This window comes from Pedobacter frigidisoli (genome assembly GCF_004331675.1).
GTDB classification, from domain to species: Bacteria; Bacteroidota; Bacteroidia; order Sphingobacteriales; family Sphingobacteriaceae; genus Pedobacter; species Pedobacter frigidisoli.
The window spans coordinates 1-115,343 of sequence record NZ_SJSN01000016.1 but is presented as its reverse complement, the minus strand read 5'-3'; the positions used below and the strand labels follow the sequence as shown (position 1 = coordinate 115,343).

The following is a 115,343-nucleotide window of genomic DNA, read 5'->3' as shown; positions in this document are numbered from 1 at the left end:
CCTAAAGCGAACAGTACCGTAAACATTTCTGATGGGAAACCTAAGGCTCTGTAAATAATACCTGAATAAAAATCTACGTTAGGATATAATTTTCTATCAATAAAATATTGATCAGTAAGCGCTGCTTCTTCTAATTTTTTAGCGATTTCTAAAATAGGATCATCAATACCTAAGTTCTCTAAAATATCATCGCAAGCTTTTTTAATGATCTTGGCTCGTGGATCGAAGTTTTTATAAACACGGTGGCCAAAGCCCATCATGCGGAAAGGATCTTCTTTATCTTTTGCTTTGTTAATCCATTTCTCTGTATCTCCACCATCTTCTTTAATCAATTCAAGCATATCAATAACGGCTTGATTAGCGCCACCATGAAGTGGACCCCAAAGTGCTGCTATACCTGCTGCGATCGATGCATATAAATTACAATCTGAAGAACCAACGATACGAACCGTAGAAGCAGAACAATTTTGTTCATGATCTGCATGCAGAATAAGCAATTTATTCATTGCGCTAACTACAATTGGATTTACATCATAATCCTCAGTACGTTGACCAAATGTCATCCAAAGGAAATTGGTAACATAATCGTATTTATTTTTTGGGTAAATAAGTGGATGACCTAATGATTTTTTGTAGATAAAAGAGACTATGGTTGGTAATTTAGCCAACAGTTTGATGATGGTTAAATTTTGCTCTTCAGCAGTTTGATTTGGCTTTAAACACTCTGGATAAAATGTAGATAAAGAGAAGATTAAAGAACCCAATTGACCCATTGGATGAGATCTTGACGGATAACCATCGAAGAATTTCTTCATATCCTCGTGTATCAGCGTATGCTTAGCAATTTCTGCTTGAAAGCCATCTAATTGCTCTTGAGTTGGAAGATCTCCATAAACGATTAGATAAGCAACTTCTAAAAAACTTGATTTTTCTGCAAGCTGTTCAATAGAATAACCTCTGTATTTTAAGATCCCTTTTTCACCATCTAAAAATGTGATTTTACTTTTTGTTGAACCAGTATTTTTAAAACCAGTATCTAAAGTTATAAATCCACTTAAGTCTCTTAATTTCGAAATATCAATGGCCTTTTCGTCTTCTGTTCCTGTTATAACTGGCAATTCTATTGTCTTACCATCAACTTTAATCTCTGCAATATCTGACATATTATTGTATTGTGTTTATAGCTTTCTAAATTATATAAAATTAATATACATGCATAACAAATCTGTTAATTTAATATGAATAATTGGTCAAACCGACGTAACAATCATATTCGATTACTTTCGATTTGTTATTTTTTCACGATTTCTTCCACAACTCTGCCGCACTCCAACATCGCATTTCCATAGTATGGGTTTCTAATTTCCTTTTTCGTTGAAAGCCAATCGCCCCCGTCGCCTTTATTTGCCATTGGGCAATGTTGAACGTAAAGGGTTCCAGATTCAATTTCAGTGTTTTTAAATAGCGCAATCACATCAGCACTTAAAACCGTAAAGTTTTTACGTTGCATAACCAGATCAACAGATGAAGCAATTTTTGCGGCAATTTCTGCAGTAGGCTCACAACCTTCGTAATTTGCTAAACTTTTTTCTAGCGCTATTGCAGATTTTTGAGCAATAGCAGAATCAGAACCTACGAGTGCATTCTTTAATTCTACGTATTGATTTAAAATTTGAGATTTCTTTTCATCCTTAATTTTTATATTGATGGATGTGGACGACGAATCCTCTTGTATGGAATCTTTTATTTCAGTAGATTTTTTATCTGCTTGGTTACAGGCGAATAAAGTAGCAAGTATGGCGATTCCGAAAATTCTTTTCATGGTATTTGGTTTTCGGCTCAAATTAGCAATTTAAATATTAAATAAATAAAAAAAGCCCCGCAAATTGCGAGGCTTCCAAAATATATGATGTTTTAATTATAATTTGAAATTGTAAGCTAACCTTAAAGCGTATTGACCAGTCTTTTTAAAGTATAAAGTAGATCCGCTATCATTAACGTAACCTTCATATCTTACACCAACATCAAATCCACCGAATTCGTAACCTAAACCACCTGTGTAAATAAAGTTGGTTTTAGCACCATCTTGAATTGCAAATCCAGCACCCGCTTCTGTAGCTAAGTACATTCTTTTAATTGGGAATACTTTAACACCACCTTTTGCTGGAATAAAATCAACATCAAGCACGTTGTCTTTTCCCATTAATTTTGTGTAACCACCAGATGCAGTAACTGCAACATAAGGAGTAAGATCCCATTGTAGTTTAACATCGGCACCATAAGCGTAATCCAAAGGAGATTTATCTCTGAACACACCTCCACTAATTCCAACACCAACTTTGAAACCCATACCGCTTTCCATCATTGGAGCATCGGTAGTCGTCATTGTTTGTGCGTTTAGGTTTGTTGTTGTAAAAATTGCAATCGCTGCTAATGACGATGCGAAAATTTTAGTAATTGTTTTCATGTTAGATATATTTAAATTAATAATTAGGGTTTTGGGTATATACGATAACTAATGATTTACAGATTTTATAATTTTCATTTTTTTCAGAAATGATCGTAAATAAAAAAAGCCTCAACTTTCATTGAGGCTTTGAATAATATAAGTGCAGACCAATTACAAACTAAATCCGTAAGCTAAACGAATACCAGCAAAGCCAATGCTACCATTGTTTGAATAACCTTCGTATTTTGCAGCAAGATCTAAACCATTACTCCATGCATAACCGATTGCAGGTGAATATACAAACGAAGTTCCAGAACCATCACTAGTTCCAAAACCTGCACCAAGTTCAGCTAAGCCGTAAGCACCAGCACCAGAATCATTAAAAAAATATTTTGCACCAACCTTTACCGGAATGATTCCGAAACTTCCGCCACCAAAATCATCTTTTACTGAAAAGTTGTTATAACCAGCAGTTACTGGAATTGATAATTGTTTATCAACATTAAATTGATATCTAATATCTCCACCTATAACTAAGCCTAAACCAGTAGTTGTTCCTGCACCAACATTCAACCCTATCCCTAAATTTTTTGACTGTGCATTAACATTTGTTGTAAAGAATAATGCTACCACAGCTGCTGAAGTAGCAATAATTTTAGTAATTGTTTTCATTTTAAAATATTGTTTTTGAGTTAAACTATATAAGTCGCTTAATTACAAAACCTGTGCCAAAAGGATATTTTTCACATACTAATGGTTGTAAACCACTCTTAAACCGAATATTACAGATTATATTTTTTAATTGAAACTTTATTTAAAATCTCTTGTTTTAAATGGTTTGTTTCATGCGCCGCATTCAGCCAAATAATGGCCACATTGTCCTTTTCCATTTTCCTAAAAAACGTATTTTGTCGCTTGGCATACTGACAAATAGCGATTCCCAGTTTAAGCTTTAAATCTTCGTAAGTGATTAGATTTTCTAAATAATTGCTGATGAACTTGTATTCCAATCCATAAAAAACCAGGGTTTCAGTTGTGATGCCGTCTTTAAGTAGTTGTTCTACTTCGCTAATCATTCCACTATTCAAGCGATCATCTAGGCGCTTCAATATTTTTGATCTGGTGATTTCAGTCTCATTTTTTAAACCAAATATGATGGGCTGAAGTACAGGTCGCTCAATGATTTCCAATTCATTAAATCTTAAAAATTCGGCGATCTCTATTGCTCTTATTAATCTCTTTTTTGAGGACAAATCTACATGAGCAGTATTGTGGCTATCGTAAGCATTTAATTTGATTATCAATTCTTCTTTTGAAAATACTTCAAGCTCATCTCTTAAACGCTGATTAGCAGGAATTGAAGTGTAATTTTGATTTTGTAAAAGGCTATGGATGTACATTCCGGTGCCGCCACAAAGTATGGGTACTTTTCCTTTTGCTGTAATTGAATCAAATACCTCGTAAAAATCATTTTTAAAAGCATCAACGTGATAACGCTCACCGGGTTCTTTAATATCAATCAAGTGGTAAGGAATTGTTTTTCCATCGATTTGATATTCTTGAAGATCTTTTCCCGTTCCAATATCCATCCGTTTGAATATCTGACGACTATCTGCACTGATTATTTCTCCATTTAATTCGTTGGCAACTTGAACCGCAAGCTTGGTTTTGCCCGATGCTGTAGCACCCAGAATGATGATTAAATTGTGCGCTGCCATTTAGAATTTGAGGATGTATTTTAAACTACCCGTATTAAAAACCTTTTGATCAATTAACTGATCATCCTTTATTAAAGCACGAACAAGATTTTTATCAATAGAAAAATATTGAGGCTGTAGAACATCAGTTTGTACGAATCCAAGCTTTACATAAGCTTCTCCTGCCGACCAATCTCTATCTGCGTAAGTCATTAAATCGTTTGGTTGGTATTGGGTTGAGAAAAATGAAATTAATTTACTTAAGCCGCCAGTAACCGAATAACCTGCCTTAACGGCAAACCGTATCAATTCTGCTGACTTATAATTTTCAGTGTGATTCATTTTTCGTAATGCTGAAAAAGTAGCTACAGCAACCAAAGTATCCTTTTCAAATAGCCCTAATTTGTACCTGCTACTTACCGCACCTTGGAGATGATTTTCATTTAGAAATTGATCAGCAACTGGTTTGGTTATTTTTACGATTTTAGTTTTTCTTCCATGGATCCGCTTATTTAATCCTAGCAAAGATGCTAAGCGGGCCAAAACCTGCTCAGATCTTATTAGCCAAACATCCTCCCAAATGTGGATCAGCCTCACTCCTTTTTTGCTATAATTATCTTGCAGATCAAGAAGATCTTGAGGTTGAAAGTTATCAATAAGACTTACCAAGTTTATAGCAAAACTAAAATTCTTTAGCTGCAATAAACTAAATCTATCCTCAAAAAAAAACTGACCCTCAATATTCAACTCAGCCAAGGCTAAATTTATATCGTGATGCCAGTTGTTATTTTCTGTTGAATGTATGATGTTCAATTAGCTGAATTTAGCGATAACCTAAGATTATCATTTGCAAATTTAGCCATCAAAACTTTAAATCCATCCTTTTTCCTTGAAGTTGGTATGAATAATCTCTACAAGTGTTTCCACTTCCTTAAGTTTCGAATCATCAAGCTGCGCTATTTTTAATCCTGCTTTATTATCGCCAAAGCTATCAAGGTGCTGATTTGAGGCAGAAAAATCCGTAGTGTTCAATTTTAATTCTACTGCTTCGCCATTAATGTATATACCAACGAAAAAACGTTCGGTAACTTTTTCACCCCCAATTTCAATATTTTTTTCGCTATAGAGATCGTAACCACTTTCAGAATTTTCATGCACGGTATATCCACGTGTTGCATAAGGTTGTACACTGGCTCTGATGGTTTGAAAAATTTCTACAAGATCGGTTTTCATATTCTATTTGATTTTAGAATTTAAACACCCAAAGCGAAATATTGTTTAGTTTTATTCTTCAATCCACCATTGCTTTGTTGGTTGATATTCGCCCAAAACAACGGTTTCACCCAATTTCGGGGTGATCAGTGGAAAATTAATTCTTTCTGCTTCAGCAACAATCCTTTTTATGGGTTCATCCCAAGTATGCATGGCCAAGCTAAATTTACCCCAATGCACAGGCATCATAATTTTCGCTTTTAAATCTTTTGCAGCCTTTAGCGAATCTTCTGGAAACATGTGAATATATGGCCACATTTCATTGTATTGCCCACATTCTAGCAAAGCCAAATCAAAAGGGCCGTATTCCTCCCCTATTTTAGCAAAGTGAGTATCATACCCAGAATCGCCACCAAGAAATAATTTATTGTTGGCCGTTTCCAATACAAAAGCCGACCAAAGGGTTTGGTTACGCTTGAATTTTCTGCCCGTAAAATGCCTTGCCGGAACAGCTGTGAATTTCAAGCCATTTAATGATGATGTAGTTTCATTCCAGCAAAGTTCATTGATTTTATCCGTTGAAATTCCCCATCTTTCTAAATGAGAACCAACGCCGATAGACGTAACTATCTGCTTAGCTGTTGGAGCGATTTTTAAAATACTACTGTAATCCAAATGATCATAATGATCGTGTGTAATCAATAATACATCAATATTTTTAAAATCTTCGGCATTTATAAATCTTGTTCCGGGAAAGGCCTTGCTACCGATAAAAGAAAATGGTGATGGAGTTGCACTAAAAATTGGATCTACTAAAACTCTCAAGCCATCAACCTTAATTAAATAGGAAGAGTGCCCGAACCAAATAATCTCTGGCGAACTGCTTTTGGGTAATCCATTTAAATCTGGCTGAACAAATGGCAATGGTTTCAAAGGAATTTTATTAGGTTGTTTCTTAAACAAAAAAGCTTTTAATACTTTGAAAAAACTAACACCCTCAGGTTGCATGGGTGTTACGGATAAATTTTGCAATGCACCCTCTCTATAATTTGCCAGTTGATGAATTTTCTCTGACCGCAAACCTTTGGGCAACCTGCCGAAGACAGGTAAGTTTATGATTATGAGGACAAAAACAATTAAAATAAATATAAAATATACAGCAGTCATTAATTTAAAATTTCGGGCAATTTACGCATTAGATTGGCTATCATTAAAATAATAGCGTCAGTGGAAAGCAAAATAAAAAAGCTCCAAAAAAATTGGAGCTTTTAAATAAATGTAATTCGTTACAAGGTTTTTACTTCAATAACCACATGGTTTGGTTATAATCATTGTTTCCTCCGTATTGACTTGCAATTGCAGCTGTTACATTATCGGGATTGTAACTCAGCTCGTTTGATGGATACAACCAACGTAATGGGAACTTGCTCGAAGGTATATTTAAATTCGTTGTCGAATTTAATTTAAATACTGGATAACCAGTTCTGCGATTTTCGTACCAGCTCGCATATTTACTTCCCTGTAAAAAGTTAGCTAAATATTTTTGGGTGATAATTTGTTCAATTTGCTGTTCAATTGTACCAGCTAAGGCTACGCCCACTGATGCTGGGTATGCAGCAATATAGGCATCATCCAATTTTACGCCATGATTATAATCAGCCACATCAGGTGTGTACTTCACGATAAAGTTCATCGAATTTTTAATACCAGCAGCGTAGTAGGTTTGTGCTGGTATTGCAGTAATCCATCCCCTTACTGTAGCCTCAGCCAAAACAAATTGCAAATCCCAATAATTAAAAACCCCCACAGGTTCTGCATTTACCAATTGCGAGTATCGATTATTTAAATCTGAATAATCCTTTGCAACCCTCATCACTTGTAAATCGGGAAAAGAGTTTGATGGTTCTGCACCTATGTAAGCATTATAATCGCTTTGAGTTAAACCAGCTGCAATTTTTACTGGCGATGGCTTAGCGAAATAAAATAAACGCCTATCGTTTAATGTTTTTAATGGGTTAAGAAATGTTGTGGTAAGCATGATATAATTTGATCTTACCGATGGATTAGAACCTGCTGGAACATCGCTCCATGGATAATTTTGATTTGCGGTTGCGCTATAAACTAAAGCAAAATTATCAGTATAATCTCTCATTAAAGGCCTAGCCATTACTTCTTTAAATTTTTCTATTACCTTTAAATCAGCATCGGCAGTTTTTTTGTATAAGTTAATGAGCACAAATAATTCAAAGCTGTTGGTTAAACGTTGCCACTGATCTACACTACCGCTATAGATTGGATCTCCATCGAATTTTGTTCCTGCAGCGAATAATGTATTTGCTTGATCAAGCTCGCTTAATATGCCAATAAATACTGCTTTCTGTGTGTCGTATTTAGGTTTTAAAATATTATCGGTTTCACCTTTTACGGCTTCGCTGTATGGAATATCGCCCACTTGAATAGTAGTTTGAAAAAACTGCCATGCCTTTATAAAGTGACCAAGTGCCTCATAAGAACTGCGCAATTTATCGCTTGGAGCATAATTTACCATAGGCTCAATACTTCTCAAGAGTGAAATTCTTCCGAAATCTGCTCTTCCTAAACGATTATACTGAAAGCTTTCCTGTCCCTCGCCCCAAGTGATGTACTTTCCTAGCAGAGAGGGCTGCATGAATGATTTTTGAGTAGAAATGTCACTTCTGGTAATGCTTAAAATCATGTTGGTTGCCAAAAGTGCAGAATTTACCTGATTGGTTACATTTGGATTATTATTGATATCCTCATATTTCTTACATCCACTTATAAAAATCCCAAAAAGTGGAACAAGGATTATATATTTTAAATTTTTCATTTTCATGTTTAAATAAGGTGAATTATTAAAATCCGATTTTGACATTAAAACCTAGCAATCGTTGAGATGGCGCATTTAAGTTCTCCGTATCAACATCAGGATCGGAAAATTTAAATCCAGTTAGTAATAGTAGGTTTTGACCAGTAATGGAAACTGAAGCTCTTCTCATTCCTAATTTAGAAACGAATTTAGTTGGAAAACTGTAGCCTAGTGACACTTCCCTAAGCTTTACAAATGTTTCCTTTTGAATACCCATATCGCCACCTCTAAAATTTTGAGCATAATCTTGGTAAGCTACTTCTGCATCATTTGGAGCATATTTACGGCTATCTGCAGTTATATTTCCATATTTATCATAAGTAACAGATCCAGATACCACCTTAACTCCAGCACCTACATAATTGGTTAACCCATTAACTACCTGATCGTAACGAAATTGGTTATCAGTTTCTGGATTTGTTCCCGAATCGAACATTTTATCATAAATGTAATTATACATCAATCCGCCTATTCTGCCATCAATATTTAACCCTAAATTCCAACTCTTGTACCTAAAGTTATTGATGAAACCAAAGCTAAAATCGGGATCGCTGTATCCATATTTTTTATCATAATCACTCGAAACTGGATAACCATTTTCATGGATCACATTCCCATTAGGATCCGTTAGCCAATAAGAAGATAAGTAAGTATCTAGACGCTCGCCTTTTTTAACATACAATTCATCAGGCGAATAAACTGGATCTAATTTATCGTAATAGCGGTGCTGATTTGACCAATTTATTTGGGAATTCCAATTAAAGTTTTCATTTTTGATTACATCTCCATCCACAGTAATTTCCCATCCGCGGCGGGTATAGGTTTCATTAGTATTAACTAATTTACTTGTAAAACCAGATGATGATGGTATGGGCGCATACGTTTGCTGATTATAGTAGTATTTATTAAAATAAGCTACATCAAAATGTAAGCGCTTTTTGAACAAATACCCAGCAGTACCAATTTCCCAAGTACGTGCAGAGCTTGGTAACACATCGCTATCTCCTAATAGGGATGACGAATAACTGGCTGAATTTAACCCATTCCAAACATTTGCCGAAGTGCTGTAAGGTCTATTTATCGCAAAAATTTCAGCGGGGGTTTTAAAAACCGCGAAAGATCCACGTAACTTAAACATATCTACGAATGTGGGCATTTTGATTAAATCGGAAATTACCACACTTGATCCTATTGAAGGATAAAAATAAGACCTTGTAGATTTTGGTTGAGTGGAAATCCAATCGTTTCTTCCGGTAAAATCTAAAAATATAGCATTATTATATCCTATAGATGCTCTTGAGTAAATACTGCTAGTCTCTTTTGGCGAGAAACTTTGGCCAACGCTTACTGGCTGAACAGAACCTCTTAATGAGAAAAAAGTTGGAGAAATTAAACCTCCCTGAGTATTGCCAGATAAGGTTTCATCTTCTTTATGAAAAAAGTTACCTCCAGCTAAAACGTCAAAATTGAATTTATTTACTTTTTTTGTATAAGTTAAAATTAAATCGTTACTGGTACTGTATCCTTTTTCATCGTTTATATAATACATTCCCTTTGCATCCCAACCACCACGTGTAGAATAAATATTTGCCGTTGGGTTACGTTGAGTATTTCGATTATTATAATTATCATAACCTAATCGCAACATTAAATTTAAATCTGGTGTAAATTTATAATTTGCTGTTACACTTGCGTTTACTGTATTTTCTTGAATTCCAACAAGCTTTTCGTTGGCAATTAGATATGGATTATCGTACCAATTGGTATACAACCAATTCTGAGTTTGATTAGGTACTTTCCAATAATCCTTGTAATCTCTAATGTCATATTCAGTTCCTGTCCACATTACAATTTGATACAGATAACCTTGGTTTCCATAACCACTTCCCCAGGTTTGGGGAGCAGAACGGCGGCTCAAACCAAAATGACTCTCTATTTTGAATTTATCATTCACTTTTATTTCTCCACCGCTGGTTAAATTAAAGCTATTGAGTTCTTGATTAGGAAACTGCCCCTTGTTGTAAATGTGATTTAAACCAATTTTAAAACTACCGTTTTCTCCACTTTGTGCAACGGTAATATTATTATTGGCTACCACACCAGTACTCATGAAATTGCGCAAATTATCTTTCCCTACTGAGTTTAATGGCCGTCCATCTTCATATTGTGTGGTTACTGGATTCCAATCTCTGCCGGTATTACCAACGTCTAAGCGTGGGCCCCAAACATAATCGTTATCCAAGGCACCATAAGTACCTCGCCCATAAGATGATTGCACTTCTGGTATAGCTAAGTAACCAAGTTGCAACATGGTATTACTATTTATATCAACAGAAAAACCTTTACCAGCCGCTCCTTTTTTTGTGGTAATTAAATATACACCACCAAGAGCTCTGGCGCCATATAGTGCCGATGCAGTCGGACCTTTAAGAATATCGATACTCTCGATGTCGTCAGTTGGAATATCTCGAAGGCTTAAATTATCGTAATCTACACCATCAACAACCAAAATAGCTGTTTCGCCCCTTAACTCAAGCGTTGGCTTGGCGTTAAATTCAGTGGAGTTTTTTACTACTAAACCCGCAACACGACCAGTTAGTGATGTACCTAAATCTACTCCTTTTACCGTATTCAATGCTTCGCCTGATACTCTTTGAACGGCATAGCCTAAGGACTTTTCAGATCTTTTTACACCTAAAGCAGTTACTACAACATCATTTAAACTATTTTCAGATGGTTTTAAAGAGATAGTATAATTCTTACTTTCTCCAATGTTTATTTCTTGGGCTTCGTATCCAATATACGATACCACTAAAACGGCACCGTTACTTGTATTGATACTAAAATTACCATTAACATCGGTTACTGCACCAATTTTGGTACCCTTAACCAAAATACTTGCGCCAATAATCGGCAATCCAGTTTCATCTAAAATCTTACCTCTAATAATTTCAAATAATACTGGCTTGGTTAATTGATCTTTTTTTCTGAGCACAATTGTTTTTTCAAAAATCTTGTAACTTAAGGCTTGATTTTTAAAACACAAATCTAAAACCTGATCAATTGAAGCATTTTTAACATCAATTGTAATTTTTTGTGCATTGGATAATTCCAAATTATCGTATAAAAAAACATATTCGCTTTGCTTTTCTATTGATTTAAATACGGCATTTATTGAAACGTTTTTCTGCTTCAATGTGATGTTTTGGCTATAAACACTTGCACTAACCTGGCAGAGGGTTGCGAGTAAAAGTATTGTTGTTAGCTTCATTACTAATAGTAATTTTTTGGGATGATACTGTATACGAAATACAGTTGTGTTGAATGTATTAAAATTCATAACTTTGAATTTGGGTTTAAAACATTATAGCTTAGATAACTTATTGTTTTCCTAGTACAGATTTTCTGAATAGGATTGTTAATCCCAAAATTATAACGGGAAGTGGTACGAACACTTCTCGTTTTTTTTCGGCAGATTAATCAGTTGGCATTTACGGCTTAGTTATTTTTTCTTCATAACAATATTTTTTTTAAGGATTAGATTGGTTTGGTTGTTTATTTAGGGTTTACAGTTATCTGGTTTTTCTCTATCTTGCAATAAATCCCCGTATAGGATAGCATTTCAATTAGCTTTTTAACTTCAACATTTCTTGGTACTTTACCGCTATATTCCTTGTTTGGTATCTGTCCGTTATAACTCACATCAGTATCATACCATCTTGAAATTTGTCTCATTACTGATTTTAAATCTGCTTTTTCAAATTGAAAATAGCCGTTCTTCCATGCTATGATTGCATCTAAATCTTCTATTTCTTTCAGTTTTATTACATTAGAATACTTGCTAATATTTGCTTGTTGTTTAGGTAGGAGTACTTGTTTAACATTGCCTTTTGTAATTTCAATAGATCCTTCGAGTAAAGTAGTGCGTTGATATTCTTCTTCATCATAAGCATTGATATTGAAATGTGTTCCTAAAACCTTAATTTCTGATTGATTTGTACTTACAAAGAATGGTTTCAACTTATTTTTTGAAACTTCTAAATAAACCTCACCAGTTACTTCTACTTTACGATTATCAGTTGCAAACACTGTAGGGAATTTTATTGATGAGTTTGCATTTAACCAAACATTGGTACCATCAACCAATATTAAATGATACTGCCCTCCTCTTGGCGTAGTTACCGTATTATATTTTACCTCTTGAGTATTTGCATCATCAATAAAACTGTAGATTAATTCTCCACTTTTCGTTTTAGTAATTTTAACGCCTGGCTGATTAGCAATTTGTCCATCAACCGCTTCATTTAAAATAACTTGCGAGCCATCTGCCAAAAGAAGTGTGGCATTATTACCACCTGGTTTTATATGTGTTTTAGTAGAAACTAAATGATCGTCGAAAATTTTCGAATCAGTTCGTGTAATAAAATAATAAGAAACTCCAACTAAAGCCAATAACAAAATAGCAGCTCTTAAAAACACGTTACGAAACAATTTTAATTTGTTTTTTCTTACGGGTTCTGCATTTGAAGCCAGCTGATGCTTTACTTTCTCAAAAATTTTGTTTTTTATTGTAAAGTAATCTTCATGCTCTATAGTGGGTTGGGTATCATTCACTCGGTCATACCAATCCTCAACAACTCTTTTCTCATCAGGAGTAGCTGTTTGATTATTGTATTTAATTAATAACTGAGATAGTTCGTCTTGGTTCAAAATAATGGCGTTTATTAGGTATCCGATGGAGGAAAGAAAAGTACTAGACTACTTAATCTTTTTTTTAAAAATTTAATAGTTGAGGATATTAAAGTAACGCTTTACAGAAAAATAACTTATTAACTTATGGATAGCTAGTAAATGTAAAAACACCTCGTTTTAGAGATGTTTAGCAATAAAAATAGCAAGTAAGGCTAATGAAGAATCGTAATCTTTAACTCTCATTCTTAAGCGAGTGTAAGCACTCTGGAGCTGATTTTTGATAGTTTGTTCAGATAGTGATAAGTTATCGGCAATCTCTTTAATTGAAAGATCATCTTCTTTTTTGAGGATATAAATTTCCTTCATACGCGGCGGGATGCGTTCGATTTCTAAATCGATTATTCTTTTGAGTTCCTTTTCAAGAAGAATATTTTGTGAATGGATATGTGCTGTAGATTCTTTTGCTGTCACATTGATTGCATATCTCAAACTCACCTCATCCTTTTCATAAACCTTCAAAACCTTGTTCCGTAATATTGCATATAAATAAGCCAGAACACTTTTCTCAGCATCAAGTAGATCTATTTTATCCCATAAGCAAATAAATACTTCCTGAACTAAATCTTGAGCAAGATCATTTGAGTGGATTTTTTTTAATGCTTGCTTGTATAGCGTTTCCCAATAAGCATCAAATACTAATTGAAACGCCTTTTCCTTGTTCGATTTAACTAAAAGAAAAAAATTACTTTCTAATTCTTTATACATGTATCGATTTATAAAAAATGAGTTAAGAAAAGTAAATGTCTTACACAAAAAGGACGAAGGAAACAGTTTGAATGATTCAAAATTAAGCTTTAGTTATATAATTCAAAATAACATTATTAGCATTAACCTAATGTAAATTTAATAAAAATTTTTGATGATTTACAGTAAGTGCTATTGTAAATAAACAATTATTTCTTGCTGTAAAATCAACATTTACACTGTTTTAAGTATTCATCTTGTAATCTAATAATCATCATTTAAAGCAAAAATTGGCTTTCTGCTCATCCATTTTCCACCAGTAAAATCTGGAAAATCAATAGTTTCATTGCCCATTTCTATCGATTGCTCGCTTAAAGGCGTAATTGCACTCCACGCAGCTGCATCGTAAACATCTAAAGGTGTTGGTTCATTGCGTTTTGCGGCTTCGATAAAAGCATGAATCACAAAGAAATCCATTCCACCGTGACCGGCACCTTGCGCATCATTACCATATTTTTTCCAAAGTGGATGATCATACTTATCCAACCACTCCTTCGCACTATCCCAAGCATGAGGCTTGCTTACACCCTCAACATAAATGCTTTTATTTACATCCATCCATAACCCCTTTGTACCTTGAAAACGAAATCCAAGAGAATAAGGTCTTGGCAAATTTGTATCGTGCTGTAAAATAATGGTTTCACCATTTGCACAATCTAATGTGGTTGTTACAATATCCCCTAACCTAAAATTCACTTTCGCATTAGGGTGTGTTGCTCCACCTTTCTCTACAATATAATTATGTAATCCACGAGATTTTGTAGCGAATGAGTTTAATTTTAAAAACCGGTTACCCCTATTAATATTTATGCATTGTGCTATTGGCCCTACGCCATGAGTGGGGTATAAATCCCCATTACGATGAACTGAATGATTTGTTCTCCATTTAGCTTCTGAGAACCCTTTCTCCCCAAATTCAACCCCATTGCCATAAGGATTAATGCCATCATTAAATTTCACTTCTCTTAAATCATGTTGATAGCCACCTTGAAGATGGATCATCTCTCCAAAAATACCTGCTCTAACCATACTTAATGCAGCTAGTACATCTCTTCGGTAGCATACATTTTCTAACATCATTACGTGTGCATCACTCTTTTCTGCAGCGTGTACCACATCCCAATGATCTTGTAAATTTATACCCAAGGCTACTTCTGTGCCTATATACTTAATACCAGCATCAATAGCGCTTATAATCATAGGTTTATGAAGTTCCCAAGGTGTTGCAATTATAACTGCCTTAATGCCCTTAAGTTCTAGCATTTTCTTCCAGGCATTTTCATCACCTGTAAAGATCTTCGGCATTGGCTTACCACTTTTAGCAATAATAGCCTTGCTCATTTGCAGCATTTTATCATCAACATCGCAGATAGCAATAAGATCTACATCATTTCTCTTCAAAAGTAAATCTAAGTGGTTTTGGCCCCTCATTCCTACTCCAATCATCACTACCTTAATTTTTTCATCAGCTTGTGATGCAAAAATAGTTTGATCTGGAATGGCTGCAAAAGCTGCAGTGGTTAATCCTGCATTTCTTACAAATTGTCTTCTGTTCATAGTTGTTTTTGGTTGATAACTTATCTCCTTTATAGTTGATTTATCGAATGTATTGATATTTATATGCTGAATAAAACAAATGATGGAAAAAAAACAACGCAAACGTTTGATTAATTTCGTATTATTACAAGTAGAAGAAATTTAATGTAGTTTAGCCGTCAGAATGCAATCGAAACCCACAACAATAAAGGAAATCGCCAAAATTTTGAACATCTCTCCTTCCAGTGTATCGAGGGGATTACATGATCACCCCAGTATTGGAGCGGTTACAAGAGAGAAAATTAAACAACTGGCAAAATCACTTAATTACGAGCCTAATAACGCTGCTATCCTTTTTCAAAAAGGAAAAACTTATACTATTGGTGTTATTTTACCAGAACTTTCTGAGCATTTTTTTTCTACTGCAATATCGGCTATTGAAGATGAAGCGCTGAAAAAGAATTATACCGTAATTTTTGCTCAATCTCATGATGACTATGAGCAAGAAGTGAAGCTCGTTGAAAAGATGAAAAATCAACGTGTAGATGGGCTTTTAGTATCTATTAGTAAAGACACTTCGAAATTTGATCATTTTGAGAAATTAAACTCCTTTAATATTCCTGTTGTATTTTTCGATAGAATTCCCCCATTTAAGAATGTGCATTATGTAGCTTGTAGCTTGGAAAGTGCAACTGTTAAAGCTGTAAACTATCTACTAAAAAAAGGCCATAGAAGTATTGGAATGATAAATGGCCCGAGCACTTTATATGCAAGTGAAGAGCGCAAAGACGGTTATATGCAAGCAATTACATTCAATAGATTAAAATTTGATCCATCTTTGGTTGTAAATTGCGACTTAACTGAAAAAGGAACTATTGAGGCTGCAGATCAATTCTTAAGTCATAAAAGAAAACCGACCGCTATCGTTGCATTTAACGATTACGTGGCGCTTTTTTTGATAAAATATTTTAAAAAACTTAATGTTATAAACGATTTCGATGTTGTAAGTTATGCCAATTTGCCCATTATAAGTTACTTAGATCATTCTCCAGTGGCATCTGTAGAACAATATCCTTATTTACAAGGACAAAAAGCTGCCAATATTCTTTTGGATTTAATTAATAGCCCGAACTTAGAGAACCAAGCATTTTATAACACTATTGTAGAATCTGATTTAATTGTGAACGAGGTTAAGTAATAATGTATCAAACGTTTGCGCTGTATTAGTTTAGTTGCTGATAAACCTGCAATATTTTAATATGACAAACAAAGAATATCCCAAAATCGAGATATAGATTTTACCAAACGCAAAAAGGCCCCGAAAATCGGGGCCTTTTTGTTCTTACTCGCGAAATATTATTTGCCAGTATTTTTCTTGTCAGTTACTTCTGCACGGATTTCTTGTGCTAAAACTTTAAGATCTTGCATTGCTTTACGCACACGAGTACCAGCAGCTGCATTGCCAGCATTATAAAATTTTTCTACATCTGCTTCAATCGCAGCAACAGCAGCTTTAACTTTTGAGAATTTTTCCATCGCTAATTGATGTTTTTAAGGTTTAAAAAATTTATTTTTTCAATAATACATATTTACCTTGAATTAACAACAGAAAGCAAATATTAATTTGAAAGAAGTTTTGCACATTTTCACAATCGAAAAAATGCCCTAGCACTATTACAAATGTATTTTTTTAATTTTTAGTGTGCAATTTAGTCAACTTAGTTAACCTGTTTTGATAAGTTGATCAAATTATTGAAGGTTTGATTAGCGCTTTCCACACATTGCTCATAATCGGCCTCTGGTACGCTCTCATTTAATATAGAAACAAATGTTTTCCATTTCGTGCCTAACTCCTCTCCATAAACTCCATAATAATTTAATCCATCAGAAGCATCTTTAAAATTTGGATTAGCCAAGATATGCTTCTTTATTACGTTTCCACCCAATGTAGCGCCTTCAAGCACGTACAATGCGCCTAAAATTGCTGCATTATTTTTTTCAGGGATAAACAAATCAAAATTTAAACCTGGCAAACTTAAACTATCTATTTCCCAATACGCTAAATCTTTTTCTAATGCCGATAACTTTAATCTATTCTTCATACCCAGCTTTTCTCCTAAATTGGCATCTAGCATATTTGCCAATTTGTTCTCCAGTTTCTGGTGCATGATATAATTAATAGTTAATAGCTTTTTATAAGCAACTATGCTTAAGGAATTGTTCATAATTTCGTTAACAAACATTAAAGATTCTAACTCCTTATGGCACTCTGCAGTTTGTACTCTCAATAAATTGGCAATCATTTTTCGGATTTATCTAATATTTAAAAGGTTATAAAAACAAAAGATTCGAATTAGTCAACTCGAATCTTCATATCATTTGTATTGTTTAATTTAATCTTAAGTGCTGGTTAAACCAAAAGTCGTGTACAGAATGAACACATTTTATAAGGTTATCGTAACCAACAGGTTTTGTAAGGTAGGCATTGGCCCCAAATTCTATCGATGCCTTTACATCATCGGGGTTATCAGATGTAGAGAACAGGATAACAGGAATAGTTTTTAAATAAGGAATATTTCTTATAAATTTCAATAAATCTAAGCCAGATAAACCTGGGAGATTTAAGTCCAATAAAATTAACTTCGGTTTTGTTTTACTTTCAGCAAAGCTCTGTAGTCGTGCTAGGGCTTCAGCACCATCCTCTACAATTGTTAAACTTAAATCATCTTTAACCTCTTGTAGCGCACTTTGCATAAAAAATGCATAATCTACATCATCCTCTACGTAAAAAATATCTGGCGTTTTCATTTTATCTATTTTTAAAAGCTACATAAAAGGTAGAACCAACATTCAATTTACTTTCGAACCATACTCGTCCGTTGTGTCTTTCTACAACTCGTTTTACAATAGCTAGTCCAACCCCTGTTCCTTCAATATCCTTAACATTATCCATGCGCTTAAAAAGCTCAAAAACCCTGTCATAATAACGGTTATCAATTCCCATACCGTTATCTTTAATCGCATATATAGTTTCTCCTCCATCAATGTACGCAGTAACCTCTATTTTTGGTTTTTCAACCATTACAGAGTATTTTACCGCATTACTGATCAGGTTAGTAAAAACCTGTACAATCATTGTTTTATCACCTTTTAGTTCTGGCATTTGCCCTAAAATAAGTTCGGCATTGTCTGCTTTAAAAGCCGCCCAAACCTCGGTACTTATTTCATTTAACAAAGATTGCATGTTAACTGTTTCAAAATTGATCTCTAAACGGCCAACTCTTGCCAAGTTGAGAATTTCCTTAATTAAGAAATTCATTTTATCGGCACCAATTAAAATCCTATCCAACATTTTTCTACCACTTTCATCAATACTTTTATTTTTAAGTATTAATTCTGCATAGGTTTTTATCGAGGTAAGTGGTGTTCTTAAATCATGAGAAATGGTGTAGCTAAATGTATCAAGCTCTTCATACGCCGCTTGTAATTTCTCATTTAATAACCGAATCTCATTCGCTTTCTTATTAATATAGGTGATAATAACCTCACGAATACGCAACACAGATGTAATTTCTTCACTCAACCACTTTTCTGAAGTGTTGCTAACCACTTGCGACCATGTTTCGAAAGATTTTCTGGGAGACATGTTTAACATACCATTCTCTGAGGCCGTAGCTGGCTTGTCAGGATTTCCAGCCCAATTTACGGTAGCAATTTGCTCTGGCTTAAACCAAATCATTACTTCATCAGGATCTTTGCTTATTGAGCAAGATAAAATACCAGAGGCGATTTCCTTATATTTTTTTGCTGGATGAAATATTTCTGACAGTCTATGTGTATAATAAATAGATTCATCACTGTTTGTTTTTATCCACTCGGCAAGCTCCCAAATGTCTTTATCATCGGGCACAACACCTAAAGTTTTCAAATTGCCCTCAAAAATAATAGCCGCACCCGTGCCTTTAGTAACGTTTAAAAGTGTTCTATCGTGGCCAGCTAATGCATCAATAAGATATTTATCCCTGTTTAGGTAATCCGTAAGCAATGTGGCTGTATCCTTAAATTGCTTGAGTGTTTCCGAATCTTCCTCACCTTGACGGTATTCTAATGCAGAGGATAGAATTTCACCAATAAGCTTAGAACCTTCCCGTGCTTTATAATCAATAAACTTAGGACTATAATTATGGCATGCGATGAGTCCCCATAATTCGCCATGCGCAATTAACGAAATACTGAAACTCGAATAAATGCCCATATTCTTTAAATATTGAATATGAATTGGGGAAACCGCTCGTAAACCACCGTTTGTTAAATCCAACGGCTCGTTCTGCTTATATGTAATAATTTGGGAGTCTTCTGTATTCACATCAGCAATTAACCTGGTTAAATTTAATTTATATAAATCTCTTGCTTGTTTTGGTATATCAGAAGCTGGATAATGCAAACCAAAAAATGGTTCTAGATTTTCTTCCTTTTCCTCGGCTACTACTTCTCCATGGCCATCATCTAAGAACTTATAAATCATGATTCGATCGTAATTAATAAGTTTTTTTACCTCTGCTGCAGCTGCTTTTAGTAAAGCAAAAACATTTTTACCCTGAAGCATTACGGATGCGGAGCGACCGATTAAGCTTTGAATATCGTATTGTAAAGTTACAGGCTCAAACTCAAAAAGCCAATCATTTACCGACGCGGAAATAATCAAATAAAATGGCTTACCCTTAATTTCTACAGGATATGGACTTACACCATCAAAACTTTTTTTAACAATCCCAAGTTTCAATAAATCTTCCATATCAAACTTTTGTTCATTTTGCTCAATAAAATTTGAGAGTATGGCAATTGGCTTTTCTAACAAATTTTTGGCAAATTCTCCAATGAAGTTTATGGCGTTTTCACTAATATATGTGATGTTAAAATTGGCTTTATCTATTGCGATTAAGAAACCATGTGATTGAACTTTGCCAGGAACATGGATCGGTTCCTTATCACAATTGGTTAAATCAACAGAAAATTTATTCATACTAAATTTAGATCTTATAAATAGATTATCGAATTAATAATTATTAAGCTTTTTTTAGAATGACTCTAATTAGCTAAATTGGGTTTTTGGATTTATATTTTATTATATATTTGTTCAAATTTTAAACAATCATCCCAACCTTGGCAAAGAAAAACATTTTGGTTATAGAAGATAACCATGCAATTCTAGATGTTATTACGCTTATTTTGGAAAGCGAAGCTTTTAATGTAGCTGGTTTAAATAAAGGTGCCAATTTTTTAAATCATGTTCAGGAATTTTGCCCCGATGTTGTTATAATGGATATCATGCTGCCCGATTTCGATGGCAGAGTACTTCTTAAGGAATTAAAGGAAACCGATTCTACTAATCACATTCCTGTTTTAATGATTTCTGCCCGTTACAATTCTTCTAACTACACATTAGATGGAATTTCTGCAGATGATTTTATGGCTAAACCTTTCAACATCGATGAATTAATGGATAAAATTTACGCCCTTTTAAGAAAGCAATTTTAACTAATCTCCAATTCCTGGAAGTTTCACCCCTCCTTGTTTAAGGTTTTTCATCAACTCTTCCTGAAAAGCAAGTTTAGTATCTGTAAATCCATGGGCGTTTACCCAAACATTCATACTCACTTTATAACCACTATCTTCTAAAGCTGATACTCCAATTCTGCGTTCTGGAGTTTTAAGACAGTCTTTAAACTCCTCCACAGTTTTGTTAAATATAGCCGCTATTTCATCATATTCAATACCATAACTAAACTTTATTTCTATATCTAATCTTCTACTGCCCTCGCGACTAATGTTTATAATTACCTCATTTGATAACTTCCCATTTGGAATAACAACAGTTCTATTATCGAATGTCTTAATAATAGTGTAAAAAATTTGGATAGATGTTACTGTTCCCTCCTGACCCTGAGCGATAATATTATCGCCAACAACAAAAGGCTTTAATAGCAATATCAATACGCCACTTGCAAAGTTTTGGAGTGTTCCAGATAAAGCTAGACCAGCGGCGACGCCCATTCCACCAATCAGTACTGTTAGGAAAGTTAATTTTATACCAATTATTTGCATAACGGTAAGGATCAATAGAACTCTTAAAACAATTACAACAAGACTACATAGAAATGGAGCCAATGATGGATTAACAGACTTTTTTGTCATTCCAGTCCTAATCCACCTACTAAATAGCTTTATAAGCCATAGTCCTATAAATAGAACCCCAATCCCTAGTAATATCGATGGACCCTTATCAATTACCCAATCATAGGCTTTATCATAAAAACGATTTATATTAACATTTGCTAATATCATATAACTGGTAGAATGTTAATTAAGGTTTGTTGTGTTTTGATGGAGCATCTTTAGTAACACTTACCTTGCTTGCATCTTTGGCTGATGTTACCTTTTCATCTGCACCTTTAGCTTTCTCATTTTTCGGTGCTGTAGCCTTGCTTTGCTCTGCCGATGTTTTTGAATCTTTCATAACGATATAATTATTCCTCATTTATTAACCAAGCTTTTGCCTCCTCTAATTCATCAGGTTTAAAACCTTTAGAGCTTCCAGGCGTTGCAATTGTAAACACATCTGTAAACCATTCTACACCTTTTTCATGACTTACTACTGCAATTTTTTTCCACTTGGTGAAATTTTGTAACCCAGCCTTAGCATCCTGAACCCACGCACCTGCAGTAAAATTTTTTACATCGGTTTCTAAAACCAACAAATACCTTATTTCATCAAAACGTTCAGCCGTTCTTTTTAAGCCTGGCAATAAAACATTTTTCAAATCATCACTAGTAACTTCTCCGGTAGCCCTCACTCCAAAAATATTATCTGGTAAGCCTGTTATTTCTGTTAACATAATTATTAGTTTTTTTAAGAACAACCCAATTGTCGAAGATGTTTGATCTTTAATAAAATTCTATACGGTTGTAAAGCTTTAAAAACACTTATCTAATTGATAACGTTATAGAAACAACATTTATAAAAACAAAAAATTAACCCTATGAAAACCAATTTATTAAAACTTTCTTCTGCCGTTTGTGCAGTTGCAATCTCTATTTCTGCATGTACGAGCGAAACCAGAACTAAAACAACGGATTCTTTAACAATAGATTCTACGGTTTCTATTACGGCACTAAAACCAGCCGGACCTGCTCCAGAATGGGGAAAGACAATTAAACCAGAAATGCAAACTGTAATAGAAAAACTGGGAAGCTATGGCGATGGACCTATTGAGTCTTTAAGTGCAATTGATGCCCGTAAAAATCATACGCCTACAGATGCTGTGATGGATTTGGTGAAAGAAAATAACATTACTATTCCGGCATCGAAAGTAGATACGATGGGAAAAGATATTGATGTAAGTGGTGGTAAAATTCACTTAAGAATTTACACTCCAAAATCGGGTAATGGTCCGTTTCCTTTAATTGTTTATTATCATGGAGGCGGATTTGTAATTGCAAACTTAGACGTTTATAATTCATCAGCACAAGGTTTAGCAGAACAAGTCGGAGCCGTTGTGATCTCTGTAGCTTACAGACTAGCGCCAGAAAATAAATTCCCTACTGCACATAATGACGCTTTTGCGGCTTATGAGTGGGCTGTAAAAAATGCAGCCAGTTTAAAGGCTGATCCAGCTAAAATCGCTGTTGTTGGTGAAAGTGCTGGTGGAAACTTAGCTGCCAATGTATCAATAATGGCTAGAGATAGAAAAATAATGATTCCAATACATGAGGTTTTAGTTTATCCAATAGCACAAGCAGATATGAATACAGAATCTTACAAAATGTATGCTATGGCTAAACCCCTGAACAAAGCAATGATGACTTGGTTTACTGAAAAATATTTGAATAACATGATTGAAGCCCAAGATCCAAAAATATCTTTAGTAAATGCCAATTTGAAAGGATTGCCACCAACTACAATTATTACTGCAGAAATTGATCCATTGCATGATGATGGAACGATGTTGGCAAATAAATTATCTGATGCTGGTGTAAAAGTAAATAGCAGAAATTACGAAGGCGTAACTCACGAGTTTTTTGGAATGACAATCGCCGTACCTGAAGCTAAGGCAGCTCAAGCTTATACCGCAGATCAATTAAAAGCTGCTTTTAAATAATGATAATCTAATTATACTTTAAATTAGCAATTTTAAACAGATAGCCCATGATTAAAATCATGGGCTATTTGTTTAATATATAGGTTTTTGTAGAACTAGGCTTTCTTTGAACCTAAACTCTGCATCAATTGTTCGTATAAATCATCACTTGTTGCTTTCTGAGGTTTCATTTTCTTAACAGTTGCACGCATTCCCTTGGCCTTGGCTTTAATTATTTTCAAAAGTTCATCACTATAATCGTCTTTAAAAGTGCTTAAATCGAATTTAGAACTGTATTGCTTAATCAATGCTAAACCAACATCCATTTCTTTCTTAGTAATGTTAATGTCTTCCACTTTGGTAATTTCCGATAAACTCCTTATTTCTTGCTCAAATCTGATTTTGGTGATTACAATCACATTTTCCATTGGATGAATGACGCAAAGGTTTTCTGTATTTCTAAGCACGAAACGGGCAACACCAGCTTTTCCAGATTTTTCTAATGCTTTTAATAGTAAAGTGTAAGCTTTTCTACCCTGTTTTTCTGGCTCAGTATAATAGGAGGTTTCATAATAAACAGGATTAATTTCCTTGATATCAACAAAATTTTCTATCTCAATTATTTTGGTTTTTTCGGGAGCCGCTTCTTCAAAATCATGTTTATCGAGAATGATGTACTTATCTTTCAAAAAATATCCTTTTACTATTTTTTCATAAGGAACTTCCTTGTGTGAATTCTCGTTAATACGAAGAAACTTAATTTTAGCATGATCGCGTTCATCAAGCATATCTAAATCGAGGTTACTATTCTGCACTCCCGAAAATAATTTGACAGGAATGTTAACCAAACCAAACCCAATTGAACCTTTCCAAATCGATCTCATAACAAAGTTTTACATTTTTACTTACTAACAAGCATCTAAAACGTATTGTTTTAGCTTTTAAAAGTGTAAATTGAGTGAATCCCAAACTATTTAGGTAATTGTATGTTATTTAAGTATCTAATCTTTTGAAATACATATGAAAATAGCCTATATCTCCACTTACCCACCACGTGAATGTGGGTTAGCTACATTTAATTTAAATTTAGTTAACGCTTTAGGTCTAAATCCCGCTTACGATTCTGAAAATAGCTTTGTTGTAGCTATGAATGAATCTGATGATCCTCATGAACATAATTACCCAAATGAAGTTAAGTTTATTATCCGTCAGCAAAATCAACAAGATTACATTGAGGCTGCAGATTTTATAAACAATAGCGATGTTGATACTTGTATTATTGAACACGAATTTGGAATTTTCGGAGGAAATAGCGGTGTATTCCTATTATCGCTAATCAATAGATTAAAAAAACCTTTCATTACCATTTTGCATACGGTTTTAAAAGAACCAAATTTCATGCAACAAACTATTATTAAGGAGATAGCAATAAAATCTTCGAAAATTGTGGTGATGAGTAAAAAGGCAGTTTTATTCTTAACCAGTATTTATCAAATTCCGCAATCATCAATAAAACTTATTGAGCATGGCGTGCCAGATTTAGAACCAATTTTAAATAATGAAGTTGCTCAAAGTAAATTATTCAGTGATAGAAAAGTGCTTTTTACCTTTGGATTAATCAGCCGAAACAAAGGACTTGAAACTGTAATTAAAGCTTTGCCTAGCATCGTTGCACAACATCCTGATGTTTTGTATGTTATACTTGGAAATACACATCCTGGAGTTGTAAAACATAATGGAGAGGAGTATCGCGACAGTCTTAAAAGTTTAGCTAAAGAACTAGGAGTAGAAAATAATATCGCATTTGTAAACAAGTTTGTTTCTGAAAATGAGCTTCATCAATATTTAACAGCTTGTTATTTATACATTACACCATATTTAAATGAGGCGCAGATTACCAGCGGAACATTATCTTATGCGATTGGAGCAGGTGCTGCTGTTGTTTCAACACCATATTGGCATGCTCAAGAATTGCTAGCAGAAAATCGTGGTAAATTATTCGATTTTAAAAACGATAAGCAGTTGGCTTCAATTGTTAACGAATTACTTAGCGATAAAAGCAAACACGAAAATTTAAAGCGCAATGCTTATCAATATGGATTAAAGTTAAGGTGGCCTGCTATTGGTAACGTTTATCTTGATGTTTTAAATAATGCTTTAACAGCTGGAGAAAAACCAAAACGAGTTACGCCGCCAATTATCGACGTAGAAAGCATGCCAGCGTTAAACCTAAACCATATTTCATTATTAACGGATGATACTGGAATTATCCAACATGCCCGTTTTGGCATACCTAATTTGAAAGAAGGTTATTGTATAGATGATAATGCTAGGGCACTTATTTTGGCGCTAATGGCTTACGAGCAAGATAAAAATAAGCAAGCATTAAAGTTGATGCCTATTTATTTGAGTTTCATTCAATACATGCAAAGTGAGGATGGAAATTTTAGAAACTTCTTAAGCTTTAATAGAAATTATTTAGATGAGGTTGGTTCAGAAGATTCATTTGGTAGAACAATTTGGTCGCTAGGTTATTTAATATCCGCTGCGCCAAACAACTCATACCGTGAGTTTGGTAGAGAACTTTTCTCTCATTCAGTGTCGCACTTCAAAGATTTGAAATATTTGAGAGGTAGGGCTAATACGATAATTGGCATTTCATATTATCTTTGTGCGCATCCTGGAGATGAGCTTTTAGTTAAGGAGATTAATACGCTTGCAACATCTTTGATGAACTCTTATAAAACAAATAGAGACGGTAATTGGCATTGGTTCGAAAACATTTTAACCTATGATAATGCAATTCTGCCTTTAGCACTCTTACATCATTACGAGGTAACTGGAAATACCGAATCTTATCAAATTGCAATGGAAAGTATTAAATTTTTAAATACATTTTCTTTCGAAAATGGATATTTAAACCCAGTTGGTAATGATGGTTGGATGAAAAAGCATAGTAAGAATCCTATTTACGATCAACAAGCAATTGAGACAATGGCAATGGTTTTATTGTATGCCAAAACTTTCGAAATTACTAAAGATGATCAATATCTATCTTTAATGCATACCAGTTACGAATGGTTTCTAGGAAGAAATAGTTTACATATTCCTTTGTACGATTTTGAGACACATGGTTGTGCTGATGGTTTACAGTTTAATAGTGTAAATAGAAATCAAGGTGCCGAAAGTACTTTGGCTTACTTTGTTTCTCATTTGGCGGTGCTAAAAGCCGCAGAGGCAGAATATGAGACACTGTCTTCTCCTCTAGTTGAAGTAGATAAATGTGTATAAAATAATTGTCTTGGAAATATGAAAGGCTGATTCATTTTCTGAATCAGCCTTTTTGCTTTAGCGACTTAGTTTAACTTAATTTATTTTGGATTACAAATGGTGGCCAATTTAAGTTTATAATTTGCATTTAGTGGCTCATTGGTTTGTGCTAATCGTTGAGAACCTGTATTTGCAGGGCAAGCAATATCTCCTGCGGCATCATAAATCAGTTTATTACCATTGGCTAACAATTCCTTTGGTACATAAACCTGAACTTTGGTAATCGAGTAACCTGATGGAAAATAACGCACATAATACCCATCAGGATGTTTTGTCCAAATACCACTTGGTACATCAGCTCTAGGTGGCGCCATTCCCGCAATAATAGCGTATTTCTCCATATCCGCATAGGTATAATTGCCAGATGAAACCAATTGGCGAATATTATTTTCTGCTTCGAAAACAGCTTTAATTCCAGATGGCAATTGGTCTTTTGCTTTTTCCATTACATCGAACGGTAAAATACCTAATGCGCCACCTTCCAATTGTGTCAACTGTTTTGGTGTTAAGAGTTTAATTGCAGTTAATTTAACAGTCCCTGCATAATCGGCAAATTTTGTTCTGGCAATAATTGTCCAGAGCAAAACCTGAATATCATGTTGATCTACATCTGGATGTTTTTCTGCACTTTTTAAAACAGAAATAACAATTTCCTCTTTAGGACCTAAAACTGGCGCAAACATATACCCATCGCCTTTTGATGGCGCAAATGTTCCTGCTTTTAAGCAATAACTTTTATTCGTCATTTCATAAAAACCCTCACACAAAACATAACCACCATCAGGGTTTTTCGGCAATAAATACAAAGGTTGAAATTTTGCACTCGCATTGAAATCTGGCATTTTTTCGCCCTCACGATTTACATCTTCAAACGAGGTTGTGATTGCGGCTGGTTGTTTTAAGAATTTATCAACGCCAAGTGCCTTAGCGCCTTGCGCCGTTCCAACTTTTAATAACTTGTCTTTTAATCCGCCGAATTGGGCTTGAGCGTTTAATCCTGAAATCGCTATGAGCAATACCAGAAAAATAGATTTTATTTTTTTCATATTGATTAGATAGGTAATACAAACATAAAGTTTTGATGTTAAATTTAGGTTACTTCAACTTATTTTGTTTTAGTGATTAAAATTACAAAATTGATTTACAAGTAGTTGACAAAAAATCAGAATTTAATTTTGTTGTTTGATATTTAATTTAGATATTTGAAATATTATTTGGCAGATAGCTAAATAAAAGTCAATCTTAATCGGATTGATTTATAAAGAAGTGGCGAGAGACTGGCTCCGTGACCCACTGGCAACCCTCAGAAAGAGAAGGTGCCAATTCCTGTTCAAATGACATGGTGTTATTTGGAGATATAAATTAAAACTGATGAATACATTAAATCTTCAATCGCAAGGCGAGCAGAATTTAAACAGAATAGCAAATTCTTCTATTTGTTTTATGCATGATAGGCAGGCGATTACCTTTATGTGCTGTTGCATACAATAATCTAAAAACTTCCTCTTTTGTTTCTTTTTCAAATTGGAAGGTCCCGATAATCGGGATACGACTCTTGCTAGATTTTTAGGAGTATCTGCTTTCAGAACCGCTTAAATCAATCAATCAATCATTAAAACATTCATTCAGCCAATCATTAGAAATTATGTCAACCTCATATAAATTTGAAACCCTACAATTACATGCTGGACAAGAAATAGACCCTACAACAGGTTCTAGAGCAGTTCCAATTTACCAAACAACATCTTACGGATTCAAAAATGCCGAGCATGGCGCTAATTTATTTGCGCTGAAAGAATTCGGGAATATTTATACCCGTTTAATGAATCCGACAACAGATGTTTTTGAAAAGAGAGTCGCAGCTTTGGAGGGCGGAGTTGCAGCTTTAGCTGTTTCTTCTGGTCAAGCGGCACAATTTATTGCTTTACACAATATATTGGAAGCTGGCGATAGCATCGTTTCTTCCTCACATATTTACGGTGGGACTTATAACCAATTTAAAGTTGCCTTTAAACGTTTGGGCATTCATGTTGATTTTGCTAACCCAGATGTACCCGAGGAATTTGAACAAAAAATTACTGACAAAACCAAAGCCATCTATTTAGAAACTATTGGAAACCCTTCTTTCAGTGTTCCAGATTTTGAAAAAATTGCCGCCATTGCAAAGAAATACGATATTCCTTTTATAGTAGATAATACTTTTGGTGCTGGTGGATATTTATTTAAACCATTGGAACATGGTGCAAACATTGTTGTAGAATCTGCTACTAAATGGATTGGCGGGCATGGAACCAGCATTGGCGGCGTAATTGTTGATGGGGGAAACTACAATTGGGGAAATGGAAAATTCCCTCAATTTACGGAGCCATCAGAAGGTTATCACGGATTAATTTTTAATGATGTTTTCGGGATCGGCGGTCCGTTTGGAAATATCCAGTTCATTATTCGTGCTCGTGTTGAGGGTTTAAGGGATTTAGGTCCTGCCCTTTCGCCCTTCAATTCATTCCTTTTATTGCAAGGTTTAGAAACTTTATCACTTCGTGTTCAACGCCATGTAGATAACGCCTTAGAACTAGCAACCTGGCTAGAAAACCATCCACTAGTTAAAGAGGTTCAATATCCTGGTTTAGCCAGCAGCAAATATAATAATCTTGCCAAAAAGTATTTAAGTAACGGTTTTGGGGGTGTTTTATCGTTCGAACTAAATGGCACCAAAGAAAATGCATCGCAAGTAATTGATAGCTTAAAATTGGTTTCTCATTTAGCAAATGTTGGAGATGCAAAAACATTAATCATCCAGCCGTCTGCAACAACACACCAACAATTAAGCGAAATTGAGCAATTAGCAGCCGGTGTTAAACCAAATGCCCTGAGGGTTTCGGTAGGTATAGAGCATATCGATGATATTAAGGCAGATTTTGAGCAGGCTTTTGCAGCCATTAGCGCTGGAAATTTACAGGCATAACCATTAACCTCCGAAAAAGGCTTTTAAAACTCATTTTACAAAACAAGATGCAAAATAGCAACAACGATATAAATTCAAAATCTAATTTAGGGGCTGAGGTATATAGTTATCCTAAACAATTTAAACTAGAAAGTGGAAAAAAAATTCGCAACCTGCAAATTGCTTATCAAACTTATGGAAAGCTGAACGCCAAAAAAGATAATGTAATTTGGGTTTGCCACGCACTTACGGCCAACGCAGATGTTTTTGAATGGTGGGAAGGTTTATTTGGGCAAAACGCTTTGTTTAATCCTCAAGACCATTTCATAATTTGCGCAAACGTTCTGGGCTCAAATTATGGCACTACTAGTCCGTTAAGCACAAATCCTGTAAATGGTTTACCCTACTTTTTATCATTTCCGCAGTTTACCATTCGCGATTTTGTATCAGCCCATCAATTATTAGCAAATCATTTAAGCGTTAATCAAATTAAACTTTTAATTGGCGGTTCACTTGGAGGCCAACAAGCAGTTGAATGGGGAATTATAGAACCCAATAAAATTGAGAACTTAATTTTAGTAGCCACTAATGCGGTTCATTCTCCTTGGGGAATTGCTTTTAATGAAAGTCAGCGTTTAGCAATTACGACCGATAGAACTTTTTTTGCTAACCAACCTGATGGAGGAAGTAAAGGTTTAAAAACAGCTCGCAGTATTGCGCTTTTAAGCTACAGAACGTATAATGCTTATGGCAATACTCAAGTTGAAAGTGTAAACGATAAAACAGATAATTTCAGAGCATCATCTTACCAAAATTATCAGGGAGAAAAATTAATAAATCGCTTCAATGCTTACAGCTATTATTATTTAACTAAAGCGATGGATAGTCATAATGTTGGTCGTAATCGTAAATCAATTTCAGATGCCTTGAAGCTAATAAAGGCCAATACATTGGTTATTGGAATCGAAAATGATTTTCTGTTTCCATTATCGGAACAAAAATATTTAGCAGACCATATTCCAAACGCTGAATTTGCTGCAATTCATTCTGAATATGGCCATGATGGTTTTTTGATTGAAACAAATGCTCTAACAAACATCATCGGCACTTTTATAAAAGAAAGTAGAGATAAGAAGATTTTTAAGTTGCAGCACACTGCTTAATTGGTTACAGACTAAGCTGAAAGACCAAAGGGAAAACCCAAAATTAAAGACCAAAGTTCAGCGGAGCCTTGAGATTAAAAGAACATAATATAAAAAACAAATTGTAGTGGCGAAATGCCTTTTGAGCACCCAGTCTTGATACTTGATACTCGCTACTTGATACTATAACATAACATGAGTAAAAATTTAAAAATAGGATTATTTGGTTTCGGAGTTGTAGGGCAAGGTTTATTGGATATTATTCAGAGCCAAAACCTAAACTTGGAAATAATTAAAATAGCGATTAAGAACCCTAAAAAAAAACGCACACTAGATAAGGATTTATTTACCACGGATAAAAATGAAATTCTGAACAATTCGGAAATTAATACGATTGTAGAGTTAATTAACGATGCTGATGCGGCTTATGACATTGTAACCACAGCATTAAAGAATGGTAAAAATGTAGTTTCTGCTAATAAGAAAATGATTGCTACACATTTGAAAGAGTTAGTAGATCTGCAGCAGAAACATGGAACTTCATTATTGTATGAAGGGGCAGTTTGTGGCAGTATTCCAATCATTAGAAATTTAGAGGAATATTATGATAACGAACTTTTTCATGCGTTAAGTGGGATATTTAATGGTTCATCGAATTATATTCTCTCAAAAATATTTAACGAAAACCAGAGCTATGATTCTGCGTTAAAAGAGGCGCAAGATTTGGGTTTTGCCGAAACCGACCCTATTTTAGATGTTGGTGGTTACGATCCAAAATATAAGCTGGCTATCGCCACTGCACACGCTTACGGTTTATTCGTAAATCCCGATGCAATTTTGAACATTGGCATTCAGAATCTTTCTCAACATGATATTAAATATGCCCGTGAAAAAAACTTCAAAATTAAATTGGTTCCAACTGCTCGTAAAGTAAACACAAAAGATATTGTTACTTATGTTTTACCAAAATTGGTAGCTAAAGATGATTTTCTTTATAATGTTGAAAATGAATACAATGCAGTAACTGTTCAAGCGGCATTCGCCGATAAGCAATTCTTTTTTGGAAAAGGAGCTGGTGGTCATCCAACTGGTGCAGCAGTACTTTCTGATATTGCAGCCTTACGTTATGATTATCGTTATGAGTACAAGAAATACCACTCAGAAAATGGAGTAAAGCATACGGAGAATATTTTGTTAGAAGTTTATCTACGCTATTCTGATGAAGATTTAATCACATTATTGGCATTCGATAACATCAGCGAACGATATGCTGCAAGTGAGTACAAATATGTAATTGGAACCGTGAAATTGGAGAGCTTAATTAAAAACCGCGATTTGCTTTTAGAGAAAAATGTGTTTATTGCCTACACTGGTAGACAGATTTACAAGCAAGAGCAAGTTGCTGAAAATATTTTTGCAGAAGAATTAGCTGCACTTTAAAATTATTTTAAGGTTAATTTTTTTATTTGTTTTGTTGTTAAGTATAAAGGTCGGAGCGAGTCCGACCTTTTGCGTACAACTAATTTTACTGGCAATTAAGAGATTAAAGTATCGTGAACAACAACTCTATACCAATTATTTGAAAATTTCTCTACAGCATCTAAATGCATTTTATCTACTTGGTAAGCATTATGATCTTCTAAATTATTGAATGTTATTGTAAGCGAATAGCTGAAAGAATTATCAGTAACTGGACGAACTGGCGTATTTGCAGCTAGGCCATAACTAAGCGTTTTAATGTATTTAATAGGCTTAAGACTTTCAAAAAAATTAGCAAAATTTGCAATTTCAGCTTTTGTGAGTTGCGGTTTTAGCCAAAACATTACGAAATGTTGGATCTGACCTTTCGCAGCATTATTATTTTCTACCATGGGATTTATTTTCAACTAATATATTACGATTTTTATTAGGCACAAAAAAAGCGGCTATGAAACATAACCGCTTTGTAAATATTTAAAATTTAAATTAGTTTTTTGGTTGAACACGTCCTGATTTTCTGTCTTCACCTCTACCGATTAAATAACCCCCACCAGCACCAGCTAAACCACCAATGATAGCTCCACGACCTTTTTTCTTGTCAATTAATGCACCACCAACAGCACCTGCTGCGGCACCAATTACTGTACCCTTAGCAGCATCACTCCAACCTTTTTTCTTTGCAGTTGGTTGAGTTCCACCGTATGAACTAGAACTTCCTCCAGAACTTGCGTAAGATCTGGTTGATGATCTTGTTGAACTTGCACTTGATCTTCTAGCTGCAGCTAACTCAGCCTGATGTCTTGCTTCAACTTCTTGTTGTTGCTTAACAATTTCTACTTTTTTGAAGCTATCTAAACGTAAACTATCTTTTACAGCCTTAATCGCTAATTGCTTCTCTGCTTCTTGTTGTTTCAATGCTGCTTCCTCTTTTGCTTTGTTATTACATGCAAACATCACTGAACTTAATGCGAGTACTACAAATATCTTTTTCATAATTTTTAATTTATATGAATCATGTCTAGCTACCTAACCTCACTAAACAGGTTTCATTGGGATGTGTGATTTTGTTAATTACCAATACTAAAGAAAAAATGATGCCAAAATGTTTTGAATTGGAAAAATTAATTAATCAAGTCGATGTACCAAAAACCTAATGGGTCTGATTTTGAACAAGGTGAGCTATCTATTTTATCAATTTTCTGAGGAGCACTGTAAGTTCTAAATACCTTATCTCCTACTTCGAAAGGAATTTTTTTCTTAAATATTGGCCCACGAAACGTAAAAGTATGGAATTCTCCATTTTCACCACAGGGATCAATATCTAGAGGAAGTTTAGCGATTAAATCGTTGGTGATTACTTCTCCACAAAATGTTTCGAGGTTTTGCTGAGTGCAAACAATGATGGTTTTATAGTTCAGATTTAAAAATTCCTGAATCAAGAGTTTAGTATCCTTTTTCCATAAGGGAAATATTGCTTCTAGTCCAATTTCATGGAGTTTATTTTCTCTATAAGTTCGAAGATCTTCTAAAAAGATATCTCCAAAAATAGAATGTGTAATTCCTCCTGCTTTAAATTTTTGGAGATGATGCCCCATCGTTTCGTCATAGGTTTTCATATCAGGCATTTCCCCTAAGCGAATTTGATATAGTGGGATCCCTATACTTTCTGCTTGCTGGATAAGTAATGCTTCTCTCACACCATGCATAGAAACACGATTATATTTTTCAGTTAACGTGGTAACTAGATATCTAATCTCGATAGATGGATCTTTTAAAGCATAATGAAGTGCCAAAGTGCTATCCTTGCCTCCGCTCCAGTTAAAAATGCAGATCCTTTTAGCTCCCATTGTATAAAATTTCTTGAAGGATATTTACACCATCAACAGCATTTTTTTCGATTGTGATAACATTTTTATATCGTTTGACATCTGGGGTTCGAGGATCAACGATATATTTTGCAACATGAGATGAAACAAAATCGATTAAGCCAGCAGCAGGATAAACAGCTAGTGAAGTTCCGATAAGCACAAATATGTCTGCTTGTTTACAAATTTTAGCGGCTACCTCGATCATTGGAACCGATTCGCCAAACCATACAACATGTGGCCTCAGCTGTGAACCCAACTCACATTGTTCGCCCATTTTTATTTCAGTACCATTTATTGGATAAATAAGACTCGACTTAATATCAGATTGAGATTTTGTGATAATGCCGTGTAAGTGGGTTACCTTTGTAGATCCTGCTCTTTCATGTAGGTCATCAATATTTTGGGTAACGATATCTACATCAAAATCTTCTTCTAGTTCAGCTAGAATCTCATGTGCCCTATTTGGTTTTGCGTCAAGAACCTGTCTTCTCCTATCGTTGTAAAATTCTTGAACCAATTCGGGGTTTCTTTCCCAAGCTTCGGGTGTTGCTACATCGTAAACATTGTAACCTTCCCAAAGACCATCAGAATCGCGAAATGTCTTCAAGCCACTTTCGGCGCTGATGCCAGCACCAGTTAAAACAACAATTTTTCTCATTACCCAAAAACCCCTACAGAAGAATAATTAACGAATTTCTTACTTATTCTTTCATCAGCTTTAAAGATTTCTGGATGAAACATACAAGACAAAGCTTCAATACCCTCAACTAATGTACCTACACTTGGTTGGGTAAACATATCGAAATCAGCAATGTAAACTTGGTTGTTTTTTACTGCTTCTAAATCATTCCAACCATTTTTTGCGGTTAATAAATCCATTTCCTCGATACTTCTATTAACATCAAAACCGCATGGCGCAATTACCAAAACTTGTGGGTTGTATTTTACTATTTTATCCCATTGTGTTACTATAGAATCTCCGGCGGGATTAGAAAGCATATCTACTCCACCAGCGGCGGCAATCTGAAACGGAATCCAATGCCCACAATTGTAAATTGGCTCTATCCATTCCATCAACATCACTCGTTTAAGTGGCGCTCGGTTTGCCCTTAGTTTATCAATAATCCGATCTGTCTTTATTTGAAGTCCGGCTAAATAATTCAAGGCCACTTCTCCTTTTCCAAGTGCCCTGGCAATAGTAATGGCACACTCAAATACATCGTTTAGATTATTTGGGGAAAGTGGAACTAATTTTGGTTGCTTAATTAGCTTTAATACAGCAGTTTCTGTACAAACTGTATCAATATTACATACCTCACAAATATCTTGAGTGAAAATAACATCAGGGGCAATGCTTTCTAAAAGTTCATCATCAACCCAGTATAAGCTTTTACCCTGAGCTTTTGATGCAGAAAATATTCGATCAATTTCTACGCTGGTGTAATTCTTGCCTTCTAAAATGCAGCGAACAACTTTAGGCATTTCTGCTGCTTCTTTTGGGCACTCGAAAGTAACACCATACAGATATTCCTGCAAACCCATATCATAAATCATTTTTGTAGCAGCAGGAAGAAAGGAAACGACTTTCATATTATTGATTGTTAATAACTTACAGGAAAAAATTTAACAGCAAATATCGATTAAAAAATACGATTGCCATTAACGCTAATATAAAAAAAATCCCCTATTGAAATGAATCAAAAGAGGATTCTCATAATTTTACGTTAGATATTTAAGCTGCTTGTTGTGCCTGAAACTTCAAAGCTGGAAACTTAGCTTTTAGAATCTCAAAAGCTCCGAAAAGAATTGCCCCATAAATAATAGTTCCTTCTAAAAACCTAATTTCAAATGGAATTGCTCTTTCTAAACACAACCAAAAGCCAGCAAAATCTTGTGTGTAAGATGGGTTTTTAAACCAAACACCAAAATCTGTTACTACCCAATGGATAAAAACTATTGATAATGTTGAGGATAATAAGCTAACTGCATTGATTTTATTTAATAGTAAACGCCCAACCAATACCATTAATGCAAACGCCAAGTAGGTCCAATACCAACCTTCATATAAAAAGCCATTGCTGTATTCTTTAAAGATTGTTGTTGCTAAAATGAAATCGCTTAAAAACAAACTCAACAAAGGAAAGGCAAATGCTTTGATGTTATCTTTAAAATATGCTCCTCCAAATAAAGCTACTGCTCCAATTGAGGAAAAATTAGCAAACTTTAAGGCATCGGAATTAAACGTTACCAATAAACGGAAACCCGTAATTATTAATATCATTAACAACAATATTAAAGTGCGTGGATTAAATTTTAAATCAGACATTTTTATTAGTTAAATTATTTATACAAAGTTAATTGTTCTTATCGGACATTAAAAATCACGCCGGTATTAAAGTTAAAACCTAAACTGTTGTAACCAATGATTTCATTGTATTTTTCATTTAGGATATTCTTAGCATCGAAGAATAGCTTAACCCGCTTTTTTGCAAGAGCGTATTCTGCATAGGCACTCAATAATTTATATGCTGGCAGATTATCAACTGTGTAAGTTGTAAAGTTTCCATCGGTTCGTGTACCGAAGTAACGAAGGTTTGCACTAATAAATAAATCATTTGTAGCCTGTACGCCTGCGGTTAGCCCAAATGTGTGTTTTGGTCTGCGGAAAAGATAATCGGCAATAGCATTATCTACAAAATTAAATTCATTACCCTCTACATAAGCATAATATCCATTTAAACTAAACTTTCCGAATTTTGCTGCTGGCTCTACTTCAAATCCCTTAGTTTTTTGGCTGACCTGATTAATGTAACCATTTGGGTAAGCATAAATAATAGCATCAGTTAAATCACGTTTGTAACCTGCAAGGCGTAAACTGAATTTATCATCAGCAAAACTGAAGTTTACACCTGCCTCATAATTTTGAGATTTCTCTGGTCTTAAAGCTAAATTGGCACCATATTGACCAAAAAGCATATTAAGCGTCGGGATTTTAAATGCTGTTGAAACAGTTCCGAATAGCTTAATCTCCTTTATAATATTTATACTGGGCGTTATAGCATAAGTATAGTTTTCACCATATTGTTCATGCTTATTATAACGTCCTCCAACCTCTAAGTTGAATATGCTTAAATCGTGTAAAAAAAGTGAACCATAAGCTGCAAAAATATCTGTCTGTGGTTTATTGGAAGCAGAAGACAATTTCATTACTCTGTTATCAATACCGACTAATAAATCTAATTTATTTCCCAATTTCTGATTGTAAAATAAATCCAAAATGGAAACTCTTCCTTCATTAATACTTGGATACTGGCTATGAGCATCATTTCTGGTGCTTTCGAAGCTATAATTTAATGTCACTTTTCCTGTAGCAAATTCATATTTTGCATTTGTACCAGCTGCAAAATTTTTGAGGATTGAGTAATTGTTAGCATCTGCAAAGGCGCCACCATCGAAACTATAATTTCCGTAATAATAACGAACAAAAGGATTGATAGAAAAGTGGTTATCTAGCTTAATACCAAAATTTGCATTTAAAGCATCCGTTTTAAAGCCATCCTTATCAAATGCTGTATTATTTCCTACAGGATTTGCAGCTTCAGAAATGCCATCAGTTTTTGCATGGGTATAATTAATATTGTAAGAGAACCCTTCTACTCCACCATTTAAACCAATGGTTCCTTTGTAGGTTTCGTAACTCCCTGCACTCGCAACACCATAAATCGTATTTCCTTTAGGGCCACCTTTTTTGGTGATGATGTTAATTACACCAGCAACTGCATCAGAGCCATAAATTGTAGATTGGCCACCGCGTAAAATTTCGATGTGATCGATTTGATCGATAGATAATAACCGTAAATCAAAAGCGCCTCCATTGCCCGATGGATCGTTTTGTACAATGCCATCGATTAGTACAACCGCGTATGCACTTCCAGCACCTCTAAAAAAAACAGATTTGTTTAATCCAGGATTGCTACTGGAACCTGCCACAATTATTCCAGCCTGTTCACTAATTAATTCTGGCAATGATTTTCCGTTACTGCGTTCTAAAGTTGCTCTACTAATAATAGTAGCTACTTTGCCCGTTTGCGATTGTTTTTGATCATTTTTTGTAGCAGTAATTACAACATCTTTAAGTTGCAGACTGTCTTGGTTTTGAGCGTTAGCCAACTGACTAATCGTTAATTGTGCAAGCCCTAGACCAGCAACAATTAAAATTCTTTTTTTGTTCATTTGATTGTGAGTTTAACCCACAGCCAACAGATAGAAAGGAAATGAAAATACGAAAACGTAAAGTACCTCACTCCTAGCTCCAATCCCCGAAAGCTATGAAATATATGCTAAAGGCAGGTCTTCTGACTTACTCCCGATTTTTACCGCCTTCCCATTCAGTGGAAACTGAAAAGTGGCATTTGATTGAAAAATCGTTATAGAGCTTACAGCTGCGGGACAGTTACAGATTTACACTGCATTCCCTTTTAATTCCGGGTGTAAATTCGGAAACCAAAAGCGATGCAAAAGTAGTAAAATAAACGAAGATGTAAAATGGATGTTGGAAATGGATGATTTTAGCACAAAAAGTTAACTTTAGGGATCAATTATAAAATATGAGAAAAATTTTATTTTTTACTTTTTCATTATTGAGCCTCAGCACTATGGCACAGAAAAAGAATACCATATTTCTAAAAAAATTATTAGAATCGAAACCCGAACTTTTTAGTTCGATACTTAATCATCCCGATAAAAACCAGGTTCAGATTTTATACACGCAGATTAATCGCGATAAAAATAACAAAGCTCATTTTAAAACATATAGCTACAATTTAGATCCACATCATTATTTTTATCCGGCTAGTACGGTAAAATTGGCTGCTGTAATTTTTGCGTTAGAAAAAGTAAATCGTTTAAATATTAATGGTTTATCGGCAAAAAGCATAATGATAACAGATAGTGCTTACAAGGGTCAAACTAAAGTTTTGAAAGATACTAGTGCAAAAAATGGTTTACCATCAATTGAGCATTATATTAAAAAAATCTTATTAACTAGTGATAATGATGCATTCAATCGGCTATTCGAATTTATTGGAAGAGGGGAAATCAATGAGAAATTAAAGCAAAATGGATTAAATAATAGTAGAATTTTAAATCGATTGGCCATTGGCGATGCTGGAGAATCTGCTAAACATACCAATCCAATTAAATTCTTTAATGGCGATAAGTTAATTTATAATCAGCCTGAACAATATGATCCAAAAGAATATGAGTTATCCTTAAGTAATTTGGTGATGGGAAAAGGATATTTGGATAGTGCTGATAAATTAGTTAATAAACCATTTAATATGGGTGGGAAAAATGCCTTTGCCGTTAACGATCAACAAATGTTGATGCAGAAACTGATATTTCCAGAGGCATTTCCAATAAACGAAAGATTTAATCTTACTAAGGATGATTACACATTGATTTACACTTATATGAGCATGTATCCTACTGAAAGTAACTTTCCAAAATATAAGGCAAATGAATTTTGGCCAACATATGCCAAAATGCTTTTCTATGGGAGAGAAAAAATCGTACCTGATCAGAGCATCCGCATTTTCAACAAATATGGAGACAGCTATGGATTCATTATCGACAACTCTTACTTTGTTGATTTTAAGAACGGGGTTGAATATTTCTTAACTGCAGTAATTCAGAGCAATGAGGATGGAATTTATAATGACAACAAATATGAATATGATACGGTTTGTTTTCCTTTTATGAAGAACCTAGGAAAATTGATTTATGATTTGGAGTTGAAGAAAGGTAAAAAATTTCGGCCTAATCTAAATAAACTTAGAATAGATTATCATTAATTTTTTAAAACCTTTTTATACTTTTTCCGTTTATAGCCTTAATTATTGTATAAAAAACTATACATTAATTTAAATATAATATATTCGCATCTAAATTAAGATTAACTATCCCGAATGGCCAAACTATTAATAATTGATGATGAACGGGCGATAAGAAGCACCTTACGCGAAATTCTTGAATACGAAAATTACGAAGTTGAAGATATTGATAATGGTATCGATGGCCTCGAAATGATTAAAAAAACCAACTTCGATTTGGTGCTTTGCGATATCAAGATGAATAAGATGGATGGTATGGAAGTGCTTGAACAGGCACAAATTATCAAACCTGACTTGCCATTTATCATGATTTCTGGTCACGGAACGGTTGAAACCGCAATTGAGGCCAGCAAAAAAGGTGCATTCGATTTTATTTCAAAACCTCCAGATTTAAACCGTTTATTAATTACTGTTCGTAATGGTTTAGACCGTGGAAATTTAGTTACCGAAACCAAAGTTTTAAAGCGTAAAGCCAGTAAAACCCGCGAAATTTTAGGTCAATCAGAAAGCATTTCTAAAATTAAGGAAACTATTGAGCGTGTTGCACCTACCGAAGCTCGTGTATTAATCACAGGTGCAAATGGTAGCGGTAAGGAATTGGTAGCCCGTTGGTTACACGAAAAATCTAACCGTGCCGATAGTCCTTTAATTGAAGTAAACTGTGCGGCAATTCCATCAGAATTAATCGAAAGTGAATTATTCGGACATGAAAAAGGTTCATTTACTTCAGCGGTAAAACAGCGTATTGGTAAATTTGAATTGGCTAATGGAGGAACTTTATTCTTAGATGAGATTGGCGATATGAGCTTATCCGCACAGGCAAAAGTGCTTCGTGCTTTACAAGAACATAAAATTTCTCGTGTTGGTGGCGAAAAAGAAATCGAGGTAAATGTTCGTGTTTTAGCTGCAACGAATAAGGATTTATTGAAAGAAATTGAAGATGGTAATTTCCGTATGGATTTGTATCACCGATTGAACGTAATCAATATTCATGTTCCACATTTAACAGAACGTATTGATGATATTCCTGTTATCGCACAAAACTTTTTAGAACGTATCTGCGATGATTATGGAATGCCTGTTAAGAAAATTAACGATGGCGGAATGGCTGCTTTACAGGCTTTACCGTGGACCGGTAACGTTCGTGAATTACACAATATGATTGAGCGTTTAATTATTTTGAGTGATAAGGTGATTACAGAAAATGATGTTCGTGCTTTTGCTAACCCAGGTGGAGGAACAAACATTGGCGCTGCAACAAGCACTCAAATTGCAGGTGCTGCGGGCGGTTCTGGCATGTCGTCTTCTTTTGATAGCTTCAATAACTTCCAGGATTATAAAGACCACGCAGAAAAAGAATTTATCAAATTCAAACTCGAGAAAAACAACTGGAACGTTTCCAAAACTGCTGATGAGATTGACATTCAAAGAAGCCATTTATACAGTAAGATTGAGAAATTTGGGTTGAAGAGAGCGGAGTAAATGTTTGCTTAACAATAATAAAAAAGGGATATTCAGTTTTGGATATCCCTTTTTTATTATTTTATATTTTGTCACGTTGAGCTTGTCGAAACGCATTTATAATTTGATGTTCTTCGACAAGCTTAGAATGACAAATCTAATCAAGGTTTAACCCATGTAATCATTCTGCCTCATCAGTAAAGCCCTGTACTTATTGAAGATAGCTGTTTTCGAAACAAAACCCTTGTACTGATTTTCGTTATTGATAACTGGTAAAATCCATGCATTTTCTTGTTCCATTTTTTCGAGAACCAGTTTTAAATCATCGTTCTCATTAATGGTATTTGGTGCCTGCTGAACTAAATAAGATGCGGTCAAAGAATCTTTTTTATCATTCTTCATCATTTCGCTGAAAACCTCTTCAACATAAATAATTCCTTTAAAATCACCTAACTCATCGGTAACTGCGCAAATATTTTTATGCGACTGAACTATTTCATTCATCCTTAGAAAAATTAAATCATTCATATTTAGCGTTGGATAGTTTTTTTCAATCAGGTATTTTAGTTTCATCTGATTTAAAACTGTAGTATCCTTATCCTCATGAGATAGTAATTCGCCTTTATCGGCGAGTGCTTTTGTATAAATAGAATGCTTTTGAGAACTTCGGTTAACAGCATAAGATATTGCCGTTGTAATCATCAAAGGAACCATTAAAATATAGCCACCTGTAATTTCTGCAATTAAGAAAATACCTGTCAAAGGCGCATGCATAATTGCCCCTAACGCCGCTGCCATCCCCGCAACAATAAAATTCGAAACGTTTAACTGCGCAATCCCTGAAAGATTAACAACATAAGCGAAAATAAACCCAATCAATCCGCCCATGATTAAACTTGGAGCAAAAGTTCCTCCATTCCCACCAGCACCCAAAGTAACCAATGTGGCAATTGATTTCATGAAAATTGTAACTACTGTAAAGAGAATAACCAGCGCAGCAATGGTATTGTAGTCCGAAAAAATGCTATTGTTAATCACAGCCAGATAATCTCCTTTTAGCAAACTTTTTATGGTGATGTAACCCTCACCATAAAGCGTTGGAAAAAGAAAAACCAAAGCGCCAAGCATCAAACCACCTATAATTACTTTGGTATATGGATGTTTGATTTTGTAAAAAAATCCTTTTACAGCATAATTTGCTTTGGTGAAATAAATCGAAAACAAACCAATAAGCAAGGCCAAAATAACATAGTATAACAAAGCATTTACTTTCCATCCCTCGGTAACTAGGAAGAACAGTTGTTGGGTATAAAACAATCTCGCTACCACTGCAGCAGTAGCAGCTGAAAGTAGCAAGGGAATAAATACAGGAATGGTAAATTCAGGAAGTAAAATTTCGATTGCGAATACAATCCCAGCAATAGGGCTATTAAATGCACCAGCGATTCCTGCTGCCGCACCACAAGCCACCAACATGGTTATTTCCCGATAGGATAAGCCTAAAACCCGACCTAAGTTTGAGCCGATGGCTGAACCACTAGTTACAATTGGTGCCTCCAGCCCTGTTGAACCACCAAAACCAACCGTAACGGCTGCAGTAATAATCTGCGAATAAATATTATGTGCCTCAACCCTGCTCGATTTTTTAGAAATCGCATAAAGTAAGGGCGTTAATCCTGTTTCAAATTTGCTTTTGCGAATGAAGTATTTGATGTATAAAACCGTAAGAAATATTCCAACCATCGGGAATAACAAATAGAGATAGTATTTGTATTTCCATTGCCAATCTGATTGAAGAAATTCTTCGATGTGATGCGTTAAACTTTTTAAAGCTGCTGCTGCTAAGCCTGCTAAAACGCCAACAACAACCGCAAGTATCACTAAGAAATTACGGTTTGATATTTTTGATTTCCGGTATCGGTTAATCTTATCAAGGTAATTTACAAAGCGGACGTACATTTTATTCGGATTTTAGAGTTTAGGCATCAAACTTATCTAACAGTTTAATTAGCGTAGCAAAATCTTTTGGGTATGGTGCGTCGATGATAATATCGTTATCGTCCATTCCTTTGAAAACTAAATGACGGGCGTGAAGCGCAAAACGTTTCATAATCGGTTGCTCTTCTTCGCCTTTGGTTAATTTGTAGCCACGTTTAATTGACGAAAGAAAAACTGGTTTTCCTTTATACATTTCATCGCCTACAATAGCCGCACGTTGCGTAGCCAAGTGAATACGAATTTGGTGCATACGGCCTGTAATTGGTTTACATTCTACCAGAGTATAATGCTTATAATATTTTAAGGAATCGAAAATGGTTTCTGCTCTTTTTCCCTCAGCTCTATCGATGGTTACGTTCTTATTTCCATCGTTAAGGATTGGCAAATCGACTAACAGTTCATCGAAAATAACATGACCATCTACCACGGCATGATAAGTTTTATTTACCTTTCTACGCTCGAACTGCATAGATGCATGACGATAAGCCTCTGGATTTTTCGCAATAATTAAAGCACCTGATGTTTCCTTATCCAACCTATGGCAAACCTGTGCATCATCGCTATACTGCTTTGCTAAACGTAGAACATTGGTTTCTCCAGAGCCACCCCTTTCATCAAGTGAGGCAAGAAATGGTGGTTTATTGATAACAATGAAATCATTGTCTTCGAAAATAATGAGGTCTTTAAAATTTGGGTACTTCAAACTGCGGTGTTATTAATGAGCCGCAAAAATACGGATTTTATTTTATTGGTTTAGAAATTAACCACATATAAAAAGGATAAACACGGATAAGGAAGTCTTCTCGAACATCACGTCATTGCGAGGCACGAAGCAATCTTAAAGCTTTGGGTGCTATAGCAACCGTTGTAGGATTGCTTCGTGCCTCGCAATGACGAAAGCCTAAAAAAACCGCAGACTTTCTGATAAATCAGCGAATCTGCGGCTTAATATTTTAAATCTATTTCTAAGAAAGCTCGAACTTATAACCAACACCTTTTACGGTTGATACATAAGTTTCGCCTAATTTTTCGCGTAATTTACGGATGTGAACGTCAATGGTTCTATTGGTTACCACAACCGAATCTTCCCAAATATTTTTAAGGATGGATTCGCGGGTGTAAACTTTACCAGGTTTCGATGCCAAAAGATATAACAACTCAAATTCTTTCTTCGCCAAAACCACTTTATTTCCGCCTTGAAAAACTAAATAAGCTTCACGGTCGATAACTAAATCGCCAATTTCTAATTTGTTTTCTGATACTTCTTCAGTTCCAGAGTTTCTTCTTAGAATAGCGTTGATACGACTCACCAAAGCACGTGGTTTAATCGGTTTTGCGATATAATCATCGGCACCAACATTAAAACCAGCGATTTCAGAATACTCTTCGCTCCTTGCGGTTAAGAAAACCATGAACGTATTTTTGAATTCAGGAATAGCTCTCATTAAACGGCAAGCCTCAATTCCATCCATTTTTGGCATCATAATATCCAGAATTATTAAATCTGGATGAACCTTTTTGGCAACAGTAATTCCCTCTTGACCGTTAGATGCTGTAAAAACCTGATAACCCTCTTTTTTTAAGTTGTACTCAATCAGTTCCAGAATATCTGGTTCATCATCAACAATTAATATTTTCTGACCTGCGTTATTCATAGTTAAATATTTGTTACGAAAGTAGTGTCTCTGATGTAATTTTTAGTTAAGCCTAAGTTAAGAAATTGTTAACGACTTAAATTAGTTTAACATTGAGTTTTTTTTAACGTAACGTTTTTCCTAAAAACGCATCCAGTTCATCGCCACGCAGGTTTTTAGCAGCGATTTTACCCGTTGGGTCAATTAAGTAAGATGTTGGAATGGCTTGAACTTGGTATTTTTTAACCGTTTCTCCATTAAAATCTTTCAATTCTGAAACGTGAGTCCACATTAAACCATCTGCATTAATAGCGCCTAACCAGGCTGCTTTATCAGTATCTAACGAAATCCCTAAAATATCGAAGTTCTTCGTTTTGTATTTATTGTAAACCTTAACCACATTTGGGTTCTCCTGGCGACAAGGTTGGCACCACGAAGCCCAAAAATCAACAAGTACATATTTTCCTTTGTAATCAGATAAACTTACTGGCTTTCCATCAGCAGTATTAACCGTAAATGCTGGCGCAACTTGTCCTACCTGAACGGTTTTTAATAGAGCCATTTGTTTAATAAAAGCGTCAACAGTTGCATTACCTTTAATCTCTTCTTTTACTTCATCAGCAAATTTCACCAATTCTGCTTCAAACTCCTGCGGACTCAAAGTATTCATCGCATAAAAACTTGCTAAAGTTCCTTTGTTATCTGCAGCGAATTTTAATATTTGAGTATTCAGTTGCTTGATATAAGATTCATATTGAGGTTTCATTTCCTCCAAAATTGTTGCCCTGTTTTGAGGCTGCTTAGCCACTTTAGCCTCGAAATCTACTTGCAATTTTTCCACCTGTTTAGCAAAGTTATTTCTGATGGTATTTAACTCTGATAATTTCTCTACCTCGTTAGCACCAGAAATTTTGTATGCCATTGTTTTATCAGCCAAATCGGCCTCTAATTTAATGCCATCGCCATTTTTTGCAATTAACATAAATTCGTGATTGCCAACAGAAACCCTGAAAAAATCAACCGATGGTGTTTTACGAATAAATTTAAATTCACCTTTTTCTGATAAATTGGTAGAATCAATAGCCACCATTTGGCTGCTTTGCATGCCGTATAAAAATACTTTCTTTTCCGTGCCAGGATTCTGGAAAGTTCCATCAATGGTAAAACTGTCTTTTGGTTTACAAGCTGTCAAAGCAATCGCGATTAATACGATAAGGCTTAAGTTTTTTAATCTCATTATTTTAGTTTTTCAAGTATCAATTCATTTAATTTTTTAGCGTCTGCCTTGCCTTTTGCCAACTTCATTACATCGCCAACAAACAAACCTAAAACGCCTTTTTTGCCTTTTTTATACGCTTCAACCTGTTGCGGATATTTATTTAACACTTCATCAATAAAGCCACTCAATTCATCTCCGTTCTCGGAAATTAAGAGGTTTAGTGATTGAGCTAAATCGGCAACATCAGCATTTTCCTTTTTTTCAATAGCAGGCAATAACTGTTGAATGGCAATTTGCTGCGTAAGCTTTTTATCATCAACTAAATTGATAGCAACAGCCAGTTCTTCTGGTTTAACTTTATAATCTATAATCGTTATTCCTTTATCGCTTAATATTGCTCTAATCGGGCCGATTAGCCAATTTATTAAGGTTTTCTTATTATTTACTTTAGGCAAAGCCTGATGAAAATAGGTAAGCAAATCAACATCTTCAGCAAATAATGTAGCATCAGCTTTGCTAATACCAAATTCTGCAACCATTTGTTTCGAAATCTCATTTGGTAATGCAGGCATTGCCGATTTAATTTCTGCCAACCAATCATCAGAAATAGAAATGGGCTGCAAATCAGGGTCAGAGAAATAGCGATAATCATTTGCTTCTTCCTTGGTACGCATCGGCGATGTTGTACCTTTATCCGCATCAAAGTTTAGCGTACTCTGAATAATTCTTCCACCATTTGAAATCACTTCTACTTGTCTGCCAAATTCAAAATCCATCGCCCTACGTACGTTACGCATCGAGTTTAGGTTTTTTACTTCGCAACGTGTTCCGAATTCTGTCGAGCCGTTCGGGCGGATAGAAATATTTGCATCGCAACGCAAACTACCCTCTTCCATGTTGCCATCGCTCACATTTAAATGGCGAACCAGTTTTCTAATCTCACTCAATAAAGCCGATGCTTCTTCCGCACTGCGGATATCAGGTTCGGTAACAATCTCGATTAACGGTACACCAGCACGGTTTAAATCTACCAACGAATAATTATCATCCTGGTCGTGGATACTTTTACCTGCATCTTCTTCCAGGTGGATTCTGTTGATTCCGATTTTTTTGGTCATACCATCAGCTAACTCTACTTCAAGAAAACCATTTATACAAATCGGTTGATTATCCTGCGTAATCTGATATCCCTTTGGCAAATCCGCATAGAAATAATTTTTTCTATCGAAGTGATTAATTTGATTGATGGTACAGTTTAAGGCCAAGCCAATACGTATTGCTTTCGCAACCACTTCTTTATTCAATTTCGGCAAAGCACCAGGCAAAGCCAACGATACGGTAGATATATTTTGATTAGGCAAAGCCCCGAAAGAAGCACTATCAGCAGAGAATATTTTGGTATTGGTATTTAACTGAACATGAATTTCCAGTCCTGAAACGAGTTCGTAGTTGTTTTCGGTTGTCCCTAAACTCATATTAAAATGATGCCTTTAAATGTAATGAGCAGGCAAATATAGTTAAAGAATGTTAAAACGAATTACCACAATTAAACTAAGCATCAAGGCGCTCGTCTATTAACCAAACACACAAGAAACCTTTAATTTAAAAACGTTATGAAAAAGTTAGTATTATTTGCTGCAGTTTTGATGGTTTCATTATTCAGCATAAACAATGCAAAAGCACAAGTTAGCTTGAACATCAATATTGGTCAACAACCAGTTTGGGGACCAACAGGTTATAATCATGTAGATTATTATTACTTTCCAGATATCGATGCTTATTATTATGTTCCGTCTGGTCAGTACATTTATTCAAATGGCGGTCGTTGGGTTTGGGTAAATAGTTTGCCTGCTCAATATGGAAATTTCGATTTGTATAGAGCTTATAAAGTTGTTGTAAACGAACCAAGACCATATTTAAGAAATAATGTTTACGTTACAAAATATAGTAAATTCAAAAACTATAATGGTCGGCAGGCGGTAATCAGAGATAGTCGCGATACAAAATATTATGTAGTAAAAGGCCATCCGAACTATAATGGAAACAAAACCGTGGTTGTAAACAACAATAATAATCGCCCAAATCGCACACAAAAAACTGTTGTAAAGGTTAATCAAAACTCAAGACCAGTTCAAAATAATGGTCGTGGAAATGATAACAGAGGCGGGAATAATAACAAAGGTGACAATAATCGCCCTGAAAGAGGTGGAGAAAAAGGTAATGGCCGTCATTAAAAAATATATTTAGTTGTGCTAAAGGGAGTTTCGAAAGAAGCTCCCTTTTTTTATTTAACACTTTGTGGCACGGGCTTTGAAAATAAAAGTAAACACATAAATTAAATCGAATATGAAAAGGTTATTTTTAGTTGCTGCAGTAATGATGGTTTCATTCTTCAGCATTCAAGCGAAAGCACAATTGAATGTTAATGTAAACATTGGCCAACAACCACTTTGGGGGCCAACAGGTTATGACCATGCAGATTACTATTATCTTCCTGATGTAGAGAGTTACTATTATGTTCCCCAAAAACAATTTGTTTATTTAAATGGAAATGATTGGGTTTTCGCTAATAGTTTGCCATCAAGGTACGGCAATTACAACTTGTATAATGGTTATAAGGTTGTAATTAATTCCCCAAAACCGTACTTAAATTTCAAGAATGATAAAGTAAAATACGCCAAATATAAAGGCAATAAAGGTCAGTTGGTCATTAGAGATAGTCGTGATAGCAAATATTATGTCGTGAAAGGTCATCCACATGGAATGCCTCCAGGTCAAGCTAAAAAAATCTATGGTAAAGGAAACAAGGGAAACGGAAATAACGGAAAAGGCCACGGAAATGGTAAAGGCAAGCATTAATTTGCTTTGAATATTTGTAAGGGAATTTCGAGAGAAGTTCCCTTTTTTTATATCTCTGTTACAATAGAAATTTTGGCACAGCGTTTGAATTATTGTTATCACACACAAAAAAACCGATTATGAAAAAGTTATTAATTATCTCTGCGATTGTAGGTATCGTGGCTTTAACATCTAATCAATCTAACGCTCAAGTAAGTTTAAACGTAAATATCGGCACACAACCTACATGGGTTCCTGCTGGTTATCAGAACGTTAATTATTATTATCTTCCAGAAGTTCAATCTTACTATTACGTTCCACAAAGGCAGTTTGTTTACTTAAGCGGTAACCGTTGGACAAGGTCGAGATATTTGCCTGCAAGATATACAGGCTACAATTTGAACCACGGAAGAAAAGTTGTAATGTACGGAAACAGTCCTTATCGCAGTTACAACACACACCGTGTTAGGTATGCAAATCACTCAAATTACTACCGTTCATCATACGGCGGTCGAGGACCAGTTAGATACAGTTCGCCACGAAATAATTACAGGTCTTACAACAAGCACTTCGACAATCGCGCTGGTGGAAGAGGATTCTCAGGAAGAGGCCATTCTGATAGAGGTCATGGAAAAGGCAGACATTAAGATACAAAAGAGGCTTTCGGGCCTCTTTTTTTTATGCGGTATAAAATCTTGATTTCAAGGTTATATATTTTATTTGGAAAGCAATTGTAGAAGTTATTTTGTTTGGTTCGGTCCCGCTTTTCGTTCAAATCTTTTAAAAAAACTACTGTCATTCTGAGGAATGAAGAATCTGTTTCATAGGTTACAGATGCTTCGTTCCTCAGCATGACAGATTTTTCGGGGTCGCTACAAATTTTAAAAGTATTTTCACTTCAATCGGGTTTAAGTGGAAGATACAGTAATTTTTTTTACAGAAACCAAAATTCAAGTCGTCATTTTCGATTGAAGCGTTGTGAAACAGAGAAATCTTTGAACAATGTATTCTTTACAAAGATTTCTCCGCAGAAGTCGAATCGACGATTTGTTTAATGATGAACTACAGAATTATAAACCCCTCAGCCTTTTCTAAAACAGCTTTCAAACCAGCAGAATTTTTACCGCCTGCAGTTGCGTAAAACGGCTGTCCACCACCACCACCTTGAATTTCCTTACCTAACTCACGAACAATGTTCGATGCATTCATTCCTTTCTTAACCAAGTCATCAGATAGCATGACTGTAATTCCAGGTTTGCCATCAATTTCTGTAGTAAATACTAGAAACAAATTATCAATCATATCTTTCAGCGAGAAAGCAAGATTTTTGACCGCATCAGCGCTTTGTAAATCGATGTGTTTTGCAATGAGGTTTACGCCATTTATTCCACGAACATGGTGCACAATTTCATGCTTCAATGTATTTACACGCTCCAAGGTAGATTTTTCAATCTCTTTTTTCAGCTTGGCATTTTCATCAAGCAAAGCTTGAACCGATGCTGATAAATCCTTTGAGCCGTTTAATAAAGCTTTCAAATGTCCGAGCTCCTTACGTTGGTCTAAGAAATATTGTTCAGCTTTATCAGCGGTAATTGCCTCAATTCTGCGAACACCAGCTGCAACTGCACTCTCTGATATAATTTTGAATGAACCGATTTGTCCAGTCGCTTTAACGTGTGTACCACCGCAAAGTTCTTTCGAGAAATGGTCATCAAAAGTAATCATACGAACAAAATCGCCATATTTTTCCCCGAATAAAGCAGTTACACCACTTTCAATCGCATCCTGATACGGAACATTTCTTTGCTCTTTTAATTTGATGTTCTGTCTAATTTTCTTATTCACAATTACCTCAATTTGAGCCAATTCTTCGTCAGTTACTTTTGCAAAATGAGAAAAATCGAAACGCAAATAATCAGCATTCACTAATGAACCTTTTTGATTTACATGCTTTCCTAAAACTTGTTTAAGTGCAGCGTGTAATAAGTGCGTTGCCGAGTGATTATCTTCCGTTAAAACACGTTTATCTTCATCAACAACCGCCCAAAATTTGCCCTCCAAATTATCAGGAAGAATATCTGCGAAGTGAACCGTTAAGCCGTTCTCTTTTTTAGTGTCAGTAATATCAACCCAAAACTGGCGACTATGGTCTTCTAAACGACCAGTATCTCCAACCTGACCACCGCTCTCCGCATAAAAAGGTGTTTGGCGCAAAACGATTTGATATTGTTCTTTACCTTTTGCCTTAACCTTGCGGTATTTTAAAATTTCAGTTTCAATTTCTAAATCATCGTAACCTACAAATTCACTTTGGTCATCAGTGTTCACGGTAATCCAATCGCCTGTATCAATTGCTGTAGCGGCACGACTATCATCCTTTTGTTTTTTAAGTGCTTGCTCATATCCAGCTAGATCAACAATCCAACCCTTTTCTCTGGCCATTAATTCAGTTAAATCGATTGGAAAACCGAAAGTATCTGATAGTTCGAAAGCAAAGTTCCCCTCGACTAAATTATTGGAAGCTTGATATTTTTCAAAACGCTGAATTCCTGTAGATAAAGTTCTCAAGAAAGAAACCTCTTCTTCCAAAACAACTTTCTGAACGAAATCCTGTTGAGAAATTAATTCATCAAAAACGCCCTTAAACTGTTCAGCTAATAATGGAACCAATTGATTTAAAAACGGTTCTTTAAAGTTCAAAAATGTATAAGCATAACGCACAGCACGACGTAAAATTCTGCGGATAACGTAGCCAGCTTTGTTATTTGATGGCAACTGACCATCGGCAATTACAAACGAAATAGCACGAATATGGTCGGCCATAACACGCATTGCAATATCAGTTTTTTCATCTACGCCATATTTAACTCCAGATTTCTCAGCGATAAACTGAATCATCGGTTGGAAAACATCAGTATCGTAATTGGAAGATTTTTCTTGTAAAACACGCACCAAACGCTCGAAACCCATTCCTGTATCAACGTGCTTAGCTGGTAAACTTTGCAGCGAACCATCCTTTAAACGGTTAAACTGCATAAATACATTATTCCAGATTTCAATAACCTGCGGATGGTCGGCATTTACCAAAGTTGCGCCATCAACAGAAGCTTTTTCTTCATAAGTACGGCAATCTACATGAATTTCCGAGCAAGGCCCGCAAGGACCCGTATCGCCCATTTCCCAAAAATTATCTTTTTTATTTCCAGGTAAAATATGGCTTTCATCAACATATTGTTTCCAAAGGTCGTAAGCCTCCTGGTCTTTCGCTAAACCCTCTTTCTCATCACCCTCAAAATAGGTAACATATAATTTTTCTTTCGGAATTTTATAAACTTCAGTCAATAATCCCCAACTCCAATCGATAGCATCTTTCTTAAAATAATCGCCAAAGCTCCAATTGCCCAACATTTCGAACATGGTATGGTGGTAAGTATCGATACCAACTTCCTCCAAATCGTTATGCTTGCCCGATACTCGCAAACAACGCTGTGTATCGACAACACGAGGATATTTAATTGGCGCTTCTCCTAAAAACAAATCTTTAAATTGATTCATTCCGGCGTTGGTAAACATTAACGTTGGGTCGTTTTTAACCACAATCGGTGCCGATGGAACAATATGATGTTGTTTCTCTTTAAAAAATTCTAGGAATGCCTGTCTTATCTCTTGTGCTGTCATTAGTATATTATTGGAGGAACAAAATTAAAATTTTATTGCGTTAATCAGGAAAAATCGAGCTACATTTGAATACTTTAATTAATCGTTGTAAAACCTTAATAATCAAGCACAAGTTATGCCGTATAAAGAAAGAGACATCAATAAAATGTATTATACAATGGGCGAAGTGACTGAAATGTTTAATGTAAACGCATCACAAATCCGTTTTTACGAAAAGGAATTCGACATTCTTCAACCTAAGAAAAACAAGAAAGGTAACCGATTATTCACTCCAGAAGACATTGAAAATTTAAAGATTATCTTCAATTTGGTTGATGAAAAAGGCTTCACTTTAAAAGGTGCAAAAGATTATTTAAAGAATAACAAATCTGGCGTAAAAGAGAATCAAAAGATTATTGATTCGTTGGAAAAACTGAAAGGATTTTTGGTTGGCTTGGCAGAGGAGTTGTAATCAGTAAACTTCATCATGGTTACCAATATCTACTAATACGGCTTTCATGGGTTTATCCTTGGTGAAAAAGAAAACAACTCTTAAATCATATTCTACAGAGAAACTCCAAGAACCTTTAAGTTTACCAGAAAGTTTATGTGTTTTCAATTTAGAACTAAAAGGGTCTTCAATAAATAGATTTAATTTATCCCAAAACACTATCTCTGCTGATTTATTTTGAATACGCTCTTTGAATGCTTTTTTAAAGGAATCACTAAAAGCAACTTCCATTACAACATTTTCTTAAGCTGATTGATATCAGATGAAAATTTAAGCCCAGCTGTTTTATGCTCTTTTTTAGCTGCTTTTATATTTACCTCAATTTCATTTCTACGTGAATCGGCAATACTCTGTTCAAGCAAATCTTTCAATTCTAATCTATCTTCTAAAGGTAGATTATACATTGTATCTACCAAAGTATCAAAATTAATATTTGATTTTTCCATAAATCAAATTTAATCAATTATTACCTCAACAACAATTTTTTTGTTTTAGATTAAATTTTCTCTACATTAGAACAACCAACAACAATCACCCCTATTTTTTATTTACTGGTTTTAACGCCCTCAAATGAAGATATGGAATGTATTGTTAATCTCCCTCACGCCTTTTTATTTATTTGCTCAAAACAATTTGGGTCCAAGGCTTACAGCTATGGGCAACAATGGCGCAGCCGTTACCGATGTATGGGCATTGCAGGCAAATCCATCAGGAATTACAGCTCTTGAACGGCCTACTGTTTCAATAAATTACATTAAACATCTTTTTAGTAACGAGATTAGCACTCAAGCTTTGGTCGCTGTTATTCCATTCAAAAATAATTTTGCTGGTGCCAGCTTTCAGCGATATGGGTTTACTGAATACAATGAAAGCAAAATCGGGTTTGCATATGCGAAAAAGTTTAGCGATAAATTATCCATCGCTTTAAACGGAAATTACCATCAACTCAAAATTGCTAACTATGGCTCATCAACGGGTTTTTCTATAGATGTTGGCGCACTTTATCAATTCAGTAAAGAATTTACTTTCGGGATTTTCGTCAGCAATCCATCAAAACAAAAATTTAGCGGTAAAGAAGTTTTAGCAGAAATACCGACTTCATTTAATATTGGGGCAAGTTATTTAGTATCCGATAAAGTTTTAATTGCAACATCAGTCAGTAAGGCAATTAATCAATCTATCGATGTCAGTTTGGGCATCGATTATAAAATTATCGATTTATTGAGTTTACGTGGCGGGTTAAGCGCCAAACCGTTTAAACAATACGCTGGCTTCGGTTTAAATTATAAAAAATTCTTGTTAGATATGGCAACTACTTATGATGCCAATCTGGGTTATGCACCTCAAATTGCCGTTGGATATGCGTTTTAGGTTGATAACATTGGTGTTTGTAATGATGGGTTTCATTGCAAATGCGCAAATTCCCGAGCAAGAAGTTGATGTTCGTGATATTTTGGAAAGTGTAACCGAAAATCTTCCTGATGATTACGATATGACGGAATTAATTGATGTATTGACCAGGTATCGCAAACATCCGATTAATTTGAATAAAACCACACCCGAAGAGTTGAAAACTTTAGTGTTTTTATCGCCACTGCAAATCAGTAATTTCTTCGCTTACGTTAAAGAAAACGGAAATTTTGTTGATGCCTTGGAACTGCAAAGTATTGATGGTTTTGATGTGAGAACCGTTCAAAGCTTACTGCCATTTGTTACTTTAAATGCAACTACTGAATACGAGAAACTTACATTCAAAAATATTCTCAATTTAGGAGAAAGCGATTTAGTGATGCGGTTTGCTCAAACTTTGCAAAAGCAAAAAGGATTTACAGATTTGCCTGGAAACAGATATTTAGGTTCTCCTGAGCGGTTTCAAACTCGCTATCGATATCATTATGGAACAATCGTTTCAGCAGCCATAACATTAGATAAAGATGCTGGAGAGAAATTCATTGGAAAACCGTTTGATTATTTTTCTGGAAATATTGCGCTATTTAAATTAGGTCGGGTTAAGAAACTCGTTGTTGGAGATTATACGCTACAATTTGGCCAAGGCGTAACCATGTGGTCGGGTTTTGCTTTTGGTAAAGGACCTGATGTTACGAGTGTAGCCAAGAAAGATTTAGGCCTGCGACCTTACACTTCAGCCAATGAATATTCATTCTTGAGAGGTGTATCGGCAACGATTAATCTCTACAAAAATATCGACATCACTCCTTTCGTTTCGTTTAGAAATTTGGATGCAAGCCAGGATGTAGATTTTGATGGAAATCTCGTTCAAGCAACCATCAATCAAAGCGGTTACCACAGAACACCAACCGAAATTGAAAATAAAAATTCTCTAAGTCAGCAGATTTACGGAGCTGCTCTTCAATATACCAAAAACGAATTGGGTATTGGCGCAATTGCCTATCAAAGTAAATACGGAAACAGTTTCATCACACAAACTGCTGTTTATGATAGATTCAGTTTTACAGGAAACTCGCTGACGAATGTTGGTGCTTATTACAATTACACTTATAAGAATATTTACTTCTTCGGCGAGTTAGGGAAAAGTTTGAATAGCGGCTTGGCTTATGTAAACGGTGCATTAATCAGTTTATCTCCTACAGTTTCAGCAGCTATAACTTACCGCAATTACGCAAAAGATTACCATAACTTTTTTAATCAGGCTTTGGCCGAGGCAAGCGAAGCAATAAACGAAAAAGGATTATATGCTGGTTTAAACATCACGCCAAATAAACGATGGGCATTTTCGATATATGGCGATTACTTTCAGTTTCCATGGTTAAAATATCGTGTTGATGCACCATCAAACGGTTATGAGATTTTAAGTCAGGCAGTTTATACACCAAGCAAAACCTTTAAAGTTTTAGTAAGATTTAAAACCGAAAACAAACATCAAAATACCGATTTGGATGTTCCCATTAACTTTTTGGATGATGTAAAGAAAGAGGGTTATCGAGTTGAAGTGAGTTGGCAATTAAATAAGAAATGGAGTTTCCAAAATCGAGCTGAGGTTTCTCAATATAAAAAAGGTGATGCTAATCGTGAATTCGGTTATTTGATTTATCAGGATGTTGATTACTCGCCAATGTTCTCAAAAATAACAGGAAATTTTCGAATAGCTTACTTCGATACGCCAAGTTATAACAGCAGAATTTACGCCTATGAAGATGATGTTTTATACAGTTTCGCTTTCGGGATGTATAGCGGAAAAGGTTTCAGAACCTATTTAAACTTGAAATATAATTTAGCCAAGAAGCTAAATATTTGGGCAAGATATGCCATGTTCATTTATAAAGATGTAGAGACGGTTGGAACCTATCTCGATGAAATTCAAGGCAATAAAAAATCGGAAGTAAAAATTCAGTTGAGGTATCAATTTTAAATATGTTTAAAGCAGAATATATTTTCGCCAGAATGCTACTTCCATTTTTAATTGGGATTGGTGTTTTTTATTTCTTCCCGACTGGAAAAATAATTTTGATTTTGGCAATTGCATCAGCATTAATTCTTTTTTCTATTTTAACCATCAATATCACCTATAAAAAACTCAACGCTTATAAATTCAAAGGTTTAACGGGAATTTTAATCTTCTCTTTCTTCTTTGCTTTCGGCGGATTACTTTGTGTTTTAAACAACGAAAAGCTTAAATCTGATTACTTCGCAAATAGGAATTACACGTACTTAAAAATTTGGATAAACGATGAACCTGAACAAACCAATGATATTTTAAGATTTAAAGCACGAGTAGTTTCGGGTTACGAAAACTTAAAACAAATTAAACTCAGCGGACAACTCCTCTTGGCTTTAAAAGTAGATAGCCTCCATCCTATTCATTTAAAATATGGAGATGAATTAGTTATCTCGGCGAAATATTTGGAAGTTGAGCAGCCGTACAATCCTGCTGAATTTGATTTTAAACGCTGGTTGGCGGGTCAGAATGTTTATGAACAAACTTTCATAAACCAAAATCATTTACTTAAAACAAACCGAAATATTGGAAATCCAATTATCAAGCTAGCTTTGGATTTAAGAGAAAAACAGGTTGCAAAGTACCGAAAACTCATTAAAAATGATGAGGCATTCGCAGTAGCTTCTACCTTAATTTTAGGTTACCGTGCAGATTTAAGTAAAGAAACTTTGGCTGCATATTCCAAAACTGGAACCATCCATGCACTTTCAGTTTCTGGTAGTCATGTTGCGATAATTTTCTTTGTGTTAGATATTTGTCTGGCTTTTTTGGATAAAAAACGATTCCTAAAAATCTTTAAATTCGTTTTAATCTGCAGTTTAATTTGGGTTTATTCATTAATCACAGGTCTTTCACCATCTGTTGTTCGGGCAGCAACCATGATTACCATTTTTATTATCGCCAGAACATTCGCTAGAAATAAAAACGGATATAACACTCTAGCTTTTGCAGCATTTTGCCAACTGGTTTACAATCCGTTTTTGATTTGGGATGTTGGTTTTCAGCTTTCGTATATTTCCGTTTTTGGACTAATTTATCTTCAACCAAAAATTTATAAATGGCTTTATGTTAAGAATAAATGGCTGAATAAAATTTGGGAATTGATTGCACTTTCTTTATCAGCTCAATTGGTTACGTTTCCGCTTTGCATATATTATTTCCATCAGTTCCCTATTTATTTTTTATTGGGAAATCTGTTCATTTCTATTCCCTTAATCCTTATTATGATTTTGGGAATCGGCGTTTTAGTTCCATTAGTGGATAAACTTTCTCCGATTTTCGAATGGATAATCGTTACTACAAACACTGTTTTAAAATGGATTGCTGATTTACCCTATTCAACGGTTTCATCAGTTTGGATTAATTTACCTGAACTAATTTTGTTGACTTTCGCTTTAGGATTATTCGTTTATGCTCTGGTGAAATTCAATAAGAAATTCTTGTTTGCGTCGTTTGCAGTTTATATAGGATACATTTCAATGATAACCTACGATAATTGGACAGCTATTCATCAAAAGAAAATTATCTTTTTTACGCTAAGAAAAAACTATGCAGCGGCTTTTATTAATGGTCGGGAAACGATACTGTTAACGGACTTGTCTCATGATGATAAAAACTATCAATTCTTTATCGAGCCTGCATTGGAACAATCTCAAATAAATAAAATCAATTTTATCAGCTTAAAACAAGATACCATTTTGCGCCATTTTGTTAAAAAAAATAATCAAATCGTATTTGATACATACAACATCCTCCTGATTGATGAGCATATGAACTATAAAATTTTATCTGTTAAAGGAAAGTTCTCAAGTATTTGGCTAACAGGAAATAATAAGTTTAAAATAGAGAATCTTCCAAAGGAAATTGAGTTTAAAAATGTAATTATTGATGCAACCAACAAAGATTATAAAATTGCGGCGTTTAAAAATTTTGCCGAGAATAATAAAGCTCAGCCACATGTTTTAAAGAAAAATCCTGCATATTTGGTTTACCTAACCCAATAACATGAACAACTTGGTTTTGTACAGCGTGGAAGATAGAATTGCCACAATAACCATTAACAGACCTGAAAAACGGAATGCCTTAAATCCGCAATTGATTGCTGAATTGACCGAAACTTTTATTCGGGCATCAGAAGATGACTTGGTTAAAGTAGTAATATTAAAAGCGAATAGTGGTACTTTTAGTGCCGGTGCAGATTTAGAATATCTTCAACAATTACAACACAATACCTTTGAAGAAAACGTTGCTGATTCTAATAACCTGAAAAAACTTTTCACTACCATTTACTATTTACCAAAGGTTGTTATTGCTCAAGTTGAGGGTCATGCCATTGCAGGTGGATGCGGTTTGGCAACCATCTGTGATATTGTTTTTGCTACGCCAGAGAGTAATTTCGGCTATACGGAAGTTAAAATCGGTTTTGTTCCTGCCATAGTTTCCTGTTTTTTAAAGCAAAAGGTTAATGAAACCATCGCAAAGGAATTATTATTAACAGGTAAAACCTTTTCCGCAGAAAAAGCGCTTCAATATAATTTGATAAATTATGTAACAAATTCATCAGAGATTCATCTTACAGTTAAAGAATTTGCATTAAATTTGTGTAGAGGTAGTTCGGGAAATTCGTTAATGATTACAAAACAATTGATTAACCAAACTACAAATCCCCTATTGGAAAAAAGCTTGGAGTTCGCTGTACAAATAAATGCTCGTGTTAGAGAAAGTGAAGATTTTAAAAAAGGTATTACATCATTCTTAAACAAAGAAAAAATAAACTGGTAAACAACTAAACTTATATAAAAACATGTTAAAATCAATCAAAACTGGCGTTTTAGCCTTAATCTTGGTAAGTACTGGTGTAATTGTACATGCTCAAAAGAAAATATCAGAAGGAACTTTAACCTATGGCTTAGAGTATAAATTAACTGCCGAACAAAAATCTGCTATGGGCGGACAAGAACCACCTGCAGAGTTAAAAGTAAAGTTCAATAATGGCCTAACTAAAATCGAAATGGAACAAGGTCCTGCTTTAATTGGCATCATCTCAGATAATATTGAAAGAACTGGCTTACTTTTAATAGATGTGCCGATTGCTCAAAAACAGTTTGCGGTTAAACAATCTAAGGAAGATGTAACTAAGGCGATGGGCGATTTACCAAAATACTCAGACTTCAAAGCCTCAGGAGAAAAACAAACAGTTGCGGGATATAATGCAGAAAAATACACCTTTAAAGACGATAAAGGTGCATCTCATGAGCTTTGGGCTACAAAAGATATTGAATTACCAAATGTTGGATCTCAAAATTATTTCCCAGGACTAGGAGCTTTTCCAGTAAAATATACATTAGTACAGAGAGGTATCGAAACTACTACAACTTTAAAATCAGTTGCTGAAGGTAAAGTTGGTGCAATTTCTAAAGAGGTTCCAAGTGGTTATGAAGTTGTTACCATGGAAGACCTTGCAAAAATGCAGGGTGGTGGTGAATAATTAACCAATATCTGATAATTAAAGGCTTTTTAACTGCCGGCTTTTTATTTAAATTAGCCCGAAAGTTAAAAAGCTTTTTTTATGACAAATTTTTTATGATAAAAAACTTATTATTCAAATTATCCATTACTTGCATTGCGCTTTGCTCGTTAATTGATACAAAGGCCCAAAGTATAAACTGGGCAAAAGATGGTAACTCCTATTATCAAATAGCAAGTGGAGAAATTGTAAGCATCACGCTTCCGAAAAGTGACAAAAAAACGGTTATTTCAAGAACGTTACTTACGCCTGTAGGTAAAGATGCGCCTATAGCAGTGAGAAGCTTTCAGCTTTCTGCCGATGGTACAAAAGCATTAATTTACACCAATAGTAAAAAAGTTTGGCGTTACGATACTCGTGGCGATTATTGGTTAGCCGATTTAACTTCCAATAAAATTACTCAAATCGGGAAAGACAAACCTGCCTCATCTTTAATGTTTGCTAAATTATCTCCTGATGGAAATAAGGTTGCTTACGTAAGCAAACACAACCTTTACGTAGAAAATATTGACGGAACTGATGCTAAAACCTTAACTACTGATGGAACTGACCGCATGATTAATGGTACATTCGATTGGGTTTACGAAGAAGAGTTCGATTGCAGAGATGGTTTCAGATGGAGTCCTGACGGGAAATCAATTGCCTATTGGCAAATTGATGCAACCAAAATCAAGAACTTTCTAATGATAAACAATACCGATTCTATTTATCCTTACACCATTCCTGTTGAATATCCAAAAGTTGGCGAAAATCCATCAGCTTGTAAAGTTGGTATAGTTGATATTGCAACTGCGAAAACCAATTGGTTAAATGTTCCGGGCGATAATATCCAGCATTACATTCCACGTATGCAATGGGTACCAAACAGCAATGAAATCATTCTTCAACAGTTAAATCGTGAGCAAAACGAAAGTATTGTATTTATTTGTGATGCTGCAACAGGTTCTGCTAAAGCTATTTATACAGAAAAAGCAAAGGCTTGGATTGATGCTCAGGATGAGTGGAAGTGGTTAAACGATAATAAAGAATTTACCATAACATCTGATAAAGATGGTTGGAATCATTTGTATAGAATCAGTCGCGACGGCAAAAAAGAAACATTGGTAACCAAGGGCAATTACGATGCGATTGAAGTAAAATTGATTGACGAGAAAAACAACATGGTTTATTTCATGGCATCGCCAACCAATGCAACCCAAAAATATTTATACAAGACTAAGTTAGATGGAAAGGGGAAACTAGAAATGGTAACGCCATCTACCCTACTTCCAGGTACACACAGTTACGATATTTCACAGAATGCAGCTTTCGCTCGCCACAGTTACAATAGCGCTCTGGTTAGGCCAATAACCGAGTGGATGAATTTTACCACTGGGAATCCTTTCACAATGGATGGAAGTATCACCACACAATTATCAAAACAGGAGGCACCTAAAAACAAGGTAGAATTCTTTAAAGTAACTACTGAAGATGGTATTGAAATGGATGGTTGGATGAAAAAACCTGATAACTTTAATCCTGATAAAAAATATCCTGTTGTATTTTACGTGTACGGCGAACCCGCCGGAGCTACCGCAACTGATGTTTATGGTGCAGGAAGAAACTTCTTATATGCAGGTGATATGGCTAAAGATGGCTACATCTACGTTTCTGTAGATAACAGGGGCGCACCTGTTCCAAAAGGTGCTGCTTGGCGCAAAGGCATTTATAAAAATATAGGTGTAATCAATATCCGCGACCAGGCCATGGCCGCTAAAAAATTATTGGCAACCAATTCATTTATGGATAAAGACCGCATAGCAGTTTGGGGCTGGAGCGGTGGTGGTTCGTCAACTTTAAATTTGATGTTCCAATACCCTGAAATTTACAAAACAGGTATTGCAATTGCAGCCGTTGGAAACCAACTAACCTACGATAATGTTTACCAGGAGCGCTATATGGGCACACCTTTTCCAAGCAAAGAGGCTTACGTTAAAGGTTCGCCGGTTACTTATGCCAAAAACTTAAAAGGTAATTTGCTTTACATTCACGGTACTGGCGATGATAATGTTCACTACCAAAATGCCGAAATGCTAATCAACGAATTGATTAAAAATAAAAAGGTTTTCCAGCTAATGAGCTATCCAAATCGTACCCACAGTATTTCTGAGGGCGAGGGAACAAGCGAACATTTATCATTAACCTACACTAAATTTTTGAAAGACAATTGTCCTCCGGGAGCGAGATAGAATTAATTAGAAAAGCAATTTCAGCGGGGAATCGGTTTCGATAGCCCCGCTTTTCATTTCAATCTTTTTTATTTCTTTTGTGCTTTACCAAATTCGTCATTGCGAGGAGGAACGACGTGGCAATCTTTCTCGTCAGAAACATCAAAAAGTATTTTCATTTCAATCGGGTTTAGAAAGCAAATCCAGCACTTCTTTTAAAGTTTGCTTAGCGTAATGTTAATTGCGATTCCTAGAAAATAATTACTTCAGCAGTCCTAAAACCATAAAAGAAACTACTATTGCAATTCCGAAACTCAATAAAGTTCCAATCAACACATATTCAGTTAATTTTAAATCGTGCGCCTCTTTTAAATCGCCAAAACGGAAAATAGATTTCGCAGCTAATAGAAAACCAACAGCCTCAAAATGATTGGTCAATATAAAAACGAAAATCAACACACGCTCCAAAATTCCAATGTATTTTCCTGCATTCTGCAGCGATTTCGGACTTTCATCGTCATTATCGGGCAACCATTTTGCAATAATCACTTTCATAATTATAGATGTCGGCATCGTTAAAAACAAAGCGCCAGATATTAAAATCCATGTTTTTGTTTCATTCAAAAAACTGATATCTAAATAACCTTTGTAGAAAATATGCCAAACCAATACAATCGAGCTGAAATGCAGAATCTGGTCTACAAAAAATAAGATTCTGGCATTCTTCTTAGTTTGAAATGCAGATTTTAACGCATCGATTATTAAATGTAACACACCAATCGATAAGGCTACTTTCCAAATATCAAAACTTAAGAAAACCACAAATATCAAAACCACATGAACCAAAACATGCAGATATAACTTCCCCGATTTAAGTTTTTTTCTTTCCTTGTCCTTAACCCAGGAAGTTGGCTGAAGAAAGAAATCTCCAACTAAATGGGCTATAATAATTTTGATTAGATAGATTTCCATTATTTAGAAAGTACTTGGTTCAATTTTTTACGATATAGCTTATCCATTTCCATCAATTCAGAATAATGAGCACGTTTTAACGCCTCGCTTACCAAAGATTGAGTTCTACCAGAAAGAACCGCCAACTCACTTTGAACTACATTTTCGTTCTCCAAAGCCAGTTTTACCATTTCTGCCGCTACTATTCCCCAACTATCCATCGCAATTAAAGATAACTTAATTAACACATTAATTTCTTCATCAAAATCAGGTAAATCAGTTTTGATAGCTAAATTCACTTTAGCTTGTTTCAGGCTGTCAAAAGCGGCTCCAGAATTCACAAAAGCATCTCCACTAGATTCTGAAAGCTTTTTGCGCTTGCTTTTTACATCACCAATACCGATTCCCATCCTTACATCGGCAGGCTTATTTATTCTGATGCAAGCCTTTAAATAAGCAGCAGTTCTAATGGCATCTTCTGGTTCTACTTCTACCTGAAAACTATCCCCACGATAAATTTCCCATTTGCTATTCTGCCCTGAAACTACTTTTAAAGCATTTTTTAAGCTTAGCAACCAGCTATCCTTTATCTTTCTTGAGCCAACAATATCGCCTGTTATAATGCAAATCATACTACAATATCGTGCTAATAAATTACATTTCAAAAAATTATCGGGTAATTACCCGATATTTCAATTTATCGGCTAATTACCCGATATTTCAATTTATCGGCTAATTACCCGATATTACCTTAAAACTTATACCTGAAATTATTGTTTAGTAGTCATGGCATTAATCGAATTTACCAAAAGAGGCATCTATTGCAAGCAAGGCGACTTTTACGTAGACCCTTGGTGGCCTGTAGATTATGCCGTAACTACTCACGGCCATAGCGACCATGTTCGTTTTGGCAATAAACATTACCTCTGCCATACACTCACAAAGCCAATAATTAAGCGCAGAATAAGTGAAGATTTAGATGTAGAAACACTTAATTATGGCGAAAGCATTGTTCGTAACGGGGTTAATATTTCCTTTTATCCTGCAGGGCATATTATTGGTTCAGCACAAGTTAGATTGGAATACAAAGGCGAAATCTGTGTAATTTCAGGCGATTATAAAACTGAAGATGATGGCATCAGTGATGTTTTTGAACCTGTAAAATGCCATTCATTTGTTTCGGAGAGCACTTTCGGCTTACCTGTTTACAAATGGCAAAAGCAAGATATCGTTTTCGATAAAATTAAAAGTTGGGTTAACGATAACATCCCTCAGCAGAAAACAAGTGTGTTGATTGCTTATAGTTTGGGCAAGGCACAGCGCTTAATTAAAAACCTTGCAGGCGATGTTCCAATTTACGTTCACAATAGTATTGCAAACTTAAATGAAGTGATTATCAATGCTGGTGTTAACTTACCTGAAACCATTCGCATTACACCTGAAACCACTAAAGATGAATTGCAAAAAGGAATTGTAATTGTGCCTCCCGCTATGCGGGATAGCCGATGGATTAAAAATTTATCGCATCCCGTAACGGGCATTTGTTCTGGTTGGATGCAGGTTAGGGCACATCGCCGTTGGCAAAGTGCCGATGCTGGCTTTGCCTTGAGCGACCATGCCGATTGGACTGGGTTAATGGATGCCATTACGGCGACCGGTGCTGAAAAAGTTTATGTTACACATGGTTTTACGGCAGCTTTTAGTCGTTTTTTAAATGATGAGGGAATTGAATCAGAAGAAGTAATGACCAAGTTCGGCCAGGAAGATGATGAAGAAAATAAAGTTGATTTGGCTGATGCAGAAAACACCAATACTGAAATCGAAAACCAAAAATCAGTATGAAACGATTCGCCAAGTTAATTCAACAGCTCGAATTGAGCAATAAAACTAATGATAAAATTGCGGCGTTGGTTGATTATTTCAACTATGCGGATGACAAAGATAAAATTTGGGTAATCGCTTTATTTACAGGCAAGAAACCACGGCGACCAATTAAGTCGGCCTTATTAAAATATTGGGCAATAGAAATTACGCAAACACCCGAATGGTTATTTTCTGAAAGTTACTCGAACGTTGGGGATTTAAGTGAAACCATTGCCTTGCTCCTGCCCCCTGCCGAACATACATCTGATTTCCAGTTACATAAATGGATTGAAAATTTGCATGATTTAGAGGGAAAGGATGATGAAACAAAAAAGAATTTCATTTTAAACGCATGGAACACCTTGGAAACCCAAGAGCGTTTCATTTTTAATAAATTGATTTCAGGGAATTTTAGAATTGGCGTCTCCAATAAAATGTTGGTAAATGCTTTAGCCAAACAAAGTAGTTTGGATAGCGCACAGATTATGCACAGCATTATGGGTAAGTGGAATCCTTATGAAATTACTTTTACAGAGCTGATTAATGGACTTCACGTCAATACCGATAACTCATGGCCTTATCCTTTTTGTTTGGCTTATGCATTAGAACAAGAAACTGAAAAACTGGGCGATATTGCAGATTGGCAGGCAGAATGGAAATGGGATGGCATCCGCGGACAAATTGTAAAACGAAATGGCGAATTATTTATCTGGAGCCGAGGCGAAGAATTGGTAACAGAACAGTTTCCAGAACTTCATTTTTTAATTGATGTTTTGCCTGATGGTGTTGTTCTGGATGGCGAAATATTGGCCGTTCAAGATAAACAGGTTTTGTCTTTCAGCACTTTACAGCAACGTTTAAATCGCAAAACGATAAGCAAAAAACAGCTGGAAGATGCACCAATTGGTTTCTTTGTTTACGATATTTTAGAATACGAAACCAATGATTTCCGTGAACAACCATTGAGTGAGAGAAGAAAAATATTAGAACAATTGATTGGCGGTCTGGATGAAAGTGCTGTCATTTTATCGCCCGTTATAAATTGCAAAACCTGGGAAGAACTGGCAGAGTTAAGGCAAACTTCACGCTCTATTAACAGCGAGGGCATTATGCTCAAAAGACTAAGTTCTCATTACCACAGCGGTCGTAAACGTGGTGATTGGTGGAAATGGAAGATTAATCCTTACACCGTTGATGCGGTTATGATTTATGCCCAGAAAGGTAGTGGCCGCAGGGCGAATTTCTTTACCGATTATACTTTCGCAGTTCGCGATGGCGAAAATTTGGTTACGATTGCAAAAGCTTATTCTGGCTTAACTGATAAAGAAATTAAGGAAGTAAATTCGTTTGTAACCAAAAATGCAATCGAGAAATTCGGACCCGTTAGAACCGTAAAACCTGAATTGGTTTTCGAAATTGCGTTTGAGGGAATTGCAGAAAGTAAACGGCATAAGGCTGGCTTGGCACTCCGTTTCCCTCGTATTTTGCGGTGGCGGAAAGATAAAAAAGCTGCAGAAATTAACACATTAGAAGATTTGCGACAATTGTTGGCTTCAACATTTATAAATGATTAGAAAAGCAGGTTTCTGTACATATCGGAACCGAAAGCCCTGCCATACACTTTACTCACCCGATAGAAAAATCGGGTTTCGTGCTCGCTCCTGTCAGGTTTATTTTACTTAGGTTTACCTTGCTATTTTAAACCCGACAGAAGCGAAAATACTTTTTAAGAGCAGCAACCTTGAATAATCTGTCATACTGAGGAACGAAGTATCTGCAACCGATGAAACAGATTCTTCGTTCCTCAGAATGACAGAGGTTATTTAAAAAGATTGTAGCAAATGGCGGGACTGATGCAACCGAAGAATTACTGAAATTGCTTTTCAAATTTAAAATATAGAAATTACAATTATACATGGACCAAACGAAAACCAAAGGCTATAAAAAAATTAAGCAATGGCTTAAAGCCAATGGTCGCAAGCCGTTTAAATTTCAGGAAGATGCCTGGCAAAATTACCTGAACGGATACAGCGGTTTGGTAAACGCACCAACTGGTTTCGGAAAAACATTCTCTTTATTTTTAGCTGTTGCTATAGAAGCTTTAAATGCATCAGAGGCGAGCAACAAAAAAGCCAAAGACCGCTTGCAGCTCATTTGGATTACCCCACTTCGCTCGTTGGCAAAAGATATTGCCAGAGCCATGCGAGAAACGTTAACAGAACTCGAATTAGACTGGAATGTGGGCGTAAGAAATGGCGATACCTCGCAAGCAGAAAAAGTACAGCAGAAAAAATCGATGCCCGAAATTTTGTTAATTACGCCCGAAAGCCTCCATCTGTTATTGGCTCAAAAGGGCTCTTCAACACTGTTTAAAAACCTAAAATGCATTGTTGCCGATGAATGGCATGAATTGTTGGGCAGTAAACGTGGGGTATTAGTCGAGCTTGCCGTTTCCAGGATTAAAGGTTTGCAAAAATTAGAGAAGAATCAGTTTTTAAGAGTTTGGGGAATTTCTGCAACTATCGGAAATATCGAAGAGGCTTTAGATGTTCTGGAACCTAACGAAGATGCCAAAAGAATCATCATCAAAGCCAATTTAGAAAAGAAAATCATTATAAAATCTATCATTCCTGATGACATTGAAACCTTGCCATGGGCTGGACATTTGGGCTTGAAATTAGCGTATAAGTTGCTTCCGATTATTGAGAAAAGTAAAACCACGCTGATTTTCATCAATACGCGTGGGCAATCGGAAATGTGGTACCAGCATTTGCTAAACATCGAACCTGAACTCGCGGGAAGAATTGCCATCCACCATGGTTCGATTGATTTTGAATTGCGCAACTGGATTGAGGATGCCTTGCATACAGGTCAATTGAAAGCCGTTATTGCTACTTCATCATTAGATTTAGGTGTCGATTTTAAACCAGTTGATACCGTTGTTCAAGTGGGTTCGCCGAAAGGAGTTGCTAGATTTTTACAGCGTGCGGGTCGCTCGGGCCACTCGCCGCATGAGGTTTCGAAAATATACTTTTTGCCTACGCATGCCTTGGAATTAGTTGAAGCAGCTGCTATTAAAGAAGCTGCCAAAACCAACAATATCGAAAGTAGAGAACCTTTCATTATGGTTTTCGACACCTTGGTTCAGTATCTGGTTACTTTGGCCATTGGCGATGGTTTTGATGATAAAATCATCTATGAGGAAATCAAAAATACGCATGCTTTTAAAATGATTTTGCCCGAAGAATGGACTTGGGTCATGCAATTTATTACTTCGGGTGGAGACAGTTTAAGCGCTTACAACGAATTCAAAAAGGTTACCAAAGATGAAGACGGGCTGTGGAAAGTTAAAAGCCGACAGCTCGCCATGCGACATCGTTTACACATCGGAACCATTGTAAGTGATGCCATGCTAAAAGTAAAATTTCTTTCAGGTGGTTATATTGGTATGGTGGAGGAATATTTTGTTACGCGTTTAAAAGCCGGTGACAATTTCCGCTTGGCTGGTCGGGTTTTGGAATTTGTGCATGTTAAAGATATGACGGTAATTGTTCGGGTTAGCAAACAGAAAAATGCAATATCTCCAAGTTGGAACGGTGGTCGGTTGCCCCTATCTTCAAACCTGGGTTCTGTTTTACGTAAAAAATATAATGAGGCATTAGATAAAACACATCAGGATGAAGAATTGGATTCTGTCTATCCATTATTCCTTTTGCAAGAAAAACGTTCTCATGTGCCTCGAAATGATGAATTATTAATTGAACTCATCAACAACAAAGAGGGTTTTCATCTTTTCGCCTATCCTTTCGAGGGGCGTTTGGTTCATGAGGTTTTAGCGGCTTTGGTTGCGTATCGTTTAAGTAAATTGTTGCCCATCAGTTTTTCGATAGCGATGAACGATTATGGTTTTGAGCTGTTAAGCGAAACAGAAATCCCGATGGATGAATCTATTGCTTACGAAGTTTTCTCGCCAAAAAACCTGACTGAGGATATTACACTGAGTATCAATTCTACTGAAATGGCTCGGAGAAAATTCCGTGATATTGCCTGTATTTCTGGTTTGGTTTTTCAGGGTTATCCAGGTAAATATGTTGCCAATAAACACCTCCAGTCATCGGCAGGTTTATTTTTTAATGTTTTTAGCGATTACGACAAACATAATTTACTTTTGCGCCAAGCGTACGATGAAGTATTTTATCAGCAATTGGAAGAACCTAGATTAGCCGCTGCTTTGGAAAGAATTCAAAATAGTGCAGTTATCATCACAAACCCTAAAAGTTTTACGCCACTATCGTTCCCGATTAAGGTTGATAGTTTAAGGGAAAATATGAGTTCGGAAGAATTGGAACAACGAATTGCGAGAATGAAAGCGGAATCGGAGAAATTAAAATAAGTATTTTGTCCTGGCCGGACAGGCTTTTTTCTTTTGACAACAAAAGAAACAAAATTGCCGGCTGAAAATTTTTGTATTAAAGTAAGTGATTAGGCCTTGCATCTGCTCTCCCAAAAATTTGTTAGGCCGGTTTAAAGTAGAACGAAGACTTTCTACTTAGGCTTAGCTGGATGAAATGCAATACTAAAAAAACAAATAGATTAATGACGATTACGAGCCACGGAGAAGAACTGATTTTAGATAAAGAAAGGGCTTTATACTTACCTCATCACCAACTTTTAGCCATCAGCGATTTGCATTTAGGCAAATCGGCACACTTTCGTTCGGCAGGCGTTCAAGTGCCGTCTACCATTGCTCAAAATGATTTACAAAGATTGGGTGTATTGATTGAGAAGTATAATCCTAAAACTTTGTTAATCAATGGTGATATGTTTCATCACGGTTTAAATACTGATATTAATGAGTTTGCAGCATGGAGAAAGCAATATGGTGAGTTAAATTTCTTGTTGGTAAAGGGAAATCATGATAGATTGGCAAATGCTGATTATGCATCAATGCAAATTGATATCCACGAACCGAGTTTTTGCCTCGGTCCTTTTTGCTTTATTCATGATGCGCCAAAATGTACCGAAGAAGAATTATATCCAATCAGTGGTCATATCCATCCTGGCGTAACCATTAAGGGTAAAGCCAAACAGCGTTTAAAGTTTCCCTGTTTTTATTTTGGGAATGATTATGCAGTTCTACCCGCTTTCAGTACGTTTACAGGGCTGTATAATATTTATCCTAAAACTAACGAACAAATTTTTGCAGTTACTCCAAATAGCGTGGTAGAAGTATAGTTAAGAATGAGAATCGATTATCTGTTTTAACTGCGAGGCTTGCAATACACCACTTTGGCGCCAAACTTGTTTACCTTGTTTGAACAGCATAAGGTTGGTACACTTTGAACACTGTATGCAGAGGCTGCTGCTTTATTTTTATCGATATCAACTTTAATAATTGAAACTGAATCGCCAACCTGAGATTTCAATTGTTCCAAAATTGGTTTCATCATTTTGCAAGGACCGCACCATTCTGCAAAGAAATCTACCAAAACAGGTTTATCCCCATTTATTAATTCTGAAAATTTAGCCATGATTTTATATTTTATTTAGCAACAAATGGTTATGGATTTAGTTTTTTCTAAGCTAATCGAGGTTGTTATCCACATACGAGCGGTCGTCGTCCTGAACTTGATTCAGTACCCATATAAAATGAACATCATGCAGGAAAGAAACTGAATCAAGTTCAGCATGACGAGGTGGATAAGCTTTAAGGCAATAGACAACTAATAAATTATGTAAAATAGAACTATCTATCGTCTCATAATACGTTTTTAAGAGTTTCTTTTAGAATGACAGCTATGCGCTAACGGCCAATTCAGTGTTTAGTGCCTCAACCCAATTGTCAAATAAATCTTTTTCTATTTTAATCACTTCAGCAGCATGATTTTCCCAATCATCAGAGAAACCAACTAACTGATTGATCATTTCCTCTAAATGCCCCTCTTCTTCTAAGATAATTGATTTAACATTTACCTTGCTTTTAGCTTCATCCAAAATATTTTGATAAACTGGGTAAAGTTCATCAGCACGAACTTCAATGGCATAAGTAACGAATAAGTAAGCTGCGAATTTTAACTCATAGCCCGAAAGGTTAAATTCAGCTTTAATATAGCGACAGACTGCAATATCTAATGCGTGTAAATAGTATTTTGTATGATTTGGCGAAAGTAATTCTGCATTGGTGTAAGTTTTACAAAATGACTCATCCAACTTAGAAATCTGCTTTTTTAAGTAATATGCGTGGCGATGTTCTTCTGCAGCATGTTTAAGAATAATCAGATTTACATTTTCTTTATGCTCCGAAGCTGAAATCTTCTTCGCACCTGCATTTTCCATATAAGACAACGTATTTAACCATTTGGCATGCAATACATTATCGCTAACTATCGATTTTAAAATTGAATCTAACATTCTTAATTGTTCAACTGTTAAATTGTTTAATTGTTATTCGCTCGAACTGAAAACTAGCAATTGAGAACTGATTAAATTTCCCTGTTGAAATCCCAATTTTCTAAATAATCAGCAACGCGACGAACAAACATTCCTCCTAACGAACCATCAACGACTCTATGGTCATAAGATAATGAAAGGAACATCATGTGGCGAATAGCAATAACATCTCCGTGTTCGGTTTCCAAAACAGCTGGTTTCTTTTTAATTGCACCAACGGCTAAAATAGCAACCTGCGGTTGATTAATAATTGGTGTTCCCATTACATTTCCGAAAGTACCAACGTTAGTTAACGTAAAAGTTCCGCCTTGTGTTTCATCAGGTTTTAACTTAGAAATTCTTGCTCTTCCTGCTAAATCATTTACTGCTTTGGTTAAACCAACAAGGTTAAGCTGGTCGGCATTGCGAATTACAGGAACGATTAAATTTCCACTTGGCAAAGCAGCTGCCATACCAATATTAATATCACGCTTTTTAATGATTTGTGTTCCATTAACAGAAACATTAACCATTGGAAAATCTTTAATTGCTTTTGCAACAGCTTCAACAAAAATCGGTGTAAAAGTTATTTTTTCGTTCTCACGTTTTTCGAAACTGTTTTTCACTTTATTACGCCACAAAACCATGTTGGTTACGTCGGCCTCAACAAAGGAAGTTACATGCGGCGAAGTATTTACGCTCATGACCATGTGGTCGGCAATGAGTTTACGCATTCTATCCATCTCAATAATTTCATCGCCGCCATTAATGCTGGTGGTTGATGTTTTATTAGCTGAAGTTTGAGTAGCTGCAATGGTGTTATTCGCAACAGATTCTTTTGCTGGTGGAACTGGAGGCGTTAATATAACCGTTTGAGTTTTAATTTGCTGTCCAACACCTTTATTAGAAATATAATTTAATAAATCGTCTTTATTTAAACGACCATCGGCACCGGAGCCTTTAATTGAATCCAATTCAGCTAAAGAAATATTTTCTTGCGCCGCAATACTTTTTACTAAAGGAGAATAAAAACGGTCAGACGAAGTGATGTCATTTTGAACTGCAGGCTTTTCTGTCGGCAATTGCTCAATACCAGGAATAGTTTCAGATTTTTCTTCAACGATAGGTGCTGCCGCCACTGGTTCTTCAGCTTTTGCTTCGCTTCCACCTTCAGTTTCAATAATGGCAATTACCTCACCAACTTGTGCAACTTCATCTTCCTTAAATAATTGCTTTACCAATTTACCAGCCACTGGCGATGGCACTTCAGAATCTACCTTATCGGTAGCGATTTCCAAAATCGTGTCATCTAAATCAATAGAATCTCCAATTTGTTTTACCCATTTAATTACTGTTGCTTCCGCAACACTTTCACCCATTTTTGGTAACAATAGTTCGTATTGAGCCATATTAAATTACAGTATTATATATTGGTATTGCGACAAAAATACAGTTTTTATTCTTTCTATGAGTCTTCTCTAAGTAGATTTAATAACATCATCAATGCAGATGCAGCAGAACGTTCTATGTTTTGAATGCGTTTGTTGCTGAAATTAAACACTTTAGCTATGGTTTTATTTTTCGATGAAATTGCAATCCAAACCGTCCCAACTGGCTTATCTTCTGTACCGCCATCAGGCCCGGCAATTCCGCTCACTGCAATAGCATAATCAGTTTTGAAATGCTTAATTGCACCTTCGGCCATTTCGGTTACCGTCTCCTCACTTACCGCACCAAATTTAGCTAGAGTGTTTTCTTTTACGCCGAGAATAGATTCTTTCAGTTCGTAAGCATAAGCTACTGCCCCGCCCCAATAAACTGAAGAACAACCCGGATGTTGAGTAATTAAATGCGCAATATAACCACCTGTACAACTTTCTGCAGTAGATAAAGTTAAACTGCGTTTTTTCATCATGTTTATAATGGCTTGTTCCAGAGGAATATCTTCATCAATAACAACGAATTTTTTAACCTTTTCGATAATCTGCTGAGCAAAAACTTCAACCTCCGCTTTTAAGATATTTTCATTATCGCCTGTGGCGGATAAACGCAAACGAACCTGCCCAAGCTTAGGCAAATAGGCTAATTTGATATGCTTTGGTAAGCTATCTTCTATTTCTTCAATTTCCTTTGCTAAAAAAGATTCGCCAATATTTGCAGTAAGAATTGTTTTATGGATGATTGATGGCAACTTGAATCTTGATGCAACCCTGGGCAAAATTTCATCATCCATCAAATACATCATTTCATAAGGAACACCTGGCATGGAAACAAAAATCTTCTCATTCCGCTCAAACCACATGCAAGGAGCAGTTCCGTTTTTGTTTACAATAACTTCGCAACCATCGGGAACATCAGCCTGTTGCATGTTAATATCAATCAGCGGACGTTTATACTTTTCGAAAATTTGACGAACCATTTCCAATGCCCCCTCATCTCTGCGAAAACCCATATTGAAATACTTTGCTAAGGTCTTTTTTGTAATATCATCTTTTGTCGGGCCTAAACCACCTGTAATCAGAATAATATCGGCACGCTTTTCAGCATCTACCAAAGCTTCTAAAATATGATTTTCATCATCAGAAACAGAGGTAATTTGCTTAACGGAGACACCAATAGAGTTTAGCTGTTTCGCCATCCAAGCAGAATTTGTATCAACAATTTGGCCGATGAGAATTTCATCACCTATAGTTATAATTTCGGCTAACATAATTTTACTGGTATGTACTGTAAAAACCTTGCCTTTTGCTCAGTTTTAAATCTTGCAATATCGATGCCTTAACTTTTATGGTAACAGAATAACTTTTATAAGCACCATAAGGAACCCAATTCACGCTCATATCCCAACAATGCAAATCTCTATAAATTGCTAAATTCATCGGTGTAAGGCCATTATTCTTAAAATCGTAACCCGAGTTAAAGGTTACTTTCCATTTTGGGGTTAAATTCACATCCCCATTAAAATTCAGGGTATTCGATGTTGTTGTTGTATTTCCATCATTGGTAAACTGGAAACTATAAGAGAATGAAAAATTCCATGGAATATTAAAATCCACAAAAGCATTAGGATCACGACTTATCGCCGCCAATTGTTCTGACTGAATATCATTTAAGCCTTTTTTATTGGCAGCATCGCCTATCTTATCATTTGCCTCGTTCTTTCTTTTTAAAGCTTCTGGATTTAAACTGTAATCAAAAGAAAAACCAAAGTTAGCAAGACGAGGAAGTATTTTTCCCTCTTGAAAAAAGTACCTATCTCTCCTGATACGTAAGCCAGTATTTAAGGAATCTGGCCCGAGTGCATACGGATCTAAAGTTCCATTATAATTGATGCCCAACTTATCGGTAAATTGAGATCGACCACTAAAGCCAATTGTTGAAAGTTTATAGGATGTGGCTAGGAAATTATATGAACCACTAAAACTTAAACCTTGAATAATCGGAATTTTCCTAGAACCAGCGCCAGTCGTATCGCTCTTAGACTTAACTTTCAGCTCTACGGTATTATCAACCCCAAAACCAATGGCTGCACTTGGGCCACCAAATGATCCGGGTTGAGCCATTCCCTCAAATATTGAATATTTTATGGGTAGTCCATTGGATAAGATTCTGTTGCCATTTTGGTCTCTAGCATCTCTATAAGGTCCAACCCCATCCTTGGTAAAGTCTGGCGAGTATGAGAATGAAACATTTGGCGTAATTACATGCCTCATTGCCTGAATTTTGCCATTAGGATTAAAGTTGCGTTGTCCGTAAATTTTAGTGGACATGCTTGTTGATAAATTATAACTGCCAGCACGTTTAAAGCCACTTAAAGTATCTTCTCTGTAGGTGTAAGTTTCATCAGCGAAAGAAGTATATGTTCTTTTAATATTTTGAAAATTCCACACTTCATTATAAGTACCACCTAAACTAAAGTTTAAATATTTTAAAGCTGTGAAAGACATATTCACTGGAATGCTGTGTGCAAATCCACTTCTCAATCTTTTTAATCCATCATTATCAAACAATAAACTATCGAATGTATCTATTCGGTTTGTTCCCTGCAAGCTATAACCAACAGTTATTTTTTGATACCATTTCTGCTCATTTACCCTCGTTTTAGAATCAAATGGACTGAAAGTTGGTACGTTAAACGTGGCTTCAGGTAAACGTAAGGAGATTGCACCAGTGCTCAAAGTTTGATCGCTTGAAGCACCTAACGAAAAATTCATCCCATTTGGGTAAGCCCTTGCATAGTTTACACTACTACTTGTTGTATTGGTGGCAATTGCGTTAATATCATAAGTAGTTCCTGCAGCTGTATTTTTGTAGTAGCTATTTCTTCCTGTAGAAACCAACCTTACACTGGCGCTAAATGTAGTTCCAGGTTTAGCATTTGCATTTTGGTTATGACTCCAATTGATGCTAAAGTTTTTGGTTGGGTTAGCAAAGGCTTCTGTTCCCTCTAAGCCATCCTTAAAACTCGCATAAGCCAAATTAATATTTCCATTGTATTTATATCGCTTAGTATAGTTACTCAACAAACTGGTTTCATAAGATCCATTTGTATAAATAGATCCTTGAAATTTAGCATCCCAATAATCATTTAAACCTAAATAGTATCCTCCATTTTGCAAAAAGAAACCCCTAGTAGCATCTTCACCTGGAGTAGGCAGAATAAATCCCGAAGTACGCTTGTTAGGTTTTGGAAAAAATGCAAAAGGCAAACCAAGAAAAGTAGGAATATCCTCGATAATCATATAAACTGGTCCTGTAATAATCTGCTTCTCGGTTACCACGCCTTTTGAGATCATTAAACCAAAATGCGGATGCGGCAAATTACAGGTGCTGTACATTACATTTTTTACATGCAGCTCATCATCAATTTGTTTCTTACTTTGTCCGCCAGAGAAAAAGCCGCCCTCCTGTTCAGAAAATACTCCGAAAACCTTTGCCCGGGTTGTTGTTGAATTGTAAAATATCGAATCCGCTATTGCTGTACCCTCAGCGCCCGATTTAAAAATTGGTCGCCCAGTATATCTGCCCGTTTTAGGATCTTTAATTCCTCGGGCAAAAATGGTGTTGCTTTTTTGATCGTATTTAATGTAACTCGCATCTAGCTCAAAATCACCATAGATAACTCTTGCATTTCCATACAAATAGATAATACTTTTGTCTTTACTAAATTTTACCGAATCTTCAGCTTTATACTCAACTTTTTGATCGATACTACTATTATTGTTTACGACTTTTTTGGTAGTATCCTTTTTAGTTGTGTCTTGTTGAATGATTTGTTGTAATGAAAAACCAGAAAATGCGTTAGCTTTACCAACACCATGTGTTAATAAAATGACAGAAATTAGTAAAATAGAGCTCTTAAGAAGTTTCAAATTCGTATTTGAATGTTATTTTTGCACAAATGTTTAATCAAAAACGTTCAAAATTAGTGAAAAATATACCATTGATGTATCTTAAATCCATTTTAACATTTATTATTTGTTTCGTAGCATTCAATACAATTGATAATCAAGCTTTTGCGCAAGAATATAAAATTAAAACAATTGTGATCGACGCTGGCCACGGAGGCAAAGACGGTTCAACCCATGGCGTTTATTCAAAGGAAAAAGATGTTGCTTTAAAAACGGCACTTAACCTTGGTAAGGCACTTCAAGATAGTTTGAAAGACATAAAAATTATTTATACCCGACAAACTGATGTTTTCATTCCTCTTTACGAAAGAATAAACATTGCAAATAATGCAAAAGCCGATCTTTTTATTTCTATCCATTTGAATGATATGCCTGTTCGCGTATCAAGAGTGGTTGATTATTACAAGAAAGTTAAAGGTAGAAAAGTTCCAGTTTATAGAACTACGACTTCAAAAAGTACTTCTACACGAGGAACCGAAACGTTTGTATCTGGAACAGGCCGATTGGGTGAACAAGATGAGGTAATTAAAAGAGAGAATGCTGCCATGTTTTTAGAGGATAATTACCAGAAAAACTATGAGGGTTTTATTGCAAACACTCCAGAAAACGATATCATGCTTTCGTTAATGAAGCAAACAAATAGAGAACGAAGTTTAAAATTCGCCTCCATGGTTCAACATGAATATATCAATGCTGGAAGAATTAATCGTGGCGTACAAGAAAAAAGCCTAGCGGTTTTGGCAAGGGCATCTATGCCAGCTGTACTTACGGAAATTGGTTTTGTGAGTAATCCAGAGGAAGAAGATTATATGAACTCTCCAGAGGGGCAAAATGAAATTGTTAGCGGAATAATTAAAGCCATAAAAAGTTATAAGCGCATCGCTGAAACATCATTCTAACATCCCAATAAATGAAGATTAAGCTTCTAATAGCAATCATTTTATCAATAACATTCCCTATTCAGCATACATTTGCTCAAGGGTATAAGATTAAAACCATTGTTATAGATCCAGGTCATGGGGGTAGAAAACCTGGCGCATCTGGAAGTTTCTCCAAAGAAAAAGATGTTTCCTTAAAAGTAGCGCTAAAACTGGGTGCGCAAATTAAAGAAGCATTGCCTGGCATTAAAGTTATTTACACACGCACCACAGATGTAGATGTTGATTTATACAGAAGAGCAGAAATGGCAAATGATGCAAATGCAGATCTTTTTATTTCTATCCACTGTAACTCGATGCCGCCAGGAAACAAACATATTAAGGGTGTAGAAACCTTGGTTGCTGGATCTCACCGATTAAAAGAACAGGATGCTGCAATACGTGAAAATGCTGATATCAAGTTAGAGAAGAATTATAAAAGCAAATATGATGGCTATGACCCAAATAATCCGAGTTCATTTATTCTTTTATCGTTATTAAAAAACACGTTTCGAGATAAAAGCATTAAATTTGCGAAATTAATACAGAATAGTTACATCGGCAGAGATGAGCGAGTAAGTAGAGGTGTTAAAGAACAAGGCGTTTTGGTACTGCAAAGATGTGGCATGCCAGCCGTTTTAACTGAAGTTGGTTTTATATCAAACACTACCGAAGAAAAATATATCAACTCTGCAACAGGACAAAATGAAATAGCAAAATCTATTTTAGAAGCTATAAAAAGCTATAAAAAGAATATTGAAGTACAATAATTGGTATTATAAATGGTGCTCAGATTGAAAAATAAAATAATAATACATAAACCAAACAAAATCATCGATGTAAGTATTAATGTAATGACAATTACATATTAAACATCAAAAACAAAAAATACGCTCGGGCAAGTAATAATTATTAATTTTAGCACTTGTAGCCATTAAATAAAAACACTCATGAAGATTAAGAACGAAACCAAAGTAGGTATTTTAGCTGCATTTGCCATTGCTTTATTAATTATTGGATATAACTTTTTAAAAGGAAATTCAATTTTCTCTAGTGAAACTACTCTTTTTGCAAGATACACCAGGGTTGATGGATTAACAGTTTCAAAACCAATTCTTATCAATGGTTATCAAATTGGCCGTGTCGCAAAACTGCAACTAGAGCCAGGAGGAACAATTCTTGCTACGTTAAGCATTAACAGTAAATATGATATTCCAGAAAATAGTATTGCTAAATTAGAAGGAACTGATCTTTTGGGTAGCAAGGCAATTGTAATGTCTCTTGGTAACTCAAAAAAAATGGCCGAAGATGGCTTCACCTTAAATGCTAACGTGGAGAAAGGATTAATGGAACAAGTTCAGCCTGTTCAAAAGAAAGCTGAATTAATTATTGGCAAAATGGATTCGATTTTAAGTAGCGTTAATTCCATCTTAAATCCAAATTTCCAAAAGAATGTTGATAAAAGCTTTAACAGTATTGCTGGAACTCTTGCTTCATTAGAAACTACCTCTAAGAAAGTTGATGGATTAGTTGGTTCAGAAAGTGCTCGTATCGAAGCCATCTTTAAAAATGTTGAAGGTATAACAGCCAATTTAAATAACAACAATCAAAAGATTAGCGATATCTTAACCAACATCAATACGGTTACGGATAAGTTTGCAGCTGCAAATTTTAAACAAACCTTAGATAATGCAAACAATGCCATTGCTGATTTGCAAAGCGTAATTACAGGAATAAAAGATGGTAAAGGAAGTTTAGGCTTATTATTAAATGATGATAAAATGTATCAGAATTTAAATAATGCTTCGAAAAATCTTGATGAGTTAATGATCGATTTGAAGGCAAATCCTAAGCGTTACGTTCACTTCTCTGTATTTGGTGGCGGCAACAAAAAAGATAAATAAAATATTAATTCATGAAAACATAAAGCCTCGCATTATTTAAATTGCGAGGCTTTTTTCGTTTTAAATATTTAGAAAAGCAACTGGAATACAAATATTAAAGTTTGGTCCTTCTTTCCGCTAAATCTTTTAACAGAAAAAGTTAAAAGGATACCGCTGCAATAAGGTTTAGAAAATTCTTTTGAGTTACAATTGAAAGGTTCTACCCTCAACCGCTAGTTCTGTGTATTCAAAAACCGACTGGGTTTCTTCCAATAACATCTGAAGCGTTTTGTAACGAGAGGAGAAATGTCCGATTAATAATTTCTCAACGCCATTAATTTTGGCTATTTGTCCTGCCTGTAAAGCAGTTGTGTGATGGGTTTCATTTGCTCGATCCAAAAGCTCATGCATAAATGTTGCCTCATGATAAAGCGTATTGCAATTTTTAATGGTTTCGAAATACCGCTCGTCAAACATGGTATCAGAACAATAAGCATAACACCTCGGTAAATCCGCTGGGGTAGTATAATCTTCACTCTTTAAAACTTCACCATCTGGTAACTCCACATCAACCCCTTTTTTCAACGCCGTGTAATAAGCCATTGGAATATCATCAGTTTTCCCTTTAATCAGCTTGCGTTGTCTTTGCTTCTGTTGAAAGATAAAACCAGTTGTAGGGATCCGATGATTAAGAATGATCGTTTTAACCATTAGATCACTGTTTTCAAAAATCAGCCTTGATTCGTCTGCCTCAATTGGAAAAAACTCAAGTGGGTATCTTAAAGTGGTGTCTGAGTATTTGAATTGAATTTCTAAAATTTCTAAAAGTGGTTTCGGTCCGAATATTTGCATTGGTTTAATTCGGCCATTTAAATGCAAACTTGAAAGTAAACCAATTAAGCCAAAATAGTGGTCACCGTGTAAATGGCTAATGAAAATATAATCAATTCGTGCGGCTTTTAGGTTGTACTTTGTAAGTTGTTGTTGCGTTCCTTCTCCACAATCGATTAAATAAAACTTCTCGTTACAATTTAAAAGCTGTGCCGATGGGTTCCTGTTAAATACAGGCGTTGCCGAACTGCTTCCTAAAATTGTAACCTCAAATTTCATAATCATGATATATAAAAAGCCTCGTAGGTTTTTTAGAAACTACGAGGCCTAAGTTTTATTTAAATGTAATTATCTATCGCCTCTGAATTCTTTTTCCAATTCATCCATAAAGATAAAATCGGTTGCTTCTGCTAATGTATTAACAAACGTTACAGATTGAAATATGTTTGAAAGTTCTATAATTGGTGCCAGTTGATCATTAATACCTGTCACGATAAATAAGCCACCTGCCGATTTGCAAAGTCTATCACCAACCAATAAACAACTTAAATCTTGTGCATCAGCACACTCCTTAACCGGACTTAAATCAACAATAATATTTTTAAAACCCTCGGCATTAAGCAAATACAACTCAGACTTTAATCCTGGTGAATTATCGTTTGTAAACTTAGGTTCCTTTAACTTTAAGGTTACATATTTTTCGTGTTTATCTACTGAAAATTTCATTGCTTCTATTCTTAATTCTACTAATGTATAAAATTTCTTTAGATTAAAGCGTTTGAATTGCCTGTATGACATTACTTTCAATGCGGTTTGAAATCTCATCAGCATCTGCTTTTATAAACTTTTCGCCAACAATCTGTTCGTAAAGTTCTATGTACCTTTCTGAAATTGAATTTACAATTTCAGGTGTCATTTCCGGAACAACCTGAGCATCTTTGCCTTGGAAACCATTTTCAATCAACCATTTTCTTACAAATTCTTTAGAAAGTTGCTTTTGTGGCTCATCTGCATTTTGACGTTCCTGATATCCATCAGCATAAAAATAGCGAGAAGAATCTGGTGTGTGAATTTCATCAATTAAATAAATCATACCATCAGCAGCACCGAATTCGTATTTTGTATCAACCAAAATTAAACCGCTTTTTGCAGCAATTTCGGTTCCACGCTGATATAAAGCAAAGGTATATTCTTCTAATTTTTCATAATCTAATAATGAAACGATTCCCTTAGCTAAAATAGCTTCTTTAGAAATATCTTCATCATGCCCAACTGATGCCTTTGTGGTTGGTGTGATAATTGGTTGAGGTAATTTATCATTTTCCTTTAATCCATCGGGCAAGGAAACGCCACAAACCGAACGTTTGCCTGCGCTATATTCACGCCAAGCATGACCAGCCAAATAACCTCTAATTACCATTTCAACTTTAAAAGGTTCGCAAATGCGACCGATTGTAACCATCGGGTCGGGAACAGCTAAGACCCAGTTTGGAACAATATCCTGTGTAGCAGATAAGAATTTTGCAGCAATTTGGTTCAACACCTGACCTTTAAAAGGAATGGCTTCGGGCAAAACTACATCGAATGCAGAAATACGGTCTGATACTACCATTACCATAAATTTATCGGCTATAGTGTAAACATCTCGTACTTTACCTTTATAAAAATTACTCTGATTTGGAAAATTAAAATGGGTTTCTTTTAGTGCTTTCATGAGGGGATAAAAATAAATAAAAAAGTCGGAAAGTCCGAGGTCGGAAGAGAGAAGTCGGCAGATAAAATGTATAAATAAAAAACCCCGTAGTTAGGGAGCTACGAGGTCTAAATTATTTTAATTTTCTTAAAGCTTTTTTAAAGGCTTCATTGGAAATTGCTCCAATAAGTTCACTCTTGACTTGAATATCAATTTTATCATCACTTTTTAATAGTTGAAGTCTACCTTTAAACAAACGTTCTTTATCAACTTCAGCAAAAGAAAATAGCTTTTTAAGCTTTTCCTTTCTACAAACCCATTCTTCATTATTTTTTGAAATGATTAACCTTATGGTATGCGGCAACTTTTCAAAAGAAAGGTTTAAATCGTTTTGAAGATTAATGGTTTCCATAAAATTAAATCTAACTGAAGTTTTATAAGAAGATAATAGATAATGTATACCCTATCCTCATCGTCATGCTGAATTTATTTCAGCATCTATCCTGCTATAAAGGCACTGAAATGAATTCAGGGTGACGGCCATCTTAGCAAAGTCTAATCTGCATTTTGACTTCGGACACCTGACTTATTGAATATCTCCGTAAGCTTTCAAAATATCTCTCACCAATTTATGACGGACAACATCTTCTCCACTTAAATAAATAATGTCGATACCTTTAATATCTTCTAAAATTCTTAAGCCATTGAACAAACCTGACATTTGCTTCTTAGGTAAATCGATTTGAGTAACATCACCAGTAACAATAAACTTAGCTGTTGGACCCATACGCGTTAAAAACATTTTTAACTGCATGTCGGTCGCATTTTGTGCTTCATCTAAAATAACAAAACAATTATCTAAGGTACGGCCTCGCATAAAAGCCAATGGTGCAATCTCGATGGTTCGGTTCTCAATATAAAACTTCAACTTTTCCGCAGGAATCATATCATCCAAGGCATCATAAAGCGGACGCAAATACGGGTCGATTTTTTCTTTTAAATCGCCAGGTAAAAAACCAAGGTTCTCCCCTGCTTCCACCGCCGGACGAGTTAGAATTATACGCTTAATTTCTTTATTCTTTAATGCTCGAACAGCTAAAGCAACTGCAGTATAAGTTTTACCCGTTCCAGCTGGGCCAATGGCGAACAGAATATCGTTTTTGGTAATGCTGGTAACCATTTTACGTTGATTCGCCGTTCTGGCTTTAACCAGTAATCCGTTTGTACCAAAAACAATCACCTCTCCACCGCCGCCTGACGGGTCTGCTTCAGATTTTTTCTCTACACCAATTGCTTTAGCACCCAAAATAGATTCAACATCGTTATTGCTCATTGCACTATATTTTTCCATGTGCGCAACCAACTGGTTAAATTTATCTTCGAAAGCCTTAAGTTCCTGTTCATCACCTAGAACGGTAACTCCGCTGCCCCTCGCAACAATCTTTAATTTTGCGAAAGCACCTTTAATCATTTCGTAATTCTCGTTATTAGCCCCCCAAAAGTGAGCGGGATTTACGGTATCCAGAGTTAATTTTAATTCGTTCAAACTGTAGTATTTTAAAAAGTTATCGGGGTATATTAATTAAAATTTGAATATTTGCAGACGCTTATGCCTCTACGCAAGAATAAGCAATAATAATGAATTTTTAATGGGGATAATTACTTTAACAACAGATTTAGGTTCGAAAGATTTTTACCAGAGTGCCCTTAAAGGTAGTCTGTTGGGTCTTATGCCTAATGTTAATATTGTTGATATTACCCATGAGGTTCCATCGTTCAATATTTCTTATGCCGCATTCCTATTAAAGAACGCTTATCCTTATTTCCCGAAAAATACCGTACACCTGATTGGAATCGATTCTGTGTATAGTGAAAACACAAAATATATCGCCATTAAGCACCGCGACCACTTTTTTGTTGGTGCCGATAATGGTATTTTCTCCCTACTTTTTGATGATGTTCCTGAAGATGTTGTTGAGCTAAATATTATGCAGGATTTGAAATATCTTCATTTTCCTTTGGTTGATATTTTTGTAAAAGCAGCAACGCATTTAGCCAAAGGCGGTCGCTTAAAAGACATTGGTTTACCTGTAGCAGAGATTGAGCAAAAGATGCTTTTACATCCTGTTATCGAACGTGATATCATTCGAGGGAGTGTTGTTTATATCGATACTTTTTGTAACGTAATTACCAATATCACGAAAGACCTTTTTACCAAAATCCAAAAGAATCGCGACTTCACTTTATACTTCAGAAAAAGCGAAACCATTACTCAATTAAGCTGGCATTACAACGAAGTTCAAGAGGGTGAAAAACTTTGTCTATTCGGAATTAGTAACCACCTTGAAATCGCGATTAATAAAGGCAAAGCAAGTGGTTTATTAGGTTTGCACTTAGGTGATATTGTTCGGGTTGAATTTCATCCTTAAAAAGCTGAAAGACCAAAGCTAAAAGATTAATTTCCCAGACCTATAAGAGCGGTCGTCATTGCGAGGCACGAAGCAATCTTAATGCGTTCGCTCTAAGCCCATCGTTTTAAGATTGCTTCGTGCCTCGCAAAGGACGTAATTCAAATCCAAACAACTTCTACTCTTTTCACGTTTATACATCATGAAAAAATATTTTTACTTGCTCTCCCTCCTATTTATAAATTTTCAAGTTTTCGCACAGCAAGATACAGCCTCTTTTGCGGCTCAACGTGTTAAAGTAAATTCATTGCTTGCCGAACGCAGTTCGGGGTTTGGACAGTATGATGAAAGTCTAAATCAACGCACTGGAATATTCGGTTGGCAAACCAAAAAAGATATCAAAAACTCAAATGAAATTCTTCGTCAGGTGGTATTAACCGACAATAATATTTTTAAAGAGTTGAAAGTTTTGATGGATTATAAAGACTTAGAAAATCAACAAAAAGTGGCTGTGGCTGATAATTCAGAAGAAAGAATTGAAAATTACAGGCAAACCATCAAGAAACTGCAAGACCACAATGAACAATTGTCCAACGATTTAGCCAAAAAAAATAATGGAAGTTTATCCTTTTATATTATTGCATTTTTGCTTTTGGTAATGGCTGGTGGATTTTATTTCTTCAATAAAAAACTTAAAAGCTATGATAAAAGCACTGTTTAAAACTTTGGTTAAAATTAACAATGTGATTTTACCCAGCCTAATTAAAAAAGACCCAAATAAATTGACAAATTTTCAGAAAGCGATATTGGGTTATCGTTATTGGGTGCTAACGAAAGCTTTGGATTGAAGATATAAACCTCGTAGGTTTTGAAAACCTACAAGGTTTGAACAGAATATAAGAGTTACTAACTTTTTAAAAGTTAGTAACTCTAGAATTAAACACTAATCGCTTTAAGATTGCTTCGTGCCTCGCAATGACGAGAAATTGATTTATTTCTTAAAATGCTCAATAATCAAAGTTGCTAGTTCCGTACCAATACGTTCTTGTGCTTCGTTAGTTGATGCGCCAATATGAGGTGTTAAAGAGATTTTCGGATGAGTTAAAATTGCTGCCAATGGCGTAGGTTCGTTATCAAAAACATCTAAACCAGAAAATGCAACTTTTCCAGAATCCAATGCCTCAATTAAAGCATGCTCATCAATCGTTCCACCACGAGAGCAATTTACAATACCAACACCATTTTTCATTTTAGCGAACTCTTCAGCACCTAAAATAGGTTTATCAGCAAATGGCGTGTGCAAGCTGAAGAAATCGCTACCAGCGATAACTTCATCTAAAGAAACCGTTTTAATTGGAATACTTACTGATTTTCCACCTTGAAATTCTAAAGTAATTTCAGATTCTGATGGATATAAATCGTAAGCTAAAACGTTCATTCCTAAACCTAAAGCTACTTTTGCAGTTGCTCTACCAATACGACCGAAACCAATAATACCGATAGTTTTACCACTTAATTCAGTGCCTTTAGCATAAGCTTTTTTAAGGTTATTGAATTGCGTTGAACCCTCAACCGGCATTTTGCGGTTGCTATCTTGTAAGAATCTAATTCCAGTAAATAAATGAGAAAACACTAACTCTGCAACTGATAATGAAGACGCCGCTGGAGTATTTACTACTGCAACACCTTGACTGCGAGCATATTCAACATCAATATTATCCATACCAACACCACCTCTACCAATTAATTTAATGTTTGGAACGGCATCAATTAATTCTTTTCTAATTTTTGTTGCACTACGAACCGTAATGGCATCGTACTTTTTTAAAGCCTCGGCTAGTTGGTCTTGAGCAATAGTTTCCGTATCCACCTGGAAACCTGCTTTTTCTAATAATTCTTTTCCGATAGGGTCAATTCCATCGTTTGCTAATATCTTAATCATAATAAATGATTTCACTGATTAAATTGATTGCACAGATTAAAATGCGAATCAATTATCTGTTAAAATTTAAACTAATTTGCTTTTGCTTGTTTCTCTTCGAATACTTGCATCGCATCAATTAAAGCATGTACGCTCGTAATTGGCAACGCATTATACATCGATGCACGGAAACCGCCCACACTTCTATGTCCTTTAATACCAACTATCCCCTCATCTTCAGCATATTTCAAAAATGGTTTTTCCAGTTCAGGATTTTCCATTACGAAACAAATATTCATTCTAGAACGGTCCTCAACGGCACAAGTTCCTTTAAACAAAGGATTACGGTCTATTTCTCTGTAAAGTGCTTCAGCTTTTTGCTTATTCTCTTTTTCTATTTCAGCAACGCCACCTTTCGATTTTAACCAACGAAGATTTAATAAAGCGACATATATAGAAAAAACTGGAGGCGTATTATACATCGAATCATTATCAATATGAGATTGATAATTTAACATCGATGGATTTTTACGGTCGATTTTACCCAATGCATCATTTTTTACAATCACAATCGTTAATCCTGCAGGACCGATATTTTTTTGTGCACCCGCATAAATCAAATCGAATTTCGAAACATCAATCACACGACTCATAATATCCGATGACATATCACAAACTACAGGAACATCCGTTTTTGGAACTTCAAAAAGTTCAGTTCCGTAAATCGTATTGTTCGAAGTATAGTGGAAATATGCACTATCAGCAGGGATTTCAAAATCCTTTGGAATAAAAGTGTAGTTCGAATCTTTGGAAGATGCAATAACATTAACATTACCTACAAATTTAGCTTCCTTTAATGCTTTGGTTGCCCAAACGCCTGTATCTAAATAACTTGCCGTTTGTCCATCGCCTAATAAATTCATTGGAACCATTGCAAATTGCAAACTTGCACCGCCTTGTAAAAATAAAACGGAATAACCCGACGGCACGTTTAATAACTCTTTTACCAACTTATCGGCTTCAGCAACAACTGCCTCAAATTCGGTTGTTCTGTGCGAAATTTCTAAAATTGATAATCCATCGTTAAAATCTAAAACTGCCTGTGCAGCTTGTTTAAACACTTCTTGAGGTAAAATACAAGGGCCTGCGCCAAAATTATGCTTCATCTTATTATATAAATGATTATGCCGTAAATGTAAAATTTTTAAAGCAGTTCTGCCTACAAAATCGTATCATAAAAAATTAAATTTTGTTAAAAATTAAGCGGAAATTAACAGTTTTGTTGCCTTTTTTGCAATTAAAACGATTAACCTAATTTTGAAGATTTAAATTATTTGAAAAGCAAAAAAAGTGGTTCTTGGGTTTCAGCAGTCCCGCCATCCGCTTCAATCTTTTTTGTTAACTTCTGTCATTCTGAGGAACGAAGACCTGCGAAGCAAGCATGAATTCCTAAAAAAAAATAATTCATAAATGAATAATCTGTTTCATCGGTTGCAGATGCTTTGTGCCTCAGCATGACAATATATTTAGCGTTGCTAAAACAAAAAGTATTTTCGCTTTTGTCGGGTTTAGATTACTCAGGGTATGTAATTCTTAGGATGTTTTTCCGTACAAGTTGTATAATTTGGCTAAAGCCTCAATCGCCAATTAAAGAAACAGTCAGCTAAAGCAGACTGCAATGAACAGCATAATTTATAAGCAAAACGAATACTCATTACCGTTGGTTTCAACCAACGGATATATAGTTGCCATGTTACAAAATCCTATAATCTTGGTCAATTCTTCAACTTCACAATCAATTTCAAATTAAACTGTCGTCCTGTTAAATAATTAGGAATCGCATACTGTACATTATCAACATCTTTCAGCCACAAATAAGAGACTGTGTTATCAATGTTCAACATATTAAAAACCTCGAAAAACAGAATAACCGAGTTAAAATTTCTATCTAAAAACTTAGGTTTATGCAATGCTGCATCATCCAAAAAATCCTTTGAAAAACCTATATCTACCCTTTTATACGATGGAACATAAAACTTATCTAAATATCTTGGCGTTTGCGACGGACCAATTGGCAAACGCGAACCATACAAAGCATTAAGGTGTACTTTATAAGTCGGACTATTCAACAATCTATCCTGAAAGAAGATAGAGAAATTTACCCTTTGGTCGGTTGGGCGCTTTAAATAACCAGGATAAATGGTTTCGCCATTTTGAACATAACTATCGCCAATAATATCTTCGTTGGCGTGCATAACCGACATACGAAAATAAGAAACCAAATCTTTTACGAACTCCCCGCCAATACTAAAATCCGCCCCGTAAGCATATCCTCTCGAAACCTCATCAGCCAAATATTTAATCCTAAGGTTATCAATTTTATAAGGAATCAGCCTGTCCGAATATTTAAAATAAGCTTCAGATGTAAACTTTAAACGTGTTCCGAAAGCGTCAAAGGCATAATCATACCCTATAGAAGTATTATAAGAACTCTGTGCTTTTTGATTAATATTCAACTTCCCTGTAAAATCGCGAATGGTTCGGTAAGATGGTGGTTGTTTGTAAACACCAGCAGTAAACCTTAAAATTTTATTGTTCGAATTCGGTCGGTAAGCAATCAACATCCTCGGACTAATCAGTAATTGTTTACTTAAAGAACTGTAAGTTGCACGAGCACCCAATTGAAGTTCTGCATAATTTGAAAGCGAGTAACTATCCTGAATATAAGCACTGTAGTTCTTAATATCGATGTTGTTTTCTACATTAATTACATTCTGAAATACAATATTTTTAGAATTATTTGGCAAAATATATCCAGCTGAATCAGTGTAGTTATACTCATTTAAACGGTCATCGTATTTAGATTTATCGAACTTCAATCCCCAGGAAAAAACATGATTATTAAAGTTCTGGTCGACCTTAATTTCAGATGCAAAAATCTGCGTATTTAGGCTATTACGACCATAATTATAATAACTTCCTATGCCCCTATTTTTCGTAATCGGGCCAAAATTTTCAACAGAAAAAGTATTATCAACTTCATCAAAAACATATCTTCCATCAATATCAAAACGTTCTCTTTCGATGGTATTAAAGTAGCTGTTGATAAATTTGATAACCAAATTTGGCTTTGGCGAATAAGTTGCGGTTACTGCCGTTCCTAAAGTTTGGTAATCATCAATTTCCTGGCCAGTATAATCAACATTTAAACGTAAAGTAGTACTTAACGTTCCAAATTGTGTTTCACGGTTTGTAGGCTCTAACTTAAACTGACCTAAATTCAAATTTCCCAATACGCTAATGTTAAACTTTGGCGAGAAATCATATTGATACATCAATTGCGCATCAGCAAAATTCGGACTATAACTTCCTTTTTCATCCTGTTTAATAAGCACACTCGAATTGTTTTTATATCGTAATCCAGCCAGCAGAAAACTTCGTTTGAAAATTCGTTTTGCGGTCAGCGATGTATTTAAAAGACTGGTGCTTAAAATGGTTTGATTGCTATCTGGTTTATCATACCTAATATCCAAAACTGATGAGAGTTTATCACCATATTTAGCTTCAAAGCCACCTGCAGAGAATTTAGCCTTACTTACCAATTCAGAATTTATAAAACTCAATCCCTCCTGCTGTCCGTTCCGAATTAATACTGGCCTGTTAATTTCTACATCGTTAATATAAATCAAATTTTCATCGAAATTTCCACCTCGAACACTATATTGGGCACTTAATTCATTATTTGTAGATACCCCAGGCAAGGTTTTGAGCATTGTTTCAAAATTCCCTGAAACCAAAGGCATCGAAGCGATATCTGCAATATTAATCGTAGTGGTATTGCTTAGCTGATTCTGTTTATTCGTAATGTTAACCTGTTCCAGCTCATTTATATTGGCCACCAAATTAACTTGCTGTGTAATTCGTGCACCCGAACGTTCATTAAATTTCAGCGTTTGCGGTTGGTAACCGAGCAAAGAGTATTTAATACTGAAAGTTTTTGATTTTGAGTAGATGGTATAAACGCCAAATTCATCAGTCACGGTAGATTGCGCCTGATCTAAAACAATAACTGTAACCTGCGATAACGGTAATTTTTCTTCGCTATAAACTATTCCTGAAACCCTAACCAATGGTTGAGCAATCGCTAAGCTGCAACCCGCAATTAAAAGGAAAAGGATTAGCCGAAATTTGAGCATTGGTTAGCGTAGAGGATTAAGTTAATTTTTACCACAGATGCACACAGATAAACACAGATATTTTATTTTGAAAAATCAACGATTCACACTTGAGATATAGTAATTGTCATGAATTCCAAATCCGTGTTCATCCTTTCTTATCTGTGGTTAAATGCTAATACCTGTGGTTATTAAATTTTTCATCTTAGAAATCGTTTCCGTTGGATTATCCGTAGCAAAAATCGCATTCCCAGCCACGAAAGCATTAGCACCTGCCGATACTAAGGTAGCTATATTTTGTAAACCAACGCCACCATCAACCTCAATAATTAGTTCTTCATTAACACCTTGAATCAAGCGTTTTAAATCTTGAATTTTCTTGTAAGTATTATGAATGAAAGCTTGTCCCCCGAAACCTGGATTAACCGACATAATCAAAACCAAATCCAAATCTTCAATGACATCTTGCAACAAAGTAACTGGGGTATGCGGATTTAGCGCCACGCCAGCTTTACATCCAGATGCTTTTATCAATTGAATTGTTCTATGTAAATGCGTACAAGCCTCATAATGAACTGTAATTCTATCTGCTCCTGCCTTGGCAAATTCAGGAATAAATTTATCAGGTTCCACAATCATTAAATGAACATCCAAAGGCTTGGTAGCATGTTTTTTAACAGCTGCCATAACAGGGAAACCAAAAGAAATATTTGGCACAAAAATACCATCCATTACATCAACATGAAACCAATCGGCCTCACTTTGATTAATCATTTCGATATCGCGTTGTAAATTGCCAAAATCGGCAGAAAGTATGGATGGGGCAATGATGTATTTCATTTAATTTATTTTGTCGTCATTGCGAGGAACGAAGCAATCTTAATGCATTAGTTAAGAGTAAAAAGATTGCTTCGTTCCTCGCAATGACGAATTGGTTAAACAATAATCGTAACAATGCAAGTTACAAAATCATTTCAAACTTAATTATATCTCAACAAAAAACCCTTTCAGTAAAAATGAAAGGGTTTAAATTTTATTTCAGTTTAATTTCGAGGGCTTGTCCGTCTCTGGTAACTTCTACGAACTTTTCAAGTCTGTCGGTGTAATTATTAGTATAATCCTGATACTCATAGTAATCTGTTCTGCCACCATAATTATTGTAACCACTACCGCGGTAAACTGGCGTAGTGCCAGACTTTGTGTAGCCCGCAATTGCTTGAATAAAATATTTACCAGGTTTCATTTTGGCAAATTTGAATCGGCCATATTCATCAGTTTGAACGGTGATGCGCCAACGAAAAGCCTCTTGCGACATAAAGACATTTGTTTTTTTGTTCTCTTCCTTTTTCCTCAATTGATACCATTCTTCAAAATAGGTTGTTACAGGAAACAAAGTTACCTGAACATTTGCTGCTTTAATTTTAGGAGCCAGCGGTGCTCTGTAACCAAGAGCTGTTTTTGGTCCTGTAATGGCAACTCCCTCAATACTCGACGTCCCTAACGCCAGCATACTTTTAGCTTGTAGCGAATCAAAAGGAACCTGCGGATAATAGGCTGCCTTTTGTGCATTTGCATTTAAAAAAGTGGATGTGATGATTAGGGATAGAATAATGATTTGCAGTTTTTTCATAAGTTAGGTACAGAATTTGTTTTTTAAAATTGTATTTATATTATTACATAATTAAACCATTTCGAGATAAAAACCAATAAACATGAAAAAATATTTAACCATAATCATCCTATTTTTTGTTTCTAATCTAGCCCTTGCACAAAAAGAAAAGCCATGCGGCATGAAAGATGGATTACAAGAGGGAACTTGCAAACAGTTTTATAGCAATGGAAAACCCAGCTTAATCGAAAATTGGAAAAAAGGTAAAAGAGAGGGAATTGCCAATTATTACTTCGAAAACGGACAATTGAAAGCCACAGGCAATTTCACAAAAGATAAACGAAATGGTGAATGGAAATATTTTTACGAAAATGGAATATTAGAGGCCGACGAATTTTATGTTTATCGCGATTTTGCAGAGTTAAAAGAGGGTACCTTTAAAAAGTTTTTTAAGGATGGTAAGCTGAATGAAAATTGCGTTTATGTAGATGATAAATTAGAGGGAAACTATACACTATACTTCAACAACGGAGGTATATCACAACAGGGTGCTTATCGTAACGATAAACAAGAGGGAAATTGGAAAAGCTTTTTCGAAAGCGGAAAACCAAAGTGCGAATCTACTTATGTAAACGGCAACAAAGAGGGAAACAGGATTTGTAAAGATGAAAAAGGCAAAATTGTCAGCGAAGAAGTTTACAAAAATGGCGTTAAAATAAAATAGTTAAACCAACAGGATTCGATTATCTACTCTCCTTTTTTGATTGGTTATTATATTTCTAACTAAGATGGCCGCCACACTGAATTTTCATTTGCTTTTATATCTTTAATGGCATTCAAGAAAGCTACGCTGTTTATTTCAGGGTCTTAATAGCGAAAAAGATGCTGAAATAAATTCAGCATGACGATGTGGTTAAAACCTGATTTAACATAAAGCAAATCACTAGGCATTCACAAAAAAACCCTCCCAGTTTTACACTGAAAGGGCTGATTTAAATATCTCCCGACTTCGGACTTCCGTCCTCGGACTTTTTTCTACGCTTGTGGCGCAGCTGGTTTTTCTGGTCTTGGTAATAAAACTTTACGAGAAAGTTTCATTTTACCTTGTTTATCGATGTCTAATAACTTAACCTCGATTTTATCACCCTCTTTCAATACACCGTCCATGGTTTCTAAACGTTCCCATGAAATTTCAGAGATGTGCAATAAACCATCTTTACCTGGCATAACCTCAACAAATGCACCAAATGGCATAATTGATTTTACTTTACCTTGGTAAACTTCACCAATTTCTGGTTTAGCTACGATGTTACGAATACGGGTAACTGCAGCATCAATAGCCGCTTTATTATCAGCGAAAACTTCAACGATACCTTTACCATCAACTTCTTCGATAGAGATTGAAGCACCAGTTTCGCGTTGCATTTCTTGGATAATTTTACCCCCAGGGCCGATAATTGCGCCAATGAATTCTTTCTCAATAGTGATAGAAACAATACGTGGAGCGTGTGGCTTCATGTCTTCATTAGGCTGAGCAATCGTTTTCTTCATCTCGTTTAGGATGTGTAAACGACCATCTTTAGCTTGTAATAAAGCTTTTGTTAAAACTTCGTACGATAAGCCATTAATCTTTAAGTCCATTTGACAAGCAACAATACCATGTTCAGTACCAGTTACTTTAAAGTCCATATCACCTAAATGGTCTTCATCACCTAAAATATCAGAAAGGATTGCATATTTACCAGTTTTCTCATCAGTAATTAAACCCATTGCAATACCAGAAACTGGCGATTTGATTTTAATACCTGCATCCATAAGTGCTAATGTACCAGCACAAACAGTTGCCATTGATGATGAACCGTTAGATTCTAAAATATCAGAAACGATACGTATAGTATAAGGATTTGCCTCACCTTGTGGCAATACTTTTTTCAACGAACGTTGCGCTAAAGCTCCGTGACCAATTTCACGACGACCAGCACCTCTGTTTGGTCTAACTTCTCCAGTTGAGAAACCAGGGAAATTATAGTGTAATAAGAATTTGTTGTAACCGTTGAAGAAAGCACCATCAATCATTTGCTCATCATCTTTGCTACCTAAAGTAACTGATGTTAACGATTGCGTTTCGCCACGTGTAAATACTGCCGAACCGTGAGCAGCAGGCAAATAACCAACTTCACTCCAGATAGGGCGAATTTCAGTAGTCTTACGACCATCTAAACGAATGCCCTCATCTAATAACAGATTTCTAATTGCATCGTACTGAACATCATGGTAATAATGTTTAGCCATTGCTTTAGTTAAATCTGCAGTATCTTCTGGCATTGCAGCGAAGAAATCGTTAATGATAGCTGTGAAACCATCTTTACGAACATCTTTATTGCCACCAGCTTTCGCTACAGCGTAAACTTTATCGTAAGTATCAGCATAAACTTTAGCTTTTAAATCAGCATCATGGTCTTCGTGGTTATATTCACGTTTCACAGTTTTGCCAGTAGCTTCAGTTAATTCAATCTGAATAGCACATTGAACTTTAATTGCAGCGTGTGCAAATTTTAAAGCCTCAACCATTTCATCTTCTTGAATTTCGTCGCACTCACCTTCAACCATGCCTATATCGTTTGCAGAACCAGCAACCATAAACTCTAAAGTTGCACGCTCTAATTGGCTAGCCAATGGATTGATTACCAATTTGCCATCAATTTTTGCAACACGTACTTCAGAAATAGGACCGTTAAAAGGAATATCAGAAACTGATAATGCAGCCGATGCTGCTAAACCTGCCAAACAATCTGGCATAATATCTTTATCAGCAGAGATTAAAGAAATCATCACCTGCGTATCAGAGTGATAATCACTTGGGAACATTGGGCGTAAAGCTCTATCAACCAAACGAGAGATTAAAACCTCATAGTCAGATAATCTTGCTTCACGACGTAAAAAGCCACCTGGAATACGACCCGTAGCCGCATATTTTTCTTGATAATCAACCGATAAAGGTAAAAAATCAGTACCTGGTTTAGCACCAACAGTAGATACAACAGTTGCTAACAACATCGTATCGCCCATTTTTACCACAACCGAACCATCAGCTTGTTTAGCCAATTTACCAGTTTCGATTTCTACAATTCTGCCATCGCCCAAATCGAACGATTTTTTTATTACATTCATTTAAATAGAATTATGGTGTGTTTTCCTCTTTCTACACACCGTTGTTTATATATGTTTTTGTTTTTGCAAACTAAGGTAAACTTTAGGTTTACCGCAATTTCAATAACCTGTTGTAAAGCTAATGAAAATTAAAAAGCCATTCCCTAAAGAATGGCTCTTGTTGATAAAATTACGCTTATTTTTGTTTAATGATATCACGAAGCGATAAAGCTTTGATGATAGCACGATAGCGCTCAATATCTTTTTTGTATAGGTAAGCCAAAATACCGCGGCGTTTACCTACCAATTTTTGAAGTGACAACTGAGTAGAGAAATCTTTACGATTTTTCTTTAAGTGTTCTGTTAAGTGCGCAATACGGTATGTAAATAACGCTACTTGACCTTCAGCAGAACCAGTGTTGGTTTCTACTTCGCCGTGTTCTTTAAAGATTACAGCTTTTTTCTCTGGACTTAAATACATTCTTGAATAATATTAAAGCAATAAAAAATTAATTAATTGTGGCGCAAAGATAAAGCTATTTTTAATTATTAGCAAGTGTAATTACCAGATAGTTAAAAGTCCGCTTTAATGGATTTAGGGGGTTGAAAAGCAAGGTTCAGTTTTAATCGGTTACCACACTCCCGCCCTCGCTAAAATCTTTTAAAAACTTCTGGATTGCTGAGGCACGAAGAATTTGTTTCATATGTTGCAGATTCTTCGTTCCTCAGAATGACAGTATATTCAAGGTTGCTGCAATTTTTAAAAGGATTTCCGCTAAGTCGGGTCTAGAAACTCAGGATTGTGAAAGAAACTTAGCTTTTATCTAGCGCTTCTTCTAATCACAATTCCTTTTCCCTGAGGGGCTTTGAGAGGTTTTCCTCCATTCATTAAAACAGCTAATTCATTGAGTTTGATTAATTCAAAAAATCTATCTTGTGCAGAAAGAGATAAGAATTTTACTTCCCGACTTCTTTTGATTTCTTTCTTGTCAATATCAGAATTATATATTTTCAATCTACCCACAACCTAAAATTACACAAAAACTTAAAATACATCTAATATTAAAAACCCTACTTTTGTACAAAACATTTACCCTTGGAAAAGAATCAATTTAGCATTTTCGAAAGCGAATTACGTGTACGTCCTGATGATATAGACATGTTTAACCACGTACATAACAGTAAATACCTCGATTATGTATTGGCGGCCCGTTACGAGCAAATGGAAAAATTCTATGGAATGCCTTGGGAACATTTTACCAAACAAGGTTTAGGCTGGGTGGTAAGCCATGTCGATATTAACTTCAAACGCCCTCTTTTGATGAATGATTTAATGATAATTAGAACAGGTATTTTAACAATGCATGATAAAGGTTGTTCAGTTCAGTTCGAAATCATCAATAAGAAAACTGGGAAAGTAGCTTCCGATGGAATTTTCGATTATGTACTAATTGATTTAAATACCAGCCGCGGAACAAAAGTGACCGAAGAAATGATTAAAGCGTATAGTGTATAGATGAGATTAACGTAGCGGTCTTGCTGAGAGGTTAGCATTTTAAAAATGCATGGCTAAACCGATGACAATTTTTAATATTGCTGTCATTCTGAGGCACGAAGAATCCGCAACCTAGTTGTTCTGTCCTAAAATATTGTACACTTTTTTCGTGGGTAAATTGGCGGCTGGATTTCATCGCTTGGAGATTCTTCACTGCGTTCAGAATGACAAACCCACAGACATCTTGTAGTACTGCATTTATTCAGCATGCGATTAAAATGTTTAAGTGAAATTCCGTGTTCTTTCGTGTTTCCGTGGCAAATAATTTAATCAACACCTTAAAAATCAGTCATCAAAATTTGACAATTCGAAAATTTATTTATCTTTGTCCTATCAAAAAGAACAGAACCATGATAGTATCTGCAATCCGTTTTAGGTTTTAAATAACTGAGGATTCCCTCCCATTTCAATTTCAGATATTTGCAGTTAGCCGCATATCTCCTGGTTTATTCATCACATTTTCAATATATTTTTTATGTCACAGTCAGTAAAGACACAGGGCAAACTATCATCTTTTTTTGATGTACTTGTACAATCGTTAAAAGGTAACGAAGTTGATTTAACCTCAATCAGTATTAAAAGGGCAATTATTTTATTAGCCATTCCGATGATGTTGGAAATGGCAATGGAATCAGTTTTTGCATTAGTAGATTTATATTTCGTTGGTCATTTAGAAAACAGCAGCCACGCCATACAAACCGTAGGTTTAACAGAATCGGTTTTAACCATTATTTATTCACTTGCTATTGGTTTGAGTATGGCAGCAACTGCTGTAGTTGCCCGCAGAATCGGCGAGAAAAATCCTGAAGCAGCGGCAAAAGCAGGGATGCAAACCATCGTAATTGCAGTTGCCGTGAATATTTTAATCAGCATTGCTGGATTAATTTACGCCAGAGACATTCTTCTATTAATGGGCGCTTCAACAGAAACTGCAGACCATGGAACGACTTTCGTTCGAATTATGATGGGCGGAAGTATCATTATCGTTCTGTTATTTTTAATCAACGGAATTTTTAGAGGTGCGGGTAACGCTGCAATCGCCATGCGAAGTTTATGGATTGCCAACATTGCGAACATCATCCTCTGCCCTATTTTCATCAATGGCTTCGGACCAGTTCCTGCATTTGGTTTAACGGGTGCTGCAATCGCAACAACAATCGGTCGAGGTTTGGGTGTAGCTTATCAAGTCTATAATTTATTCAACGGCAAAAACGCTTTAAAGATTCGGATTAATCAATTCATTCCTGATTTTGAACAAATTAAAGCCATTGTTAAAATTGCGGCTCCTGCTATTTTTCAATTTGTAATTGCAAGTTGTAGTTGGGTATTCTTAGCTGAATTAGTGGCAACCACAGGCGGCGATGAGGGTTCGGCAGGTTATCAAACGGCACTTCGATTAATGATGTTCTTTTTACTACCTGCATGGGGATTGAGTAATGCAGCAGCGACATTGGTCGGTCAAAATTTGGGTGCTGGTCATATCGATAGAGCCGAACAATCGGTTTTCCAAACCTTAAAATACATCATCATTTTTATGGCTGTGGTAAGCATTGTGTTCTTAACCTGCGGTCATCTGTTTGCATCGTTCTTCACATCTGACGTAAAAGTAATTGAGATTGCGAGTCGTGCGCTAAAAATTTTAAGTATCGGTTTCGTTATATATGGTTCGGCGATGGTTTTTAGCAGCGCTTTTAATGGTGCTGGCGATACATGGACGCCAACAAAAATAAATATTTTCGCTTTCTGGTTATTCCAAATTCCATTGGCTTACTTCTTGGCGAAATATTTAGAAATGGGCCCAACAGGTGTTTTTATTGCCATCCCAACTGCTGAGGCTGGCATTGCAGTTGCAGCATTTATTTTATTTAAAAAGGGTAAGTGGAAGAAAACGATGGTTTAAATAAATTAACCACAGATAAACAGGATAAACACAGATGTAATCTGCATTTTAGAGAACTAAATTTTCCATTAATTTAGTGTTTCCGTGGCAAAAAATCTGTGTGTATCTGCGGTTGGTTTTTTATTTTGACATTTGAAATATTTTGAAAGGATTGGATTTTCCAATGATTTTCAAAACGACAACACCATGTTTTGGAACCTCGAAACTTTGTGTTTTAGCTTTTGATATAGGTTGGTCTTTTGCATCCCATAAGTTTCGTAAAATATAACCATTACCTACGTTTATACCTAAGCTATCAACATCAAAACTTATAAAAACTGGTTTATCTGTTCTGTTTAAAAGCGTTACAGCTACTTCGCCGCTCATGGTTGATGTTAAAGGTTTTGCCCAAATTTCTAAGCCATTTTCTTTACTTAACCTACGGGCTTGATAACCAAGCGCATCTTGATTTAGCGCAATAATGTCTTTATTAGTAATAATTGATAGGGTTTCTTTTGATACATTTCGTAAATCATTGCCTAATAATAAGGGCGAATTCATAATGCACCACATCGTAAAATGGGTTTTGTCTTCATCGTAACTCATTCCACGACCAACTTGCAGCATGTCCATATCATTTACGTGACCAGATGAACTATATTTCCACAAATCGGCATTTAAATCTACAATGCCCATAACAGATTTGAAAGTGTTATTTATGTCGCCCGAAATTCGCCATGAATCTGCTATTTCTACCGCCCATTTACCAGGGAATTGCCAACGGCAAATGTTATATACAGCATCGGGTTTTATAGCTTTTATTTGAGTGGCAATTTGCCTGTAGCGAAGTTCTTCATCCAATTTTAACTTCTCGCCACCAATCTATTTTTATAAAATCGTAACCCCATGTTTTAAGCATTAATTTCAGGTCGGCTTCATCATGACCGTATAATCCCGAGCCTACACCGATTGTATCTTTATCCCATTCTGATGCGCAAGTATTAATCCCTGCATCAGAATAAATTCCAGCCTTAAGTCCTTTGGCATGAATATAATCGGCTAAAGATTTCATTCCATTTGGAAAACGTTTTCTGTGATACTGTAATTTGCCCTTATCATTTCTTCCTCCAAAAAAGCCATCGTCTATATTGATAAACTTATAGCCTGACTCTTTTAATTTTAGCGAAATCATGGCATCGGCCTGAGCTTTAATAATATCTTCGGAAATATTAACGTGAAAATTATTCCAACTCGACCAACCCATTATAGGTGTTTTTTGAGCTGAAGTTTTTTCCTGAGCCTCAACCATGCTCAAAGAAAATACAAAGAATAGACTGTAAATGGCAAGCTTCAGTTTCATATTTTATAAAGATTAGACAAACTAATATACATTTTTCTCAAACAACGAAAAGATATTTAGGCAGTTTGTATGGAACAGAATTTACAAAAGAACTGCTATCTTAACTTATATAAACTTGATTGGAACGGCATACTTTTTTATTGCAAAACCTTGAATATGCTGTCATGCTGAGGCACGAAGCATCGGCAACCAATGAAACAGATTCTTTGTTCCTCAGAATGACAGAAGTTTAAAAAAGATACAGTGAAAAGCAAGACTGCAGCAACTGAAAAACTACAGATTTTGCTTTTCAAATTATCATTTTAATCGAATTGATTTTCTCCCGAAAAAATCAGGATTTCGCTGTACTCAACATCTTAAATTTTCCATTAAAAACTATATCTTTGCGCAAAGATGAAGCATATACGTAATTTTTGCATTATTGCACATATTGACCACGGAAAGAGCACTCTGGCCGATAGGTTATTAGAATATACCGAGACGATTTCGAAGCGTGAGGCGCAGGCGCAATTGCTCGACAACATGGATTTAGAGCGTGAGAGAGGCATAACGATTAAAAGTCATGCCATACAGATGAACTATAAAGTTGGCGATATTGAATACAATTTCAACCTGATTGATACACCCGGACACGTAGATTTTTCTTACGAAGTTTCGCGTTCTATCGCTGCTTGCGAGGGTGCTTTGCTTATTGTTGATGCATCGCAAGGGATTCAGGCTCAGACCATTTCAAATTTGTATTTAGCATTAGAACACGATTTAGAAATAATCCCGATTTTAAATAAAATGGATTTGCCTGGGGCGATGCCCGAGGAAGTAAAAGACCAGATTATTGATTTAATTGGCTGTAAACGTGAGGATATTATTCCTGCATCAGGTAAAACTGGCTTGGGAATTCCTGATATTATTCAAGCTATTGTAGACCGAGTTCCTGCACCGGTTGGCGACCCAGAAGCACCTTTACAAGCACTAATTTTCGACTCTGTTTTTAACTCATTCAGAGGAATTATTGCTTACTACAAAGTGGTAAATGGTCAGATTAAAAAAGGTGATAAAGTTAAATTCATCAATACTGGCAAACAATATTTAGCAGATGAAGTTGGTATTTTGAAACTCGATATGTCGCCACGCAGCGTTGTTAAAACAGGCGATGTTGGTTACATTATTTCGGGAATTAAAGAAGCTCGTGAGGTTAAAGTTGGTGATACCATTACAACTGTCGAAAGGCCATCTTTAGAATCTATTCAAGGTTTTGAAGAAGTTAAACCAATGGTTTTTGCGGGTATTTATCCTGTTGATACGGATGAATATGAAGAATTACGTGAAGCCATGCACAAGTTGCAATTGAATGATGCATCTATCGTTTTCGAACCAGAAAGTTCAGCAGCTTTAGGCTTTGGTTTCCGCTGTGGTTTCCTTGGCATGTTGCACATGGAAATTGTTCAGGAACGTTTAGAGCGTGAATTTGACATGACGGTTATTACAACCGTTCCCAATGTTTCTTACATTGCACACACTACAAAAGGCGATGAATTTATTGTAAACAATCCATCAGATTTGCCAGACCCAAGTAAGTTGGATTCGGTTGAAGAACCTTTCATCAAGGCAAATATTATTACCAAGGCCGAATTTGTTGGTCCTGTAATGTCGCTTTGTATCCAGAAAAGAGGAACAATTATCAATCAATCTTATTTAACGTCTGATAGAGTTGAACTGATTTTTGAAATGCCCATGGCTGAAATTGTATTCGATTTTTACGATAAACTGAAAACGATTTCCAAAGGTTACGCCTCTTTCGATTATCATCAAATTGGTTACCGCAAATCAGATTTGGTGCGCTTGGATTTACTATTAAACGAAGAGCCCGTTGATGCTTTATCTTCATTAATTCACAGAAGTAACGCTTATGATTTCGGAAAGAAAATTTGCGAGAAATTGAGAGAGTTGATTCCTCGTCAGCAGTTTGAAATTAAAATACAAGCTTCTATCGGTGCTAAAGTTATTGCCCGTGAAACGCTTAGTGCTTTACGTAAAGATGTTACCGCTAAATGTTATGGTGGCGATATTTCTCGTAAACGTAAGTTATTAGAGAAACAGAAAAAAGGTAAAAAACGTATGCGCCAAGTTGGGAACGTAGAGATTCCACAAAGTGCATTTATGGCGGTTTTGAAGTTGGATTAACGAAACAGAATGGTTATTATAAATAGTCAGAATGCGATGCTCGTCAATAGATTATGGGGATTTTCCAGTTTTATTGCAAATAGCATTGAATACGATTATCCACTCGTTAATTTGGGCTTCTATCGATATAAGGACTATTTCGAAGCAACAAAAATTAATGATTTCGGAAAATTCCCGATTAGCATAAAGCGCTGGGGAATTCCATTGTTGGATTATTTCTACAGCAATTTATTCAAAAATTGGTCATCAATTACTTACCGGAAATTTGGCAAAACACCCGTATTGCATAAATTTTATCGAACAACATTTTCAGAGGATAAGACATCGACTATATTCGACTTAAACAAAAAGGAATTTATTAATGATGCAAGGACCCGAAAAATTTTGGTTCAAGGTTGGATGTTTAGAGATTCGGTTAATGTTCGAAAACATCGCGATTTAATTTGTAGTTTTTTTAAGCCTGTTGAACCTTACTTTTCGGAAATAAAGCATGAAATAGCTGAAGCTAAAAAGTTGGCAAATATCTTAATTGGTGTACATATTCGCCGTGGGGATTATGCCACCTTCGTAGGTGGAAAGTGGTTTTATTCTGATGAACAATATGCTAAAATGATGCATCAAATTGCCAATGAATATAAATTAATAGGACTAAGTTGTGCATTTTTCATTTCATCTAACGAAGAAATAAATGTTGCCAAATTTGATGGTTTAACACTTGCAAACAAAGCAAGGAATTTCATTGTTGATTTATATTCTCTATCAGAATGCGATGCCATTATTGGTCCACCGAGCACTTTTAGCCAGTGGGCGGCTTTTTATGGCGACAAGCCTTTAACAATGATTTTAAGCCCCAACCAAAACTTAGGGATACCTAAATACAACAATGCTTTTGTTGCAGATGAGGATTTTCCAGAGAAAAATTTATATACATTTTAAGTAAAAAAATTAATTTAATAAGCATGCAACTTTTAGACGGTAAATACGTATCAGAAAAGGTTAAAATTCAAATTGCTGAGGAGGCTTCAGAATTTTTAAACAATACGGGCAGAAAGCCGCACCTGGTTGCCATTTTGGTTGGCAACGATGGTGGAAGCGAAACTTATGTTGCCAGTAAGATGAAAAACTGTGAGAAAGTAGGATTTAAATCTTCACTTCATAGGTATGATAATTCGGTTACTGAGGCTGAATTGTTAGCTAAAATTGAAGAGATTAATCAGGATGCTGATGTTGATGGATTAATTGTTCAATTACCATTACCAAAACATATCGACCCAGAAAAAGTTACCGAAACTATCGATTATCGCAAAGATGTTGATGGTTTCCACCCAGTAAATTTGGGTAGAATGATGCGTAATCTTCCTTGCTTTATCCCTGCAACACCTTATGGTATTTTACTGATGCTGCAAGAATACAATATTGATACCACAGGAATGCACTGCGTTGTGGTTGGCAGAAGTAATATTGTTGGTAGTCCGATGAGTATTTTGATGGCTCGAAATGCTAATCCAGGTAACTGTACGGTAACGCTTACCCATTCTCGTACGAAAGATTTAAAAGAGCAGGTTTTACAAGCTGATATTATCATCGCGGCGATTGGTAAAAAGAACTTCATCACGGCTGATATGGTTAAACCTGGTGCAATTATTATTGATGTGGGTATTAACCGTGAAACTTCTATGGAAACAAAATCTGGCTTTAAGCTTTATGGCGATGTAGATTTCGAAAAAGTAGCACCGATTTCATCTTATATTACTCCTGTTCCTGGTGGTGTTGGTTTAATGACGATTGTTGGCTTACTTAAAAACACACTAGCATCTGCGAGGAAAGAAATTTATTCTTAAAGCGGAAAGGTGAAAGCTTAAAGACCAAAGCGAAAAATCCACTGTTCAAAAATAATTAAAAGCAAGTCAATTTTGAGTTGCTTTTTTTACGTGTAAATATTTTTTATTATACGTAAAATAATTATATTTGATTATAAATATAATGTTATGGATTCGAAACTAACTTTAAGCTTTAACCAAGATGTGGTTACAAAAGCTAAAAAATATGCTGCTGATAATAACATTAGCTTATCGCGTTTAATTGAGCATTTATTAATTCAAGTTACATCCAGCGATTATAAATCCCTAGAAGATTACCCCATTTCTGATTGGGTGAGTATGGTTGCAGAGGGCGAAGTAGAGTATAAAAAAACAATTAAAGCTGGCCGCAAAGCATCAAAAGATGAGTTCTTTTCTTCTAAAAAATAATCGATGAAAATATTTTTAGATGCAAACGTTTTAGTTTCAGTTTTGAATAAAGAGTATCCCCTTTTTACTTATTCTTCAAGGATTTTAAGTTTGGCATCACATCCAAAATTTGAAGTTTATACTTCGCCACTTTGCCTAGCAATTGCTTTTTACTTTGCAGAAAAGAAACATAAATCACAATTAGCGAAACAGAAAATCGATTTGCTTTGTCAACATATTAAAATTGCTGAAAACTTATCGAAAGGTGTTTCAGATACGCTTTCTAATAAATCTATTCATGATTTTGAAGACGGATTAGAATATTATGCTGCTGAATCTGTTGGTTGTAAATGCATCATTACAGAAGATATCGAAGATTTTTATTTTGCTGATATTGAGGTGTTAAATTGCCAAGCATTTTTTAAAAGGTATTTGCTTAATTAATTATTCCGTCAATTGAAACTGACGGCAAAGAATTGCAAGTCTAATAGACAGGTTTCAGCCCCACATAATTTCCTTGCCGTTAACTTTAGTCAACGGATAATATTAGCTCCACAACTTACTCCACCAACTTTCTTCAAAACCAACATACAAACCATCATCACGTAATTCTGTTGGATAAATATTAATGTAATCTCCCTGCCCCTCTGCTCCTCTTCCTGTTTCTAAATTATATTCGTAACGATGAATCGGGCAAATCAGATGCCCGTTTTTGCACCAGCCACCAGAAAAATGGCCACCAGCATGTGGGCAAAAAGATTGAGTAGCTGTAATTTTATCCTCATTATTGATGATACAAAGTTGTTTCCCATTCACTTCAATGGTTTTAATTGAATCAGAATTAGGAATTTGAGCCTTGTTTAGCACTTTAAACCACTTCATTGAGCTAAAATAAGTATTTAAATATCAGTGTTATTTCATCTTTACATTAATTTTTGAAAGTGGAACCACTACACCATATTTTTTTAGGATATTTGCATCCTCAAAAATGAAACAAGACATACCAGAAGACGGCACATTACTTCCTTTAATGGAAGAGTTCTACACGATACAAGGCGAGGGATTTAACACAGGAAAAGCGGCTTATTTTATCCGTTTAGGCGGTTGTGATGTAGGTTGCCATTGGTGCGATGTTAAGGAAAGTTGGGACGCAGAAATGCACCCTTTAACCCTATCGGATGTTATTGTTGAAAATGCGGATAGATTTCCTGGTAAAGCCGTTGTAATTACTGGCGGCGAACCCTTGATTTATAACCTAGATTACCTTACCAATAAATTAAAGGAGCGAGGTATTTTAACTTTCATCGAAACTTCTGGTGCTTACCCACTATCTGGAAATTGGGATTGGATTTGCTTATCACCTAAAAAATTCAAAGCTCCACGGCCAGATATTACACCTTTTGCACACGAATTGAAAGTTATCGTTTTTAATAAAAGCGATTTCAAATGGGCAGAGGAATATGCAGCAATGGTTTCACCAACTTGTAAACTATATCTTCAGCCTGAATGGTCTAAATCCAAAGAAATTACGCCGCTGATTATTGAGTATGTGATGGCAAACCCGAAATGGGAAATTTCTCTGCAGACCCACAAATTTTTAAATATTCCTTAAATAGTTTACATTCGCTTTAACAACCAAATGTTAATGTAATGAAAGGTTTTTTACTCGTATTCTTTAGCATCTTGAGCTTTTGTTGCTTTGCACAAAATTCATCAAATAGAAAAGCGCAAAGTTTTTTCGAAAAGGTAAACCCATATATACAAAAACAAGATTATGTATCGGCAGCCCAAAATTTAGAAAGCGCCGTTAAAGAAGACCCACAATTTCAAAATGCATTTATTTTATTGGGCGATGTTTACCGCATTCAAAAGAAATATGCTGAAGCAAAAAATGCCTTTCAAAAAGCAATTTCAATTAATAAAAATGTAGCGCCTCCAATAATATTTGGCTTGGCAGAAACTGAATTTGCTACACAAGAATATGATAAAGCGAAACAACATTTCAACGAGTTTTTAGCAGCAGATAACTCATCAGACAAAAGTAAAAAAGCAAAAAAGTACCTTTCAGATTGTGATTTTGCTGCCATTGCTATTAAAAAACCAGTAAAATACACGCCTACAAATTTGGGGCAAGGCGTAAATACAACTGATGCAGAATATTTTCCTGCCTTAACAGCAGATGGCGAAACCCTAATTTTTACACGTCAGGTAAATGGAAATGAAGATTTCTGGACTTCGCAGTTTAAAAACAATTCCTGGAATTTGGCAACCCCGCTTTCATCAAAAATCAATACATCGAAATATAACGAGGGTGCTCAAACCATTTCACCTGATGGAAAATATCTGTTTTTTACGGGCTGTAATCGCCCCGATGGATTGGGAAGATGCGATATTTACGTTTCACATCGTGAAGGAAAAGATTGGGGCGAACCTTACAATGTTGGCAAACCTGTTAATTCAGAATATTGGGAATCACAGCCTGCGATAAGTCCTGATGGCAGAACCTTGTATTTTATCAGCAATCGTCCTGGCGGCTCTGGTGGATATGATATTTGGAAAAGTACCATTACTGATGATGCGAAATGGGGACCAGCCATAAACCTCGGACCTGATATCAATACGGCCTACGATGAGAACACACCCTTTCTTCATGCTGATGGAAAAACACTTTACTTTTCTTCTGATGGTTGGCCGGGTTTTGGAAATAAAGATATTTATTACAGCAGAATGGATGATGCAGGCAAATTTCAAAAACCAATAAATCTGGGTTATCCGATAAATTCATTCGAAGATGAAAGCGGATTAATTGTTAGTGCCGATGGAAATTTCGGAATGTTTTCTTCGAATTTAAAGGATGGTTTTGGTGGGCAGGATATTTACAGTTTTGGAATTCCTGAAACAGCTAAGCCTTTAAAAGTTTCTTATGTTAAGGGAATTGTAAGAGATAAGGATAGCAAAAAGACCATAGAAAGTAATGTTCAGGTAATCGATTTAACATCGAACAAAACTGTATTTGATGATTACACAGACCCCGAAACTGGTCAGTTTTTAGCGGTAATGCCGATTGGAAGTAATTACCTTTTCAATGTAAATGCCGAGGGATATATGTTTTACTCAGAAAATTTCGAGTTAAAAGCTGGCGATATTAACAAGCCTTATCAAATAGAAGTTTATATCGAAAAAATAAAGCAAGGTGGAAATGTAACTTTAAGGAATATTTTTTTTGATACCAATAAGTATAATTTATTGCCTGCATCAATTAGAGAGTTAGATTTATTAATCGATTTCTTAAATCAAAATGCAAGTGTAAATATCGAAATTCAAGGTCATACCGATAATGTTGGAGATGCGAAACTGAACGAAAAATTGTCGTTCAACAGGGCAAATGCAGTTTATGAATATTTATTAAAGAATAATATTGATGCAAAAAGACTTACTTTTAAAGGCTTTGGAGCGAGTAAACCCATTGCTGATAATAAGACCGATATCGGTAGAAAAAATAACCGCAGAACCTCATTTGTTATAACAAAAATATAATATGCCTCAACATTACGCAAACCATAAAAGATTTTATCCCTTATTTCACTTTTTTACCATACCATTAACTGTGTTAGGATTGGGTTTGGCAATTTATTCATACGTTGCAATTCCAACCATCATTACAGGCTTAATTGTGCTTGCCTTTTTCTTAATCGCCATTATAGCAGTTATGGCAAGAATGTTTGCCCTAAAAGCCCAAGATAGAGCTGCAAGAGCTGAGGAAAAATTACGCTACCTAATTTTGGCTGGTAAAGCATTTCCCCCTGATTTGAAATTAGGCCAAACTTTATCTTTGCGTTTTGCTAGCGACGAGGAATATGTGGAGTTGGTAGATAAATCTGTTGCCGAAAATTTAACGCCTGATGAAATTAAAAAAGCGATAAAAAACTGGCGAGGCGATTATCATAGGATATAACTCTAGCTTATTTTTTCAGTAGATCCCATCCCAGAGAAATCTTCATTTATCCACAACTTGCATAAAAACATGGTATTAAAGCTACTGATGTGAAATTCTTGGCTGATTTACAATTCTTTTTTCAACAAAAAAATTATTATGCTTCTTGCCCCATGGGCACCTAAAACCAAAGACTGTTCAATATCTGCAGTTTTTGATGGACCAGCGATGAACGTTCCGAAACCATAATCTTGGCTGCCAATTAGTTGATAGGCTTCGTGCATATTGGAAACTATGCTATCCTCAAAAACGAGCATCCCTAAGTGTTGGCAAATAAATGGTAAAACTCTTGCGCCCATCCTATCCTCGGTAATCCAAACAGCACCATTTTCGGCAACAGCAAAATGAGTTTTAAAAACTGCAAAAGCTATGTTTTCAAATTGGTGTGGATCTTCATCTCCAGCAAATTGCGTATAAAAATCTAACTCTTCTATGGGTGTAATTAGGCGTTCGCCAGCACCATAATGCGCTGTGGCATAAAGATTAATATCTTCAATCCGTTGAATTTCTACAACCCTACCGCCAATTAAATTTATCATTTGAATAAATTTTTCAGTTACAGCTGCTTTAGCTGGGCAATCAAATTGTAAATCTTCTGGAAGTTGAGTTGTTTGGGGCTGATTACTTAGAATTGCCGATAATATTGTTGCTCTGCTCATTTGTATTATTATTAGCGGGTTCCTTCTTTCTGTTTATCGTTATCCTGAATCTATTCGGAATATATCTGTTTTCCCTTTATTTCTCCTGATTTGGATAAATATTTTAAATGGAGTTATTCCTTTTATACCACTCAGAAAATGATTCCTCTGGAGCCTCAGGCATCTCTCTATTTTTGAACCAAAGATTCAACCGATTATTGACAGTAAATGGTGCATGTTTCAAGGTCCATCTTCCTATTTTTCCGGCAAGCTTAAACCTTGTTGGAGATGATAATGTAAAATCCATCACTTTCATTGCAACAGTTTTTGCACTTGATGTGTAGCCCTCTTTCACAATCACTTGTCGCCATTTATAAAGCTGATCATGAATATCAATCTTCACCGGACAAACATTTGTACAAGAGCCACAAAGAGTAGATGCGAAAGGCAAATCAGCGTATTCTTTCATGTCTAAATTCGGTGCTAAAATAGCACCTATCGGACCAGCTATGGCATTATGATAACTATGCCCACCACTTCTGCGATAAACAGGGCAAGTATTCATACAAGCGCCACAACGAATACACTTTAATGAATTCCTAAAGTCTTCACGACCAAGTTGCACACTTCTTCCATTATCAACCAGAACAATATGCATCTCCTGCCCTTTTCTTGGTTTTTTAAAATGACTAGAGTAAGTAGTAATTGGCTGACCAGTTGCACTTCTGGTTAGTAACCTTAAGAATACACTTAAATGTTTTTTCTTCGGAATCAGCTTTTCTATTCCCATGCAAGCAATGTGTATATCTGCCAGATGGGCGCCCATATCTGCATTACCCTCATTGGTACAAACCACAAATTCGCCCGTTTCCGCAACTGCAAAATTAACGCCAGTTAAAGCAGAACGACGAGTTAAAAATGTCTTCCGTAAATGAATTCTGGCAGTTTCTGTTAAAACCTGAGGATCAGAAATCCCAGCCTCAGTACCAAGATGTTCGTGAAAAAGTTGCCCGATCTCTTCTTTCTTTTTATGAATACAAGGTAAAACGATATGACTTGGTGGTTCCTTTGCCAATTGAACAATCCGTTCGCCCAAATCCGAATCAATAACATCAATTCCATTGCTCTCCAAATACTCATTTAAATGACATTCTTCGGTAAGCATGGATTTACTTTTAACCATTTGGTTAATACCTTTACCTTGAAGTAAAGAAAGTACAATTTTATTATGCTCTTCTGCATTTGCGGCCCAATGTACTTTTATACCGTTTTTCTGTGCCTTTTCCTCAAATTCAATTAAATAATTATGGAGGTTTGAAAGTACATTATTTTTAATCTGTGATGCAGTTTCTCTTAGTAATTCCCACTCTGAAATGCCATGGGCAGCTTTATCACGTTTAGCCCTGATCCACCAAAGCGTATCATCGTGCCAATTTACACGTTCTTCATCTTTATTAAAGATATCCGATAATTCTGGGTGTTTAATGCTGCTCATATTATTCAGCATTTAATATTTCAGCAATGTGGAGAACTTTCACTTTGCTGTTTTTACGTTTTAAAATTCCTTCCATGTGCATTAAGCAAGACATATCTGCTGCCGTAATAAATTCAGCACCATTCATTAAATGATCGTCAACTCTATCTTTGCCCATTTTCGCAGATACCGCTTCTTCGGCAACGCAAAAAGTTCCACCGAAACCACAGCATTCATCAGGGCGTGTTAACTCGATAATTTTTAAGCCTTTAACCTGATTTAATAACTGCATCGGCTTTGAAAAAGGTTGATCAACCAATTCTGTCATCGATGACAAATGCAAGCCACGTTGACCGTGACAACTTTGATGCAAGCCAACCTTAAATGGAAATGTAGCCGTAATTTTCTCAACCTTTAAAACATCTGTTAAAAACTCTACCAATTCATAAACCTTATGGCGAATTCCTGTAGCATCAGCTTCACGTTTTTCATCATGTAAATGATCTTTAACATGCAAAACGCAACTGCCTGATGGAGAAACTATATAATCAAATTCTGCAAAATTATCAATAAATAAATTGTTGCAATTTTTGGTGAGGTGTTCGTAACCCGAATTGGCCATTGGCTGCCCGCAACAAGTTTGATTTTGAGGATAATAAACATCAACACCAAGCTTTTTGAGCAGACTCAATGTTGCAATTGCAGCATTTGGATAAAACTGATCTACATAACATGGAACAAATAACCCAACTCTCATTTATAACATCCTTTCATTTTCATGGTTAATGATCTTTCTATACTCATTCTTTATTGGTTAGAAAACAATGAGCAATTTAATCATTTTTACTGTCTTAAACTGTTATGCACAGTTATGTTCGTTACGCAAAATAAGCATTTAATTAAATGTATTAAACTTCTTAAAATTTAACCATTTAATATTTATCTCAAAAATTTATACGTGGTACTAGTTTTATAGGTTGCACCTGGTTTTAGCACTGTGGAAGCAAAGTTTGAATGATTTGGTGCATCTGGAAAATGTTGTGTTTCTAAACAAAAAGCAGAACGATATGGGTAAGACTTTCCACCTTTTCCATCTTTATCTACTCCAGTTAAAAAGTTTCCGCTATAAAATTGCAAACCAGGCTCTGTGGTGTAAACTTCCATTGTTATTCCTGTTAACGTACTTTTAACAGTCGCGATTGGTGTTTTATAATCATGTTTCTTCAATGCAAAATTATGATCGTATCCTTTTCCGAAAGTTAATTGCTCTTCTTTACCGTCGATAGATTTACCAATTGCTTTTGCCTTATTAAAATCGAAAGCCGTTCCAGCCACAGACAATAGCCTACCAGTCGGAATCAACGTAACATCTACTGGTGTGATCGAATCTGCTACGATTGATAACTCATGATCAAGAATGGTTTTATTTCCCTCACCGTTCAAGTTGAAGTAAGCATGATTGGTTAAATTTACCACCGTAGTTTTATCAGTAGTTGCAACATAATCAATTTGCAAGGCATTATCATTAGTTAATGTGTAAACAACCGTAATAGTTAGCTCGCCAGGATATCCCGCCTCACCATCTTTTGAGACGTAGGTTAATTGCAACTTTTGGCTATCCAATTGTTTTGCCTCCCAAACCTTTGAGAAAAAACCATCAGTACCACCATGCAAGGTATTTACGCCATCATTAAGCTGTAACGAATATTCCTTGCCATCCAAATTGAATTTCCCTTTTCCAATTCGGTTTCCATATCTACCAATTAAAGCACCAAAAAATGGCTCGCCTTTTTTACGATATGCACCAATACTATCATAACCTAAAACCACATCAGTTAGTTTATTATTTTGATCGGGAACAAAAAGTGAAACAATTCGTCCGCCGTAATTTGTAATGCTCAAAGAAGCACCTTCCTTATTCTTCAACGTAAAAAGTTTTACATTTTTTCCATCGATGGTGGTTACATATTTTAACGAATCGGTTTCTACAGCTGTATCAGCACTTTTATCAGCTTTAGGGTTACATGAATACAACGATGCAGCTAAACATAATGCAGCAAAAGGCAATGCCTTAAGGAATATTTTCTTCATAAAGATTTATTTTGGTTAAGGCTAAAGTATGAAAATTAAATTAACGTTACTGTAACGATTATAAATAATTTTCCAGCTTATATGCATAGGATTTCCCAACTTCGCCAAAATGATATAATTTAGCACTGTATGCAAGAAATTGACTTCAAGCCAAAAGCCTTTTTATTCGATTTAAATGGAACCATGATCAACGATATGGAGTATCATACCATGGCTTGGCATTCGATTATGAACGAGGATTTGGACGCCAACCTAGATTACGAAACCGTTAAGAAAGAAATGTACGGCAAAAACCATGAGGTTTTAACTCGTGTTTTTGGGAAGAATAAATTCAGTGCTGAGGAAGTAGAACGATTATCCATCGAAAAGGAAAAGCGCTATCAGCAAGGTTATTTTCCGCATTTAGCTTTAATTGCTGGCTTGGATAATTTCTTAGAGAAAGCTAAACAAGCTGGGATTTTAATGGCAATTGGTTCTGCTGCCATTCCTTTTAACATCGATTTTGTGGTTGATGGATTAAACATTAGAAACTATTTAGGGGCAATTGTGAGTGCTGATGATGTTGAAACGAGCAAACCAGATCCTGAAACCTTTTTTAAAGCTGCCAAATACTTGGAAATTGCTCCAGAAGATTGCGTAGTCTTTGAGGATGCACCAAAAGGCGTTGAATCGGCACTAAATGCAAATATGAAATGTGTTGTACTCACAACCACACACACAATTGAAGAATTTGATGGATATCCTAATATTTTAGGTTATATTAATGATTATAATGACACAAAACTAAATGCTCTTTTTTAAAAGATGGGAAAATATTTAAATCAAAACCCAGTACTCGTTGCTGTAGATTGCATCATTTTTGGATATGACGGCGAACAACTTAAATTATTAGTTATTAAAAGAGCAATTGAGCCAGTTAAGGATCAATGGAGTTTAATGGGTGGTTTTATTGGCGAAAGTGAAGATTTAGATGAAGCTGCACAAAGAATTCTGCACGAATTAACAGGTTTACATGATGTATATCTTGAGCAGTTTTACGCCTATGGTCGCCCAGATCGAGATCCTATTGAGCGTACAGTCTCCGTTGTTTATTTCGCACTAATTGATATCAATAAGTATAGCAAACAAATTAATGATCAATACCACGCAGAATGGTTTAAGCTAAAGGAAGTACCGGAGTTGATATTTGATCACGATATTATGGTTCAGGCATCGATGGCCAAAATCCGTTATCAGGCAGCTCTACACCCCATTTTATTTGAACTTTTACCGAAGAAATTTACCATCCCTCAATTACAGGCTTTGTATGAACAGGTTTACGATTCTCCAATAGACAATAGGAATTTCATTCGTAAGATTACCGCCAGCGGGCTGTTAATTAAGCAAACTGAAAAAGACAAATCAAGTTCGAGACGCGGGGCTTTTTATTTTAAGCTAGATAAAAACAAACACAAGGCGCAATTTCAATCGTTTCTAAACTTTATCCCTAAATCTAATAAGTAATCCTTTTTAAGATTAATGTGAGCTAAAAACAGCTTTTTTCGATGAAGAAGTATATTTTTTAAAAAAAATATTTCACAGCTTTAAGCGGTAGAAAATTTAAAATCAAGCAGTTACAATTGATCATTTTAGCTTTTATAAAAAAGCGTTAAAACATTTTCAAAAAACATTTGCGTGATTAATTATAATCTCTATATTTGCACCTCCTTAAACAATAAGGAAAAATGATTCCGTAGCTCAGCTGGTAGAGCATTACACTTTTAATGTAGTGGTCCTGGGTTCGAATCCCAGCGGGATCACAGAAAATAGTATCAAAACTACGTAAAAGCTTGCAAATCAAATGATTGCAAGCTTTTTTGTTTTAGTGGAAAAACTAAAATACTCACCGATTCTCATATTAAAAGTGTGTGATTAGGTGAGTAATTTTGCAACTAAAAGAACTCACCGAATTATTTATAACCACCTGTTTCACAAGTAGTTCGACCATCGAACATCTTGACGTTTTCAGACTGCAAGGCTAATTTTGTTAACCTTAATTCAGTTTATATGAAAACTAATTTTAGCCTGCTTTTTTATCTTAAAAGGCAGAAAAACTACCATGGCG

104 protein-coding genes, 1 tRNA gene, 1 pseudogene and 2 riboswitches (1 of these 108 running past the window's edge) are annotated in these 115,343 nt (G+C 35.4%); of the genes and pseudogenes, 42 read left to right on the top strand and 64 right to left on the bottom strand.

Translation table 11 applies throughout. The annotated features are described in order from the left end of the window. From EZ449_RS18215 to EZ449_RS18155, 13 genes are all read right to left on the bottom strand, one after another. Positions 1–1,163, bottom strand: partial view of a citrate synthase gene (locus tag EZ449_RS18215; protein WP_131561559.1) — the 5' portion only. Its footprint begins 127 nt before the window's first position; the window shows 1,163 of its 1,290 coding nt (coding positions 1–1,163); it begins with the start codon at positions 1,161–1,163; its stop codon lies off the left edge, out of view. A gap of 128 nt (positions 1,164–1,291) precedes the next feature. Beyond that, a complete protein-coding gene (locus tag EZ449_RS18210; protein WP_131561557.1) occupies positions 1,292–1,822 on the bottom strand; it encodes a DUF3347 domain-containing protein in 531 nt (176 codons plus the stop codon). Between the two features lie 96 nt (positions 1,823–1,918). Next, positions 1,919–2,467, bottom strand: a complete 549-nt coding sequence (locus tag EZ449_RS18205; protein WP_131561555.1) for a hypothetical protein — start codon at positions 2,465–2,467, stop codon at positions 1,919–1,921. A 153-nt stretch (positions 2,468–2,620) separates the two neighbouring features. Beyond that, a complete protein-coding gene (locus EZ449_RS18200) occupies positions 2,621–3,121 on the bottom strand; it encodes an acetate and sugar kinases/Hsc70/actin family protein (RefSeq protein WP_131561553.1) in 501 nt (166 codons plus the stop codon). Between the two features lie 110 nt (positions 3,122–3,231). Beyond that, positions 3,232–4,167 (bottom strand): tRNA (adenosine(37)-N6)-dimethylallyltransferase MiaA, encoded by a 936-nt coding sequence (gene miaA / locus EZ449_RS18195; protein ID WP_131561551.1) that lies wholly within the window; start codon positions 4,165–4,167, stop codon positions 3,232–3,234. After that, positions 4,168–4,959 (bottom strand): hypothetical protein, encoded by a 792-nt coding sequence (locus EZ449_RS18190; RefSeq protein WP_131561550.1) that lies wholly within the window; start codon positions 4,957–4,959, stop codon positions 4,168–4,170. It abuts the gene before it with no gap. Positions 4,960–5,016: 57 nt separating this feature from the next. Further along, the gene (locus EZ449_RS18185) at positions 5,017–5,379 is read right to left on the bottom strand and encodes a hypothetical protein (protein ID WP_131561549.1); all 363 of its coding nucleotides are present in this window, start codon (positions 5,377–5,379) and stop codon (positions 5,017–5,019) included. Positions 5,380–5,430: 51 nt separating this feature from the next. Next, positions 5,431–6,321 carry an MBL fold metallo-hydrolase gene (locus tag EZ449_RS18180; RefSeq protein WP_225872364.1) on the bottom strand — a complete coding sequence of 297 codons (891 nt, stop codon included), beginning with the start codon at positions 6,319–6,321 and terminating at the stop codon, positions 5,431–5,433. 334 nt (positions 6,322–6,655) lie between these two features. Beyond that, positions 6,656–8,206, bottom strand: coding sequence for a SusD/RagB family nutrient-binding outer membrane lipoprotein (locus EZ449_RS18175; protein ID WP_205943033.1), 1,551 nt, complete (start codon positions 8,204–8,206; stop codon positions 6,656–6,658). A gap of 25 nt (positions 8,207–8,231) precedes the next feature. Beyond that, positions 8,232–11,516, bottom strand: a complete 3,285-nt coding sequence (locus EZ449_RS18170) for a SusC/RagA family TonB-linked outer membrane protein (protein ID WP_205943032.1) — start codon at positions 11,514–11,516, stop codon at positions 8,232–8,234. A gap of 284 nt (positions 11,517–11,800) precedes the next feature. Beyond that, positions 11,801–12,955, bottom strand: a complete 1,155-nt coding sequence (locus tag EZ449_RS18165) for a FecR family protein (protein ID WP_131561545.1) — start codon at positions 12,953–12,955, stop codon at positions 11,801–11,803. Positions 12,956–13,114: 159 nt separating this feature from the next. Next, positions 13,115–13,702, bottom strand: coding sequence for an RNA polymerase sigma factor (locus tag EZ449_RS18160; RefSeq protein ID WP_131561543.1), 588 nt, complete (start codon positions 13,700–13,702; stop codon positions 13,115–13,117). A 243-nt stretch (positions 13,703–13,945) separates the two neighbouring features. Next, positions 13,946–15,298, bottom strand: coding sequence for a Gfo/Idh/MocA family protein (locus EZ449_RS18155; protein ID WP_131561541.1), 1,353 nt, complete (start codon positions 15,296–15,298; stop codon positions 13,946–13,948). Positions 15,299–15,461: 163 nt separating this feature from the next. Between EZ449_RS18155 and EZ449_RS18150 the strand changes: the two genes are divergently transcribed. Further along, the gene (locus EZ449_RS18150; protein ID WP_131561539.1) at positions 15,462–16,475 is read left to right on the top strand and encodes a LacI family DNA-binding transcriptional regulator; all 1,014 of its coding nucleotides are present in this window, start codon (positions 15,462–15,464) and stop codon (positions 16,473–16,475) included. Between the two features lie 158 nt (positions 16,476–16,633). Here EZ449_RS18150 and EZ449_RS18145 read toward each other — a convergent pair whose 3' ends face one another. From EZ449_RS18145 to EZ449_RS18130, 4 genes are all read right to left on the bottom strand, one after another. Further along, positions 16,634–16,813: a histone H1 gene (locus EZ449_RS18145; RefSeq protein ID WP_116249844.1), complete on the bottom strand. Its 180-nt coding sequence runs from the start codon at positions 16,811–16,813 to the stop codon at positions 16,634–16,636. 182 nt (positions 16,814–16,995) lie between these two features. Continuing rightward, positions 16,996–17,580 carry a biliverdin-producing heme oxygenase gene (locus EZ449_RS18140; protein ID WP_131561537.1) on the bottom strand — a complete coding sequence of 195 codons (585 nt, stop codon included), beginning with the start codon at positions 17,578–17,580 and terminating at the stop codon, positions 16,996–16,998. Positions 17,581–17,665: 85 nt separating this feature from the next. Further along, positions 17,666–18,085, bottom strand: coding sequence for a response regulator (locus EZ449_RS18135; RefSeq protein WP_131561535.1), 420 nt, complete (start codon positions 18,083–18,085; stop codon positions 17,666–17,668). A 1-nt stretch (position 18,086) separates the two neighbouring features. After that, positions 18,087–20,300 carry an ATP-binding protein gene (locus EZ449_RS18130; RefSeq protein ID WP_131561532.1) on the bottom strand — a complete coding sequence of 738 codons (2,214 nt, stop codon included), beginning with the start codon at positions 20,298–20,300 and terminating at the stop codon, positions 18,087–18,089. Positions 20,301–20,440: 140 nt separating this feature from the next. Between EZ449_RS18130 and EZ449_RS18125 the strand changes: the two genes are divergently transcribed. Then, positions 20,441–20,815, top strand: a complete 375-nt coding sequence (locus EZ449_RS18125) for a response regulator transcription factor (protein ID WP_131561530.1) — start codon at positions 20,441–20,443, stop codon at positions 20,813–20,815. On the opposite strand, the gene EZ449_RS18120 is transcribed toward EZ449_RS18125, so the two are convergent. From EZ449_RS18120 to EZ449_RS18115, 3 genes are read right to left on the bottom strand one after another with little or no spacing between them, the layout of a single operon-like run. After that, positions 20,816–21,622, bottom strand: a complete 807-nt coding sequence (locus EZ449_RS18120; protein WP_131561528.1) for a mechanosensitive ion channel family protein — start codon at positions 21,620–21,622, stop codon at positions 20,816–20,818. 19 nt (positions 21,623–21,641) lie between these two features. After that, positions 21,642–21,794 carry a hypothetical protein gene (locus EZ449_RS22725; protein ID WP_165499804.1) on the bottom strand — a complete coding sequence of 51 codons (153 nt, stop codon included), beginning with the start codon at positions 21,792–21,794 and terminating at the stop codon, positions 21,642–21,644. A gap of 10 nt (positions 21,795–21,804) precedes the next feature. Next, on the bottom strand, positions 21,805–22,173 hold the full coding sequence (locus EZ449_RS18115; protein ID WP_131561525.1) for a SpoIIAA family protein: 369 nt from the start codon (positions 22,171–22,173) through the stop codon (positions 21,805–21,807). Between the two features lie 144 nt (positions 22,174–22,317). Between EZ449_RS18115 and EZ449_RS18110 the strand changes: the two genes are divergently transcribed. Next, positions 22,318–23,436 carry an alpha/beta hydrolase gene (locus tag EZ449_RS18110; protein ID WP_131561523.1) on the top strand — a complete coding sequence of 373 codons (1,119 nt, stop codon included), beginning with the start codon at positions 22,318–22,320 and terminating at the stop codon, positions 23,434–23,436. A gap of 95 nt (positions 23,437–23,531) precedes the next feature. Here EZ449_RS18110 and ku read toward each other — a convergent pair whose 3' ends face one another. Next, positions 23,532–24,299 carry a non-homologous end joining protein Ku gene (gene ku / locus EZ449_RS18105; RefSeq protein WP_131561521.1) on the bottom strand — a complete coding sequence of 256 codons (768 nt, stop codon included), beginning with the start codon at positions 24,297–24,299 and terminating at the stop codon, positions 23,532–23,534. A gap of 136 nt (positions 24,300–24,435) precedes the next feature. Here ku and EZ449_RS18100 point away from each other — a divergent pair, with 136 nt between their 5' ends. Next, complete coding sequence (locus tag EZ449_RS18100) at positions 24,436–26,706, top strand: glycosyltransferase (protein WP_131561519.1); 2,271 nt, start codon at positions 24,436–24,438, stop codon at positions 26,704–26,706. Between the two features lie 80 nt (positions 26,707–26,786). Here EZ449_RS18100 and EZ449_RS18095 read toward each other — a convergent pair whose 3' ends face one another. After that, the gene (locus tag EZ449_RS18095) at positions 26,787–27,791 is read right to left on the bottom strand and encodes a hypothetical protein (RefSeq protein ID WP_131561517.1); all 1,005 of its coding nucleotides are present in this window, start codon (positions 27,789–27,791) and stop codon (positions 26,787–26,789) included. A 207-nt stretch (positions 27,792–27,998) separates the two neighbouring features. After that, positions 27,999–28,109, top strand: a riboswitch (SAM riboswitch). A gap of 281 nt (positions 28,110–28,390) precedes the next feature. Between EZ449_RS18095 and EZ449_RS18090 the strand changes: the two genes are divergently transcribed. The 3 genes from EZ449_RS18090 (at position 28,391) to EZ449_RS18080 (ending at position 32,271) form a co-directional block, all read left to right on the top strand. After that, positions 28,391–29,710: an O-acetylhomoserine aminocarboxypropyltransferase/cysteine synthase family protein gene (locus EZ449_RS18090; protein ID WP_131561515.1), complete on the top strand. Its 1,320-nt coding sequence runs from the start codon at positions 28,391–28,393 to the stop codon at positions 29,708–29,710. A 47-nt stretch (positions 29,711–29,757) separates the two neighbouring features. Continuing rightward, a complete protein-coding gene (locus EZ449_RS18085) occupies positions 29,758–30,852 on the top strand; it encodes a homoserine O-acetyltransferase family protein (RefSeq protein WP_131561513.1) in 1,095 nt (364 codons plus the stop codon). A gap of 174 nt (positions 30,853–31,026) precedes the next feature. Beyond that, complete coding sequence (locus EZ449_RS18080) at positions 31,027–32,271, top strand: homoserine dehydrogenase (protein WP_131561511.1); 1,245 nt, start codon at positions 31,027–31,029, stop codon at positions 32,269–32,271. 95 nt (positions 32,272–32,366) lie between these two features. Here EZ449_RS18080 and EZ449_RS18075 read toward each other — a convergent pair whose 3' ends face one another. The 7 genes from EZ449_RS18075 to EZ449_RS18045 form a co-directional block, all read right to left on the bottom strand. Next, entirely contained in the window at positions 32,367–32,702 is a 336-nt protein-coding gene (locus EZ449_RS18075) for a Dabb family protein (protein ID WP_131561509.1), read from the bottom strand. 94 nt (positions 32,703–32,796) lie between these two features. Beyond that, positions 32,797–33,303 carry a YMGG-like glycine zipper-containing protein gene (locus tag EZ449_RS18070; protein WP_131561507.1) on the bottom strand — a complete coding sequence of 169 codons (507 nt, stop codon included), beginning with the start codon at positions 33,301–33,303 and terminating at the stop codon, positions 32,797–32,799. A 128-nt stretch (positions 33,304–33,431) separates the two neighbouring features. After that, on the bottom strand, positions 33,432–34,157 hold the full coding sequence (locus EZ449_RS18065; protein WP_131561505.1) for a Dph6-related ATP pyrophosphatase: 726 nt from the start codon (positions 34,155–34,157) through the stop codon (positions 33,432–33,434). Next, positions 34,147–34,836 (bottom strand): SIR2 family NAD-dependent protein deacylase, encoded by a 690-nt coding sequence (locus EZ449_RS18060; RefSeq protein WP_131561503.1) that lies wholly within the window; start codon positions 34,834–34,836, stop codon positions 34,147–34,149. Before EZ449_RS18060 ends, EZ449_RS18065 begins: the two co-directional genes overlap by 11 nt. After that, positions 34,836–35,768 carry an ABC transporter substrate-binding protein gene (locus tag EZ449_RS18055; protein ID WP_131561501.1) on the bottom strand — a complete coding sequence of 311 codons (933 nt, stop codon included), beginning with the start codon at positions 35,766–35,768 and terminating at the stop codon, positions 34,836–34,838. The genes EZ449_RS18060 and EZ449_RS18055 overlap by 1 nt, the downstream gene beginning before the upstream one ends. Positions 35,769–35,910: 142 nt before the next feature. Beyond that, positions 35,911–36,504, bottom strand: a complete 594-nt coding sequence (locus EZ449_RS18050; protein ID WP_131561499.1) for a DUF6580 family putative transport protein — start codon at positions 36,502–36,504, stop codon at positions 35,911–35,913. Between the two features lie 38 nt (positions 36,505–36,542). After that, positions 36,543–38,411: a TonB-dependent receptor plug domain-containing protein gene (locus tag EZ449_RS18045; protein ID WP_131561497.1), complete on the bottom strand. Its 1,869-nt coding sequence runs from the start codon at positions 38,409–38,411 to the stop codon at positions 36,543–36,545. A gap of 95 nt (positions 38,412–38,506) precedes the next feature. Then, positions 38,507–38,701, bottom strand: a riboswitch (cobalamin riboswitch). Between the two features lie 84 nt (positions 38,702–38,785). On the opposite strand from EZ449_RS18045, the gene EZ449_RS18040 reads away from it, so the two are divergent. Both EZ449_RS18040 and EZ449_RS18035 read left to right on the top strand, forming a co-directional pair. Continuing rightward, positions 38,786–40,030 carry a serine hydrolase gene (locus tag EZ449_RS18040; protein ID WP_131561494.1) on the top strand — a complete coding sequence of 415 codons (1,245 nt, stop codon included), beginning with the start codon at positions 38,786–38,788 and terminating at the stop codon, positions 40,028–40,030. 114 nt (positions 40,031–40,144) lie between these two features. Continuing rightward, positions 40,145–41,551: a sigma-54-dependent transcriptional regulator gene (locus EZ449_RS18035; protein ID WP_131561492.1), complete on the top strand. Its 1,407-nt coding sequence runs from the start codon at positions 40,145–40,147 to the stop codon at positions 41,549–41,551. Positions 41,552–41,698: 147 nt separating this feature from the next. Here the strand turns inward: EZ449_RS18035 and EZ449_RS18030 are convergent, their stop codons facing one another. The 5 genes from EZ449_RS18030 to gatB form a co-directional block, all read right to left on the bottom strand. Beyond that, complete coding sequence (locus tag EZ449_RS18030; RefSeq protein WP_131561490.1) at positions 41,699–43,489, bottom strand: chloride channel protein; 1,791 nt, start codon at positions 43,487–43,489, stop codon at positions 41,699–41,701. Between the two features lie 19 nt (positions 43,490–43,508). Continuing rightward, positions 43,509–44,231 (bottom strand): RluA family pseudouridine synthase, encoded by a 723-nt coding sequence (locus EZ449_RS18025; protein ID WP_131561488.1) that lies wholly within the window; start codon positions 44,229–44,231, stop codon positions 43,509–43,511. Positions 44,232–44,493: 262 nt separating this feature from the next. Then, on the bottom strand, positions 44,494–45,183 hold the full coding sequence (locus EZ449_RS18020) for a response regulator transcription factor (protein WP_056870373.1): 690 nt from the start codon (positions 45,181–45,183) through the stop codon (positions 44,494–44,496). Between the two features lie 103 nt (positions 45,184–45,286). Then, positions 45,287–46,399, bottom strand: coding sequence for a TlpA disulfide reductase family protein (locus tag EZ449_RS18015; protein WP_131561486.1), 1,113 nt, complete (start codon positions 46,397–46,399; stop codon positions 45,287–45,289). After that, a complete protein-coding gene (gene gatB, locus EZ449_RS18010) occupies positions 46,399–47,856 on the bottom strand; it encodes an Asp-tRNA(Asn)/Glu-tRNA(Gln) amidotransferase subunit GatB (RefSeq protein ID WP_131561484.1) in 1,458 nt (485 codons plus the stop codon). The genes EZ449_RS18015 and gatB overlap by 1 nt, the downstream gene beginning before the upstream one ends. Positions 47,857–47,994: 138 nt before the next feature. Between gatB and EZ449_RS18005 the strand changes: the two genes are divergently transcribed. The 3 genes from EZ449_RS18005 (at position 47,995) to EZ449_RS17995 (ending at position 49,866) form a co-directional block, all read left to right on the top strand. Further along, positions 47,995–48,615, top strand: a complete 621-nt coding sequence (locus EZ449_RS18005; protein ID WP_131561482.1) for a hypothetical protein — start codon at positions 47,995–47,997, stop codon at positions 48,613–48,615. A 112-nt stretch (positions 48,616–48,727) separates the two neighbouring features. Then, a complete protein-coding gene (locus EZ449_RS18000) occupies positions 48,728–49,240 on the top strand; it encodes a hypothetical protein (RefSeq protein WP_131561480.1) in 513 nt (170 codons plus the stop codon). Between the two features lie 119 nt (positions 49,241–49,359). Next, positions 49,360–49,866, top strand: a complete 507-nt coding sequence (locus EZ449_RS17995) for a hypothetical protein (protein WP_131561478.1) — start codon at positions 49,360–49,362, stop codon at positions 49,864–49,866. A gap of 415 nt (positions 49,867–50,281) precedes the next feature. Here the strand turns inward: EZ449_RS17995 and alaS are convergent, their stop codons facing one another. Next, positions 50,282–52,897: an alanine--tRNA ligase gene (alaS, locus tag EZ449_RS17990; RefSeq protein WP_131561476.1), complete on the bottom strand. Its 2,616-nt coding sequence runs from the start codon at positions 52,895–52,897 to the stop codon at positions 50,282–50,284. 115 nt (positions 52,898–53,012) lie between these two features. Here alaS and EZ449_RS17985 point away from each other — a divergent pair, with 115 nt between their 5' ends. Further along, positions 53,013–53,348 (top strand): MerR family transcriptional regulator, encoded by a 336-nt coding sequence (locus EZ449_RS17985; RefSeq protein WP_131561474.1) that lies wholly within the window; start codon positions 53,013–53,015, stop codon positions 53,346–53,348. Here the strand turns inward: EZ449_RS17985 and EZ449_RS17980 are convergent, their stop codons facing one another. Further along, on the bottom strand, positions 53,349–53,618 hold the full coding sequence (locus tag EZ449_RS17980; protein ID WP_131561472.1) for a type II toxin-antitoxin system RelE/ParE family toxin: 270 nt from the start codon (positions 53,616–53,618) through the stop codon (positions 53,349–53,351). It abuts the gene before it with no gap. Beyond that, the gene (locus EZ449_RS17975) at positions 53,618–53,833 is read right to left on the bottom strand and encodes a hypothetical protein (protein WP_131561470.1); all 216 of its coding nucleotides are present in this window, start codon (positions 53,831–53,833) and stop codon (positions 53,618–53,620) included. The genes EZ449_RS17980 and EZ449_RS17975 overlap by 1 nt, the downstream gene beginning before the upstream one ends. Before the next feature lie 124 nt (positions 53,834–53,957). On the opposite strand from EZ449_RS17975, the gene EZ449_RS17970 reads away from it, so the two are divergent. The 6 genes from EZ449_RS17970 (at position 53,958) to EZ449_RS17945 (ending at position 62,619) form a co-directional block, all read left to right on the top strand. Beyond that, complete coding sequence (locus EZ449_RS17970; RefSeq protein WP_131561467.1) at positions 53,958–54,758, top strand: PorV/PorQ family protein; 801 nt, start codon at positions 53,958–53,960, stop codon at positions 54,756–54,758. Next, complete coding sequence (locus EZ449_RS17965) at positions 54,724–56,778, top strand: ComEA family DNA-binding protein (RefSeq protein ID WP_225872362.1); 2,055 nt, start codon at positions 54,724–54,726, stop codon at positions 56,776–56,778. Before EZ449_RS17970 ends, EZ449_RS17965 begins: the two co-directional genes overlap by 35 nt. Before the next feature lie 2 nt (positions 56,779–56,780). After that, on the top strand, positions 56,781–58,868 hold the full coding sequence (locus EZ449_RS17960; RefSeq protein WP_131561465.1) for a ComEC/Rec2 family competence protein: 2,088 nt from the start codon (positions 56,781–56,783) through the stop codon (positions 58,866–58,868). 1 nt (position 58,869) lies between these two features. Beyond that, on the top strand, positions 58,870–59,646 hold the full coding sequence (locus EZ449_RS17955; protein WP_131561463.1) for an enoyl-CoA hydratase/isomerase family protein: 777 nt from the start codon (positions 58,870–58,872) through the stop codon (positions 59,644–59,646). A 22-nt stretch (positions 59,647–59,668) separates the two neighbouring features. After that, a complete protein-coding gene (locus tag EZ449_RS17950) occupies positions 59,669–60,352 on the top strand; it encodes a DUF4412 domain-containing protein (RefSeq protein WP_131561461.1) in 684 nt (227 codons plus the stop codon). A 95-nt stretch (positions 60,353–60,447) separates the two neighbouring features. After that, positions 60,448–62,619, top strand: a complete 2,172-nt coding sequence (locus tag EZ449_RS17945) for a S9 family peptidase (RefSeq protein ID WP_131561459.1) — start codon at positions 60,448–60,450, stop codon at positions 62,617–62,619. A gap of 240 nt (positions 62,620–62,859) precedes the next feature. Here the strand turns inward: EZ449_RS17945 and EZ449_RS17940 are convergent, their stop codons facing one another. Further along, positions 62,860–63,570, bottom strand: coding sequence for a DUF3307 domain-containing protein (locus tag EZ449_RS17940; RefSeq protein ID WP_131561457.1), 711 nt, complete (start codon positions 63,568–63,570; stop codon positions 62,860–62,862). Further along, the gene (locus tag EZ449_RS17935) at positions 63,570–64,181 is read right to left on the bottom strand and encodes a SatD family protein (protein WP_131561455.1); all 612 of its coding nucleotides are present in this window, start codon (positions 64,179–64,181) and stop codon (positions 63,570–63,572) included. The genes EZ449_RS17940 and EZ449_RS17935 overlap by 1 nt, the downstream gene beginning before the upstream one ends. A 154-nt stretch (positions 64,182–64,335) precedes the next feature. Here EZ449_RS17935 and EZ449_RS17930 point away from each other — a divergent pair, with 154 nt between their 5' ends. The 4 genes from EZ449_RS17930 to pdeM all read left to right on the top strand — a co-directional run bounded on the left by EZ449_RS17930 (position 64,336) and on the right by pdeM (position 70,647). Beyond that, positions 64,336–65,391, top strand: a complete 1,056-nt coding sequence (locus EZ449_RS17930; RefSeq protein ID WP_131561453.1) for a ligase-associated DNA damage response exonuclease — start codon at positions 64,336–64,338, stop codon at positions 65,389–65,391. Continuing rightward, positions 65,388–66,986 carry an ATP-dependent DNA ligase gene (locus tag EZ449_RS17925; protein ID WP_131561451.1) on the top strand — a complete coding sequence of 533 codons (1,599 nt, stop codon included), beginning with the start codon at positions 65,388–65,390 and terminating at the stop codon, positions 66,984–66,986. The genes EZ449_RS17930 and EZ449_RS17925 overlap by 4 nt, the downstream gene beginning before the upstream one ends. 341 nt (positions 66,987–67,327) lie before the next feature. After that, positions 67,328–69,805, top strand: coding sequence for a ligase-associated DNA damage response DEXH box helicase (locus EZ449_RS17920; protein WP_131561449.1), 2,478 nt, complete (start codon positions 67,328–67,330; stop codon positions 69,803–69,805). A 203-nt stretch (positions 69,806–70,008) separates the two neighbouring features. After that, a complete protein-coding gene (gene pdeM, locus EZ449_RS17915) occupies positions 70,009–70,647 on the top strand; it encodes a ligase-associated DNA damage response endonuclease PdeM (RefSeq protein WP_131561447.1) in 639 nt (212 codons plus the stop codon). On the opposite strand, the pseudogene trxA reads toward pdeM, so the two are convergent. The 5 genes and pseudogenes from trxA to EZ449_RS17890 form a co-directional block, all read right to left on the bottom strand. Beyond that, a pseudogene (trxA, locus tag EZ449_RS17910) lies at positions 70,648–70,943 on the bottom strand (thioredoxin). A gap of 265 nt (positions 70,944–71,208) precedes the next feature. After that, positions 71,209–71,823, bottom strand: a complete 615-nt coding sequence (locus EZ449_RS17905) for a hypothetical protein (protein WP_131561445.1) — start codon at positions 71,821–71,823, stop codon at positions 71,209–71,211. Between the two features lie 71 nt (positions 71,824–71,894). Next, positions 71,895–73,250 (bottom strand): dihydrolipoamide acetyltransferase family protein, encoded by a 1,356-nt coding sequence (locus tag EZ449_RS17900; protein ID WP_131561443.1) that lies wholly within the window; start codon positions 73,248–73,250, stop codon positions 71,895–71,897. 56 nt (positions 73,251–73,306) lie between these two features. Further along, the gene (locus EZ449_RS17895) at positions 73,307–74,551 is read right to left on the bottom strand and encodes a competence/damage-inducible protein A (RefSeq protein ID WP_131561441.1); all 1,245 of its coding nucleotides are present in this window, start codon (positions 74,549–74,551) and stop codon (positions 73,307–73,309) included. Positions 74,552–74,555: 4 nt separating this feature from the next. Next, positions 74,556–77,213 (bottom strand): putative LPS assembly protein LptD, encoded by a 2,658-nt coding sequence (locus tag EZ449_RS17890; RefSeq protein ID WP_131561439.1) that lies wholly within the window; start codon positions 77,211–77,213, stop codon positions 74,556–74,558. 74 nt (positions 77,214–77,287) lie between these two features. Between EZ449_RS17890 and EZ449_RS17885 the strand changes: the two genes are divergently transcribed. From EZ449_RS17885 to EZ449_RS17875, 3 genes are all read left to right on the top strand, one after another. Continuing rightward, the gene (locus EZ449_RS17885; RefSeq protein WP_131561437.1) at positions 77,288–78,151 is read left to right on the top strand and encodes an N-acetylmuramoyl-L-alanine amidase family protein; all 864 of its coding nucleotides are present in this window, start codon (positions 77,288–77,290) and stop codon (positions 78,149–78,151) included. 11 nt (positions 78,152–78,162) lie between these two features. Further along, entirely contained in the window at positions 78,163–78,939 is a 777-nt protein-coding gene (locus tag EZ449_RS17880; protein ID WP_131561435.1) for an N-acetylmuramoyl-L-alanine amidase family protein, read from the top strand. A 180-nt stretch (positions 78,940–79,119) separates the two neighbouring features. After that, entirely contained in the window at positions 79,120–80,073 is a 954-nt protein-coding gene (locus EZ449_RS17875) for an MlaD family protein (RefSeq protein WP_131561433.1), read from the top strand. A gap of 183 nt (positions 80,074–80,256) precedes the next feature. Here the strand turns inward: EZ449_RS17875 and EZ449_RS17870 are convergent, their stop codons facing one another. From EZ449_RS17870 to EZ449_RS17850, 5 genes are all read right to left on the bottom strand, one after another. After that, on the bottom strand, positions 80,257–81,162 hold the full coding sequence (locus EZ449_RS17870; protein ID WP_131561430.1) for a ribonuclease Z: 906 nt from the start codon (positions 81,160–81,162) through the stop codon (positions 80,257–80,259). A 69-nt stretch (positions 81,163–81,231) separates the two neighbouring features. Next, the gene (locus tag EZ449_RS17865; protein ID WP_131561428.1) at positions 81,232–81,609 is read right to left on the bottom strand and encodes an STAS domain-containing protein; all 378 of its coding nucleotides are present in this window, start codon (positions 81,607–81,609) and stop codon (positions 81,232–81,234) included. 43 nt (positions 81,610–81,652) lie between these two features. Next, a complete protein-coding gene (locus EZ449_RS17860) occupies positions 81,653–82,597 on the bottom strand; it encodes a phosphoribosylaminoimidazolesuccinocarboxamide synthase (protein ID WP_131561426.1) in 945 nt (314 codons plus the stop codon). 112 nt (positions 82,598–82,709) lie between these two features. Further along, entirely contained in the window at positions 82,710–82,988 is a 279-nt protein-coding gene (locus tag EZ449_RS17855) for a hypothetical protein (RefSeq protein ID WP_131561424.1), read from the bottom strand. A 174-nt stretch (positions 82,989–83,162) separates the two neighbouring features. After that, positions 83,163–84,122 carry a PhoH family protein gene (locus EZ449_RS17850; RefSeq protein ID WP_131561422.1) on the bottom strand — a complete coding sequence of 320 codons (960 nt, stop codon included), beginning with the start codon at positions 84,120–84,122 and terminating at the stop codon, positions 83,163–83,165. 103 nt (positions 84,123–84,225) lie between these two features. Here EZ449_RS17850 and EZ449_RS17845 point away from each other — a divergent pair, with 103 nt between their 5' ends. Together EZ449_RS17845 and EZ449_RS17840 are read left to right on the top strand one after the other, a co-directional pair. Next, positions 84,226–85,005, top strand: a complete 780-nt coding sequence (locus EZ449_RS17845; RefSeq protein ID WP_131561419.1) for an SAM hydrolase/SAM-dependent halogenase family protein — start codon at positions 84,226–84,228, stop codon at positions 85,003–85,005. Between the two features lie 181 nt (positions 85,006–85,186). After that, positions 85,187–85,705 (top strand): hypothetical protein, encoded by a 519-nt coding sequence (locus EZ449_RS17840; protein ID WP_131561417.1) that lies wholly within the window; start codon positions 85,187–85,189, stop codon positions 85,703–85,705. Positions 85,706–85,975: 270 nt separating this feature from the next. On the opposite strand, the gene EZ449_RS17835 is transcribed toward EZ449_RS17840, so the two are convergent. The 5 genes from EZ449_RS17835 to EZ449_RS17815 all read right to left on the bottom strand — a co-directional run bounded on the left by EZ449_RS17835 (position 85,976) and on the right by EZ449_RS17815 (position 92,710). Further along, positions 85,976–86,926 (bottom strand): D-2-hydroxyacid dehydrogenase, encoded by a 951-nt coding sequence (locus EZ449_RS17835; protein WP_205943031.1) that lies wholly within the window; start codon positions 86,924–86,926, stop codon positions 85,976–85,978. 71 nt (positions 86,927–86,997) lie between these two features. After that, entirely contained in the window at positions 86,998–88,071 is a 1,074-nt protein-coding gene (gene serC, locus EZ449_RS17830; RefSeq protein WP_131561415.1) for a 3-phosphoserine/phosphohydroxythreonine transaminase, read from the bottom strand. A 609-nt stretch (positions 88,072–88,680) separates the two neighbouring features. Next, positions 88,681–91,101 (bottom strand): TonB-dependent receptor, encoded by a 2,421-nt coding sequence (locus EZ449_RS17825; protein WP_131561413.1) that lies wholly within the window; start codon positions 91,099–91,101, stop codon positions 88,681–88,683. 147 nt (positions 91,102–91,248) lie between these two features. Then, positions 91,249–91,920, bottom strand: coding sequence for a ribulose-phosphate 3-epimerase (gene rpe, locus EZ449_RS17820; protein ID WP_131561410.1), 672 nt, complete (start codon positions 91,918–91,920; stop codon positions 91,249–91,251). 193 nt (positions 91,921–92,113) lie between these two features. Then, positions 92,114–92,710 carry a hypothetical protein gene (locus EZ449_RS17815; protein ID WP_131561408.1) on the bottom strand — a complete coding sequence of 199 codons (597 nt, stop codon included), beginning with the start codon at positions 92,708–92,710 and terminating at the stop codon, positions 92,114–92,116. An 82-nt stretch (positions 92,711–92,792) separates the two neighbouring features. On the opposite strand from EZ449_RS17815, the gene EZ449_RS17810 reads away from it, so the two are divergent. Continuing rightward, positions 92,793–93,413, top strand: coding sequence for a toxin-antitoxin system YwqK family antitoxin (locus tag EZ449_RS17810; protein ID WP_131561406.1), 621 nt, complete (start codon positions 92,793–92,795; stop codon positions 93,411–93,413). Between the two features lie 311 nt (positions 93,414–93,724). Here the strand turns inward: EZ449_RS17810 and pnp are convergent, their stop codons facing one another. The 3 genes from pnp to EZ449_RS17795 all read right to left on the bottom strand — a co-directional run bounded on the left by pnp (position 93,725) and on the right by EZ449_RS17795 (position 96,854). Beyond that, positions 93,725–95,860: a polyribonucleotide nucleotidyltransferase gene (gene pnp, locus EZ449_RS17805; protein ID WP_131561404.1), complete on the bottom strand. Its 2,136-nt coding sequence runs from the start codon at positions 95,858–95,860 to the stop codon at positions 93,725–93,727. A 175-nt stretch (positions 95,861–96,035) separates the two neighbouring features. After that, positions 96,036–96,320: a 30S ribosomal protein S15 gene (gene rpsO / locus EZ449_RS17800; RefSeq protein WP_055913898.1), complete on the bottom strand. Its 285-nt coding sequence runs from the start codon at positions 96,318–96,320 to the stop codon at positions 96,036–96,038. 339 nt (positions 96,321–96,659) lie between these two features. After that, the gene (locus EZ449_RS17795; RefSeq protein WP_131561402.1) at positions 96,660–96,854 is read right to left on the bottom strand and encodes a hypothetical protein; all 195 of its coding nucleotides are present in this window, start codon (positions 96,852–96,854) and stop codon (positions 96,660–96,662) included. A gap of 81 nt (positions 96,855–96,935) precedes the next feature. On the opposite strand from EZ449_RS17795, the gene EZ449_RS17790 reads away from it, so the two are divergent. Beyond that, positions 96,936–97,355 (top strand): acyl-CoA thioesterase, encoded by a 420-nt coding sequence (locus tag EZ449_RS17790; protein ID WP_131561400.1) that lies wholly within the window; start codon positions 96,936–96,938, stop codon positions 97,353–97,355. A 514-nt stretch (positions 97,356–97,869) separates the two neighbouring features. Next, a complete protein-coding gene (locus tag EZ449_RS17785) occupies positions 97,870–99,294 on the top strand; it encodes an MATE family efflux transporter (RefSeq protein WP_131561398.1) in 1,425 nt (474 codons plus the stop codon). 120 nt (positions 99,295–99,414) lie between these two features. On the opposite strand, the gene EZ449_RS23175 is transcribed toward EZ449_RS17785, so the two are convergent. Together EZ449_RS23175 and EZ449_RS23170 are read right to left on the bottom strand one after the other, a co-directional pair. Then, positions 99,415–100,134, bottom strand: coding sequence for an alpha-galactosidase (locus tag EZ449_RS23175; protein ID WP_225872361.1), 720 nt, complete (start codon positions 100,132–100,134; stop codon positions 99,415–99,417). After that, a complete protein-coding gene (locus EZ449_RS23170) occupies positions 100,127–100,633 on the bottom strand; it encodes an alpha-galactosidase (protein WP_225872360.1) in 507 nt (168 codons plus the stop codon). Before EZ449_RS23170 ends, EZ449_RS23175 begins: the two co-directional genes overlap by 8 nt. A 393-nt stretch (positions 100,634–101,026) precedes the next feature. Here EZ449_RS23170 and lepA point away from each other — a divergent pair, with 393 nt between their 5' ends. The 5 genes from lepA to EZ449_RS17755 all read left to right on the top strand — a co-directional run bounded on the left by lepA (position 101,027) and on the right by EZ449_RS17755 (position 105,486). Further along, the gene (gene lepA / locus EZ449_RS17775; protein WP_131561396.1) at positions 101,027–102,814 is read left to right on the top strand and encodes a translation elongation factor 4; all 1,788 of its coding nucleotides are present in this window, start codon (positions 101,027–101,029) and stop codon (positions 102,812–102,814) included. Positions 102,815–102,823: 9 nt separating this feature from the next. Next, positions 102,824–103,750 (top strand): alpha-1,2-fucosyltransferase, encoded by a 927-nt coding sequence (locus tag EZ449_RS17770; protein WP_131561394.1) that lies wholly within the window; start codon positions 102,824–102,826, stop codon positions 103,748–103,750. Between the two features lie 23 nt (positions 103,751–103,773). Further along, on the top strand, positions 103,774–104,655 hold the full coding sequence (locus EZ449_RS17765; RefSeq protein WP_131561392.1) for a bifunctional 5,10-methylenetetrahydrofolate dehydrogenase/5,10-methenyltetrahydrofolate cyclohydrolase: 882 nt from the start codon (positions 103,774–103,776) through the stop codon (positions 104,653–104,655). 147 nt (positions 104,656–104,802) lie between these two features. Next, on the top strand, positions 104,803–105,063 hold the full coding sequence (locus EZ449_RS17760) for a DUF6364 family protein (protein WP_131561390.1): 261 nt from the start codon (positions 104,803–104,805) through the stop codon (positions 105,061–105,063). A 3-nt stretch (positions 105,064–105,066) separates the two neighbouring features. After that, on the top strand, positions 105,067–105,486 hold the full coding sequence (locus tag EZ449_RS17755) for a PIN domain-containing protein (protein ID WP_131561388.1): 420 nt from the start codon (positions 105,067–105,069) through the stop codon (positions 105,484–105,486). Positions 105,487–105,588: 102 nt separating this feature from the next. On the opposite strand, the gene EZ449_RS17750 is transcribed toward EZ449_RS17755, so the two are convergent. Beyond that, positions 105,589–105,924: a Rieske (2Fe-2S) protein gene (locus EZ449_RS17750; RefSeq protein ID WP_131561386.1), complete on the bottom strand. Its 336-nt coding sequence runs from the start codon at positions 105,922–105,924 to the stop codon at positions 105,589–105,591. A gap of 106 nt (positions 105,925–106,030) precedes the next feature. On the opposite strand from EZ449_RS17750, the gene EZ449_RS17745 reads away from it, so the two are divergent. Genes EZ449_RS17745 through EZ449_RS17735 form a run of 3 tightly spaced genes read left to right on the top strand, consistent with a single transcriptional unit; the run spans position 106,031 to position 108,997 of the window. Further along, positions 106,031–106,654: a 7-carboxy-7-deazaguanine synthase QueE gene (locus EZ449_RS17745; RefSeq protein WP_131561384.1), complete on the top strand. Its 624-nt coding sequence runs from the start codon at positions 106,031–106,033 to the stop codon at positions 106,652–106,654. A 38-nt stretch (positions 106,655–106,692) separates the two neighbouring features. Then, on the top strand, positions 106,693–108,579 hold the full coding sequence (locus EZ449_RS17740; protein WP_131561381.1) for an OmpA family protein: 1,887 nt from the start codon (positions 106,693–106,695) through the stop codon (positions 108,577–108,579). Between the two features lies 1 nt (position 108,580). Then, a complete protein-coding gene (locus tag EZ449_RS17735; RefSeq protein WP_131561379.1) occupies positions 108,581–108,997 on the top strand; it encodes a DUF6526 family protein in 417 nt (138 codons plus the stop codon). Positions 108,998–109,104: 107 nt separating this feature from the next. On the opposite strand, the gene EZ449_RS17730 is transcribed toward EZ449_RS17735, so the two are convergent. The 4 genes from EZ449_RS17730 to EZ449_RS17715 form a co-directional block, all read right to left on the bottom strand. Next, positions 109,105–109,695: a LutC/YkgG family protein gene (locus EZ449_RS17730; protein WP_131561377.1), complete on the bottom strand. Its 591-nt coding sequence runs from the start codon at positions 109,693–109,695 to the stop codon at positions 109,105–109,107. Between the two features lie 103 nt (positions 109,696–109,798). After that, the gene (locus EZ449_RS17725; RefSeq protein WP_131561375.1) at positions 109,799–111,169 is read right to left on the bottom strand and encodes a lactate utilization protein B; all 1,371 of its coding nucleotides are present in this window, start codon (positions 111,167–111,169) and stop codon (positions 109,799–109,801) included. A 1-nt stretch (position 111,170) separates the two neighbouring features. After that, entirely contained in the window at positions 111,171–111,905 is a 735-nt protein-coding gene (locus tag EZ449_RS17720) for a (Fe-S)-binding protein (RefSeq protein WP_131561373.1), read from the bottom strand. A gap of 182 nt (positions 111,906–112,087) precedes the next feature. Further along, complete coding sequence (locus tag EZ449_RS17715) at positions 112,088–113,239, bottom strand: aldose epimerase family protein (protein ID WP_131561371.1); 1,152 nt, start codon at positions 113,237–113,239, stop codon at positions 112,088–112,090. Between the two features lie 129 nt (positions 113,240–113,368). Between EZ449_RS17715 and EZ449_RS17710 the strand changes: the two genes are divergently transcribed. The 3 genes from EZ449_RS17710 (at position 113,369) to EZ449_RS17700 (ending at position 115,038) form a co-directional block, all read left to right on the top strand. Next, positions 113,369–114,040: an HAD family hydrolase gene (locus EZ449_RS17710; RefSeq protein ID WP_131561368.1), complete on the top strand. Its 672-nt coding sequence runs from the start codon at positions 113,369–113,371 to the stop codon at positions 114,038–114,040. Between the two features lie 3 nt (positions 114,041–114,043). Continuing rightward, the gene (locus EZ449_RS17705) at positions 114,044–114,742 is read left to right on the top strand and encodes an NUDIX hydrolase (RefSeq protein WP_131561366.1); all 699 of its coding nucleotides are present in this window, start codon (positions 114,044–114,046) and stop codon (positions 114,740–114,742) included. A 223-nt stretch (positions 114,743–114,965) separates the two neighbouring features. After that, positions 114,966–115,038 (top strand) — tRNA-Lys (locus EZ449_RS17700). Positions 115,039–115,343: the final 305 nt, after the last annotated feature.

Coding starts and splice junctions, on each gene's coding strand:
- EZ449_RS18035 (WP_131561492.1), top strand. CDS start 40,145: ATGGCCAAACTATTAATAATTGATGATGAACGGGCGATAAGAAGCACC.
- EZ449_RS18155 (WP_131561541.1), bottom strand. CDS start 15,298: ATGAACAGAAGACAATTTGTAAGAAATGCAGGATTAACCACTGCAGCT.
- EZ449_RS17865 (WP_131561428.1), bottom strand. CDS start 81,609: ATGAAATTTTCAGTAGATAAACACGAAAAATATGTAACCTTAAAGTTA.
- EZ449_RS18040 (WP_131561494.1), top strand. CDS start 38,786: ATGAGAAAAATTTTATTTTTTACTTTTTCATTATTGAGCCTCAGCACT.
- EZ449_RS18160 (WP_131561543.1), bottom strand. CDS start 13,702: ATGTATAAAGAATTAGAAAGTAATTTTTTTCTTTTAGTTAAATCGAAC.
- EZ449_RS17925 (WP_131561451.1), top strand. CDS start 65,388: ATGAAACGATTCGCCAAGTTAATTCAACAGCTCGAATTGAGCAATAAA.
- EZ449_RS17815 (WP_131561408.1), bottom strand. CDS start 92,710: ATGAAAAAACTGCAAATCATTATTCTATCCCTAATCATCACATCCACT.
- EZ449_RS18130 (WP_131561532.1), bottom strand. CDS start 20,300: ATGAATAAATTTTCTGTTGATTTAACCAATTGTGATAAGGAACCGATC.
- gatB (WP_131561484.1), bottom strand. CDS start 47,856: ATGAGTTTAGGGACAACCGAAAACAACTACGAACTCGTTTCAGGACTG.
- EZ449_RS17840 (WP_131561417.1), top strand. CDS start 85,187: ATGAAAAAATATTTTTACTTGCTCTCCCTCCTATTTATAAATTTTCAA.
- EZ449_RS18120 (WP_131561528.1), bottom strand. CDS start 21,622: ATGATATTAGCAAATGTTAATATAAATCGTTTTTATGATAAAGCCTAT.
- EZ449_RS17885 (WP_131561437.1), top strand. CDS start 77,288: ATGTATCTTAAATCCATTTTAACATTTATTATTTGTTTCGTAGCATTC.
- EZ449_RS18185 (WP_131561549.1), bottom strand. CDS start 5,379: ATGAAAACCGATCTTGTAGAAATTTTTCAAACCATCAGAGCCAGTGTA.
- EZ449_RS18000 (WP_131561480.1), top strand. CDS start 48,728: ATGAAAAGGTTATTTTTAGTTGCTGCAGTAATGATGGTTTCATTCTTC.
- EZ449_RS23170 (WP_225872360.1), bottom strand. CDS start 100,633: ATGAAACTGAAGCTTGCCATTTACAGTCTATTCTTTGTATTTTCTTTG.
- EZ449_RS17970 (WP_131561467.1), top strand. CDS start 53,958: ATGAAGATATGGAATGTATTGTTAATCTCCCTCACGCCTTTTTATTTA.
- EZ449_RS18150 (WP_131561539.1), top strand. CDS start 15,462: ATGCAATCGAAACCCACAACAATAAAGGAAATCGCCAAAATTTTGAAC.
- EZ449_RS18070 (WP_131561507.1), bottom strand. CDS start 33,303: ATGAAAAAGATATTTGTAGTACTCGCATTAAGTTCAGTGATGTTTGCA.
- EZ449_RS18080 (WP_131561511.1), top strand. CDS start 31,027: ATGAGTAAAAATTTAAAAATAGGATTATTTGGTTTCGGAGTTGTAGGG.
- EZ449_RS17705 (WP_131561366.1), top strand. CDS start 114,044: ATGGGAAAATATTTAAATCAAAACCCAGTACTCGTTGCTGTAGATTGC.
- EZ449_RS17875 (WP_131561433.1), top strand. CDS start 79,120: ATGAAGATTAAGAACGAAACCAAAGTAGGTATTTTAGCTGCATTTGCC.
- EZ449_RS18005 (WP_131561482.1), top strand. CDS start 47,995: ATGAAAAAGTTAGTATTATTTGCTGCAGTTTTGATGGTTTCATTATTC.
- EZ449_RS18055 (WP_131561501.1), bottom strand. CDS start 35,768: ATGAAAGTCGTTTCCTTTCTTCCTGCTGCTACAAAAATGATTTATGAT.
- EZ449_RS17985 (WP_131561474.1), top strand. CDS start 53,013: ATGCCGTATAAAGAAAGAGACATCAATAAAATGTATTATACAATGGGC.
- EZ449_RS17860 (WP_131561426.1), bottom strand. CDS start 82,597: ATGAAAGCACTAAAAGAAACCCATTTTAATTTTCCAAATCAGAGTAAT.
- EZ449_RS18045 (WP_131561497.1), bottom strand. CDS start 38,411: ATGAACAAAAAAAGAATTTTAATTGTTGCTGGTCTAGGGCTTGCACAA.
- EZ449_RS18020 (WP_056870373.1), bottom strand. CDS start 45,183: ATGAATAACGCAGGTCAGAAAATATTAATTGTTGATGATGAACCAGAT.
- EZ449_RS17735 (WP_131561379.1), top strand. CDS start 108,581: ATGCCTCAACATTACGCAAACCATAAAAGATTTTATCCCTTATTTCAC.
- EZ449_RS17965 (WP_225872362.1), top strand. CDS start 54,724: ATGCACCTCAAATTGCCGTTGGATATGCGTTTTAGGTTGATAACATTG.
- EZ449_RS17895 (WP_131561441.1), bottom strand. CDS start 74,551: ATGTTAGCCGAAATTATAACTATAGGTGATGAAATTCTCATCGGCCAA.
- EZ449_RS18090 (WP_131561515.1), top strand. CDS start 28,391: ATGTCAACCTCATATAAATTTGAAACCCTACAATTACATGCTGGACAA.
- pnp (WP_131561404.1), bottom strand. CDS start 95,860: ATGAATGTAATAAAAAAATCGTTCGATTTGGGCGATGGCAGAATTGTA.
- pdeM (WP_131561447.1), top strand. CDS start 70,009: ATGACGATTACGAGCCACGGAGAAGAACTGATTTTAGATAAAGAAAGG.
- EZ449_RS17870 (WP_131561430.1), bottom strand. CDS start 81,162: ATGAAATTTGAGGTTACAATTTTAGGAAGCAGTTCGGCAACGCCTGTA.
- EZ449_RS18140 (WP_131561537.1), bottom strand. CDS start 17,580: ATGATTGCCAATTTATTGAGAGTACAAACTGCAGAGTGCCATAAGGAG.
- EZ449_RS18210 (WP_131561557.1), bottom strand. CDS start 1,822: ATGAAAAGAATTTTCGGAATCGCCATACTTGCTACTTTATTCGCCTGT.
- EZ449_RS18060 (WP_131561503.1), bottom strand. CDS start 34,836: ATGAGAAAAATTGTTGTTTTAACTGGTGCTGGCATCAGCGCCGAAAGT.
- EZ449_RS17765 (WP_131561392.1), top strand. CDS start 103,774: ATGCAACTTTTAGACGGTAAATACGTATCAGAAAAGGTTAAAATTCAA.
- EZ449_RS17900 (WP_131561443.1), bottom strand. CDS start 73,250: ATGGCTCAATACGAACTATTGTTACCAAAAATGGGTGAAAGTGTTGCG.
- EZ449_RS18115 (WP_131561525.1), bottom strand. CDS start 22,173: ATGTTAACAGAAATAACAGGCTTACCAGATAATATTTTTGGAGTGAGG.
- EZ449_RS17955 (WP_131561463.1), top strand. CDS start 58,870: ATGAACAACTTGGTTTTGTACAGCGTGGAAGATAGAATTGCCACAATA.
- EZ449_RS17980 (WP_131561472.1), bottom strand. CDS start 53,618: ATGGAAGTTGCTTTTAGTGATTCCTTTAAAAAAGCATTCAAAGAGCGT.
- EZ449_RS18145 (WP_116249844.1), bottom strand. CDS start 16,813: ATGGAAAAATTCTCAAAAGTTAAAGCTGCTGTTGCTGCGATTGAAGCA.
- serC (WP_131561415.1), bottom strand. CDS start 88,071: ATGAAGCATAATTTTGGCGCAGGCCCTTGTATTTTACCTCAAGAAGTG.
- EZ449_RS17755 (WP_131561388.1), top strand. CDS start 105,067: ATGAAAATATTTTTAGATGCAAACGTTTTAGTTTCAGTTTTGAATAAA.
- EZ449_RS18065 (WP_131561505.1), bottom strand. CDS start 34,157: ATGGGAGCTAAAAGGATCTGCATTTTTAACTGGAGCGGAGGCAAGGAT.
- EZ449_RS18170 (WP_205943032.1), bottom strand. CDS start 11,516: ATGAAGCTAACAACAATACTTTTACTCGCAACCCTCTGCCAGGTTAGT.
- EZ449_RS17825 (WP_131561413.1), bottom strand. CDS start 91,101: ATGCTCAAATTTCGGCTAATCCTTTTCCTTTTAATTGCGGGTTGCAGC.
- EZ449_RS17750 (WP_131561386.1), bottom strand. CDS start 105,924: ATGAAGTGGTTTAAAGTGCTAAACAAGGCTCAAATTCCTAATTCTGAT.
- EZ449_RS22725 (WP_165499804.1), bottom strand. CDS start 21,794: ATGAAAGATTCAAAAACATCGGCAGAGCAAAGCAAGGCTACAGCACCG.
- EZ449_RS17950 (WP_131561461.1), top strand. CDS start 59,669: ATGTTAAAATCAATCAAAACTGGCGTTTTAGCCTTAATCTTGGTAAGT.
- EZ449_RS17920 (WP_131561449.1), top strand. CDS start 67,328: ATGGACCAAACGAAAACCAAAGGCTATAAAAAAATTAAGCAATGGCTT.
- EZ449_RS18175 (WP_205943033.1), bottom strand. CDS start 8,206: ATGAAAAATTTAAAATATATAATCCTTGTTCCACTTTTTGGGATTTTT.
- EZ449_RS17855 (WP_131561424.1), bottom strand. CDS start 82,988: ATGGAAACCATTAATCTTCAAAACGATTTAAACCTTTCTTTTGAAAAG.
- EZ449_RS17715 (WP_131561371.1), bottom strand. CDS start 113,239: ATGAAGAAAATATTCCTTAAGGCATTGCCTTTTGCTGCATTATGTTTA.
- EZ449_RS17960 (WP_131561465.1), top strand. CDS start 56,781: ATGTTTAAAGCAGAATATATTTTCGCCAGAATGCTACTTCCATTTTTA.
- EZ449_RS17730 (WP_131561377.1), bottom strand. CDS start 109,695: ATGAGCAGAGCAACAATATTATCGGCAATTCTAAGTAATCAGCCCCAA.
- EZ449_RS17930 (WP_131561453.1), top strand. CDS start 64,336: ATGGCATTAATCGAATTTACCAAAAGAGGCATCTATTGCAAGCAAGGC.
- EZ449_RS17995 (WP_131561478.1), top strand. CDS start 49,360: ATGAAAAAGTTATTAATTATCTCTGCGATTGTAGGTATCGTGGCTTTA.
- EZ449_RS17905 (WP_131561445.1), bottom strand. CDS start 71,823: ATGTTAGATTCAATTTTAAAATCGATAGTTAGCGATAATGTATTGCAT.
- EZ449_RS17975 (WP_131561470.1), bottom strand. CDS start 53,833: ATGGAAAAATCAAATATTAATTTTGATACTTTGGTAGATACAATGTAT.
- EZ449_RS17845 (WP_131561419.1), top strand. CDS start 84,226: ATGGGGATAATTACTTTAACAACAGATTTAGGTTCGAAAGATTTTTAC.
- EZ449_RS17945 (WP_131561459.1), top strand. CDS start 60,448: ATGATAAAAAACTTATTATTCAAATTATCCATTACTTGCATTGCGCTT.
- EZ449_RS17880 (WP_131561435.1), top strand. CDS start 78,163: ATGAAGATTAAGCTTCTAATAGCAATCATTTTATCAATAACATTCCCT.
- EZ449_RS17835 (WP_205943031.1), bottom strand. CDS start 86,926: ATGATTAAGATATTAGCAAACGATGGAATTGACCCTATCGGAAAAGAA.
- EZ449_RS18075 (WP_131561509.1), bottom strand. CDS start 32,702: ATGGTAGAAAATAATAATGCTGCGAAAGGTCAGATCCAACATTTCGTA.
- EZ449_RS18100 (WP_131561519.1), top strand. CDS start 24,436: ATGAAAATAGCCTATATCTCCACTTACCCACCACGTGAATGTGGGTTA.
- rpsO (WP_055913898.1), bottom strand. CDS start 96,320: ATGTATTTAAGTCCAGAGAAAAAAGCTGTAATCTTTAAAGAACACGGC.
- EZ449_RS17810 (WP_131561406.1), top strand. CDS start 92,793: ATGAAAAAATATTTAACCATAATCATCCTATTTTTTGTTTCTAATCTA.
- EZ449_RS18015 (WP_131561486.1), bottom strand. CDS start 46,399: ATGAGATTAAAAAACTTAAGCCTTATCGTATTAATCGCGATTGCTTTG.
- EZ449_RS17725 (WP_131561375.1), bottom strand. CDS start 111,169: ATGAGCAGCATTAAACACCCAGAATTATCGGATATCTTTAATAAAGAT.
- EZ449_RS18050 (WP_131561499.1), bottom strand. CDS start 36,504: ATGTCTGATTTAAAATTTAATCCACGCACTTTAATATTGTTGTTAATG.
- EZ449_RS17935 (WP_131561455.1), bottom strand. CDS start 64,181: ATGATTTGCATTATAACAGGCGATATTGTTGGCTCAAGAAAGATAAAG.
- EZ449_RS17745 (WP_131561384.1), top strand. CDS start 106,031: ATGAAACAAGACATACCAGAAGACGGCACATTACTTCCTTTAATGGAA.
- ku (WP_131561521.1), bottom strand. CDS start 24,299: ATGAGATCGATTTGGAAAGGTTCAATTGGGTTTGGTTTGGTTAACATT.
- EZ449_RS17785 (WP_131561398.1), top strand. CDS start 97,870: ATGTCACAGTCAGTAAAGACACAGGGCAAACTATCATCTTTTTTTGAT.
- EZ449_RS18200 (WP_131561553.1), bottom strand. CDS start 3,121: ATGAAAACAATTACTAAAATTATTGCTACTTCAGCAGCTGTGGTAGCA.
- lepA (WP_131561396.1), top strand. CDS start 101,027: ATGAAGCATATACGTAATTTTTGCATTATTGCACATATTGACCACGGA.
- alaS (WP_131561476.1), bottom strand. CDS start 52,897: ATGACAGCACAAGAGATAAGACAGGCATTCCTAGAATTTTTTAAAGAG.
- EZ449_RS18095 (WP_131561517.1), bottom strand. CDS start 27,791: ATGAAAAAAATAAAATCTATTTTTCTGGTATTGCTCATAGCGATTTCA.
- miaA (WP_131561551.1), bottom strand. CDS start 4,167: ATGGCAGCGCACAATTTAATCATCATTCTGGGTGCTACAGCATCGGGC.
- EZ449_RS17760 (WP_131561390.1), top strand. CDS start 104,803: ATGGATTCGAAACTAACTTTAAGCTTTAACCAAGATGTGGTTACAAAA.
- EZ449_RS18110 (WP_131561523.1), top strand. CDS start 22,318: ATGAAAACCAATTTATTAAAACTTTCTTCTGCCGTTTGTGCAGTTGCA.
- EZ449_RS18030 (WP_131561490.1), bottom strand. CDS start 43,489: ATGTACGTCCGCTTTGTAAATTACCTTGATAAGATTAACCGATACCGG.
- EZ449_RS17710 (WP_131561368.1), top strand. CDS start 113,369: ATGCAAGAAATTGACTTCAAGCCAAAAGCCTTTTTATTCGATTTAAAT.
- rpe (WP_131561410.1), bottom strand. CDS start 91,920: ATGAAATACATCATTGCCCCATCCATACTTTCTGCCGATTTTGGCAAT.
- EZ449_RS17720 (WP_131561373.1), bottom strand. CDS start 111,905: ATGAGAGTTGGGTTATTTGTTCCATGTTATGTAGATCAGTTTTATCCA.
- EZ449_RS18085 (WP_131561513.1), top strand. CDS start 29,758: ATGCAAAATAGCAACAACGATATAAATTCAAAATCTAATTTAGGGGCT.
- EZ449_RS18205 (WP_131561555.1), bottom strand. CDS start 2,467: ATGAAAACAATTACTAAAATTTTCGCATCGTCATTAGCAGCGATTGCA.
- EZ449_RS17770 (WP_131561394.1), top strand. CDS start 102,824: ATGGTTATTATAAATAGTCAGAATGCGATGCTCGTCAATAGATTATGG.
- EZ449_RS17940 (WP_131561457.1), bottom strand. CDS start 63,570: ATGGAAATCTATCTAATCAAAATTATTATAGCCCATTTAGTTGGAGAT.
- EZ449_RS17740 (WP_131561381.1), top strand. CDS start 106,693: ATGAAAGGTTTTTTACTCGTATTCTTTAGCATCTTGAGCTTTTGTTGC.
- EZ449_RS18135 (WP_131561535.1), bottom strand. CDS start 18,085: ATGAAAACGCCAGATATTTTTTACGTAGAGGATGATGTAGATTATGCA.